Source organism: Mangrovihabitans endophyticus, from assembly GCF_014646155.1.
Taxonomy (GTDB): Bacteria; Actinomycetota; Actinomycetes; order Mycobacteriales; family Micromonosporaceae; genus Actinoplanes; species Actinoplanes endophyticus.
This window is the reverse complement of sequence record NZ_BMMX01000001.1, coordinates 581,294-695,362: the sequence shown is the minus strand read 5'-3', so window position 1 is coordinate 695,362 and position 114,069 is coordinate 581,294. Positions and strand designations below refer to the sequence as shown.

Annotated in this window: 104 protein-coding genes and 2 pseudogenes (2 of these 106 only partly in view); 47 read left to right on the top strand and 59 right to left on the bottom strand. The window is 70.8% G+C overall.

Annotation, left to right across the window (positions count from 1 at the left end):
* The 8 genes from IEY73_RS02720 to IEY73_RS02685 form a co-directional block, all read right to left on the bottom strand.
* Positions 1-56, bottom strand: partial view of a T4 family baseplate hub assembly chaperone gene (locus tag IEY73_RS02720; RefSeq protein ID WP_189077390.1) — the beginning only. It extends 670 nt beyond the left edge of the window; the window shows 56 of its 726 coding nt (coding positions 1-56); its start codon is at positions 54-56; the stop codon falls past the left edge of the window.
* Between the two features lie 26 nt (positions 57-82).
* On the bottom strand, positions 83-604 hold the full coding sequence (locus tag IEY73_RS02715; RefSeq protein WP_189077389.1) for a phage tail protein: 522 nt from the start codon (positions 602-604) through the stop codon (positions 83-85).
* A gap of 10 nt (positions 605-614) precedes the next feature.
* Positions 615-2,447, bottom strand: coding sequence for a phage tail sheath C-terminal domain-containing protein (locus IEY73_RS02710; protein WP_189077388.1), 1,833 nt, complete (start codon positions 2,445-2,447; stop codon positions 615-617).
* 409 nt (positions 2,448-2,856) lie between these two features.
* Positions 2,857-3,813 carry a glycine betaine ABC transporter substrate-binding protein gene (locus tag IEY73_RS02705; protein ID WP_229715402.1) on the bottom strand — a complete coding sequence of 319 codons (957 nt, stop codon included), beginning with the start codon at positions 3,811-3,813 and terminating at the stop codon, positions 2,857-2,859.
* Between the two features lie 32 nt (positions 3,814-3,845).
* Entirely contained in the window at positions 3,846-4,670 is an 825-nt protein-coding gene (locus tag IEY73_RS02700) for an ABC transporter permease (RefSeq protein ID WP_189077386.1), read from the bottom strand.
* On the bottom strand, positions 4,670-5,896 hold the full coding sequence (locus IEY73_RS02695) for an ABC transporter ATP-binding protein (RefSeq protein WP_373292722.1): 1,227 nt from the start codon (positions 5,894-5,896) through the stop codon (positions 4,670-4,672). Before IEY73_RS02695 ends, IEY73_RS02700 begins: the two co-directional genes overlap by 1 nt.
* Positions 5,893-6,537: an ABC transporter permease gene (locus IEY73_RS02690; protein WP_189077385.1), complete on the bottom strand. Its 645-nt coding sequence runs from the start codon at positions 6,535-6,537 to the stop codon at positions 5,893-5,895. The genes IEY73_RS02695 and IEY73_RS02690 overlap by 4 nt, the downstream gene beginning before the upstream one ends.
* A 621-nt stretch (positions 6,538-7,158) precedes the next feature.
* A complete protein-coding gene (locus tag IEY73_RS02685) occupies positions 7,159-7,884 on the bottom strand; it encodes a L,D-transpeptidase family protein (protein WP_189077384.1) in 726 nt (241 codons plus the stop codon).
* Between the two features lie 112 nt (positions 7,885-7,996).
* Between IEY73_RS02685 and IEY73_RS02680 the strand changes: the two genes are divergently transcribed.
* Together IEY73_RS02680 and IEY73_RS34310 are read left to right on the top strand one after the other, a co-directional pair.
* Positions 7,997-9,718, top strand: coding sequence for an acyl-CoA dehydrogenase (locus tag IEY73_RS02680; RefSeq protein WP_189077383.1), 1,722 nt, complete (start codon positions 7,997-7,999; stop codon positions 9,716-9,718).
* 29 nt (positions 9,719-9,747) lie between these two features.
* Positions 9,748-10,188: pseudogene (locus IEY73_RS34310) on the top strand (serine hydrolase domain-containing protein); the annotation flags it as partial.
* 129 nt (positions 10,189-10,317) lie between these two features.
* Here IEY73_RS34310 and IEY73_RS02670 read toward each other — a convergent pair.
* Positions 10,318-10,884, bottom strand: a complete 567-nt coding sequence (locus tag IEY73_RS02670; protein ID WP_189077382.1) for an NADPH-dependent FMN reductase — start codon at positions 10,882-10,884, stop codon at positions 10,318-10,320.
* A 77-nt stretch (positions 10,885-10,961) separates the two neighbouring features.
* A complete protein-coding gene (locus tag IEY73_RS02665) occupies positions 10,962-11,825 on the bottom strand; it encodes a helix-turn-helix transcriptional regulator (RefSeq protein ID WP_189077381.1) in 864 nt (287 codons plus the stop codon).
* Between the two features lie 126 nt (positions 11,826-11,951).
* Here IEY73_RS02665 and IEY73_RS02660 point away from each other — a divergent pair, with 126 nt between their 5' ends.
* Both IEY73_RS02660 and IEY73_RS02655 read left to right on the top strand, forming a co-directional pair.
* Entirely contained in the window at positions 11,952-12,365 is a 414-nt protein-coding gene (locus tag IEY73_RS02660) for a (R)-mandelonitrile lyase (RefSeq protein WP_189077380.1), read from the top strand.
* Between the two features lie 25 nt (positions 12,366-12,390).
* Positions 12,391-13,410: a zinc-binding dehydrogenase gene (locus IEY73_RS02655; RefSeq protein WP_189077379.1), complete on the top strand. Its 1,020-nt coding sequence runs from the start codon at positions 12,391-12,393 to the stop codon at positions 13,408-13,410.
* 38 nt (positions 13,411-13,448) lie between these two features.
* Here the strand turns inward: IEY73_RS02655 and IEY73_RS02650 are convergent, their stop codons facing one another.
* Entirely contained in the window at positions 13,449-14,387 is a 939-nt protein-coding gene (locus tag IEY73_RS02650) for an alpha/beta hydrolase family protein (protein WP_189077809.1), read from the bottom strand.
* A 111-nt stretch (positions 14,388-14,498) separates the two neighbouring features.
* On the opposite strand from IEY73_RS02650, the gene IEY73_RS02645 reads away from it, so the two are divergent.
* The 3 genes from IEY73_RS02645 (at position 14,499) to IEY73_RS02635 (ending at position 16,974) form a co-directional block, all read left to right on the top strand.
* Positions 14,499-14,972, top strand: coding sequence for a MarR family winged helix-turn-helix transcriptional regulator (locus tag IEY73_RS02645; protein WP_189077378.1), 474 nt, complete (start codon positions 14,499-14,501; stop codon positions 14,970-14,972).
* Between the two features lie 55 nt (positions 14,973-15,027).
* Positions 15,028-15,888 (top strand): alpha/beta fold hydrolase, encoded by an 861-nt coding sequence (locus IEY73_RS02640; protein WP_189077377.1) that lies wholly within the window; start codon positions 15,028-15,030, stop codon positions 15,886-15,888.
* Positions 15,889-15,966: 78 nt separating this feature from the next.
* Complete coding sequence (locus IEY73_RS02635) at positions 15,967-16,974, top strand: nitronate monooxygenase (protein WP_229715401.1); 1,008 nt, start codon at positions 15,967-15,969, stop codon at positions 16,972-16,974.
* A 16-nt stretch (positions 16,975-16,990) separates the two neighbouring features.
* On the opposite strand, the gene IEY73_RS02630 is transcribed toward IEY73_RS02635, so the two are convergent.
* Positions 16,991-17,686, bottom strand: a complete 696-nt coding sequence (locus tag IEY73_RS02630; protein WP_189077376.1) for a TetR/AcrR family transcriptional regulator — start codon at positions 17,684-17,686, stop codon at positions 16,991-16,993.
* A 127-nt stretch (positions 17,687-17,813) separates the two neighbouring features.
* Between IEY73_RS02630 and IEY73_RS02625 the strand changes: the two genes are divergently transcribed.
* A complete protein-coding gene (locus IEY73_RS02625; protein ID WP_189077375.1) occupies positions 17,814-19,019 on the top strand; it encodes a glycosyltransferase in 1,206 nt (401 codons plus the stop codon).
* A 372-nt stretch (positions 19,020-19,391) separates the two neighbouring features.
* Complete coding sequence (locus tag IEY73_RS02620) at positions 19,392-20,393, top strand: alpha/beta hydrolase (RefSeq protein ID WP_189077374.1); 1,002 nt, start codon at positions 19,392-19,394, stop codon at positions 20,391-20,393.
* Between the two features lie 58 nt (positions 20,394-20,451).
* Here IEY73_RS02620 and IEY73_RS02615 read toward each other — a convergent pair whose 3' ends face one another.
* From IEY73_RS02615 to IEY73_RS02605, 3 genes are read right to left on the bottom strand one after another with little or no spacing between them, the layout of a single operon-like run.
* Positions 20,452-20,694 carry a ferredoxin gene (locus IEY73_RS02615; protein WP_189077373.1) on the bottom strand — a complete coding sequence of 81 codons (243 nt, stop codon included), beginning with the start codon at positions 20,692-20,694 and terminating at the stop codon, positions 20,452-20,454.
* Positions 20,694-21,179 carry an aromatic-ring-hydroxylating dioxygenase subunit beta gene (locus tag IEY73_RS02610; RefSeq protein ID WP_189077372.1) on the bottom strand — a complete coding sequence of 162 codons (486 nt, stop codon included), beginning with the start codon at positions 21,177-21,179 and terminating at the stop codon, positions 20,694-20,696. The genes IEY73_RS02615 and IEY73_RS02610 overlap by 1 nt, the downstream gene beginning before the upstream one ends.
* A gap of 35 nt (positions 21,180-21,214) precedes the next feature.
* Positions 21,215-22,489 carry an aromatic ring-hydroxylating oxygenase subunit alpha gene (locus tag IEY73_RS02605; protein WP_189077371.1) on the bottom strand — a complete coding sequence of 425 codons (1,275 nt, stop codon included), beginning with the start codon at positions 22,487-22,489 and terminating at the stop codon, positions 21,215-21,217.
* 208 nt (positions 22,490-22,697) lie between these two features.
* On the opposite strand from IEY73_RS02605, the gene IEY73_RS02600 reads away from it, so the two are divergent.
* Positions 22,698-23,357 (top strand): FMN-dependent NADH-azoreductase, encoded by a 660-nt coding sequence (locus IEY73_RS02600; RefSeq protein ID WP_189077370.1) that lies wholly within the window; start codon positions 22,698-22,700, stop codon positions 23,355-23,357.
* 55 nt (positions 23,358-23,412) lie between these two features.
* Complete coding sequence (locus tag IEY73_RS02595) at positions 23,413-24,972, top strand: 4-hydroxyphenylacetate 3-hydroxylase family protein (protein WP_189077369.1); 1,560 nt, start codon at positions 23,413-23,415, stop codon at positions 24,970-24,972.
* A 93-nt stretch (positions 24,973-25,065) separates the two neighbouring features.
* Here the strand turns inward: IEY73_RS02595 and IEY73_RS02590 are convergent, their stop codons facing one another.
* The 5 genes from IEY73_RS02590 to IEY73_RS02570 form a co-directional block, all read right to left on the bottom strand.
* A complete protein-coding gene (locus IEY73_RS02590; protein WP_189077368.1) occupies positions 25,066-25,911 on the bottom strand; it encodes a class I SAM-dependent methyltransferase in 846 nt (281 codons plus the stop codon).
* Positions 25,908-26,678, bottom strand: a complete 771-nt coding sequence (locus IEY73_RS02585; RefSeq protein ID WP_189077367.1) for an O-methyltransferase — start codon at positions 26,676-26,678, stop codon at positions 25,908-25,910. Before IEY73_RS02585 ends, IEY73_RS02590 begins: the two co-directional genes overlap by 4 nt.
* Before the next feature lie 198 nt (positions 26,679-26,876).
* Positions 26,877-28,340, bottom strand: coding sequence for an MFS transporter (locus IEY73_RS02580; RefSeq protein WP_189077366.1), 1,464 nt, complete (start codon positions 28,338-28,340; stop codon positions 26,877-26,879).
* Between the two features lie 197 nt (positions 28,341-28,537).
* Positions 28,538-28,882 carry a VOC family protein gene (locus IEY73_RS02575; RefSeq protein ID WP_189077365.1) on the bottom strand — a complete coding sequence of 115 codons (345 nt, stop codon included), beginning with the start codon at positions 28,880-28,882 and terminating at the stop codon, positions 28,538-28,540.
* A 13-nt stretch (positions 28,883-28,895) separates the two neighbouring features.
* Positions 28,896-29,066: a ribbon-helix-helix domain-containing protein gene (locus tag IEY73_RS02570; RefSeq protein WP_189077364.1), complete on the bottom strand. Its 171-nt coding sequence runs from the start codon at positions 29,064-29,066 to the stop codon at positions 28,896-28,898.
* A gap of 126 nt (positions 29,067-29,192) precedes the next feature.
* On the opposite strand from IEY73_RS02570, the gene IEY73_RS02565 reads away from it, so the two are divergent.
* A complete protein-coding gene (locus IEY73_RS02565) occupies positions 29,193-30,239 on the top strand; it encodes a class I SAM-dependent methyltransferase (protein WP_189077363.1) in 1,047 nt (348 codons plus the stop codon).
* A 130-nt stretch (positions 30,240-30,369) separates the two neighbouring features.
* Here IEY73_RS02565 and IEY73_RS02560 read toward each other — a convergent pair whose 3' ends face one another.
* On the bottom strand, positions 30,370-31,566 hold the full coding sequence (locus tag IEY73_RS02560; RefSeq protein ID WP_229715399.1) for a cytochrome P450: 1,197 nt from the start codon (positions 31,564-31,566) through the stop codon (positions 30,370-30,372).
* A gap of 209 nt (positions 31,567-31,775) precedes the next feature.
* Between IEY73_RS02560 and IEY73_RS02555 the strand changes: the two genes are divergently transcribed.
* Entirely contained in the window at positions 31,776-32,621 is an 846-nt protein-coding gene (locus tag IEY73_RS02555) for a class I SAM-dependent methyltransferase (protein WP_189077361.1), read from the top strand.
* An 8-nt stretch (positions 32,622-32,629) separates the two neighbouring features.
* Here the strand turns inward: IEY73_RS02555 and IEY73_RS02550 are convergent, their stop codons facing one another.
* The 12 genes from IEY73_RS02550 to IEY73_RS02495 form a co-directional block, all read right to left on the bottom strand.
* Positions 32,630-33,484, bottom strand: a complete 855-nt coding sequence (locus tag IEY73_RS02550; RefSeq protein ID WP_189077360.1) for a class I SAM-dependent methyltransferase — start codon at positions 33,482-33,484, stop codon at positions 32,630-32,632.
* A gap of 76 nt (positions 33,485-33,560) precedes the next feature.
* Entirely contained in the window at positions 33,561-34,550 is a 990-nt protein-coding gene (locus IEY73_RS02545) for a ParB N-terminal domain-containing protein (protein WP_229715398.1), read from the bottom strand.
* Between the two features lie 65 nt (positions 34,551-34,615).
* Positions 34,616-35,059: a VOC family protein gene (locus IEY73_RS02540; RefSeq protein WP_189077358.1), complete on the bottom strand. Its 444-nt coding sequence runs from the start codon at positions 35,057-35,059 to the stop codon at positions 34,616-34,618.
* A gap of 29 nt (positions 35,060-35,088) precedes the next feature.
* Complete coding sequence (locus IEY73_RS02535; protein WP_189077357.1) at positions 35,089-36,135, bottom strand: pyridoxal phosphate-dependent aminotransferase; 1,047 nt, start codon at positions 36,133-36,135, stop codon at positions 35,089-35,091.
* A complete protein-coding gene (locus IEY73_RS02530) occupies positions 36,132-36,518 on the bottom strand; it encodes a cupin domain-containing protein (protein ID WP_189077356.1) in 387 nt (128 codons plus the stop codon). The genes IEY73_RS02535 and IEY73_RS02530 overlap by 4 nt, the downstream gene beginning before the upstream one ends.
* A gap of 55 nt (positions 36,519-36,573) precedes the next feature.
* Positions 36,574-37,611, bottom strand: a complete 1,038-nt coding sequence (locus IEY73_RS02525; protein ID WP_189077355.1) for an SAM-dependent methyltransferase — start codon at positions 37,609-37,611, stop codon at positions 36,574-36,576.
* Between the two features lie 70 nt (positions 37,612-37,681).
* Positions 37,682-38,803 (bottom strand): NAD(P)/FAD-dependent oxidoreductase, encoded by a 1,122-nt coding sequence (locus IEY73_RS02520; RefSeq protein ID WP_189077354.1) that lies wholly within the window; start codon positions 38,801-38,803, stop codon positions 37,682-37,684.
* The gene (locus tag IEY73_RS02515) at positions 38,796-39,755 is read right to left on the bottom strand and encodes a cucumopine synthase-related protein (protein ID WP_229715396.1); all 960 of its coding nucleotides are present in this window, start codon (positions 39,753-39,755) and stop codon (positions 38,796-38,798) included. Before IEY73_RS02515 ends, IEY73_RS02520 begins: the two co-directional genes overlap by 8 nt.
* A 68-nt stretch (positions 39,756-39,823) precedes the next feature.
* A complete protein-coding gene (locus tag IEY73_RS02510; RefSeq protein ID WP_189077353.1) occupies positions 39,824-41,269 on the bottom strand; it encodes a DHA2 family efflux MFS transporter permease subunit in 1,446 nt (481 codons plus the stop codon).
* Positions 41,259-42,362 (bottom strand): NAD(P)/FAD-dependent oxidoreductase, encoded by a 1,104-nt coding sequence (locus IEY73_RS02505; RefSeq protein ID WP_189077352.1) that lies wholly within the window; start codon positions 42,360-42,362, stop codon positions 41,259-41,261. Before IEY73_RS02505 ends, IEY73_RS02510 begins: the two co-directional genes overlap by 11 nt.
* Positions 42,359-43,582, bottom strand: a complete 1,224-nt coding sequence (locus IEY73_RS02500; protein WP_189077351.1) for an IS701 family transposase — start codon at positions 43,580-43,582, stop codon at positions 42,359-42,361. Before IEY73_RS02500 ends, IEY73_RS02505 begins: the two co-directional genes overlap by 4 nt.
* A 119-nt stretch (positions 43,583-43,701) precedes the next feature.
* Complete coding sequence (locus IEY73_RS02495; protein WP_229715395.1) at positions 43,702-44,307, bottom strand: TetR/AcrR family transcriptional regulator; 606 nt, start codon at positions 44,305-44,307, stop codon at positions 43,702-43,704.
* Positions 44,308-44,933: 626 nt separating this feature from the next.
* On the opposite strand from IEY73_RS02495, the gene IEY73_RS02490 reads away from it, so the two are divergent.
* Genes IEY73_RS02490 through IEY73_RS02470 form a run of 5 tightly spaced genes read left to right on the top strand, consistent with a single transcriptional unit; the run spans position 44,934 to position 51,331 of the window.
* The gene (locus tag IEY73_RS02490) at positions 44,934-46,100 is read left to right on the top strand and encodes a 3-deoxy-7-phosphoheptulonate synthase (RefSeq protein WP_306661464.1); all 1,167 of its coding nucleotides are present in this window, start codon (positions 44,934-44,936) and stop codon (positions 46,098-46,100) included.
* 20 nt (positions 46,101-46,120) lie between these two features.
* Complete coding sequence (locus IEY73_RS02485) at positions 46,121-46,903, top strand: 2,3-dihydro-2,3-dihydroxybenzoate dehydrogenase (RefSeq protein ID WP_229715393.1); 783 nt, start codon at positions 46,121-46,123, stop codon at positions 46,901-46,903.
* Between the two features lie 3 nt (positions 46,904-46,906).
* Positions 46,907-47,530 carry an isochorismatase family protein gene (locus IEY73_RS02480; RefSeq protein ID WP_189077348.1) on the top strand — a complete coding sequence of 208 codons (624 nt, stop codon included), beginning with the start codon at positions 46,907-46,909 and terminating at the stop codon, positions 47,528-47,530.
* Complete coding sequence (locus IEY73_RS02475) at positions 47,527-49,398, top strand: anthranilate synthase family protein (protein ID WP_306661463.1); 1,872 nt, start codon at positions 47,527-47,529, stop codon at positions 49,396-49,398. Before IEY73_RS02480 ends, IEY73_RS02475 begins: the two co-directional genes overlap by 4 nt.
* Positions 49,399-49,408: 10 nt before the next feature.
* Positions 49,409-51,331 carry an FAD/NAD(P)-binding protein gene (locus IEY73_RS02470; protein WP_189077347.1) on the top strand — a complete coding sequence of 641 codons (1,923 nt, stop codon included), beginning with the start codon at positions 49,409-49,411 and terminating at the stop codon, positions 51,329-51,331.
* 64 nt (positions 51,332-51,395) lie between these two features.
* Here the strand turns inward: IEY73_RS02470 and IEY73_RS02465 are convergent, their stop codons facing one another.
* The 8 genes from IEY73_RS02465 to IEY73_RS02430 form a co-directional block, all read right to left on the bottom strand.
* On the bottom strand, positions 51,396-52,337 hold the full coding sequence (locus IEY73_RS02465; protein WP_189077346.1) for a PLP-dependent cysteine synthase family protein: 942 nt from the start codon (positions 52,335-52,337) through the stop codon (positions 51,396-51,398).
* 28 nt (positions 52,338-52,365) lie between these two features.
* A complete protein-coding gene (gene epsC, locus IEY73_RS02460) occupies positions 52,366-52,959 on the bottom strand; it encodes a serine O-acetyltransferase EpsC (RefSeq protein ID WP_229715392.1) in 594 nt (197 codons plus the stop codon).
* Positions 52,956-54,143: an FAD-dependent monooxygenase gene (locus IEY73_RS02455; protein WP_189077345.1), complete on the bottom strand. Its 1,188-nt coding sequence runs from the start codon at positions 54,141-54,143 to the stop codon at positions 52,956-52,958. Before IEY73_RS02455 ends, epsC begins: the two co-directional genes overlap by 4 nt.
* The gene (locus IEY73_RS02450; RefSeq protein WP_229715391.1) at positions 54,140-55,480 is read right to left on the bottom strand and encodes a dihydroorotase; all 1,341 of its coding nucleotides are present in this window, start codon (positions 55,478-55,480) and stop codon (positions 54,140-54,142) included. The genes IEY73_RS02455 and IEY73_RS02450 overlap by 4 nt, the downstream gene beginning before the upstream one ends.
* On the bottom strand, positions 55,477-56,613 hold the full coding sequence (locus IEY73_RS02445; RefSeq protein ID WP_229715390.1) for an acyl-CoA dehydrogenase family protein: 1,137 nt from the start codon (positions 56,611-56,613) through the stop codon (positions 55,477-55,479). Before IEY73_RS02445 ends, IEY73_RS02450 begins: the two co-directional genes overlap by 4 nt.
* Positions 56,583-57,653, bottom strand: coding sequence for a PrpF domain-containing protein (locus IEY73_RS02440; protein ID WP_189077344.1), 1,071 nt, complete (start codon positions 57,651-57,653; stop codon positions 56,583-56,585). Before IEY73_RS02440 ends, IEY73_RS02445 begins: the two co-directional genes overlap by 31 nt.
* Positions 57,650-59,434 (bottom strand): asparagine synthase (glutamine-hydrolyzing), encoded by a 1,785-nt coding sequence (gene asnB, locus IEY73_RS02435; RefSeq protein ID WP_189077343.1) that lies wholly within the window; start codon positions 59,432-59,434, stop codon positions 57,650-57,652. Before asnB ends, IEY73_RS02440 begins: the two co-directional genes overlap by 4 nt.
* A 132-nt stretch (positions 59,435-59,566) precedes the next feature.
* Complete coding sequence (locus IEY73_RS02430) at positions 59,567-60,403, bottom strand: AfsR/SARP family transcriptional regulator (protein WP_229715389.1); 837 nt, start codon at positions 60,401-60,403, stop codon at positions 59,567-59,569.
* 291 nt (positions 60,404-60,694) lie between these two features.
* On the opposite strand from IEY73_RS02430, the gene IEY73_RS02425 reads away from it, so the two are divergent.
* On the top strand, positions 60,695-61,261 hold the full coding sequence (locus IEY73_RS02425) for an NADPH-dependent FMN reductase (RefSeq protein ID WP_189077342.1): 567 nt from the start codon (positions 60,695-60,697) through the stop codon (positions 61,259-61,261).
* 55 nt (positions 61,262-61,316) lie between these two features.
* Positions 61,317-61,865 (top strand): SRPBCC family protein, encoded by a 549-nt coding sequence (locus IEY73_RS02420; RefSeq protein WP_189077341.1) that lies wholly within the window; start codon positions 61,317-61,319, stop codon positions 61,863-61,865.
* A gap of 4 nt (positions 61,866-61,869) precedes the next feature.
* Here the strand turns inward: IEY73_RS02420 and IEY73_RS02415 are convergent, their stop codons facing one another.
* From IEY73_RS02415 to IEY73_RS02395, 5 genes are read right to left on the bottom strand one after another with little or no spacing between them, the layout of a single operon-like run.
* Positions 61,870-62,832 carry a PLP-dependent cysteine synthase family protein gene (locus IEY73_RS02415; protein ID WP_229715388.1) on the bottom strand — a complete coding sequence of 321 codons (963 nt, stop codon included), beginning with the start codon at positions 62,830-62,832 and terminating at the stop codon, positions 61,870-61,872.
* Positions 62,829-63,599, bottom strand: a complete 771-nt coding sequence (locus tag IEY73_RS02410) for an HpcH/HpaI aldolase family protein (protein ID WP_229715386.1) — start codon at positions 63,597-63,599, stop codon at positions 62,829-62,831. Before IEY73_RS02410 ends, IEY73_RS02415 begins: the two co-directional genes overlap by 4 nt.
* Positions 63,596-64,456, bottom strand: coding sequence for a TauD/TfdA dioxygenase family protein (locus tag IEY73_RS02405; RefSeq protein ID WP_189077340.1), 861 nt, complete (start codon positions 64,454-64,456; stop codon positions 63,596-63,598). The genes IEY73_RS02410 and IEY73_RS02405 overlap by 4 nt, the downstream gene beginning before the upstream one ends.
* Positions 64,453-65,850 carry an MFS transporter gene (locus tag IEY73_RS02400; RefSeq protein ID WP_189077339.1) on the bottom strand — a complete coding sequence of 466 codons (1,398 nt, stop codon included), beginning with the start codon at positions 65,848-65,850 and terminating at the stop codon, positions 64,453-64,455. The genes IEY73_RS02405 and IEY73_RS02400 overlap by 4 nt, the downstream gene beginning before the upstream one ends.
* Entirely contained in the window at positions 65,847-66,824 is a 978-nt protein-coding gene (locus tag IEY73_RS02395; RefSeq protein ID WP_189077338.1) for an NADPH:quinone reductase, read from the bottom strand. The genes IEY73_RS02400 and IEY73_RS02395 overlap by 4 nt, the downstream gene beginning before the upstream one ends.
* 178 nt (positions 66,825-67,002) lie before the next feature.
* Between IEY73_RS02395 and IEY73_RS02390 the strand changes: the two genes are divergently transcribed.
* Genes IEY73_RS02390 through IEY73_RS02360 form a run of 7 tightly spaced genes read left to right on the top strand, consistent with a single transcriptional unit; the run spans position 67,003 to position 74,928 of the window.
* A complete protein-coding gene (locus IEY73_RS02390; RefSeq protein ID WP_189077337.1) occupies positions 67,003-68,562 on the top strand; it encodes a class I adenylate-forming enzyme family protein in 1,560 nt (519 codons plus the stop codon).
* A gap of 7 nt (positions 68,563-68,569) precedes the next feature.
* The gene (locus tag IEY73_RS02385; RefSeq protein WP_189077336.1) at positions 68,570-69,778 is read left to right on the top strand and encodes an FAD-dependent oxidoreductase; all 1,209 of its coding nucleotides are present in this window, start codon (positions 68,570-68,572) and stop codon (positions 69,776-69,778) included.
* On the top strand, positions 69,775-71,106 hold the full coding sequence (locus IEY73_RS02380) for an ATP-grasp domain-containing protein (RefSeq protein WP_189077335.1): 1,332 nt from the start codon (positions 69,775-69,777) through the stop codon (positions 71,104-71,106). The genes IEY73_RS02385 and IEY73_RS02380 overlap by 4 nt, the downstream gene beginning before the upstream one ends.
* Positions 71,103-72,377 (top strand): ATP-binding protein, encoded by a 1,275-nt coding sequence (locus IEY73_RS02375; protein ID WP_189077334.1) that lies wholly within the window; start codon positions 71,103-71,105, stop codon positions 72,375-72,377. The genes IEY73_RS02380 and IEY73_RS02375 overlap by 4 nt, the downstream gene beginning before the upstream one ends.
* Positions 72,374-73,594, top strand: a complete 1,221-nt coding sequence (locus IEY73_RS02370) for an MFS transporter (RefSeq protein WP_189077333.1) — start codon at positions 72,374-72,376, stop codon at positions 73,592-73,594. Before IEY73_RS02375 ends, IEY73_RS02370 begins: the two co-directional genes overlap by 4 nt.
* A 7-nt stretch (positions 73,595-73,601) precedes the next feature.
* Positions 73,602-74,273 carry an ArsR/SmtB family transcription factor gene (locus tag IEY73_RS02365; RefSeq protein WP_189077332.1) on the top strand — a complete coding sequence of 224 codons (672 nt, stop codon included), beginning with the start codon at positions 73,602-73,604 and terminating at the stop codon, positions 74,271-74,273.
* A 46-nt stretch (positions 74,274-74,319) separates the two neighbouring features.
* Positions 74,320-74,928 (top strand): DinB family protein, encoded by a 609-nt coding sequence (locus IEY73_RS02360; RefSeq protein ID WP_189077331.1) that lies wholly within the window; start codon positions 74,320-74,322, stop codon positions 74,926-74,928.
* A 43-nt stretch (positions 74,929-74,971) separates the two neighbouring features.
* Here IEY73_RS02360 and IEY73_RS02355 read toward each other — a convergent pair whose 3' ends face one another.
* Complete coding sequence (locus IEY73_RS02355) at positions 74,972-75,610, bottom strand: TetR/AcrR family transcriptional regulator (RefSeq protein ID WP_189077330.1); 639 nt, start codon at positions 75,608-75,610, stop codon at positions 74,972-74,974.
* A gap of 93 nt (positions 75,611-75,703) precedes the next feature.
* Between IEY73_RS02355 and IEY73_RS02350 the strand changes: the two genes are divergently transcribed.
* Positions 75,704-76,660 (top strand): SDR family NAD(P)-dependent oxidoreductase, encoded by a 957-nt coding sequence (locus tag IEY73_RS02350; RefSeq protein ID WP_189077329.1) that lies wholly within the window; start codon positions 75,704-75,706, stop codon positions 76,658-76,660.
* Positions 76,661-76,766: 106 nt separating this feature from the next.
* Here IEY73_RS02350 and IEY73_RS02345 read toward each other — a convergent pair whose 3' ends face one another.
* A complete protein-coding gene (locus tag IEY73_RS02345; protein WP_189077798.1) occupies positions 76,767-77,990 on the bottom strand; it encodes an alpha/beta hydrolase in 1,224 nt (407 codons plus the stop codon).
* Positions 77,991-78,187: 197 nt separating this feature from the next.
* Between IEY73_RS02345 and IEY73_RS02340 the strand changes: the two genes are divergently transcribed.
* A complete protein-coding gene (locus IEY73_RS02340) occupies positions 78,188-81,265 on the top strand; it encodes an AfsR/SARP family transcriptional regulator (RefSeq protein WP_189077328.1) in 3,078 nt (1,025 codons plus the stop codon).
* A gap of 30 nt (positions 81,266-81,295) precedes the next feature.
* On the opposite strand, the gene IEY73_RS02335 is transcribed toward IEY73_RS02340, so the two are convergent.
* The gene (locus IEY73_RS02335) at positions 81,296-82,144 is read right to left on the bottom strand and encodes a polysaccharide lyase family 20 protein (protein ID WP_189077327.1); all 849 of its coding nucleotides are present in this window, start codon (positions 82,142-82,144) and stop codon (positions 81,296-81,298) included.
* Between the two features lie 151 nt (positions 82,145-82,295).
* Between IEY73_RS02335 and IEY73_RS02330 the strand changes: the two genes are divergently transcribed.
* The 4 genes from IEY73_RS02330 to IEY73_RS02315 are packed head-to-tail and all read left to right on the top strand — an operon-like array spanning position 82,296 to position 91,485.
* A complete protein-coding gene (locus IEY73_RS02330) occupies positions 82,296-85,562 on the top strand; it encodes a DUF2961 domain-containing protein (protein ID WP_189077326.1) in 3,267 nt (1,088 codons plus the stop codon).
* A gap of 15 nt (positions 85,563-85,577) precedes the next feature.
* On the top strand, positions 85,578-87,059 hold the full coding sequence (locus IEY73_RS34305) for an FG-GAP repeat domain-containing protein (RefSeq protein ID WP_189077325.1): 1,482 nt from the start codon (positions 85,578-85,580) through the stop codon (positions 87,057-87,059).
* Positions 87,060-87,075: 16 nt separating this feature from the next.
* Positions 87,076-88,992, top strand: coding sequence for an FG-GAP-like repeat-containing protein (locus IEY73_RS33295; RefSeq protein ID WP_229715384.1), 1,917 nt, complete (start codon positions 87,076-87,078; stop codon positions 88,990-88,992).
* A 24-nt stretch (positions 88,993-89,016) separates the two neighbouring features.
* On the top strand, positions 89,017-91,485 hold the full coding sequence (locus IEY73_RS02315) for an AfsR/SARP family transcriptional regulator (RefSeq protein ID WP_306661462.1): 2,469 nt from the start codon (positions 89,017-89,019) through the stop codon (positions 91,483-91,485).
* Here IEY73_RS02315 and IEY73_RS02310 read toward each other — a convergent pair.
* The 6 genes from IEY73_RS02310 to IEY73_RS02285 all read right to left on the bottom strand — a co-directional run bounded on the left by IEY73_RS02310 (position 91,444) and on the right by IEY73_RS02285 (position 98,460).
* The gene (locus tag IEY73_RS02310) at positions 91,444-92,616 is read right to left on the bottom strand and encodes an MFS transporter (protein WP_189077323.1); all 1,173 of its coding nucleotides are present in this window, start codon (positions 92,614-92,616) and stop codon (positions 91,444-91,446) included. The genes IEY73_RS02315 and IEY73_RS02310 overlap by 42 nt on opposite strands.
* A 188-nt stretch (positions 92,617-92,804) precedes the next feature.
* Entirely contained in the window at positions 92,805-94,154 is a 1,350-nt protein-coding gene (locus IEY73_RS02305; RefSeq protein ID WP_268240407.1) for an amidase family protein, read from the bottom strand.
* 31 nt (positions 94,155-94,185) lie between these two features.
* Positions 94,186-94,659: a hypothetical protein gene (locus IEY73_RS02300; RefSeq protein ID WP_189077321.1), complete on the bottom strand. Its 474-nt coding sequence runs from the start codon at positions 94,657-94,659 to the stop codon at positions 94,186-94,188.
* A complete protein-coding gene (locus IEY73_RS02295; RefSeq protein WP_189077320.1) occupies positions 94,656-95,933 on the bottom strand; it encodes a diaminobutyrate--2-oxoglutarate transaminase in 1,278 nt (425 codons plus the stop codon). Before IEY73_RS02295 ends, IEY73_RS02300 begins: the two co-directional genes overlap by 4 nt.
* Positions 95,930-97,207: an ATP-grasp domain-containing protein gene (locus IEY73_RS02290; protein WP_189077319.1), complete on the bottom strand. Its 1,278-nt coding sequence runs from the start codon at positions 97,205-97,207 to the stop codon at positions 95,930-95,932. The genes IEY73_RS02295 and IEY73_RS02290 overlap by 4 nt, the downstream gene beginning before the upstream one ends.
* Before the next feature lie 26 nt (positions 97,208-97,233).
* A complete protein-coding gene (locus IEY73_RS02285; protein WP_189077318.1) occupies positions 97,234-98,460 on the bottom strand; it encodes a phenylacetate--CoA ligase family protein in 1,227 nt (408 codons plus the stop codon).
* A 147-nt stretch (positions 98,461-98,607) separates the two neighbouring features.
* On the opposite strand from IEY73_RS02285, the gene IEY73_RS02280 reads away from it, so the two are divergent.
* From IEY73_RS02280 to IEY73_RS02225, 12 genes are all read left to right on the top strand, one after another.
* Entirely contained in the window at positions 98,608-99,570 is a 963-nt protein-coding gene (locus tag IEY73_RS02280) for a LysR family transcriptional regulator (RefSeq protein WP_189077317.1), read from the top strand.
* 83 nt (positions 99,571-99,653) lie between these two features.
* Positions 99,654-101,036, top strand: a complete 1,383-nt coding sequence (locus tag IEY73_RS02275; protein ID WP_229715380.1) for a phenylacetate--CoA ligase family protein — start codon at positions 99,654-99,656, stop codon at positions 101,034-101,036.
* Positions 101,033-102,796 (top strand): prenyltransferase/squalene oxidase repeat-containing protein, encoded by a 1,764-nt coding sequence (locus IEY73_RS02270; RefSeq protein WP_189077316.1) that lies wholly within the window; start codon positions 101,033-101,035, stop codon positions 102,794-102,796. The genes IEY73_RS02275 and IEY73_RS02270 overlap by 4 nt, the downstream gene beginning before the upstream one ends.
* A gap of 6 nt (positions 102,797-102,802) precedes the next feature.
* Complete coding sequence (locus IEY73_RS02265; RefSeq protein ID WP_189077315.1) at positions 102,803-103,240, top strand: hypothetical protein; 438 nt, start codon at positions 102,803-102,805, stop codon at positions 103,238-103,240.
* The gene (locus tag IEY73_RS02260) at positions 103,237-103,536 is read left to right on the top strand and encodes an acyl carrier protein (RefSeq protein ID WP_189077314.1); all 300 of its coding nucleotides are present in this window, start codon (positions 103,237-103,239) and stop codon (positions 103,534-103,536) included. The genes IEY73_RS02265 and IEY73_RS02260 overlap by 4 nt, the downstream gene beginning before the upstream one ends.
* The gene (locus IEY73_RS02255) at positions 103,533-104,564 is read left to right on the top strand and encodes an AMP-binding protein (RefSeq protein WP_189077313.1); all 1,032 of its coding nucleotides are present in this window, start codon (positions 103,533-103,535) and stop codon (positions 104,562-104,564) included. The genes IEY73_RS02260 and IEY73_RS02255 overlap by 4 nt, the downstream gene beginning before the upstream one ends.
* Positions 104,561-106,084 (top strand): aromatic amino acid ammonia-lyase, encoded by a 1,524-nt coding sequence (locus IEY73_RS02250; RefSeq protein ID WP_189077312.1) that lies wholly within the window; start codon positions 104,561-104,563, stop codon positions 106,082-106,084. Before IEY73_RS02255 ends, IEY73_RS02250 begins: the two co-directional genes overlap by 4 nt.
* 4 nt (positions 106,085-106,088) lie before the next feature.
* Positions 106,089-107,288, top strand: coding sequence for a 3-deoxy-7-phosphoheptulonate synthase (locus IEY73_RS02245; protein WP_189077311.1), 1,200 nt, complete (start codon positions 106,089-106,091; stop codon positions 107,286-107,288).
* A gap of 128 nt (positions 107,289-107,416) precedes the next feature.
* Positions 107,417-107,803 (top strand): YbaB/EbfC family nucleoid-associated protein, encoded by a 387-nt coding sequence (locus tag IEY73_RS02240; protein WP_189077310.1) that lies wholly within the window; start codon positions 107,417-107,419, stop codon positions 107,801-107,803.
* Complete coding sequence (locus IEY73_RS02235) at positions 107,800-108,114, top strand: type VII secretion target (RefSeq protein ID WP_189077309.1); 315 nt, start codon at positions 107,800-107,802, stop codon at positions 108,112-108,114. The genes IEY73_RS02240 and IEY73_RS02235 overlap by 4 nt, the downstream gene beginning before the upstream one ends.
* On the top strand, positions 108,111-109,145 hold the full coding sequence (locus IEY73_RS02230) for a hypothetical protein (RefSeq protein WP_189077308.1): 1,035 nt from the start codon (positions 108,111-108,113) through the stop codon (positions 109,143-109,145). Before IEY73_RS02235 ends, IEY73_RS02230 begins: the two co-directional genes overlap by 4 nt.
* A gap of 33 nt (positions 109,146-109,178) precedes the next feature.
* The gene (locus IEY73_RS02225) at positions 109,179-109,784 is read left to right on the top strand and encodes a DUF6346 domain-containing protein (protein WP_189077307.1); all 606 of its coding nucleotides are present in this window, start codon (positions 109,179-109,181) and stop codon (positions 109,782-109,784) included.
* A gap of 4 nt (positions 109,785-109,788) precedes the next feature.
* On the opposite strand, the gene IEY73_RS02220 is transcribed toward IEY73_RS02225, so the two are convergent.
* A complete protein-coding gene (locus IEY73_RS02220) occupies positions 109,789-110,805 on the bottom strand; it encodes an acetamidase/formamidase family protein (protein ID WP_189077306.1) in 1,017 nt (338 codons plus the stop codon).
* 3 nt (positions 110,806-110,808) lie between these two features.
* Positions 110,809-111,353: pseudogene (locus IEY73_RS02215) on the bottom strand (amino acid permease); the annotation flags it as partial.
* Between IEY73_RS02215 and IEY73_RS02210 the strand changes: the two are divergent.
* Positions 111,289-111,861 (top strand): flavoprotein, encoded by a 573-nt coding sequence (locus IEY73_RS02210; protein WP_306661465.1) that lies wholly within the window; start codon positions 111,289-111,291, stop codon positions 111,859-111,861. The pseudogene IEY73_RS02215 and the gene IEY73_RS02210 overlap by 65 nt on opposite strands.
* Before the next feature lie 53 nt (positions 111,862-111,914).
* Positions 111,915-112,937: an asparaginase gene (locus tag IEY73_RS02205; RefSeq protein ID WP_268240400.1), complete on the top strand. Its 1,023-nt coding sequence runs from the start codon at positions 111,915-111,917 to the stop codon at positions 112,935-112,937.
* Between the two features lie 108 nt (positions 112,938-113,045).
* Here IEY73_RS02205 and IEY73_RS02200 read toward each other — a convergent pair whose 3' ends face one another.
* Together IEY73_RS02200 and IEY73_RS02195 are read right to left on the bottom strand one after the other, a co-directional pair.
* Entirely contained in the window at positions 113,046-113,774 is a 729-nt protein-coding gene (locus IEY73_RS02200; protein WP_189077304.1) for an MBL fold metallo-hydrolase, read from the bottom strand.
* A protein-coding gene (locus IEY73_RS02195; RefSeq protein WP_189077303.1) for an FAD-dependent monooxygenase crosses the window boundary here: on the bottom strand, positions 113,771-114,069 show its end. 937 nt of this gene lie beyond the right edge of the window; 299 of the gene's 1,236 nt are visible here — the last part of the coding sequence; the start codon falls outside the window, past its right edge — the gene reads right to left on this strand; the stop codon is at positions 113,771-113,773. The genes IEY73_RS02200 and IEY73_RS02195 overlap by 4 nt, the downstream gene beginning before the upstream one ends.

Here is a 114,069-nt window from a genome sequence, read left to right as displayed (position 1 = left end):
TCGGCGGACAAGCCGAGCTCCCAGCCGGCCAGGAGATCCGGAACGCTGGACACCATGCCCGCTCCCCTCCAGCCAACGGTTCCTAGGGCAGCGCGAGGATCTGCTCCTCGGGCTCCGGGATTTCGGTGTCACGCTCCCAACCCTCGTTCTCCAGCTTCAGCGTCTGGATCGCGACAGCGTTGGCATTGGCGTCGAGCTCCCCGACGATCTGGTATTCGCTGACCCAGGAGCGGTAGACCTTGAACGCCACGGCCACCTGCCCGGACTCGTTGAGCACCTGGATCACCAGATCGCGGCGGAAGTCGCGCAGCGACACCTCGCTGCCGCGCCCCTGCCCGATGAGCCAGACCTTGTTGGCCCAGTCGTCGAACTCCTTGTCGTGGGTCAGCCCGCGTTCCAGCGTGATCGCTTCGAACTCGGTGCGCCCGGCAGACTTGCGGATGCCGTTGGCGTCGCCGCCGAAGCGATGCTTCACCACCTCGGTGGTGCGCTTCAACGGACTGATCTTGCTGACACCGGCCACCACCTGGCCGTTGAAGAGAACCAGGAACTTGAAATTCTTGTACGGGTCGAAGCGGTTCGAATTCACCGTGAACTCGGCCATGCGGATTCCCCTAGACCTCGATCTGACCGGCCATTTGCTCAAGCTTGACGATGACGAACTCGGCCGGCTTCAGCGGCGCGAATCCGACCAGGATGTTGACGACGCCGCGGTTGATGTCATCCTGTGTCGTCGTGTCCTTGTCGCACTTCACGAAGAACGCCTCGCGGGCCGAGGTGCCCTGGAATGCGCCCTGGTTGAACAACGTCCGCATGAATGCCCCGACATTGAGCCGGATCTGCGCCCACAGGTTTTCGTCGTTGGGCTCGAACACCACCCATTTGGTGCCGCGATAGAGGCTCTCCTCGATCATCAGGGCGAGCCGGCGCACCGGCAGATATTTCCACTGCGACGCCTCGGCGTCGGCGCCGTCCAGGGTGCGTGCACCCCAGACCACCGGGCCGATGATCGGGAACACCCGCAGGCAGTTGACCGCGAGCGGGTTGAGCAGACCGTTCTCCGGATCCGTGAGCGGCGTGGACAACGCCCGAACACCGGCGAGCGCGGCGCCGGTCCCGGCCGGCGCCTTCCACACCCCGCGGGCCGTGTCGGTGGCGGCCAGCACCCCGGCGACCGCGCCGGACGGCGGGAACTCGCGCAACTGGGCGGCGAGCGGGTCGAACATCTGGATGCGCGGGAAATACAGCGCCGCGTAGCTGCTGCGCACCGCATCGATGTCGGCCAGCCCGGCACGGGCCGCGTCCAGCGACGTCCAGCCCTTCGGCGGGTCCATGATCAGCACCATCCGCTTGGCCTGACACAGGCTCTCGGCCTGGCTGAGCACGCCGATCATGCTGTCCACGTCCAGGTCGGCCACCTCGGGCAGACACAACAGGTTGACGTCGTCCACGTCGAGCAACGCATAAATGCCGGTCTTGGCGTCCGGGCTGCCGATGAAGTCGGCGGCCGTGGGCGGGGTGCCGTCGCTGCCGCCGGTCATCGGCGAGGCCGGCGGGTTCACCGCGCCACCCTCAAGCTTGAGATCGCTGGCGTCCGGTCCGGTGAAGCGGATGACCGCGCCCGGCTCACCGGCCAGCACCTGCAGACGTTGGCCGACCGCGTTGACGCGAGCGCCGGACAGCGCTGCGGACCTCGGGGCGACCCTGCGCAGTTTGCGCTCCAGCAGCAGCGCGAGCTCGCTCACCCGAGCCGGCCTGGCACCGTCGGTCTCCGGGTTGAACAGGTCGATGTCCCAGTCCCGGTCGCCGCCCTGGACCGAAACCTTGAACGTCTTGCCGGTGACGTCCGGCAGCGGGTCACCGAACGCGTCGGAGACCGTGCCCGACGGCGCCGGCGCGCCCGTCGCCTCCTCCTCGACCGCGACCGTGACCAGCGCGGACGACGGGTTGATCACCTTTTCGGCGAACCGCGGGCTGTCCCTGTCCAGCGAGAGGGCGGTGAACGTCTCACCGGGTCCCCCGCCGGGCGCAGAGATCCGCAGGCCGAAGGTGTCGTCCGGGGACGCCGCGTCGGGGTCGACCGACACCTGGATGCCCCGGCCGAACAGGCCGGGCTCCTTGGCCGACACGGTGAGCAGCGTGCCGTCCCCGCCCGGCAACGGCACGCCGGCCGGTGATCCGCCGCTGACCAGGCGCACCACGATGGCGGTGCTGCCGCCGTTGAGGAAGAACTGTTGGACGCCGTAGCTCAGCACGCTGTCGGCCGACAAGCCACCGAAGCGGCGCTCGTAGTCGGCGAAGCTGGTCAGCGTCACGGGCTCGCCGAGCGGGCCCCGTGGGGTGAATCCGACGAATGCCGTCACCGACGTCGACACGGCGGTGATGGTGCGGACGGCACTGGTCAATTCTTCGATGTAGACGCCAGGATAGGTCGGAGTGACGGGCATGCCGCCTCCATTCTTTTCGGGAACCGAAGGCCCGCGACCAGCAATGTGCACGCCGCCCCGTTCAACATTTGCGGCAGAGCAACAATTGCGGCCGAAGAACCATTCTGTGAAGAAGATTCTTCCGCCGGAATCCCAGGGTCCCGAAGACGGCACACACTGTCAACGTCGCACTCCAGTCGGAAATCTGACTGTAATGAAGAGACAATTATCGGCATTGGCCGAGCACTCAGCATTCATACAGAAACACGACCGAGCGCGCACGCACGATGTTTCCATGGGCCGCGAAAAGCCGATCTTGGCCGGGACGTGGGTCATCGCCGGGTCGCAGCGGCCGCGACATCCCCGGAAAACCGAGAAGGCTGTGCCGGCGCAACAGCGCCGGCACAGCCTTCTCGTCGGTCGGGTCGGGTCAGGACAGGAAGCCCTGGTCCTCCATCCACTTCTTGGCGACCTGCTCGGGGCGCATGCCGTCGACCGACACCTGCTTGTTGAGCTCGGTCATGACCTCTTGCGTCAGCGCCGTCGAAATCGGGTCGAAGATCTTCTTCAGATCCGCCTCGTGCGCGTCGTAGTACTCGGAGCGGAACACCGGAGCGGCGTTGTACAACGGGAAGAAGCTCTTGTCGTCTTCCAGAACCACGAGGTTGAGCGCCTTGATCCGGCCGTCGGTGGTGAACACCTCGCCGAAGTTGCACGGCGACTGCTTGTCCACGGAGGTGTAGACGATGCCGGTGTCCAGCACCGTCACGTTGTTCTTGGGCACCTGGTAGCCGTACTTCTTCTCCATGCCGGGCAGACCGTCGTCGCGGGTGGAGAACTCGCTCTCCACGCACAGCGAAGCCTCGCCGGGCTTGGAGGAGATGACCGTACCGAGGTCGGACAGGGTCTTCGGGTTGCCGAGCTTGGCCGCCGCGGAGGAGCTGTAGGCGATGCCGTAGGTGTTGTTGAAGTTCGCCGGCTGCATCCAGACCAGCTTGTTCTCCTTCAAGTCCTGGTCGTGGACCGCCTGCCACTGCTGCATCCGGTCCGGGATGGGATCGGTCTTCTTGAAGAAGCTGATCCACGCCGTGCCGTTGTACTCCCAGTACACGTCGATGTCGCCGGACTTCAGTGCGGCCCGGGCGGCGTTGGTGCCGCCGAGGTTGGTCTGGTCGGTGACGTCCGCTCCGGCGTTCTTGAGCGCCAGGACGGTGATCTGGCCGAGCACCAATTGCTCGTCGAAGTCCTTCGACCCGACGGTGACCGAGCTGCCGGCCAGTGGACCGTTGCCGTCGCCGACCCCGTCGTCCGAGCCGCAGGCGGCAGCACCGGTCAGCACCAGGCTGCACGCGGCCACGGCGACGATGGTTTTCCGGAGATTATTCATTGTTACCTTTCATTGTGGTGGCCGTCGTGCGGTCAGAGGCCACGAGGGGTGAGCAGCTCCTCGACCACGCCGGCGAGGTAATCCACCAGCAGCGCGAGGCCGGAGGCCATCACCGCTCCGACGATCAGGACCGGGGTCCGGTCCAGCTGAATGCCCTGGAAGATGACGTACCCCAGGGCTTTGACACCGAAGAACGTGGCGAGCGTCGCGGTGCCGACGTTGAGGATCAGGGCGGTCCGGACGCCGGCGAGCACCACCGGGACTGCCAGCGGCAGTTCCACCCGGAGCAGGGTCTTCATCGGGGACATGCCCATCCCGCGCGCCGACTTCACCAGCGTCTGGTCCACCTGCTGCAGGCCGACCATGGTGTTGCGCAGGATCGGCAGGGCGGAGTAGGCCACCAGGCCGAACACGACCGACTTGAAGCCGACCCCGGCCAGCAGCACCACGATGGTGATCAGGCCGAACGACGGGATGGCCTGACCCAGGTTGCCCAGCGCCAGCAGGACCGGCGCGACGTAGCGCGCCGAGCGCCGGGTGGCCAGGATGCCGAGCGGAATCGCGATCACGATCACGATCAGCGTCGACACCGCGGCGAGCTGCAGGTGCTCGATCACCCGCTGGGTGAGCGCGCTGGCGTTCAGCGTCCGCTTCTCGATGCTGTCCAGCTCCTGCCCGGAGACCCAGAGGTAGAGCGCTCCGAAGGCGAGGGCGAGCAACGCCGGCATGCCCATCCAGCGCAGGACCAGCTTGCGGCGGGTACGGCGGACGGCCGTCGCGCCGACGTCGGCGGTGTCCTCGGCCGGTTCCGGGCCGGTCTGCGGCTCCGTTGTCTCGGTGGGGGTGCTCGTGGTCATCAGCCCGCCGTTTCGGCGCCGGACAGCTTGGCGGCGCGGTAGTACTCGGTGCTGTCCCGCTTGATCGACTTGGCGGTCACCATGACCGTGTCGAAGTCGATCAGCCCCTGGTAGCTGCCGCTGCGGTCGACGACGATGGCGGCGCCCGCGCTGGACGTGAGCATCTCGTTGAGCGCGTCCGACAACGTCGCGTGCGGCTCGACCGTCGCCACCGCCGGCAGCCCGGCGGTCCGCAGGTCCACCGACGTCCGGTCCAGGTCGCGCGCGTTGACCCAGCGCTGCGGGCGGCCCCGCTCGTCCAGCAGCAGCAGCGCCGACCAGTCCGACTCCACCAGGCGGCGCCGGACCTCGGGCAGTTCGTCGTCCAGGCGGGCGGTCGGGCAGTCGGTCGCCAGCTCGATGTCGCGGACCCGGCTGAGGTTGAGCCGTTTCAGCGAGGCGCCGGAGCCGATGAAGTCCTCGACGTAGGCGCTGGCCGGGTTGCTGAGGATGTTCTCCGGGGTGTCGTACTGCGCGATGTGCGACTGCTCGCTGAGGATGGCGATCCGGTCACCGAGCTTGATCGCCTCGTCCACGTCGTGGGTCACGAAGACGATGGTCTTCTTGACCTGCTGTTGCAGACGCAGGAATTCGTTTTGCAGCCGCTCCCGGGTGATCGGGTCGATGGCGCCGAACGGTTCGTCCATGAGCATCACGGGCGGGTCGGCGGCCAGCGCCCGCGCGACGCCGATCCGCTGGCGCTGCCCGCCGGACAGCTCCTTGGGGTATCGGCCGCGATAGTCGGAGGGGTCCAGCCCGACCAGGTCGAGCAGCTCGTCCACCCGGTTGCCGATGCGCTGCTTGGTCCAGCCGAGCAGCTTCGGCACGACGCCGATGTTCTCCGCGACGGTGAAGTGCGGGAACAGGCCGATCTGCTGGATCACGTAGCCGATCCGCCGACGCAACGCATCGGGGTCGGACGTGGTGACGTCCTCGCCGTCGAGGTAGATCCGGCCCGAGGTCGGCTCGATCAGCCGGTTGATCAGCTCCATGGTGGTGGTCTTCCCGCACCCGGAAGGACCGACCAGCACGACGATCTCGCCGCGCGGCATCTCCATGGTGACCTGGTCGACCGCCGCGCGCGACTGCCCGCGGTAGCGCTTGGTGAGTTTGTCCAGCCGGATCATCGGCTCGGCCCGGCCCGCGGCGTCGTCGCTCGTGGCCTGGGGCATGTCGGTCGTGGTCATCGGATCCCCCTGGCGGTGGTGAAGCGACGGAGCAGAATGAACATGGCGTCGAACAGCAGCGCGACGACGACGATCCCGAGCGTCCCGCCCAGCACGAAGTTCAGCGCGAACGGGCTGCCCAGCGAGCGCAGCCCGCGGAAGATCTCGTTGCCCAGGCCGGGCCCGTTGACCAGCGCCCCGATCGCCGCGATGCCGACCACGATCTGCGTCGAGACCCGCACCCCGGCCAGCACGACCGGCCAGGCCAGCGGCAGTTCGATCCGGGCGAAGCGGCGCCACGATCCGATGCCCATCCCGCGCGCCGCACGCAGCACGTTCTGGTCGACCGAGGCGAGACCCACCACGGTGTTACGGACGATCGGGAGTAGCGCGTAGAGCACCAGGGCCACCACGGCGGGCGGAGTCCCGAGCCCGAGCAGCGGGATGGCGAGCGCGAACAGCGCGAGCGACGGAATGGTCAACAGGGTCGAGGACACAGCCAGGATGACCGGGCGGGTCCGCGCCGAGCGATGCGCCAGCACACCGAGGGCGCAACCGACCACCAGCGCGATGCCGATCGAGATGGCGACAAGCCGGACGTGCCCGACAGCCTCATCAAACAGAGGCTCTGCGTTATACTTTAAATATTCGTAGAAATCCATAGGCTTCATCGTGTCGGGAATAGGTTGCCGACGATGGATCAACGATGTGCGATTGTGTCGCACCCCTTCGGTCCGATGCGCGTCGGATAATGCTGAAATGACCCCCGATCACCGATGGAGAAGTGAACCCATAGCTAAGCAGCACTCATCTTAGGCCAAAAGTGATCAAGGATCACCTGCACGAGCATGACATTCCCATGACAATCCACGTGTCAAAGCGCCGTTCTTACCGACCGCGGCACCCGGATACGCGACCGCGACAATCGTCGATACGGGGCTTTCGAGGGCGATCACTGGGCGGGCGTTTGCGCAGGTGAAGCGGTTGCTGAGGAGACACGCGCCGAGGCCACGAGATGGCTCCACAATGGTCAATCGCGGCCAGCGGACCGGCCTGAAAGAGGCGTTCTGTCGCGTACGGTGATGGAGTGATCTCGGCGACAGGATCGGCGGCCGCGGCGGCTGCCCACCGGCGACCGGAGGCGTCGCGTCGCCACATTCTTGCATTACGGCAACAAAAACGCGATTCTCTCGATCGGACCGGCAGGCACACCCATAGAGACGGATGTCGATGAGATTGTGGAGGGGAAATCGCGGAGTCGTGACCCGTCGACCGCCGCGCCGCTACCGATAAACGTGCACGCGCTCCCCGATGAACAACTGCGACCAGAGACGATTCATCGCGGGAACGGTGACCCGCACGCATCCGTGACTGGCCGCATAGGTGGGCACGGAGTTGGATCCGTGCACCGCGTACCCGCCGTAGAAGTAGTACGGCCGCCACAACAACCCGAGGTGGCTCTGCCGCCAGCCGTTGATCCGGCGGCCGATCGTGAAGTTCCCGGTCGGCGTCCGGGTGGACGCCTTGCCCGGCGAGGCGTCCACGATGCGGGTGACCGCGCCGCGGCGGGTCAGGAAGACGACCCTGCGGGACAGGCTGATCTCGACGGCGGCGGCGCTGTGGCGATGCCGGGCCCCCGGCCGGTACGGGCTGGCGAGCTTGGTCCACGTGGTGCGCCCGACGATGCCGTCGACACCGATCCGCTGGACCTTCTGGAAGGCGTAGACCGCATGCAGGGTGTCGGTGCCGAACACGCCGTCGACGCCACCGACGTCGTAGCGCAGGGCGGCCAGCCGTTGCTGCAGGTATCGGACCGTTGCGCCGCGGCTGCCGTAACGGACCGACGGGCGGTCGGCCGCGGCATATCCGACGGGATTCGCCCGTGCCGCCGCGGAGGTCACGGCGACCACCGCCGACGTCGCCATCATCGTCATCGCCGTCAGCAGGGACAGGAGCAGCGTCAACCGCCGAGTGGACGGCAGGGCGGAGGAGCGGCGTCTTCGCGACATGGCGATCATCCCCTTACGGACCGTCAGGATCCAGCCCCTCCAAGCTATCAACCGACGTCAATCTGACGCCGATGTCGGCACCCGCCACCGACGCTTGTGAGATCCTTGGCGCATGTCGCTGATCCTGTCCCGGCGCGACCTGAACTTCCTCCTGCACGAGTGGCTGGACGTGACGGCCCTGACCGCCGAACGGCGGTACGCCGAGCATTCCCGCGAGACCTTCGACGCGGTGCTCGACCTGGCCGAACAGATCGCCGAGCGGGAGTACGCGCCGCACAACCGCCGCAACGACCTGGAGGAGCCGACCTTTGACGGCGCCACGGTCACCGTCATCCCCGAGGTCGGCAAGGCGATGCGGGCGATGGCCGAGTCCGGCCTGCTGGCCGGGGGCTTCGACGCCGCGGTGGGTGGGATGCAGTTGCCCGTCGTGGTCGGCCGGGCGGTCTTCGCGTGGTTCCAGGCGGCGAACATCGGCACCTCCGCGTACTCCATGCTCACCGTGGCCAACGCCCATCTGCTGCTGCGGCACGGCACACCCGAGCAGATCGAGACGTACGTGCGACCGATGCTCGAAGGCCGGTTCACCGGGACGATGTGCCTGTCCGAGCCGCAGGCCGGATCCTCGCTCAGCGACGTGACCACCAAGGCCGAGCGGCGCGACGACGGCACGTACCGCCTGACCGGCTCCAAGATGTGGATCTCCGGCGGCGACCACGAGCTGAGCGAGACGATCGTCCACCTGGTGCTCGCCCGGGTCGTCGGCGCGCCGGCCGGCGTCAAGGGGCTGTCACTGTTCGTGGTGCCCAAGCATCACGTCGGTCCGGGCAGTGTGGTCGGCGACCGCAACGCCGTGTCGCTGGCCGGGCTCAACCACAAGATGGGCTTCCGGGGCACCACCAACGCGGTGCTCGCCTTCGACGGCGCCACCGCCCACCTGGTCGGCGCCGAGGGCCAAGGTCTGGCGATCATGTTCCAGATGATGAACGAGGCCCGGATCGGCGTGGGCGCGGGAGCGGTGGCGCTCGGCTACACCGGCTATCTGCACGCCCTCGCGTACGCCCGGGATCGTCGCCAAGGCCGGCCACCCGCCGGGAAGGACCCCTCCGCACCGCCCGTGCCCATCGTCCGGCATCCCGACGTGCGGCGGATGCTGCTGGCCGCCAAGAGCTACGCCGAGGGCGGGATGGCGCTGGTGCTGTACGCGGCGAAGCTGGTCGACGAGGGCAACGAATTGCTGCTGGACGTGCTCACGCCGATCGTCAAGGCGTGGCCCTCGCAGTGGTGCCTGCGCGCCAACGACCTGGCCATCCAGGTGCACGGCGGCTACGGATACACCCGCGAGTACCCGGTCGAGCAGTTCTACCGGGACAACCGGCTCAACCCCATTCACGAGGGCACGGACGGCATCCAGGCCCTCGACCTGCTGGGACGCAAGGTCACCATGCACGGCGGGGCGGGGCTGTCCGCGCTGGCGACGGCGATCCGGGCGACCATCACCGCGGCGCCCGACTCCCTGGCGGAGCACGCCTCCGCATTGGACGCCGCGCTGGCGCGCCTGCTGGAGGCGACCGGCGCGGCCTGGTCGTCCGGCGACGCGAACCGGGCGCTGACCAACGCCACGCCCTATCTGGAGGCGGCCGGCCACATCGTGATCGCGTGGATGTGGCTGAGTCAGGCGATCGCGGCGGACGGCAAGGAGGGCGCGTTCTACGACGGCAAGCGGCTGGCGGCGCGTTACTTCTTCACCCACGAGCTGCCGCGCGTCCGACCGTGGCTGGACCTGGTCGCCTCCGGCGACACGCTCCTGCTCGACATGGACGACGAGGTGTTGTAAGACGACGAGGTGGAGACGGGGAGGACAGCATGGACTGGCGCGAACGTCTGACCGCGATCCTGGACGAGGAAGCGGCGGCCGACCGGTTCAGCGGCACGATCCTGGTCACCCGGCGCGACGAGACGCTGTTCTCGGGGGCGTACGGCCTGGCCGACCGGGGCCGGAAGACCCCGGTCACCGTGGACACGCGGTTCCGGGTCGGCTCGATCACCAAGCTGTTCACCGCCACCTCGATCATGCGTCTCGTCCAGGACGGCCGGTTGTCGGTGACCGACCCGATCGGCCGGCACCTGCCGGATTACCCGAACGCCGACGTGGCCGCCACGGTCACCGTGCACCACCTGCTCACCCACACCGGCGGCACCGGCGAGATCTTCACCCCCGACTACTGGGAGCGCCGCGACCAGGTCCGCACCCCGGACGAGTTCATCGCCCTGTTCGGTCACCGGCCCACCGGCTTCGAGCCGTGGCGCAGGCGGTCGCCCAGTTCATCGACTTCGCCCTGCCGGCGGCGGACGTGCTGCCCGGAGCGTTTTCCGCCCGGCCCTGAACACCGGACCGGCGCGACTCCCGACAGCACTGTGCCGACAGGGGCCGGGTCACGGTTCGTACGGCCGCTCGCGGCGGGCCATCCGCAGTGTCTCCGCCCACCAGCCGAGCTCGCCGAGCGCCATGTCGAACGCCTTGACTGTCTGCTCGGGGGCCGCATATCCGGCCGGGCCGAGGTCGCGCCAGGGCGCGCTGAGACCGACCACCCGGCGCGTCGTGACCACGTGCAGCTCGGCGAAGACGCCGCGGAGATGCTCGGTGGCCAGCAGACCGCCGTGCACCCCGTACGAGAGAACGGTGGCAGGCTTGAACATCCATTCGCGGTAGTGCCAGTCGATGGCCCGCTTGAGCGATGCCGGATAGCTGTGGTTGTACTCCGGTGTGACGATCACGAAGCCGTCGGCGGCCTCGATGCGGTCCGAGATCGGGGTGCGCCGGCCGCCGCCGGGTTGCAACAGCTCGTCGTCCGGCAGCTCGCACTCGGCCAGGTCGATCAGATCGGGCGCGTCGAACTGGGTCTGCTCGCCGACCCGGCCGGCGGCCCAGTCGGCAAGCAGGCGGCCGGTACGTTCGCCGCGCACGCTGGCGGCCAGGACGACGATGTGTGTCTCGGTCATGCGCACCACTCTGATTCCTCAACCTTGATTGAGGTCAAGTCACCGGCCCCGGGCGTCCGATTCGCGCCACCGCTGCGTCAGGTCCGCTCCGCTGATGCGCCGGACGCCGCCCAACTCGCCAGCACGCGAAGCGCGTCGTGGGACGGCGTGTCCGCTTGCGCGCTGTACGCGGTCAAGGTCAGCCCGGGATCGGCGGGCAGCGGCATGGCTTCGAAGGCGAGGTCGAGGCGCCCGACGACGGGGTGCTGGAAGTGTTTCACGCCGGTGTGGTGCAGCCGCACGTTGTGGGCGGCCCAGCGGGTGCGGAAGTCGTCGCTGCGGGTGGCCAGCTCGCCGACCAGGTCGGTGAGGGCCCGGTCGTACGGGTCGCGCCCGGCTTCGGTGCGCAGCAGCGCGACGGTGGTGTTCGCCGCCTCCTCCCAGCCGGGGTAGAAGTCCTCGGCACCGGTGTCGAGAAAGCAGAACCGGGCCAGGTTGACCGGCCGGTGCGGTGTGCCGAACGCGGGCGCGTACAGCGCCTCGCCGAGCCGGTTGGCCGCCAGGATGTCCAACCGGCCGTTGCGCACGAAGGCCGGGGCGTCGGTCATGGCGTCGAGCAGGCTTTGCACGCCGGGCCGGACCTGCTGCTTGGCCGGCCGGCGCCGGGCACGTGGGCGAGTGTTCGCGGCACGGGCCAGGTCGTACAGGTGGGATCGCTCGGCGTCGTCGAGTTGCAGGGCGCGGGCGATCGCGTCCAGGACGGTGTCCGAGACGCCGGCGAGGTTGCCGCGTTCCAGCCGGGTGTAGTAGTCCGGGCTGACGCCGGCGAGCATGGCCACCTCGGCGCGACGCAGCCCGGCGACCCGGCGGGTGCCTCCGAACGACGGCAGTCCGGCCTGCTCCGGGGTGATCCTGGCGCGGCGCGAGGCGAGGAACTCGCGGACGTCGTCCTGGGTGTCCATGCGGGCAACGGTACGGCCCCGCGGCGTACCGAGAGGGGTTCTGTCATTACCTGCCACGGCAAACCCTCCCACCGGCGGGAGCGGCCGGGTTTCCTGGACGGCGTAACCACGGATCAAGGAGTGACCATGGAGCTGCTGCCCGTCCGCCCCACCGCGAAGACGCCCGCGTCCCTGTTCACCGGCGACGTCTATCTCACCCCGATCTACAGCGGGACGGGCCCGTCCCGGATGACCGTCGCGCTCGTACGGTTCACGCCCGGCGCCCACACCAACTGGCATTCGCACGCCGTCGGCCAGACCCTGCACGTCACCGAGGGCGTCGGGCTCGTCGGCACCCGCGACGGCACGGTGCTGCGCAACCACGCCGGCGAAACCGTCGTCTGCCCACCCGGCGAGGAGCACTGGCACGGCGCCGCCGGCGACACGTTCATGAGCCACCTGGCCATGCTGGAGGCCGCACCGGACGGCGGCGACCCCACCACCTGGCTGGAACCGGTCAGCGACGAGTCGTACAAGCAGGCCGACGCCACCCCGAACTGACCCTTCTCCCCCGGAGTAACTCACCATGCGTGCAACCCTGATGTACGGCGCGGGCGACGTCCGCGTCGAGACCGTCGCCGACCCGGCCATCGAGCAGCCCACCGACGCGATCGTGCGCATCGTGCGTGCCTGTGTCTGCGGCAGTGACCTCCACCCCTACCACACCATGCCGACCCAGCACCACGGGCAGCCGATGGGCCACGAGTTCCTCGGCGTCGTCGAGCAGACCGGCACCGACGTCACCGGGGTCAACGCCGGTGACATGGTCGTGGCCTCCTTCGCCTACCAGGACAACACCTGCGAGTTCTGCCGCGCCGGCGTGCAGACCGCGTGTGTCCATGTCGGATTCTTCAGCGCCGCCCAGGCCGAGCTGATCCGTGTGCCGCTGGCCGACGGCACCCTCGTCAGGCTTCCGGTGGACGCCGGATCCGAACTGTTGCCGTCGCTGCTGACCCTGGCCGACGTGTACGGCACCGGCTACCACGCCGCGAAGCAGGCGAACGTCGGCGCGGGCGACACCGTCGCGGTGATCGGCGACGGGGCGGTGGGGCTGCTCGCCGTCCTGTCCGCCCGGCAACGGGGCGCCGAGCGCATCATCCTGATGGGCCGGCACAAGACCCGCACCGACCTCGGGCGCGAGTTCGGCGCCACCGACGTCGTCGCCGAGCGTGGCGACGAGGGCATTGCACTCGTGCGCGACCTCACCGACGGAGGCGCACCGAAGGTCCTCGAAGCCGTCGGCCACCGGTCCGCGTACGACCAGGCCGTCGGCATCGTCCGTGCCGGCGGGGTGATCAGCCGCGTCGGCGTGCCGCAGTACGAGGAGGCACCGGTCGGTTTCGCCAGCCTGTTCGGCCGCAACATCACCCTCAACGGCGGCCCCGCCCCGGTACGCGCCTACATCGACGAGTTGCTGCCCGGCATTCTTTCCGGCACGGCCGATCCGGGCAAGGTGTTCGACCGCACGGTCGCCCTCGACGAGGTGCCGGACGCCTACCGGGCCATGGACGAGCGTGAGGTCCTCAAGGCTCTCATCCGGTTCTGAGCGGCAGCGGCCGGTCTCCCGGCCGGCGATCGCTGGATTCACTTGCTGTCGACGGTTCCCCGGTCCGCGCTGTCCGCTCGCAGTTGCGCCACGGCCCGCGGCCAGGCCGCGTCGTCGACGCCGAGCGTGGTGCGCAGATAGGCGGTGGTCAGCCGCTGCAGCACCGCCACCGTGGCGAGGTTGTCGTCGGTCGTCTCGACGGAGTCGTAGCCGACCGCGCCGCCCAGGGAGTGCTCCGCCCCGGACAGCGTGAGCAGGCTCTTCGGGCCCGGCGCGAGGTGGTAGGGGTCGGCGCCCCAATCCGGCCCGCGGGTGGTCAGCGGGTTCTGGTCCCGGTCGCCGTAGACGACCAGGGCGGGCCGGGTCATCCGGTCGAATGTCGCGTTCAGCCACGGCAGGTCGCCGATCACGCCGGGAGCGAGGTCGCCCTCGCCGCGTCCCGCGGTGGCCAGCAACACACCGGCCTGGACGCGAGGGTCGGACATGTCCTCGCCGGTCCCGGCCGGAGCCTGGACCCGCAGGCCCAGCAACAGGCCGGTGGTCTGGCCGCCGAAGGAGTGACCGGCGGCCGCGATGCGGCCGCGGTCGACCCGGCCGGCCAGGCCGGGGACGGCCGCCGCCAGGTGGTCGACGTTGTCCAGCACCCGCTTGGCGTCGTCGATCCGGTGTCGCCAGAACCGCGCGGCGCGAGGGTCGCGACGGTCCAGGCCGACGGTGCGCGAATCGAGGTAGGTGGGTTGCAGGACGACGAAACCATGGGCGGCGTAGAAGTCGGCCAGGGGCTGGTACATGTCGCCGGAAGAGCCGTAACCGTGCGAGAACAGGATCACCGGCAGCCGGTCGCCGGTGGCCGCCGCGGACACCCTGACATGCAGGTCGAGCCCCCGGTCACCGCCGTCGAGGACGACCGGCGCGATCGAGACGACGGGGGCGGCGGCGCCGACGACGGCATCGCCGACGGTCAGTGAACGGATCATGGGTGTCACCCGGCCTCTCCTCATGATGGTATGCCGACAAGATAGTTGGTTGTACGGATGATTTGTAGTGCCAATTATCCGTTTCGGCGGCCCTCCCGTAGCCTGGAAGCCATGAGCAATGCCGGGAACTCCCCCACGCACCCGCTGGAGTCGGACTTCGGGTGGACGCTGGGCGTCGTCGCCAAGGCGTACCGGCGCATCGCCCACGACGCCGTCCGTCGCCTGCCGGGCGGCCCGCGCGGCTATCACATCCTCGCCGCCGTGTCCGACGGACAGCCACCGTCCCAGCTCGCGCTGGCGCAGCTCCTCGGCTTGGACAAGTCCGTGTTGGTGCACCTGCTCGACCAGTTGGAGGAAGCGAAGCTTGTCGCACGGCGTCCCGATCCGGCCGACCGACGGGCCCGGCAGATCGCCATCACGGCCAAGGGACGGCGAACGCTGACCCGGTCCCGGGAGATGCTGGATGCGGCCGAGGCCGAGATCACCGCGGGGCTGAGCGCATCGGACGTACGCGCCTTCAAGGCCGTGCTGGCCCGGATCGCCCACCGCCACCACACCGACGCGGCCACAGCCGCCGACTGCTGACGACCGTGCGCGCACGCCCCACCATGCACGTGGGTCCGCAGTAGACTCGGGCCGCATGCGGCGCTTTCGCTCGTGGGACGACACAGAGCTGGCATATCGAACGGTCGGGTCGGGGCCGCCGCTGGTGTGCGTCCCCGGCGGCCCGGGTCAAGCCGTCGATTATCTCGGCGAGTTGGGCGGGCTCAGCAACCACCGGACGTTGATCATGTTGGACAACCGCGGCACCGGGTCCTCGCAGGTGCCTCGGGATTCTGCGACGTACCGCGTCGACCAGCTCGTCCGTGATCTCGAAGCGCTACGTCGGCACCTGGGCTCCGATCGAATGGATCTGCTCGGCCATTCGGCCAGCGGCGGGATCTGCCTGCTGTACGCGGCCCAGCATGCACGCCGGCTCAACCGACTCGTGCTGGTCGCTCCGTCCTTGCGCGTCGTCGGCATCCCGTCCGATCTGGGCGTCGACGAGGTCCTGGCCCGGCGAGCACACGAAACATGGTATGCCGACGCCGTCGCGGCCCTGCACGCCGAAGCCGGATCCCCGCAGGAGTTGGAGCGTTACCGCCGCCTGTCAGCGCCTCTGCTGTACGGGCGGTGGAGCAGCGCGGCCCAAGCTCAGACAGCCGCCGAGCCTGCCCAGTTCGCCCGCACGGCCACCGAGGGGTTCTACGCCGATTTCGAGCCGGATCCCGGGCTGCCGGAGCGGCTGGCGGCATGCACGATGCCGGTGCTGCTGGTGGCCGGTGAGTATGACATCTGGCCGACGTGCGCTTCGATGCGCGAGCTGACCCGCCTGTTCGCCGACGCCCGCCTCACGGTGCTACCGGAGACCGGGCACTTCCCCTGGGTGGACGACCCGGCCACCTTCGTGGCAACGGTGCAGGACTTCCTGGCGCGGCCTCCGGCGCCGCCCACCGTCTGATCGACCGCTGCCGCGCCGGCCCGCGCCCGATATACGCTCGGACGACGTTGCCGGTCTCGCGTCGTCGAAGGAGTCGCCGTGCTGCTGGATCTGGACCGCCGCGTGGTGGTGGCGCCGATGGCGGGCGGACCTTCCACCGTGGATCTGGTGGTGGCCGCCGCGCGGGCCGGTTCGGTGGGATTCCTGGCCGCCGGATACAAGACGCCGGATGCGGTCGCCGCGGAGCTGGACGAGGTCCAGTCCGCTGGGGTGACGTGCGGTCTGAACCTGTTCGTGCCGCAGGAGGCACCGGCGGACACCGGCGCGGTCGAGCGGTACCGGCGGGAGCTGGAGCCCGAGGCGAAGCGGCTCGGCGTCGATCTGCCCGCGCCGCGCCCGCACGACGACGACGCGTTCGGGGCCAAGGTCGAGCTGGCGGCGGCGCACGCGCCACCGTTGGTCAGCTTCACGTTCGGCGTCCCGGAGCGGGCGGTGGTGGAAACCCTGCGCCGGGCCGGGTCCACGGTGCTGGTGACCGTCACGAGCGCCGACGAGGCGGACGCGGCGGCGAGGGCGGGCGCCGACATGCTCGTCGCCCAGGGCGGGACGGCCGGCGGCCACGCCTCGACCTCGGCTCCGGGCACCTACGACGGTGCCGCCGACGCGCCCGCGGTGCTGCGCATGGTCCGCGCGGCGACCGCGCTGCCGGTGGTCGCGGCCGGCGGCGTCGGCGCCCCGGACAAGGTGCGGGAGCTGCTCGCCGCGGGTGCCGTCGCGGTGCAGTGCGGCACCGTGTTCCTGCTGGCGGACGAGGCCGGCACCGGGCACGCCCAGCGCACCGCGATGCACGCCGGTCCGGACCGGGAGACCGTGCTCACCCGGGCCTACACCGGCCGCCCGGCCCGCGCGCTACGCAACCGGTTCACCGACGAGCACTCGGCCACGGCGCCACTGGCGTACCCGGCGATCCACCACCTCACGGCGCCGCTGCGGGCGGCGGCGGCGCGCGCGGGCGACCTCGACGTGATGAGCCTGTGGGCGGGGACGGCGCACCGGCACGCGCGGCCCGGCACGGTGCGCCAGATCCTCGACCGCCTGGAGGGCTGAGCGGCGCCCGATGTGGTCAGTCGCGGTCCGTCGCAGCAGCCGCACCGCCCAGTAGACCCTCCATGATTCGCGCGGTCAGCAGGTCCAGCGCATCATCCGTGGCCGCGACCGCAGCCGGGTCCGGCGTCATGGCTCGGGCCAGGCGTGGATGCCGGCCCTGCGCCGCGATGTGGTGCAGATAGGCCGCCTGAGCCGCTTGCCACTGGGCGATGGTCTGGCCGTTGCGGCGGCGCTCACCGGCGAGCTCATTCTGCACGAACAGCGCGACGACGCCGTTGAGCATGGCGAACGCTTGGAGTTTGGCCCCGGTCGGGGCCGGATGGTCGCCGAGCACGGCAAGGATGTGTTCGATCAGGTCCAGCGAGTGCGGGCCGATGCTCGGTTGCCCGATGACCAGCGGGACGACCCAGGGGTGACGGCGCATGATCGTGCGTGCCTGCCCGGCGAATGCGACGAGATCCGCCAGCCAGTCGCCGCTCGGCCCGCCCAATTCGTATTCCGCGGCGACGGCGTCGACCATCAGGTCGATGAGCTCATCACGGTTGGCCACATAGCGGTACAGCGAAGCCGGACCGGTTGCCAGGCTGGACGCCAGCCGGCGCATGGTGATGGCGTCGAGTCCGTCACGGTCGGCGATGGCGACGGCCGCCGCTGTGATCTCGGCGCGGCTGCGTTCGTTCGGACGGCCCGCGGGCACCGACTCGGGTCTCATCCAGATCGGCTCATTCACCCGTCGCGTCACTACTCCCGGGCCCTCCTCTCACCGCGCGGCCACCGAACCCTTGCGGCTGCTATTCTACTTTGCGATCGGTGTTCGCAAATTGCGGAGGGCCCGGCTCATGCGAATCTTGATGATCACCCCCGGCACACGTGGTGACGTGGTGCCCGCCGCCGGGCTCGGCGCACGCCTGCGATCCCACGGCCACCAGGTGGCCGTGGCGGCGAATGCCCCCTACGCCGACATCGTCACCGCCGCCGGCTGTGAGTTCCGTGCGCTGCCCGGCGACATGCGACACCTTGCCAACCCGGCTCCGGCCGATGTCGACGCGCCAGCCAGGCGGATGCGTGATTACCTGCGCGAGCTCCGCGACTACATGGCGCAGGCGGCCACCGGCACGCTCGCCGCGGCGCGGGCCGGCACCGATCTGATCCTGGCGAACTCGGTGGCGCCCTTCGCCTGCGACGTCGCCGAAGGACTCGGCGTGCCGAGTGCCGGGATGTACCTGCAGCCGATGGAGCCCAGCGCCGCGTACCCGCCGATGCTGCTCGGACTGGCCCGCAGTCTCGGACCGTGGGGCAACCGCCTCGCCGGAGCGGCAGTCCGGGCCGGGCCGGCGCCGTACGACCCGGCGTGCGCCCGGATCCGCCGCGACATGGGCCTGCCGGAGCGGACCCGGCGTGCCGCCGAGCGGTGCCGGGTCCGTACCGGCTGGCCGGTCTATCACGGCATCAGCCCCACGGTGCTGCCCCGCCCACGGGATTGGCGCGCCGGACTCACCGCGGCCGGATACTGGTGGCCGGCACCCGCGCCGGCGTGGACGCCGCCCACGGCACTGGTGGACTTCCTGTCCGCCGGTCCACCGCCCGTGTTCATCGGCTTCGGCAGCACCGGCATGCGCGACGGCGACCTGATCGTCACCGCCGTGCGCCGTGCTCGGCTGCGGGCGGTCGTGCAGGGCGAGCTCGACGGCTCGTACGACGACATCCTGTCCATCGGGGACGTCCGGCACGATTGGCTTTTCCCCCGGGTGTCGGCGGTGGTGCATCACGCGGGAGCGGGCACCACCGCGGCGGGTCTGCGCGCCGGCGTGCCCGCGGCAACCGTCCCGGTCTATACCGATCAGCCGTTCTGGGCACGCCGGATTCACGAGCTGGGCGCGGGCCCCGCGCCGATTCCCGCCCGCCGTCTCACCGCCGACACCCTGGCCACCGCGATCAACGACGTCGTCACGGTGCCCGCCTACCGCGGGCGCGCGCAGTACCTCGCGCGGCGCCTCGGCGCCGAGGACGGCGCCGCTCCCCTCCTCACCCGGCTCGGCATCTGAGAGCCACCGGCGCGGATCCGGATGCGGGCGACGGTATACCGGGCAACGGATCGGCGGTTATGCTCGCGCGGTATCACCACCTCAACGGGGCTCCGGCACAGGAATAGCCGGGAAAAGAACAGTGCCCGATTCTTGACTCGGCGTCCGGGCATCTCCCTCATTCTTCGAATGTGGAATTCTCCTGCGTCCGGCCCCACCGGATCGACGAAATGAGGACGATTCTCGATGACGATGCGGACCGTCTCCAGATTGAACTTTTTTCACCGTGGCGAGGTTGGCAGATGCCGCCGACGGTCGACGGCGCGCAACCGACGGGCTCGATGCCATGTTGAAAACGGTTCATTACGGCGCGTCGCGGCGGTGGCCGTCGCGGTGGCGCTTTCCTCGACCGGCGTGGCGAGTCCCGCGCTCGCATCCGGGCGCACCGCCCCGGCCTGCCGGGCCACCACCGTCGACGTCCCGCTGGGCTCGGGCACCGGGCAGATGTGGGGCGAACTGTGCCGGCCGGCCGGGGCATCGCCGAGCACCGTGGTGACGCTGGTGCACGGCGCGACCTACAACCACAACTACTGGGACTTCCCCTACCGGCCGGGCACCTATTCGTTCAGCCGCATGCTGAACCGGGCCGGGTACGCCACCTTCGTCGTCGACCGCCTCGGCACCGGGCACAGCACCATCCCGCCGAGTTCCGAGCTGACCCTGACCAGTGAGGCCGCTCAGCTCCACACGGTGGTGCAGGCGCTGCGGGCCGGCCGGGTCGGTCGCCACGCGTACGCCTCGGTGGTGCTGGGCGGTTATTCCCTCGGCTCGGCGGTGTCGGAGATCGAGGCGTCGACGTTCCACGACGTCGACGCGGTGCTGATCACCGCCCTGGGCCACTACAACAACCCGGCGGGCACCGCGGCGATCATCGCCAACGGCCAGGATCCGAACACCGATCCGGTGCTCGGCGGCCGGCACCGGTACGACGACGGCTACGCCACCACCAAGCCGGGCAGCCGCGAGACCGTCTTCTACGCCGATCGGCCGATGGAGCCGGGCGTGCTGGTCGCCGACGAGCTCACCAAGGACGTCGACGCCTTCCTGGAGGCGGGCGACCCGTTGGTCATCGACCCTTCGGTCAGCCGGGCGATCGACGTACCGGTCATGTTCGCCCTCGGTGACCACGACCCGTTGATGTGCGGCGACGGCTACGAGGACTGCACCTCGACGGCGGCGCTGCGCGCCCAGGAGGCGCCGTTCTGGACGTCCGCGCCCAGCTTCGACGTGCTGCTGCTGCCGAACGCCGGGCACGGCCTGAACCTGGTGCCGAACACCCGGGTCTATCAGGCCGCGGCCCGGTGCTGGCTGGACCGGATGGTCGGGCACGGCTGACGCCCGCCGACCGGAGATCGCCGGCGCCGTGCGCCTCGCAGCGCGCGGCGCCGGCGATCTATTCGCGGCTCTTGACCAGCAGGACGGCGTGCGCCGGGCAGGCCCGCGCCGCCGCGAGCGCGGAGTCGGCAAGGTCGGGACCGGGCTCGGGCCGCAGCACCTCGGCGACCTCCGCGGTCGCGCTCATCCGGAAGACCTCGGGCGCGGCGTCCACGCAGTTGCCGTACCCGGCGCAGCGGGTCAGATCCACCCGGACGTGCGCCACCCGGGCCGATCCTCGCTGCTGCGGTTGCGGTGGCATCAGAGCAGCACGCCCATGTTGCCGGGCAACGTCTCGGCGTCCAGCACGACGCGGTGCTCGGCGAAGCGGAGCCCGTGGTCCGTACGGGTGAGCAGGTCGTCGTAGCGACCACAGACGTGGAACCGGGACACCTCGACCCGGTCGGTGACGTAGAGGACGACGTACGCCTCGGACTTGATCAGCCCGTCGTCGGTCTCCCGGGCGCGCACGTTGGTGATGGTGTGCAGGGTCCTGGTCGGGTTGTGCCGCAGGTAGCCGTTCGTATAGGCGGCGCGTTCCTTCAAGGCGCCCAGGCCCCGGTCGGTGTACCACCACATGCCGGTCGTGGAGACGTTGTTGTGTGTGCCGACGGCGTACACCCCGGCGGCGAGGAACAGGTCGACCCATGCGTTGGGGCGCTTGTCGTCCATCGTCAGGGCATAGGTCGCGTAATGGTCCTCGACCTCGCTGCGCAGGCCGGCCGGATTCATGACCATGGTGGACATGGTGTTGTCGCTCCTTCCTTGCGTCGTCGGGGTGCTCACGACTCGTCCCGCAGGTATTGCTGGTAGACCCGGAAGAACTCGCGCTGCGAGTACTCGTCGCGTACGTCGGCGCTCTCGCCGCCGCGGCCCGGCGCGACCCCGCGGGTGAACAGGTTCGACCGGCCGCCCTCGCCGCGCACGCCGATCTGGCAGCGGGCGGCCGCCTCGGTGTCGTCGCAGCTGAGCTTGCCCCACGAGCCTTGGGTGTCGGCGAGGTTCTCCAACTGCTCCTGCCGCGTCGCGTCGTCGTCCTCGACGTCGGAGTAGACGGTGATGTCGACGCGGGCGCGGTTCACGCCGAGCGGGGTGACCGTCTGCAGGTATCCCGCCTTCATGCCGCGCGGGGTGTCCTTGGGGCCGGGCTGGATGTCGAGGTTGGGGAAGACCGCGAGCACCTCCTGCCGGATCTCCGGCGGCTCGCCCCCGGCGAAGCCCTCGGGCGGGCCGGGCGGCCCCTGGGCAAGCATGCTGCTCCAGCCGACCGGCATGGTGCCGTCCGAGAAGTCCACGCCGCTGAAGCGTTGCAGGGCGCGGGCATACTTCGGCGGGTCCAGGGGCGGGAAGGCCCACTGCAGGACGGAGTGTCCCGGCGCCGCACCCCAGTTCCAGCCGCGCGCGGTGGTGCCCGCCAACAGGTCGCGGATGCTGCGGTGGGTGAACTCGGCGTGATAGTCGTCCCGGAAGTTCTCGTGCCAGAGTTTCCAGTTGCCGTCGTAGATCCAGCTATTGCGACCGATGGGCTCGATGCCCTGCACGTACGGCGCGAGGTGGTCGGCCATTTCGCCGAGGAAATCGGTCAGTGACGGCACCGTCGGCCGGAGCGCGACGAAGACCAGGTCGTGGAAGGTTTCGCAGGCCACCGGTTTCAAGCCGTACGCGCCGCGGTCGAACCCGGGCCCGTAACCCTCGTCGTAGGGCACCCCGGTGAGGTCACCCTTGAGGTTGAACGACCACGCGTGGTACATGCATTTGAGGACCTGGCCCTGGTTGCCGCACCGCTCGTCGGTCAGCACGGCACCGCGGTGGGAGCAGGCGTTGTGGAACGCGCGGATCTCCCCGTCGTTGCCCCGGATCACCAGAACCGGCTGGTCGGCGACGGACAGCGTGAAGTAGTCACCGGGGTTCCGCAGATCGCGGATCGTGCAGGCATAGCGCCAGGTCCGGGCGAAGATCCGTTCCTTCTCCAACGCGAGGATCTCCTCGCTCGTGTAGATTGCCCGGTCCACCACCCCGGTGGCGAGATCGGTGCGAAAATCCGGACTCACACTCATGGTTGCACCTCCATTTGGATTCGCGAAAGCCGGCCCACCCGCGCAAGATTTCGCGACGATTGTGAGCACGCCGGAAGTTTCTCGTCAATGAATCGCAAAGCGTCTCCGGAATCTTTTGCGCCGTTATTGACAAGCGGGGAATTCGGATTGACTCTCGGACCAGACATCGGCCCGCGCAGCAAAACACACCGACTTTCCGGAGTTCGTGATGTCTCTCTTCCGGCTGGACACCAGCATTCTTGGCACCCGGTCCACCACCGGCACGCTCGCCGACCTCGTGGAGCAGGAGTGGCGTGCCGCCGCCCCGGACACGCCGGTGGCCCGGCGCCACCTCGGTGCGGACCCGCTGCCGTCGACGGCCTGGGCGACCGCGGTGGCGACCGCGTTCGTTCCCCCCGACCGGCACACCCCCGAGCAGCGGGAAGCGGTGGCGCTGGCCGCGACTCTGACCGACGAGCTGGTCGCCGCGGACGCCATGATCTTCGCGGCGCCGCTCTACAACTTCGGCGTCTCCCAGCACCTCAAGACCTGGGTGGATGTCGTGTTCACCGATCCCCGGATGGCGCCGGGCGCGGACCGGATCCTGGCCGGCAAGCCGGCGGTGCTGGTGACCGCCCGGGGCGGCGCCTACGGTCCGGGGATGCCGCGGGACGGCTGGGACCACGCGATCGGCTGGATGCGCCGCATCTTCAGCGATGTCTGGGGCCTGGACCTCAGCGTCGTGGAACGCGAGCTGACCCTGGTGGGCATCGATCCGGCGCTGGCCCCGCTCGCCGAGAAGGCCGAGCGCATCCGGTCCGCGGCCGAGGATCAGGCCCGTGCGGCGGGCCGGAGACTGGCGCTGCGCGAGGGTGCCTTTCCCGTCTGAGCCGCCCTTTCCCGCCCCGCCGACTCTCCCGCCCGCCGCCGCTAAGGAGGCCACGGTGCCCGCACGCACTGGGAAGCAGTACCTCGACAACGTGAAGTCGCTCCACCCGGAGATCTATCTCAACGGCCGCCGCATCGCGCACGTCACCGAGGAACCGGTCTTCGCCGGCCCGCTGCGAACCATCGCCGAGCAGTACGACATCCAGCTCGACGAGCGGTACGCCGGCGTCTGCACCTATGTGTCCCCCACCGGTGACCGGGTGTCGCGCTCGTTCCAGCCGTGCCGGAGCCGGGATGACCTGATCGCCAAGCGGCGCCACTTCAAACTCCGCGCCGACCACACCTTCGGGATGATGGGCCGGTCACCGGACTTCATGAACGCGTTCGTGCTGGGCTGGCACACCAACGCGCCGGTCTTCGGCGAGCTGGACGAGCGATTCGGCGAGAATGCGCGCCGCTATTACGAGCATGTCCGGGACAACGACCTGTTCCTGACCCACGTGTTGATCAACCCGGCGATCGACCGGTCGAAGACGTCGTCGCAGCAGGAGGAACCGTTTCTGCATCTGGGAAAGGTGCGGGAGACCGCGGAGGGCATCGTGGTGCGCGGTGCGAAGATGCTCAGCACCATGGCGCCGTTCGCGGAGGAGCTGGTGGTCGTCCCGTTCGGCGGCATCGCCCCGGGCGACGACGACTACGCGGTGGTGTTCGCGATCCCCATCGACACGCCCGGGCTGAAGTTCATCTGCCGCGAGCCGGTGGCGCCGGCCGGGCGGACGGAGTTCGACCACCCGCTCAGCAGCCGGTTCGAGGAGATGGACTGCATCGCCGTCTTCGACGACGTGCTGGTCCCGTGGGACCGGGTCGTCGTCGACGGCCGCCCCGGCAGCCGCGACCTGGTCAACCGGGTGCTCGGCAACGACCCGAGCGTCCTGGTGGTCAACGGCGCGCGGAGCCTGGCGTCGCTGGAGCTGATGTGCGGCATCGCCGTCCGGGTCGCCGACGCGACCGGGATCGACGGCTTCCTGCACGTCCAGGAGAAGCTCGGCGACCTGATCTCGCGGCTGGAGACCCTGCGCACGCTCTTCTACGGCGCCGAGGCCCTGGCCGCGCCGTTGCCGGACGGCACCTGGGTGCCGTACCTGCCGGGGATGATGGCGTTCCTCATGCAGACCGCGCCGACGCACCGCCGGATGGTCGAGGTCATCCAGATCCTGGCGGCGGGCAACTTCTTCTACGCCCCGTCCGGCGCGGATTTCGCCAACGAGGAGCTGCGCCCATTCCTCGACCGGTTCGTGCGGGGGCGTCCCGGGATCTCCGCCGAGGAGCGGGTCCGCCTGTTCAAGCTCGCGTGGGACGTGGCCGGAGACGGGTTCGGCCAGCGGCTCATGCAGTACGTGAACTATTACAGCGGCGACCCGGTGCGGCTGACCGCCGGGCTCTACCTCGGGGCGGACAAGAGGGAGATCAACCAGGTGGTCGACCGGGCGCTCGCCGGCTCGGAGGCCGGCCTGGACATCCCGCTCTCGCCCGAGGTGCTGCGCATGGCGCCGCCTCCCCCGCCGACCAGACCGCTCACCGGCATCTACCCGGCGAAGAGCCAGCCATCGTCGTAGCGATAGCCGGAGGTTCTCGGCACGGCCACGGCCGCCGTGCGAGTGGGAAATTTTCCCACTCGCACGGCGGCCGTGGCGCGGCGCGAAGCCGGTTCAGACGGTGGCGAGCAGGAGCTCTTCGATGGTGGACGGCCGGAGGCCGTCGGCCCGGCCGGCGAAGTAGCGCTCCGCGAGGTCGGCCGCGGAGACGTGCTCGACGTGCCGGAACCCGGCCTCCTTGGCCAGCGCCAGGATGTCGTGCGGGCCGAAGAAGCTGCGAAACGGCGTCCCGTCGGCGCGGGCGGCGCGCTCCAGACCTTCCCGGGCGGCCCGCTCCGCCGGATCGACCAGGTCGACCGGCTGCATGAACGTCATGACCAGAACGGACCGCTCGGCGAGGGCAGCGGCCGTGCGCAGCGTGGCGGCGACCGCGTCCCGGGTGAGGTACATGGTGACGCCGGAGCATGCCAGCACCGCCGGGCGGGCCGGGTCGAAGCCCTCCTGCACCAGGCGCTGCCACCAGTCGTCGTCCGCCTCGAAGTCGACCGGGACCAGGCGCAGCTCCTCGGGGACCCGATAGCCCAGTTCCGCCAGCCGCGCCCGCTTCCACGCCTGCGTCTCCGGCTGGTCCACTTCGAAGACCCGCATGCCCGCGGCGCCGGGCGGTCGCCGCTGCGCGAACGTGTCGAGACCGGCGCCGAGGATGACGTACTGGCCGATGCCCTCTCCAGCCCGTTCGACGACCAGGTCCTCGATGAACCGGGCGCGGGCCACGATGGACGCCCGCGCCCCGGCGCTGCGCGCCAGATCCATGTCCGGTCGTGAACGCCAGCCGCCGTCCGGGGCGACGAGCCGCGCGCCGAGGTCGTCCTCGAACACGTGCGGCCGGGGATCGGCCTGGACATGCAGGGCCCGCCACAGGGCGGTTCGGATCGCGGTCTTGTCCGCCGTCGCCGTCACCGGTGGTTCCTTTCCGTCGGGGGCCTCGCGGGGCCCGCGGTGGTGGGCAGGTATTCCGACTCCAGCACCACGTCCTTCACCCACGACTGGTACTCGACGTGGGTGTGGTGCTCACGGGTGCGCCACTCGGTGCCCTCGCGCTCGCGCAGATAGGCGCGGTAGTGCGGCGCGCCGGGCACCTTCATGTTGTCGGTCAGCACGATCGAGCCCGGGTGCAGCCACCGCAGGTCGAGGATGCGCCGCAGGTCCGGCAGGTAGGCCCGGGCGATGTGATCGACGAAGAGGAAGTCCAGCCGCCCCGGCCCGAAGCCGTGCTCGGTGACGAGGCGCTCGATGGTGCGGCCGTCGTCGCCCAGCGTGCCGTGCAGCACGCTGACCCGGTCCGCCAGGCCGGCATGGTCCCAGATGCGCCGGGCGACCGAGGCGTTGGCGGCGTTGAACTCGATCGAGCACAGCCGGGCGTCGGGCGGCATCACCCGGGCCATCCGCAGCGCGCTGTAGCCGCAGTACGTCCCGAGTTCCAGCAGCAGCCGGGGCCGGACCCGGCGGACCGCCGCGTCGAGCAGCAGCCCCTTCTCATCCCCGATATTGATCAAAGTGGCATGCTGGTAGGCGTAGGTGTCGATCCGCCGGATCACGTCATCGACGTCCCCGGGAATCGCGTGCGCGAGCACATAGTCGGCAAGCGCCTCCTCGCGGCCGTCACCGACCTGGCCCGTCCGGGTCAGGTTGCCCATTCGCATCAGCATCCGCAGTCGTTTCGCCATCACCGATCTCCGATTCCGGTCCGCTCGTAGGGGTGGGTGGGTTCCGGTCTCGCTTTGTGCAGCGCGACGATGGGGAGATTTCACGCTACCGCGAGAGGCACCGTTTCGCGTACGCGTATCGGGGCCGGGATTCTCCCCGGTCGTACGCGCTTTCCGTGCCCGAAGAAAAGCGTCAAAGAATGGACCGGAATCGCGCCCCTATAAGCGGCTCTTGCGGCTCGCGCCGCGGACGGCGGAGAAGATCGCGGCGAGGACCATGATGCCCATCATCGCGTAGAAGGCCGCCCGCAGGCCCTCGGCGAACACGACCGCGAGCCGGCCGTCCAGCTTGCTGGTGCCGACGAAGATGGCGAATGCCAGGTTCCGCGGGATCGAATGCGAGGCCACGAGTATCGCGGTGGTGAAGGAGAAGACCATGCCGATGCTGGCGAACGTGCGCAGCACGCCGGAGGCGATGCCGAGCCGGTCGGGCGGTGCCGCCTTCATCACGGCGGTGCTGTTCGCCGGAAAGAAGAAGCTCCCCCCGATCATGATCACAAGGTTGCCGACGGCGGCCAGCCACAGGCCACTCGTCGCGGTCATCTGCGCGAAGATCGCCATCGCGACGACCGAGATGCCGAGCCCCAGCGTCGCGGGGATCACCGGCCCGAGACGGTCGGTGAGCCGGCCGGCGTAGGGCCCCACCACGGCGCCGACCAGGTAGCCCGGCAGCAGCAGCATCGAGGCCCTGATCGGGTCCATCCCGCGGGTGCCCTGCAGGTACATGATGACCAGGAAGAGCACCGCGAAACTGCCGACGCCCTGCAGCAGCGAGGCGAGCAGCGAGGGCGTCATCGTCGGGATGCGGAACAGGGTCAGGTCGAGCGTCGGATCCGCGCGCCGGAGCTCGACGATGACGAACACCACCAGCAGCGCGACGCCGCCGGCCAGATAGCCGATCAGGGTGGCGTCGAGCGGGCGCGAGGCCAGCCCGGTCATCGCCCAGAGCACCCCGAACAGGCCCAGGCCGAGGGTGATCATCCCGAGGACGTCGAAACTGCGGGCCTGCCGCTCGCCGCGGTCGCGCAGCACGCGCTGCGCCAGCACCAGCGCGACGATGCCGATCGGCACGTTGATCCAGAAGATCCACTGCCAGGACACGTACGTCACCATGACCCCGCCGAGCAGGACACCGAGGACCGAGCCGAACGAGAATCCGAAGGCGTTGAAGCCGTACGCGCGGCCACGCTCGTGCGGCGGGTAGAGCTCCGAGATGATCGCGCCGCTGTTGGCCGCGATCAGCGCGGCGCCGGCGCCCTGCAGGAGCCGGAATCCGATGATGCTCGGCGCGTTCCAGGCCAGTGCGCAGAGCACCGAGCCGACGGTGAACACCAGGAAGCCGGCCTTGTACATGCGGACCCGACCGAACAGGTCGCCGAGCCGGCCCAGTTGCGTGGAGAGCACGGTGACCACGAGCAGGTAGCCGACGACCACCCAGGTGACGGCGGCCAGGGTGATGCCCAGGTCAGCCTCGATCGCGGGCAGGGCGAGCACCACGATCGTGCCGTCCACTGCGGAGACGAGCACGCCGATCATCACCACGAGCATGCCGAGGCCGCGCCGCGGCGGCGGGGACGACTCCGGGGCGTCCGCCGCCCCGGTCGAGATCTTGTCGCTGACCATCGATGACCCCGCCTCTTCTCGGACTAGTAGACTACCTTGCTAGCATGCTTGCCGCACGGAAGCCCCCGACGCCCGAAGGGCCATCAGGGGCGACCACAGAATGAACCTTTTTCAACCTGGCATCGAGCCCGTCGGTTGCGCGCCGTCGGCCAGTGGCGGCACCTGCCGGCCTCGCCACGTTGAAAAAGGTTCAATGTTCAGCTTGCGAGCGGGGCCTCGATGCTCCATTCGCGACCGTCCGGGTCGCGCACCACCATCCGCTGGGTGCCCCAGTGGGTCGGCTCGAACTCCGAGACCACCTCGACGATCGGGTCGGGCTTGAAGGTCGCCGCATCCGCCACGCGCAGCACGAACTGCGCCTGCGGCGCGCGCTCCTCGGGGACCTCGCTCACCACGAAATAAGGCCCCTCGTCGTGCTTGAGCATCCCGGAGCCGTGCTCGGTGACGAAATCGACCTTGAAGCCCAGCGACTCCAGGAATTTGGCCGTCTTGCCCCAACTGTGCGTCTCGACGTAAACACCTTCGACACCACGGGTCGTCATGTCTGGATTCCTCTCACACGATTCCGTCTTGATTCTTTCCCTGGCGCTCGGCGAGATGCGAACGCAGCGCCTCGGCGACCAGCGCCGAGAGCGACAGTTCACGGTCGATGGCATAATGCTTGACCTCCCGGATCAAATCAACCGGCAGGTAAACATTGAACTGCCTGACCTCCTCAGCAGTCATACTAGCATGCTAGCACACGGCATTGCCGAGGACCCGTTCGCGCGTACGGAAATGTGCGTCCTCCCGTTCGCAAGAGGCCGGATGTAATGAGTTAACAGAACGGTCGGCCGTCGTTATGCTCGGCCCATGCGATTCGGGTTAATGGCAAGCAATCCCATTGAATGGCTGCTGGTCAAGTCCAATTTGATCGCGCGGCCGGTGCTCGATACCCAGGTGGCGGGCACGTACGTCCACGTCATCATGGCGGCCGTCAAGGTCGGCGTTTTCGACGCCCTCGCCGACGGTCCCGCCACCGCCGAGAAGATCGCGGCCGGCTGTGGCACCGATCCCGGCAGCACCGCGAAACTGCTGCCCGCGCTGGCCGCGTCGGGATACCTGCGCGCCAAAGGCGACCGGTACGAGCTGAGCCCGCTGTCCCGCAAGTGGCTGGTCTCCACCAGCCCGCATGCGGTGAACGACAAGCTGATGCTGCAGTTCTACGAGCTGGGACTGATGCAGCGGGCCGACGAGTACCTGCGCAGCGGGAAGCCGCTGGACTTCCACACCGGCATGAGCGACGAGGTCTGGGACTCCTATCAGCGCGGCATGAAGTGCCTGACGACCGGGCAGACCGGCATGGTGGCCAAGGCCGTACCGGTCCCCGAGGGGGCCACCGACATGCTCGACATCGGCGGCTCGCACGGCGCCTACTCGGTCGCGTTGTGCCGCCGCCACCCGTCGCTGCGCGCGGTCGTGCTCGATCTTCCCGACGCCGTGCGGCACGCCGCGCCGCTGCTGGCCGAGGAGGGGATGGGCGACCGGGTCCGCCACCAGGCCGGCAACGCGCTCACCGACGACTTCGGCGTGGAACGCTACGACGCCGTGGTGATCATCGGCGTCGCACACCACTTCAGCGACGAACAGAACCGTGAACTCACCGCCAAGGTGGCTCGTGCGCTACGCCCCGGCGGGGTCTACACGATCGCCGAGTTCCCCGCCGCCAGCGGCGAGGGAAAGACCCAGCAGCTCGCCGCGCTGCGCGACTTCTACTTCGCGCTGGCCAGCGAGTCGGGCACCTGGTCGCCGCCGCAGATGGCCGCCTGGCAGCGCGCCGCCGGCCTGCGACCGGCCAAGCCGGTGCGACTGGCCGCCAGCGGCGGTCTCAACCTTCAGTCGGGCCACAAGCCCCGGTGACCCGGCACGCCGCCGGCCCGGCCCCGTCGCGTACGGGTGCCGGGCCGGGGGCGTGTCCGGGGATCGGGGGCGTGTCCGGGGATCGGGGGCGTGTCCGGGGATCGGGGGCGTGTCCGGGATCGGGGGCGTCTCACACCGTGACCGGCACCGCGACCGGGCCCCGCGTGATCATCAGCCGGTGCCAGGCGACGTCGTCCGCCAGCGCCAGCCGATCGAACCGGCGCACCAGGCGGCCGAGCGCGATCCGGATCTCCAGTCGCGCCAGCGCGGCGCCCAGGCAGTGATGCGGGCCGCCGCCGAACGAGACGTGCCGGCGCGCGTTCGGCCGGTCCAGGCGCAGCTCGGCCGCGGAGGGGCCGAAGACCTCCTCGTCGCGGTTGGCCGAGGCGAGGCCGGCCAGCACCGTCGCGCCCTTGGGGATCACCGTGCCGGCGGCCTCGTGCGGCGCGAGGGTGATCCGGCGCGAGTACTGCACGGAGGTGTCATACCGCAGCACCTCGTCGGCCGCGTTGACGTCCAGGTCCGGGCGTTCGCGCAGCAGCCGCAGTTGCCCGGGGTGACGCAGCAGCGCCACCACGCCGTTGGCCAGCAGGTTCATGGTGGTCGCATAACCGGCGAGATACAGCAGCACCACCTGGGCGATCAGTTCCTCGTCGCTGAGCACGTCACCGCCGTCCTCGGCCCGGATCAGCTGGGTCAGCAGATCCGGATTCTCCGGTACGAGATTGCGGCGCTTGGCCTCGATCACCGCGGCCACGCGGTCGACGAGTTCGGTCTCGGCCGTCGTGATCGCCGCGATGAGCTCGGGCGTCGGCTCGGCGACCGGTTCGAGGGAGTGCGCCAGGACCTCGGCCCGCTCGCGCAGCCAGTGATAGTCGGCCTCCATGCCCAGCATGTCGCAGATCACCAGCAGCGGGAGCGGATAGGCCAGCTCGGTGACCAGGTCGGCCCGGCCGTGCTCGGCCGCCTGGCGTTCGACGCGGTCCAGCGCCTCGTCGACCAGGCGCGTGATCAGTGGCGCCTGCCCGTTGATGGCGCGCTCGGTGAACACCTTGGTGAGCAGCCTGCGCAACCGGGTGTGGTCCGGCGGGTCCTGGTCCATCATGGACAGGGCATGGATCCGGCTCTTCGCGACGTTGTCGTCCTCCACCGAGTGGTCGGCCCGCAGCAGGCGGACCACGTCTGCGTGCCTCGTGACGATCCAGAATCCCGCCGGGTGCTCGAATGCCGGATTGGTCGCGCGCAGCTTCGCATAGTGCGGATAAGGATCGTCGGAAACGCCCGGAGCGAGCGGGTCGAAAGCGTATGGCATTTCCCGGTCGGCCATGGTCATTCATTCCGTCCTGTCGAAAGGCGCTTACCGTCTCATCGGTTATAGGCAGCGGGTTTGACGGCTGGCAAGGCAGGCGACCGCGGCGGCTGCGGGCCGTCCGAGTGGGTAATCTCCCCGGTCGCTCGCTTGACGCGCCGATTCGGTGACTCGAAACTCGTAACCGGGACATCCCCCATTCTCCCCCCTCTCGAAAGGAATTTGTCGTGCCTGCCGAGAAAACGAAGGTGCCGGATGAGACGGCCGTGCGGGTGGCGCTCTGGCGGGCCCTGCACGTGCGGACCGACCCGCCGCCGCATGTGATCGCGGACGAGGTCGGGCTGCGCCTGGTGGCACCCGGCGAGGACTGGCACCGGCGTCCCGACATGGCCGGGGACGGGATGCGCGGGTTCCGGGCCGGCGTGGTGGCCCGGGCCCGGTTCGTCGAGGACCTGGTGGCCGAGCGCTGCGCCGCCGGCGTGACCCAGTACGTCATCCTCGGCGCCGGACTGGACACCTTCGTCCAGCGCCGGCCCGACTTCGCCGGCCGGCTGCGGGTGTTCGAGATCGACCAGCCCGCCACCCAGGAATGGAAGCGGCGGCGGCTGACCGAACTCGGTCACGGCTCCCCGGATTGGCAGCGTTGGGTGCCGGTCGACTTCGAGACCGGGGAACGGTGGTGGGACCGCCTGGTCGACAGCGGCTTCGACCCGGCGCGGCCCGCGGTGATGGCGTGCGCCAGCGTCACCATGTATCTCAGCGAGGAGGCGGTGCGCGACACCCTGCGCCAAGCCGCCCGGTCCGCCGCCGGATCGACGCTGGCGATGACCTTCATCCTGCCCACCGCCTTCGACGAACCGCCGGACGACGCCGCGGACACCCCCCAGCCCGGACCACGGGTGCACTTCCGCAGCTACTTCACCCCGGACGAGATCCTGGGCCTGGCCCGGGACGCCGGATTCCGTCAGACCCGGTACGTGTCCACCGAGGAGGTGACCGCGCGCTACTTCGCCCGCCGCACCGATGACTTCCGGCCGGCCGCCGGCGAGCCGTTCATGCTGGCGCACACCTGAGCGGCCCCTCACGTGGTGACGACCAGCAGCTCCTCCGCGTTGGAGGGGCGCAGGCCGTCGGCGCGGCCGGCGAAATACCGGGCGGTCAGGGCGGAGGCGGGGAGGTGTTCGGCGGTGCGGAAACCCGCGTCGCGGGCCAGGTCCAGCATCTCTGTGGGGGTGAAGAACCCGGTGAACGGCGTACCGGAGGCGCGGGCGGCCTGTTCCACCCGGGCGCGCAGTTCCCGGGGGCCCGGCTCGACCATGTCGAGCGGAAGCTGGAAGGTGGTGGCCAGCACGGAACCGGGCGCCAGCGCGGTGCCCTGCCGCAGCAGCGCCACGATGGCCTCCCGGCTGAGGTAAGTGCTGACGCCGAGCGACGCGACGACGGCCGGTTGTCCGGCGTCGAACCCCGCCGCCGCCAGAGCCTGCGGCCAGGACCGGCCCGGCTGGAAGTCGTACGGCACGAAGTGCAGCCCGGGAACGTGGAAGCCGAGTTCGGCCAGCCGCCGCCGCTTCCACGCCTGCGCCCCGGGGGCGTCGAGTTCGAAGACCCGCAACGGCGGGACGAGGTCCGTCCGGCGCTGGGCGAAGGTGTCCAGGCCGGCGCCCAGGATGACGTACTGGCCGACGCCGCGGCCGACGCTCTCGGCGACCAGGTCCTCGGCGTACCGGGCCCGGGTGATCACCGCCGCGCGGGCGAACGGGTTGTCGTCCGGGTCCATGTCCGGGCGCCGCCGCCAGTCGCCGCCCGGATCGGCCAGGCGCAGGCCGAGCTGGTCGTCGAAGACCGCCGGCGGGGCGTCGTGTTGCACGTGCAGAGCACGCCACAGCGCGGTGCGCACGGCGGTGCTGCTGGGTTCGGCGACGATCTGCTCGGTCATGTCGGATCTCCTGGGTTCGCAGGTGTGTCGGTTGGCGTGGTGCGCTACGTCTGCGGCGCGTCTCGCTGCCGCTGCGCTACGTCTGCGGCGCGTCTCGCTGCCGCTGCTCCACCTCGGCGGCGAAGTTCTGCCAGATCCGGCCGCACTCGCGGGCCAGTTGCGCGATGCCCGCCACCCGGTAGGCGGGCACGTCCCGGCTGATCCGAGCCCAGTCGTCCGGATCCAGCGCGTAGACGTCCAGCAGGCGGAGCAGGACGCGTCCGGACTCACGGAACCGCAGGGCGGGATCGCTGCGCAGGTTGCGCAGCACCGCGGACCGGTCGGCCGGGCCGGCCTGCGGGAGCCGGACCGAGCGGCTGGCCCGCTCGGGCGCGCCGCGGTGCCCGCCGTCCGGGCCGGGCACAGCCCGGGGCTGGGGCCGGGCCGGCAGCGCCTCGGCGCGACGCGCGTCGTTGCGCACGTGCCGCACGGTGTCCGGGCTCACGCCCGCCTCCCGGGCGATCTCGCGCAGCGACGCGCCGTGGCTCTCCGCGAGCACGCTGCTCACCCTGGCCCGGGCCGCAGCGCCGTCGACCGGCCGCAACCTGCCGTCCCGGCCGCGACGATGGGTGATCTGCCCGGCATCGCTGCCGGACCGCCGCCGGATCGCCCCCACCGTCTTGTGCGAGAGCCCCACCACCGTGGCGATCGCCCGGTCCGACCAGTCCGGATAGGTGCCGAGAATCCGCTCCGTGGCCGCCGTGCGTTCGGCCCGCGACAACGGCAGCCCGTGCAGCACGTTCTTCTCGACGGCGAGCACGAACGCCTCGTCCTCGTCGCAGTCGCAGAAGTCGACGTCGATGGCGTCCTGCACCCGCAGCTTCGCCGCCTGCAGACGGTGCGCGCCGTCGACCACGCGCATCGTGCGGCGGTTGACGAGGATCGGCGGGAGTACCGCATCGGAGTTCGCCAGCAGGCGGGCGTGCTCGTCGTTCACCCCGGACAGGCGGGGCGAATCAGACGCCGCGATGTCGGTGAGCCGGATCCGGGCCTTCTCGGCCGCGGCGGCGACAGGCTGAGCGTTCACAGTGCGGCCTTCCTTCTCCACGGGGGTGTCCTGCCGGCGGCGCCGGCGAACCTGCGGCCGGAGACTCAGGCGGTGCCCATCCGGCGGTCGAGTTCGGCCGGGTCGACGTCTTCGACGTGGGTGGCGATGCTCCACCGATGGCCGTACGGGTCGAGGATCTGCCCGGTCCGGTCGCCGAAGGGGGCATCCTGCACCGGGCGCAATGCGGTGGCACCCGCCTCCAGCGCGGCCGCGAAGACCTCGTCCACGTCGTTGACGAACAGGTAGAGGGTGACCGCGGTGCCGCCGAGCGTGGCGGGCGCCGGCAGGCCGGGCAGTTCGTCGGAGATCATCACGACGGCAGCGCCGAGCTGGATCTGGGCGTGCGCGATCCGTCCGTCGGGCAACGTGTGCCGCTCGATCTCCTTGGCACCCAGCGCGCGGCGGTAGAAGTCGATCGCCGCGTTGCCGTCCCGCACCGTGAGGTACGCGACGAGCTGCGGATACCCGTCTGGGATCGGCATGACCATGGGAGTCCTCCTCAGGCGGTGATGGCGTCTCAGGCGGTGATGGCGTCCAGGAAACGGCGCAGCTCGGCCTCGTCGCCGAGCGAGACGCGCAGATGGCCGGGGAAGCCGAAGATCCCGGTGTCGCGCACGAGGATGCCGTGCACCCGGGCGAGTTCGTCCTGTGCGACGGACGCGTCGCTCACACGGACGGCCACGAAGTTGGTCACCGACGGCAGGTGGCGCAGGCCGCGCCGGTCCAGCTCGGCGCAGAACCAGCGGCGCCGGCGGTCCCCGGCCGCTCGGACACTGTCCAGGAAGTCCTGGTCGGCGAGGGCCGCGAGGGCCGCCGCCTGCCCCACCCGGTTGACGCTGAACGGCAGGACGGTGAGCGTGCGGCGCACCTCGGCGATCAGGTCGGCACGTCCCACCGCGTACCCGATGCGGAGCGCGGCAAGCCCGTACGCCTTGGAGAAGGTGCGCAGGGCCATCAGCGGCGCACCCCCGTCGAGGAAGTCGCGGGTCTGCGGGAGTCCGGCGGCGAACTCCTGGTAGGCCTCGTCCACCACCAGCGGCGTACCGGACGTCGCCGCACCCTCGACGAGCGTGGCGAACGCGGGAGGGCCGAGCGCGCCACCGGTGGGGTTGTGCGGGTTGCACACGTACCCGATGCCGTGCGCGGACAGGCCCGAGGCGAACGCCGCGGCGTCGAGGCCGGCGCCGTCCAAGGGCAGGGCGGTGCTCCCCCGCCCGGTGCGGTCGAGGGCCGCCCGGTAACCCGGGAAGGTGCCCGCGGTGACCAGCCCCGGCAGGTCCCGTTCGCCGAGGCTGAGCGCCGTGGCCAGCACCAGCTCGTCGCTGCCGTTGGCCACCGCGATCTGGTCCTCGCCGACGTCCCAGTGCCGCGCCAGGGCGGTGACCAGGGCGTCGCGCTGCGGCGCCGGATAGCGGTGGATCCGGCTCAGCGCCTCGGTCGCGGCGGCGACGGCGGCGGGGCTGGCGCCGTACGGACTTTCGCTCAGGTGCAGCCGGACCAGGGCGTCGGCGTCGGGCACACTGGCGTTGTAGACGGTGGGCGAGGCCAGCACGCGGGCGTTCACAGCCGGTCACCCAGCAGGATGCCGAAGCAGTAGCTGCCCACCGTCGCCTCCCTGGTGACGAAACAGTGCTCGCTGCCGGCCGGGATGCGTACGGCGGCGGGCGAGACCACCTCGTGGCGGACGCCGTCGCAGAGGACCTCGATGCGTGCCTGGCCGGGTTCGGGTGAGACGAGCAGATAGATCTCGTCGACCTCGTGCCGGTGCGGCTCGGCGACCGGCTCGCCGACCAGGGCGCTGAGCTCACCGCCGGCGAGCTGCACCGGCAGCCCGCCGAACATCTGCGCGGTCAGATAGAACGGCGCCGGCCGGTGGTGACCGGCGACCGCGAGCGGCACCGGCAGCTCGGCGACGATCTCGGCGGTGCGCTCGGTGCAGTCGCTCATGCGGGGCCTCCGTTTGGCATGCGCTCCTGGCCCTCGCTGCGCTCGGTGCAGTCGCTCATGCCGGCTCCAGGACGAACAGGTAGGTGTGCGGGGCGCCGAACGCGACGGTGCGCCGCAGCCGCATGCCGCCGGCATCGAAGAGCCGCTCGTACTGCTCGCGGGTGTAGATCGGCACACCCATCAGCGCATGGGCGAGCTCGAACCCGCTGGAGAAGATCGGCAATCGGTCGTCGTCGCCGCCGGCCGGGCTGACCGTGGTGTCGGCGAGCAGGAACGTGTGTGCCTTGGGGAACGCGTCACGCAGCCGGGGCACCACCTGGTCGCGCCGCACCGGATCGGCCAGCAGGTCGTGCAGGAACATGAAGCTCATCACCACGTCGGCCTGCTCGGCCGCCCCGACCCGGTGCCCGGCGAAGAGAATGTCGAGCACGTCGGCGCAGACCGGTTCGACCCGGTCGGACAACTGGTACCGGGCGACGGTCTGGCGGCCCAGCTCGGTGGCCGGTTCGCTGATGTCGATGCCGATGCCCCGGCTCCGGGCGCGCCCCCGCACCAGGCGGGAGACCCGTTCGCTGACGCCGGCGCCGAGGTCGACCAGGAGCCCGAAGTCGAGCTGGGCGATCTGCTCGTCGAGCAGATGCCGCATGAGCGCGCGGTCGGCCTGCGCCGAACCGAGCGCCACCATGCCCTCGTCGCGGTGCAGGTCGACGCCGAACCGCCGCTCGCCGCGAGCCAGCGCGGCCGCGTGCGCGAAGACGTCGTGGTATCCCCCGACGCCCCAGGTGAAGAAGCCGAGCACCCGGCGGGCGTCGGCGATCAGCGGCATGGCGACGGCGTGGTCGTCGCGGACCTCCAGGTAGCCGAAGCGGGCCGCGGCCGCGGCGAGGGCGCGGACCACGTCGGCGTCGAGCCGGTGGGCGGCGCTGAATCCGGCGAGGTCCACGGCGCCGCCGTCGAGCTCGTCGAGCAGGCCGAGTCCCTGCAACGCGTGCACCACATGGGCGCAGATGAATCCGTTGAAGGCGGTGTCGGGGTGCAGCGGCGTGACCGCCTCGCCCCGCCACTGCGGAAGCAATGTCGCTGCCTGCGGCATCGGGGATCCCTTTCTGGTGGAGCCGGCGTGCGGCGGGCCGGGGGAACTCGCACGCACGCCGGGCTGGACATCAAGCCTCGAGACGGGCCCGGTGCGTGGCGAGTGAGTACGGCGTCAGGTCGATCTCCGGGTCCTTGCCCAGATGCAGGTCGCGCACGATCTGGCCGGCCAGCGGCGCCTGGGCCAGGCCGTGCCCGCAGAACCCGGCCGCGAACAGGATCCGCTCGAAGCCGTCCTCGCCCCGGCCGATCACCGCCGACTTGGTGGCGGTGACGTCGAGGGTGCCGGTCCAGGCGCTGCGCAGCCGGACGTTCTGTAGCTGCGGGTACCACTTGGGCAGTTCCTCGACGGCCGCCTGGAACCAGATGTCGCGCATGCCCTCCTGTTTGGAGATGCGCTCCAGCCCGACCAGGAACTGGCCGCCCATGCCCATGGTCTTGAGCCCGGACACGGGGTGGAAGGTGAACGGCAGGTGGTGCAGGTCGCCGTCGCTCACCTGCGGATCGGTGAAGAGCAGCTCGGCGAACTGGCCCCACACCGGCAGGTCCATCCCGGCGAGCTTGCCGACGGCGCCGCTGGCCGGGCCGGCCGCGATCGCGACCGTCCGGCCGGTGAACTCGCCGATCGTGGTGCCGACCACGCCGGTTTCCGCGTCCACGCCGGTGACGGTGACCCCGCCGACCACGCGGGCGCCGTGCTTGCGGGCACCGTCCACATAGCCCTGCACGATCGCCTCGGGCTTGACCCGGTAGGTGTGCGGATTCCAGAACGCGGCCGTCACGGTGTCGGCGTCGAGCCACGGATTGCGCTCGACGGCCTGCGCCGGGGTGAGCTGTTCGAGCTCGGCGCCGGCCGCTCGATGGAACGGCAGGTCGGTCTCCAGCTCCGCGGCCTGTTGCGGGCTGGTGGCGATGGTGAGCAGGCCGAGGTCGGCCAGGCCGAGGTCCACGCCGGTCTCGGCGGAGAAGGCGCGATACTCGGCGAGGCTGCGGCGGGCCAGCTCCGAGTCATACGGCTTGCGGGGGAAGTACGTGCGGAACGCGCGCGCGGTCTGCGCGGTGGTTGCGGCGCCGAACTCCCCCTGTTCCAGCAGCAGCACGTCGATGCCGGCCTGGGCGCTGTAATACGCGATCGAGGTGCCGATCACACCGCCCCCGATGATCACCAGCTCGGCGGAGTTCCGGTCAGACATACGCACCCCCGTTGACGGTCGGCCGATAGGTCCAGGTGCGCTCGGCGAGGCTCCACGGGAACAACTGCAGGTTCCAGGCGCCGAGCGCGTTGACGTACGTGGTCATCTGCGCCATGAGAGCCGCGAAGTCCTCCCGGGTGGCGATCTGGTCCAGTGCCGCGTTGACCTCCTTGGTGAATTCCCACAGCGTGTCCATGCCGCAGTAGCCGAGGAATTCCGATGGTTTGACGAGAAGAATGCGGGCCAGGGCGACGAGCGATTTCAACGGCGTTTCGGTCAGGCGCGCGGCACGGACCAGACCGGCGTACGAGACGTATCCCAGTGGCCGCGTCTCGCCATTCACCGCGACCAGGGTGGTCAGCACGGAATTCTTCGTCCCAGCGCCCGAGAAGAACGTTCCCTCGTGCATGTCGATCAGTTCGTCGGTCGGTGCGACGAGCACCTTCTCGGTCTCCTGAGCGATCCGCTCGATCAGCGGGCGCAGCGCCGCACCGGTGACCTCAAGGCGCCGCACGCCGTGCCCCTCGGCCTCGCCGGCGTGGCTCACGGCGGCGATCACCGGCGTCCCGTTGCCGTGCACGGCCTCCCAGATCAGCTCTCCGATCCGGGGCAGCTTCGCCACGTCCTCGGGGATCACGTGGCCGATCGGCGACGTCGGCATCGGCTCGGTGAGCTCTCCGTACTTGACGGTGAGGTGCTGCACGGCCGAGCAGAACACGGTGCCGTCCGGCTGGATCTTGCGGTCGACCTTGTGATCCGGCGTGGCGTGGATGAGGTCGTGCGCCGGCGGCACGTGGTAGAAGCAGTCGCCGGCCACGAGCGCGTGGCCCTGCAGGGTGCGGTAGGGCATCGCGGCCCACAACGGCTCGACGATCTCGGAGTTGTGCTTCTCGTCGAGGGTGACCCGGATGCTCTCGCCGATCGGCTGCCACCTGATCTCAAATTGTCGCACTTTCCTCACCTCGTTCTTGGCTCGCCGAAAACGAGCGGGCAGAGAATAGGATTTCCGATGACTCGACACTAGCGCCGGACGGCATTACCACGGCCGATGCCGACCCCATATTTGTCAGAATGACGAGCGGGTTTTCCGGACCGGGATAAATACATCGGCACGACGACACAGGCGAGGCCGATCAGGGTTACCGCGACCGGCAGGACGGTGGTCTCCCGCAATGCCCGCGCGAGTTCGCCGGTGGCCGCGACCCGGTCTTGCAACAGCGCGCCGATCGCGGCCGCGCCGAACACCCCGCCGACCTGACGGGTGGTGTTGAAGACCCCGGACGCGGCGCCGGCCAGGTGCGGTGGCAGGTCGCCGACGGCGAGCTCGGCCACCAGCATGAACACGCAGCCGATCCCGGCGCCGGTGAGCAGCAGCGGAGGTACCAGCGGCCAGGGGCCTGCCGCACCCTGGGCGCTCGCCGCGACCAGGCTCAGGCCGACCGCGTACGCGAGCAGGCCGCCGGCCAGCAGCGCGATCCGGCCGACCCGGGCCGCGGCCCGGCCCGCGAACGGCGCGACCAGGCCGGACGCGAGCGAGGCGACGGCGAGCACGCCGCCCGCTGCGGCGGGGCCGAGCCCGAGCCCGTCCTGCAGGTAGAGCGTGAGCGGCAGGGCGAGCCCGGCCATCGCGAACCCGAAGCAGAGCATCACCGCGCTCGCGAGGGTGAAGTTCCGGCTGGCGAACAGGGCGGGCGGCACCAGCGGTTCGCGGGTGCCGGCCCGTTGCAGCAGCACGAACAGGCCGAGCAGCAGGGTGCCCACGACCAGCAGAGCCGGGATCGACACCGGTCCGGCGACCGGGCCCCACCGGTAGCGCTGACCCTCCAGCAGACCGAAGCTGATCGCCAGGAGCGCGAGCGAGATCACGACGGTGCCCGGCACGTCGAACCGATGCCGGGCCCCCGGCCGCGAGTCGGGGGCGAGCAGGGCGGCCAGGACCACGCCGAGGATGCCCACCGGCACGTTGATCAGGAAGACCCATCGCCAGCCGAGCGCGCCGACGACGAGCCCGCCGACGAGCGGGCCGGTCGCCGTCGCGAGCCCGGCCACCGCCCCCCACACGCCGAGGGCGGCACCGCGTCGGCTCGGCGGGAAGAGGATCGTGATGAAGGCGAACGTCTGCGGACCGAGCAGTGCGGCGCCCACACCGGACAGCACCCGGGCCGCAATCAGAGCGTCGATGCCGGGCGCGGCTCCGCAGAGCGCCGAGGCGAGGGTGAAGAGCGAAAGTCCCGCCAGATACACGCGTCTGGGGCCGAACCGGTCGCCCAGCCGTCCCGCCGTGATCAGCGGGACGGCGAACGCCAGCAGGTAGCCGTTGACCACCCAGAGCACCTGGTCGAGCCCCGCGTCCAGGTCGGCCCGGACGCGGGGTATCGCGACGTTGACGATCGAGGTGTCCAGCAGTGTGACGAAGAATCCGGCGCACAGCACCGACAGCACGGCCCAGGGCCGGTCACGCCGCATGCCGCGCACCGTCCCGCGGTGCAAACGGCGCCGGGTCGACCGCCGGATGGCGGCCGAGATGCAGGTCGCGGACGAGTTGCCCGGCCATCGGTGCCTGCGCCAGCTCATGGCCGGTGAACCCGGCCGCCGCCAGCACCCGGCCGCCTGCCCGGCCGATCACCGCGGTCGTCGATGCGGTGGCGTCGAGTGCGCCGGTCCAGGCACTGACCAGTTGGTGACCGGCCAGGCGCGGGTAGCGGCGGTGCACCTGCGACGCGGCCGACCGGCGCCATTCGTCGCGCCGCCCGCTCTCGGTGCTCAGCCGTTCCAGACCGACCAGGAACGAGTCGCTCATGCCCATGGTCTTGAGACCGGCGGCGGCGTGGAAGGTGAACGGCGCCGACGCCGCGTCCGGGCCGACCGGGCCGAGCCGGAACAACTCGGCGAACTGCGCCCAGACCGGCAGCTCCAACCCGGCCGATGCGGCCAGGCCGGTGCTGTCCGCGCCGGCCGCCAGCACCACCGACCCGGCGGTGACGGCGCCGGCCGCGGTCTCCACCCGGCCGGTCGCGGCGTCAATCCCGGTAATCCCGACACCGGTCACCACGCGGGCACCGAGTCGCCGCGCCGCGTCCAGGTAGCCGCCGAACACCCGATCGGCCCGGAGCCGGATGAACTGGGGGCAGAGCACCGCGCCCGCTATCGTGGCCGGGTCGAGCCAGGGATTGCGCTGCGCGGCCTGGGCGGCGCTGAGCAGTCGTGCCCGGACGCCGACCGCCCGCTGGTCCGGCAGTTCGGCGGCGAGCGCCGCCAGTTCCGGCTCTCCGTCGGCCACGACCAGCATGTCCGTCGCGGTGACCGCAAGGTCGGCGCCGACCATCCGGCCGAAGGCGCGGAACTCGGCGAGACTGCGCGCCACCAGCTCGGAGTCGTGCACCTTGCCCGGAAAGTAGGTCCGGAACGCCCCGGCCGTCTGCGTGGCCGTGGCCTCGTCGCTCCCGCCGGGGGTCAGCATGGTGACCTGCACGCCGGCTTGGGCACAGTGGAACGCGATCGAGGCGGCGACCACCCCCGCGCCGATCACCACCAGGTCGGTCTGTGCCCCGGCACTCATGCGGCCACCCGCCCCAGACGGCCCGTCTCGTCGCCGGCCAGGGTCTGCACGGCGTGCGCGGCCGAGGCGAGGGTCACGTGGCGGTGCCAGCCAGGGTAGGAACGCCCGCTGAAGTCCCAGATCCCCCGGCGCTCCGCGATCAGGTCGAGGTCGTGGTCGGCCAGCGCGAGCCGGCCGGCCAGGTCGAGCACCGCGCCGATCGGCAGGCTGGTCTGGTTGGTGAGCCAGAGTTCCTCGTCGGCGTGCTCGGTGAAGGGGCTGACCGCCACCAGCCGCAGCCGGCTGTGCAGGCGCTGGGGCAGCACCGCCGGCAGGACGTCCACGCTCGACACCATCTGCCGGCGCACGGCGCCGGTGGCCGACGCGTAGGTGTGCAGGCGCCGCCGGGACCGGGCCGCCTCGGCGATCTGCCGGGCCGGCAACGCCACCTCGGGCCGGTGGCCGACCAGCCCGGCGTCGCTGACCCGCAGCGGGATGTTCGGCGGGATCCGCAGCAGCATCGGGCCCTCCGCCGCGGTGATGAGCTGTAGTTGTGCGTACTCGAGGTCCCGGCCGTCGACGACCACCGGCAGCCGGTCCGGCGCCGAGTTCAGCACGCCCTGCAGGGCGTGTGCGGTGCATTCGCTGAGCGTCTCGGCGCTGAGTTCGTCGGGCAGCGCCGAGCGTGCGCGGCGCGCCTGGTCGTCGAGCCATTCGCGCGGCATCTGCAGGCGCCAGCTCACCGGGAACGTCGCCCCCGCGGCGCTGGCCATCACGCCGACCGCGCGCTGGGCGTGCAGGGTCCGCCGCCGGATCCGGCAGAAACAGCGGCTCACCCCGACCGCATGCAGGCCGGCCTTGGGAATCATCACCGGGGTGACCACCCAGGCGTCCGGCGGGGCCGCCTCGGTGACGTGCCGGGCGAGCGCCCGGCGCACCTCGTCCCAGTTCCAGGACGAGTCGCTGATGAAGTGGTGCAGGCGCTGGTCAACCCCGGATCCGCCGACGAAGGCCGCGACGTTCCGGATCGTCTTGCGGCCCGGCGCGGCGAGCAGGCCGCGTAAGTAGTCGCGGGCGCGTAACCGTTGGTCGCGGCGGGCGAGGGACGCGAAGAGCCGATCGCATACCTCGTCGAGCACCTCGCCTACGGGGCGGCCCGTGCGGGGCTTGATCTCGGCCGGACGCGCCCGGTCGAACGGGGCGTAGAGACCGTCGAGGTCCTGGACGACTTCCCAAACCATGTGTCCCCCATAGAGATTCTCGCCACGCGGGATCCGGATCTCGGGTGCCGGATCCGCGCAGCGGTGACCGGCCGGGCGCCGAGAGGGCGCACGGCTGACGGCCGGCGAGCGGGTGGGATTCAGTGCGCGATGACGGGGTGCCGAGGCGGTGCGTAGAGTCGAAGGAAGGTCTTGACGCCGTCGATGACGATCTCGCTGACCTCGGCCTCGCCGAGCGGGACCGCGAAATAGAACGACGGCTGCATGACGCTCACGAATGTCAGCAGGTTGAAGTGCGTGGCGGCGGCTTCGGGGTCGGGTACGTCGAGCAGTCCGCGTCCGCCGATCAGTCCGAGGTGCCGGGCGAGCTCGCGCTGGAACGCGAGCGGGCCGGTCTCGCGCCACGCCCACAGGACCGCCGGCGAGATGCGCGCGGCCTCCGCGTTGATCGTGCGGACCAGCGCGAAATGGCCTGCAAACGCGGCGGGAGAATTGGCCCACTCCACCGCGAAGTCGACCAGGCTCTGCTCGGTGTCAACAATGTTGCTCAGGTGCCGGTCGGCGATGTTCTTGTGCACCTCGGCGACCTGCGTGGAACCTTCGAGGATCACCGAGAGGAAAAGGTCCTCCTTGTCGGTGTAATGGTTGTAGATGGTGCGTTTGGACACCTCGGCCTCGGACGCGATCACGTCGAGGTTGGCGCCGGCATAACCTTCACGTCCGAAGACGTCCCGGGCGGCGTGCAAGATCGCGCGACGTTTGTCAGGTTGGCCGCGGCGGCTGGGCTGAGGTATTGCTCCTTTGATCGACATCGCGTCCTCCGGATGGGCCTGCGCGACTCCGGCCGCAAATCAATCAGGACGTTACACCCGTGAGTGCAAGTGGACAACGCCCAAGCGTTCGTTTGCATCGATCTATGTCGCTGTCCTCTGTGGACCCGAGAGATCAAAAGATTGTGCACGTGCACGCCCGATACCCACGGATATCGCCATTCCTGCCTGGTCAGCGGGGTGCCGGGCCATTCCCCCGGGAACGAGTCGTAACCAGGGGTGGCATCGGACCTGACGAAGTCCCCAGCAGCAGGTTGCAGGCCCGGATCTCGACCCCAGAGACTTGCGCATGTTCGAGCAGGATCGATCTTAAAACCCTTATCGGAATTCATCCGCAGCACCGTCGCCCACCACCGCGCGAGGGGCGCCGGCCGCGGAGGAATTCGACCGCGAAAGGGCCCGCGGACCATTAACGCGGTGATCCTTTCCCAAGAAACGCCCGACCAACGGGGGCACTCTTGCTGACCACGGATTCGCCACCTGAGGAAACGTCCGATTTAGCCGGAGAAGGCGCGGTTGTCGCCAATCTCATCGACGAGATCGTGCGGGATTGCACCCTTCTTCCGGCCGGCCAGCAGCCCACATGGGATGACATCGCACTGGTACGCCGGGTGCGCGCCAGCCTCGCGGTGACGCCGGGCCTGGTCCGCGGGAAGGACGTCGCCGAATTACGCCGGCAGCTCGCCGCCGCGGCCACCGGCGAGGCCGTGGTCGTCCAGGCCGGCGACTGCGCCGAATCCTTCGCCGAATCCCTGCCCGGGCACGTCGCCCGCAAGGCGGCACTGCTCGACATCCTGGCCGGGGAACTCAAGATGATCACGCATCGACCGGTGATCCGCGCCGCCCGGATCGCGGGACAGTACGCCAAGCCCCGGTCGCGGCCCACCGAACGCGTCGGCGGCCACGAACTGCCGGTGTACCGCGGCCACATGGTCAACGGCCCCGAGCCGGACCCGCTCGCACGCCGGCCCGACCCGCGGCGCATGCTCGCGGGCTATCGGGCCGCCCGGGCCGTCGTCGGCCACCTGGGCTGGCCCGACGCCGACGATTCCGGCGTGCGGCGCACCATCGACCCGGCCGTCTGGACCAGTCACGAGGCCCTCCTGCTCGACTACGAGCTGCCGATGCTGCGCGGCCACGAGGGACGGCCGTTCCTCGCCTCCACCCATTGGCCGTGGATCGGCGAGCGCACCCGGGACCCGGCCGGCGCCCACGTGGCCCTGCTGTCCCGGGTCGCCAACCCGGTCGCCTGCAAGGTGGGGCCCCGAATGACCACCGATGAGCTGTTGACCCTCTGCGAGCTCCTCGACCCCGCCCACGAACGGGGCCGGCTCACCCTGATCGCCCGGATGGGCCACGAGGCGGTCGCCGAGAAGCTGCCGCCGCTGGTGGCGGCGACGGTGGCCGCGGGTCATCCGGTGCTTTGGCTCACCGACCCCATGCATGGCAACACCGTCACGGTCCCGGGCGGCCACAAGACGCGCCTCGTGCACACGGTGGTGCGCGAGGTCCGCCTGTTCCACGAGGCCGTCCGGTCCGCGGGCGGCGTCGCGGGCGGCCTGCACCTGGAGACCACACCCGACGACGTCACCGAATGCGTGCCCGACGCGGAGCGCCTGCACGATGCCGGGCGGGCGTACACCAGCCTCTGCGATCCACGCCTCAATCCATCCCAGGCCGTCGCCGTGATCTCGGCATGGCGCGGATAGCACCAGAAGGGATTCGCACAGTGGACCATTCATCGCACAGCCGGGTGGCGCTCGTCACCGGGGCCGCCGGCGGGATCGGCGCGGCCGTGGCCCGCGCCCTCGGCCAGCACGGCGTCCGCGTCGCCGCCGTCGACCGGGACGCATCCCGGCTGGCCGCGGCCGTGGAGAAACTCACCGCCGACGGCTTGGCCGCCACCGCGATACCGGCCGACGTCACCTCGGCTGCGGACGCGGGCCGCGCCGTGGACCGTGCCGAGGAGGTGGTCGGCCCCCTCGACTACCTGGTCAACGCCGCAGGCGTGCTGCGTCTGGGCGAGGCACGCGCGCTCGGCGACACCGACTGGGCCGAGACCTTCGCGGTCAACGCCACCGGCGTCTTCAACGTCTCCCGGGCGGCCGTGCAGCGGATGGTGCCCCGGTCGCGGGGTGCCGTCGTGACGGTCGCCTCCAACGCGGCGAGCACCCCGCGGACGGGCATGGCTGCCTATTGCGCTTCGAAGGCCGCGGCGACGATGTTCACCAAGTGCCTCGGACTGGAGGTGGCGGCGTACGGCATCCGGTGCAATGTGGTCGCCCCGGGATCGACCGACACGCCGATGCTGCGTGACATGTGGCACGACGAGACGGGACCGCGCGCGACGCTGGACGGCCGGCTCGATCAATACCGGGTGGGCATCCCGCTCGGGAAGATCGCCACGCCCGCCGAGGTGGCCGAGGCCGTCGTCTTCCTGTTGTCCGACCGGGCGTCGCACATCACCATGCACGACCTCACGGTCGACGGCGGCGCCACGCTCGGAGTGTGACCCGTGACGGGCATCCCGGCCATCACGCCGTACCCGATTCCCACCGCTGCGGAGCTCCCCGGCAATGTCGCCGGCTGGACCGCCGACCCGGACCGCGCGGTGCTGCTCATCCACGACATGCAGGGGTACTTCCTGCGCGCGTTCCCGGACGACCTGCGCGACGAACTGGTGCAGAACACGACCTGGCTGCGAGAACGGTGCGCGGATCTCGGCATGCCGGTCGCGTACACCGCGCAGCCCGGCGACATGACCGACGAGGAACGCGGTCTGCTCAAGGACTTCTGGGGCCCCGGCATGCGGGCCGGCGCCGCAGACCGGGAGATCGTCGAACCGCTCGCGCCGCGACCCGGCGATTGGATGTTCACCAAGTGGCGCTACAGCGCGTTCTTCCGCACCGACCTGCTGCGGCGGCTGCGGGCGGGCGGCCGCGACCAGCTCCTGATCTGCGGCGTCTACGCGCACGTCGGCGTCCTGATGACCGCGCTCGACGCGTTCTCCCACGACGTCCAGCCGTTCCTCGTGGCGGACGCGGTCGCGGACTTCACCGCGGAGCACCACCGGATGGCGATCGACTACGCGGCCCGGCGCTGCGCGGTGGTCACCACTGTCAAGGAGGTATTGACGTGACGGGGGCCGACGAGAAGGACGATCTGCTGGCCGGGGTGCTCGGGCCTGAGCCGCCCGCCTTCGCCCTGCTGCACCGGCCCGAGACGACCGGCCCGGACGCGGTGGAGGTCCTGCTCGGCGAGGTGACCGCGGTGCGCACCCTGGCCGACATCCCGGTGCCCGAGGCCGGCGCCGGAGCGCGGCATGACGTGCTCGCGCTGGTGCCCTACCGGCAGATCACCGAGCGGGGGTTCGCCTGTGTCGACGACGGCGCTCCGTTGCTCACGATGGCCGTGACGGCGCAGGACACCGCGGCCGTCGGTGACGTCCTGGACCGCCTGCCCGACCTGCCGACCCCGATGACCGGCGCGGACTTCGACCAGACCGACGACGACTACGCCGAGGTGGTACGCCGGGTGGTAGCCGAGGAGATCGGCCGCGGCGAGGGCGCCAACTTCGTCGTGATGCGCTCGTTCGCCGCCGGGATCACCGGGTTCACCGTGCGGCACGCAATGTCGCTCTTCCGGCGGCTGCTGCGTGACGAGTCGGGCGTCTACTGGACGTTCCTGGTGCACACCGGCGACCGGACATTCGTCGGCGCGACGCCGGAGCGGCACGTCAGCGTGTCCGGCGGCACCGCCGTCATGAACCCGATCAGCGGCACCTACCGCTACCCGGACGCCGGTCCCACGCTGCGCGGCGTCCTGGAGTTCCTGGACGACGACAAGGAGACCGACGAGCTCTACATGGTGCTCGACGAGGAGCTCAAGATGATGGCCCGGATCTGCGACGGCGGTGGCCGTGTCTCCGGCCCGTACCTCAAGCAGATGGCCCGGCTCGCACACACCGAGTACCTCATCGAGGGCAAGACCACTCGCGATCCCCGGGAAACCTTGCGGGAGACGCTGTTCGCGCCGACCGTCACCGGCAGCCCGCTGGAGAACGCGGCACGAGCGATCAGCCGCCACGAGACCCGCGGGCGTGGCTATTACAGCGGCGTGGTCGCGCTGATCGGCCGGGACGCGGCGGGCGCGCACGTCATGGACTCGGCGATCCTCATCCGCACGGCCGACATCGACGCGGACGGCCGGCTGCGCATCGGCACGGGCGCCACCCTGGTGCGCCACTCCGACCCGGTCGCCGAGGCGGCCGAGACCAGGGCCAAGGTGTCCGGTCTGCTCGCCGCGTTGCAGGCAGGCGAGCAGGGTGATCTGGCCGGCCACCCGAAGGTGCGTGCCGCCCTGGGGCGGCGCAACGAGCGCATCGCGGGCTTCTGGCTGGCCGGAGCGGCACCCGGCCCGGCGCCATGGCTGCGCGGGCGGCGGGTGCTGATCATCGACGCGGAGGACGCCTTCACCGCGATGCTCGCGCACCAGCTACGCTCGCTCGGCCTGCGGGTCACCCTGTGCCGCTTCGACGAGGCGCCCGGACTGGACGGATACGATCTGGTCGTGCTCGGGCCCGGCCCGGGCGACCCGCGCGACCGCGCCCACCCCCGGATCGCGGCGATGGACGCGGTCGCCGCCAGGCTGCTCGCACGCCGGCAGCCACTGCTGGCGGTGTGCCTGAGCCATCAGATCCTGAGTCTTCGCCTGGGCCTGCCCCTGGTCCGTCTGGACGTGCCGAACCAGGGCGTGCAGCGTGAGATCACCCTCTTCGGCGCGCGGGAGCTGACCGGCTTCTACAACACGTTCGCGGCGCACTGCGACGAAGGCAAGATCGAGTGCGCGGGCGTCGGGATGGTCGAGGTCAGCCGCGATCCGCGGACCGGCGAAGTGCACGCGTTGCGCGGGCCCGGTTTCGCCTCCATGCAGTTCCACGCCGAGTCGGTGCTCACCCCTGACGGGTTGCGCATCACCGCCGACCTGCTCACCGAACTGCTCGGCTGAGGGGGTCACGATGCCGCGAATCTGCATCGTCGGCGCCGGCCCGCGCGGGCTGTCGGTGCTGGAGAGGGTCTGCGCGCACGCCGGGCAGCGCCCGTCGGAACGGGTCCGGGTGCACGTGGCCGACCCGCACGTGCACCGAGGCAGCGCGGTCTGGCGAACCGACCAGTCCCGGCTGCTGCTGATGAACACGATCGCCTCGCAGATCACCATGTTCACCGACGACAGCGTAGAACTCACCGGCCCGGTGGTGCCGGGACCGAGTCTCTACGACTGGAGCCGCACCTTGCTCGACGACCCGGACGCCGATCCCGACCTCGTCCTGCAGGCCAAGGACCTGCTGCCCGACGGCTATCCGTCGCGGGTGCTCTACGGCCATTACCTCGGCTGGTTCCTGCGCGGGGTCGTCGAGCGGGCGCCCGCCAACGTCGAGATCACCCGGCACGCGGTGAGCGCCGTCGAGCTGCTCGACGAGGCGCACGGCGGCCAGACCGTGGTGCTCGCCGACGGCGTACGCCTGACCGGGCTCGACGCGGTCGTGCTGGCGCAGGGTCACCTGCCCACCCTGCCGCCACCCGAGGTGCGGCGGATGGCGACCCGGGCCGCGGCGGCCGGTGTGCGATACCTGCCGCCCGCCAACCCCGCACTGCTCGACCTGTCCGTGGTGCGGCCGGGCGCGGTGACCGTGCTGCGCGGGATGGGCCTGACCTTCTTCGACTATCTGGCGCTGCTGACCGAGGGCCGCGGTGGGATCTTCACCCCGACGGTCGACGGCGGGCTCGCGTACCGTCCCTCCGGCAACGAGCCGGTGCTCTACGCGGGATCCCGCCGCGGGTTGCCCTATCACTCGCGCGGGGAGAACCAGAAGGGTGTGTCGGCCCGGCACGAGCCGCGTTTCCTCACCCCGCTGCGGATCGCCGGGTGGCGCGCCCGCGCCGCCACCGGGGATCCGCCCGACTTCCGAGCTGAGGTCTGGCCGCTCATCTCGGCCGAGGTTCGAGCGGTCTACTACCACGCATTGATCGCCTCCCGGCTCGGCGCGGACGCGGCCGCCGTCTTCGCGCAGCGGTATGCGGCGGTGGCCGGCGCGGGCGACCTCGAAGCACCGCTGCTGGCCGCCTGGGGCGTCGCCCCCGGGGAGCGGTGGAGCTGGGACGCGCTCGCCCACCCGTGGCGCGGGCAGGGCCTGACCGACCAGGCCGGGTACGAACGCTGGCTGCTCGGCTATCTGCGCCGCGACCTGGCCGAGGCGCGGCTGGGCAACGTGTCGGGCCCGTTGAAGAGCGCCCTCGACGCGATGCGGGACCTGCGCAACGAGATCCGCCTGGTGGTCGACCACAGTGGAATCGAGGGCGCCTCCTATCGGGACGGCCTGCAGTCCTGGTACACGCCGTTGAACGCGTTCCTGTCGATCGGGCCGCCGCCGCGGCGCATCGCCGAGACGGTTGCCCTGCTCGACGCCGGCGTGCTGCACATGCTCGGTCCGGAGATGCAGGTGCGGGTGGCCGGGGATGCGTTCGCGGCCTGGTCCCGGGTGCTGCCCGGCACGCCGGTACGCGCCGAGGTGCTGATCGAGGCGCGCCAGCCCGAGTTCGACCTGCACACCACGACCGATCCGCTGCTGTGCGGGTTGTACCGGACCGGGCGGTGCACGCCGTACCGGATCGCCGGGCGGCGGGGCATCGCGTACGAGACCGGGGGGCTGGCGGTCACCACCCGCCCCTGCCGGCTGGTCGAGGCGGACGGGCGGGCGCACCCGAGCAGGTTCGCGTTCGGCATCCCCACCGAGGCGGTGCACTGGGTCACCGCGGCCGGCATCCGCCCCGGCGTCAACTCGGTGACTCTCGCCGACGCCGACGCCATCGCCCGGCAGGTCGTCCGCCCCTCCCCCGAGCACGCCTTGTCGGGCAGCGCCGCGAAGGGCGAGAATCGTTGAGCGACAACGGAATCCGCGCGCCGGGCACGGTCGCGCCGCCGGTGGGCCGCGCCCGGCGGCCGGCCTACGCCCAGACGCTCAGGTAACGCTCCCCGGTGTCGGGCAGAACCGTCACGACGGTCGCGCCCGCGTTCTCCGGGCGGCGCGCCACCCGCAGGGCGCCGTGCACCGCCGCGCCCGAGGAGATGCCGGCCAGCACTCCCGCCGTGCGGGCGAGACTGCGGGCGGTCGCGAGGGCCTCCTCGTCGGTCACGCAGAGCACCTCGTCGATCAGGGCCAGGTCGGTGGTCTCGGCCACGAAGCCGCCGTTCAGGCCGGGGATCGCATGGGTGCCGGCGTATCCGTGGGTGAGCAGCGGCGACGCGGTCGGCTCGACCGCGACCGCGCGCACCCGCGGGTTGCGCTCCTTGAGATAGCCGGCTGCGCCGCACAGCGTGCCGCCGGTGCCGATGCCGCAGACCAGGATGTCGACCGTGCCGGCGGTGTCGGCCCAGATCTCCGGCCCGGTCGACTCGCGGTGCGCGCGCACGTTGTCGGCGTTGGCGTGCTGCCGCGGGTACCAGGAACCCGGCGTGGCCCGGTGAATCTCCTCGGCGCGGTCGATCGCGCCCTGATACCGCAGCGCGCTCGGGGTCTGGTGCACCTCGGCGCCGAGCGCGCGCAGCAGGCCCACGCGCTCGGCGGTGGCGCTGTCCGGCAGCACGATCACGCACCGGTAGCCGCGTGCCGCGCAGAGCGCGGCCAGGGCGATCCCGGTGTTTCCGGAGGTCGCCTCGATCACCGTGCCCTTGCCGGGCATCAGGTCGCCGCGCCGTTCGGCCGCGTCGAGCATCCAGAGCGCCGCGCGGTCCTTGACGCTGGACAGCGGGTTGGTCGACTCCATCTTGGCCAGCAGCCGCACGCCGGACGCACCGCCCTCGACCGGCAGCCGCAGCAGCGGGGTACCACCGATCAGGTCCTCGATGCTGTCGGCGATGCGCTGCTGGTTCACAACCGTTGCGGGCATGACGAAACCTTCCTTCGGGGTTCGGGGGTCACCAGCAGCCCGCGGAGGCGGTGCTGCGCAGCAGGTCCACCGCGTCGCGGCGGTCGGCGCCGGTGGTGGGCACGGCGGCCGGGGCCAGCACCCGGGTGCCGGTCGGCACGTCGTGGATGACCAACGCCTGGGCGCCCACCACGGCCCGGTCTCCGATCGTGATCGGCCCCAGGACGGTGGCGTTCGCGCCGACCACGACGTGGGCGCCGACGATCGGATGCCGACGCTCCCCCGGCGCCCGGCCGTTGTCCCGCCACCATCCGACCGCACCGAGCGTGACCTGGTGATAGAGGGTCACGTCGTCGCCGATCTCGGCCGTCTCGCCGACCACCACGCCGGCACCGTGGTCGATGAAGACGCGCCGGCCGATACGCGCGCCGGGGTGCAGTTCCACGCCGGTCCAGACCCGGGCCAGCATGCAGAGCAGGCGGGCGAGACGGCGGTGGCCGCGCCGGTGCAGCGGGTGGGCGACGCGGTGGGTCCAGACGGCGGGCAGGCCCGGATGCAGCAACGCCTCGGCGCGGTCCCGGACCGACGGGTCGCGGTCCACCACCGTGCGGATGTCCTCGGCCATCAGGCGCAACGCGTTCACCGCCGCGCCTCCGCCGCCGGCGCGGGCAGCCAGCCGACGATGTCGTCGGTCGCGGCGTCCTTGCGGCCCTGGCGGCGGGTCCACCCGTCGCGCAGCCGTGCCCGCAGCCAACCCCGGCCCTGGTCGACCTCGCCCTGACGACGCGAGCGCAGCACCACGTCGGCGGTGCGGGGCGCACGGATCCGCGCGTACTCGCGCAGCGCCGCCGCAGGCCGGAGTCCGGACCCGAGCGCCTGGCCGAGCACGACCGCGTCCTCCACGGCTTGATTGGCGCCCTGGCCGAGGGCCGGAACCATCGGGTGCGCCGCGTCGCCGAGCAGCGCCACCGGCCCGTCGGTCCACCGGCGCACCGGCGGCCGGTCGTGTACGTCGGTCACCACCAGGTCGTCGAGCCGGGTGCCGGCCACCAGTTCGCGCAGCGGGGCGTGCCACCCGGCGAGCGCACCGAGCAGCCGGTCGCGGGCGGCCGGCCGGCTCAGCGCGGGCCAGCGGCCGGCCGGTGCGCTGATCTTCGCGGTCCAGTACACGCCGCCGGACACCGGTGCCACGAACAGTTGCAGGCCGCGCCCGTTCGCGACGATCGCGGCGGGATCGAACGGCGGGTCCGGGGTCCATCCCCGCACCGAGCTGTAGCCCCGGTACGCCGGGGCGGACGCGCCGAGCATGGCCGCGCGGATCGGTGAGCGCAGGCCGTCGGCCGCCACCAGCAGGTCGGCGTCCCGGGTCGCGCCTTCGGCCAGGCCGACGCACACTCCGGAGCCGCGACGGGCGTACCCCCTGACGGTGGTGCCGAGTTCGAGGCCGACGCCCGCGTTCCGGGCGTGCTCGGCCAGCACGCGGCGCAGCGCGGCCCGCAGGATCGGCGTCTGCGGGCGCCCGGTGCGCTGCTGCTGCAGGCCGATCGGCTCGCGCGCCAGCACGGCCCCACGAGCGTCCATCACCGTACGCACGTCGGCGGGCCGGGTGACGTGGCCGGCCGCCCGGACGTCGGCGCCCAGCCGGTCACCGAGCGCGTCGATCGCGGCCAGGCCGTTGGGATGCAGCAGCAGGCCGCCGCCCGCCGCGGCGAACTCGGCCGTCTTCTCCAGGACGGTCACCGCGTATCCCTGCCGCCGCAGCGCGAGGGCCGCGGACAGGCCGCCGATGCCGGCACCGGCGACGATCGCGACGGGTGCCACGGTCATCGCAGCCACGCCCCGTCCGGTGCGCCGTACGCCCCCGTCGCGGCGTCGAAGACCTGCTCGCCGCGGCGAAACGTGCGCCGCACCCGGCCGGTCATGGTCCAGCCTTCGTACGCCGACCACCCGCATTTGGAGCGCACCTGCGCCGCCGAGAACATCCACGTGTCGTCCGGCGCGAACAGGACCAGGTCGGCGTCGGCGCCCGGGGTGATGCGGCCCTTGCCCGGCAGTCCGAACAGGTCGGCGGGCCCGGAAGCCATGAGCCGCACCAGCCGACCGATCGCGGCGTCGGCGTCCTCCTCCGGCGCGCGCCGGCGCATCCCGGTCCACACCGCGGTGGCCAGTTCCTGCACGCCCGGCAGGCCCGGCGGGGAGTCGGCCACCGAGCGGGTCTTCTCCGCCACGGTGTGCGGCGCGTGGTCGCTGCCCAGGGTGGCCGCCTGCTCGCCGAAGACGGCCCGCCAGAGACGGTCCTGGTCGCGCACGCCCCGGATGGCCGGGGCCAGCCGGGTGCGCGCACCCACCCGGCACGTGTCGGCGTCGGTGAACGACAGGTGGTGCCCGGTGAGCTCGAAGGTCACCGGCAGCCCGGCGGCCTGGGCCGCGCAGACCAGGTCGGCCTCCTCGGCGCTGGACAGGTGCAGCACGTGTGCGGCGGTGCCGTGCCGGCGTACCAGCTCGATCACCTTGGCCACCGCCGCGATGCCGCCGGTGCGGGGCCGGCGGGCTTCGTAGTCGCGGTAGCCGCCCGGCTCGCCCCACCAGGCGTCCAGCAGGTCGAACAGGCCGCCGTCCTCGGCGTGCAGCACCACGCGCACCCCGGAGCGCGCGGCGGCGGCAAACGCGGTGTCCAGCGCCGCCGGGTCGCTGAGCACGGCGGGTGCGGTGTGGTGGCCGGCCATGAAGATCTTCGCGCTGCGGGCGGTGCCGGTGTCGAGGTCGGCCAGGGCCTCGGGGTGCTCGGGGTCGACGCCGATGTGGAAGGCGAAGTCCACCAGCGACCGGCCCTCGATCAGCGCGGCCTTGTCGATCAGCGCCTTGGCGGTGAACGAGGCGGGACGGGTGTTCGGCATGTCCATCACGGTGGTGACGCCTCCGGCCACCGCGGCGCGGCTGCCGTGCCCCCAGTCCTCCTTGTGCGTGAGACCGGGGGTGCGGAAGTGCACGTGCGGATCGATCAGTCCGGGAAGCACGTACGCGTCGCGCGCCGCGACCACCGGCACGCCCGGCGGCACGGGCGTGGTCAGGTCGTCGACCGCGGCGATCCGTCCGTGCTCGATCAGCACCCGGCCGGGCCGCACGCCCTGCGGGGTGACCAGGCGCCCTTCGATCGCCTTCACCGCAGCAACCCGGTGCTCGCCAGGTCCCGGCAGAGGTCGTTGGTGGGTCCCATCAGGGCCACCGCGCGGGCGTCGGCGAGCAGCCGGTTGACCGTGGCCGAGGCGAGGTAGCCGGCGGAACTGAGGATCCGGGCCACCTCGGCGCAGACTCGCTCGGCTGCCTCCGACGCGTACAACTTGCTGTGCAGCGTGGCCAGGCCGGGGTCGGCGGCGGTGCGCGCGCCGGCCCGATCGACCACGGCCCGCACCGCCTCGACCTCGGTGCCCAGTTCCACCAGCCGGTGCCGGGTCACCGGGGACTCGATCGAGCCCCGCCGTCGGCAATGGTCGAGCAGCAGGTCGAGGGCCCCCTCGGCGATGCCGGCGGCGACCGCGCCGAGGGTGGCGCCGGTCTCCCGGACACCCGCGATGATCCGGGTGGCGGCCCCTTCCGGTCCCAGCCGCCGGTCGTCGCCGACCACGCAGCCGCGGAGCACCACCCGGCCGGTCGCCGAGCCGCGCATGCCGGCGAGGTCGAGGCCCAGATCCGCGCCGAGTCCCGGATTGCCGCCCTCGATCAGGAAGAACGTCTGCCCGCTGGCGCCGTACCCACCGGTGGGGGCCGGATCCGGCTCGGCGGTCTGCACGAGCACCAGGTAGAGGTCCGCCACGGTGGCGCCGGTCGCGAACGACTTGGTGCCGTCCAGGATCCAGTCGCCGCCCGGGGCGCGGCGGCCGGTGGTGCCGATGCGCTGCTTGGCCGCGCCGGCACCCGGCTCGCTCCAGGCCGAAGCCGCGAGCCAGGTGCCGTCCGCGAGCCGCGGCAACAGCTCGCGGTGCTGCGCGGTGGTGCCCCATTCGGCGATCCGGGAGCTGACCGCGAAGTGCTGGAACGCGATGATCGCCAGGGACGGGTTCTCGGCCGCGAGCAGCCGGACTACGTCGTTGACGTCGGACGCGTCGCCGCCCGCGCCGCCGTACCCGGTCGGCACCGCAGTGGCCAGCAGCCCGGATTCGCGGAGCAACCGCAGCGCCACCGGGTCGGGCTCGCCGGTCAGCACGCTGTGCCGGGCCGATTCGGCCAGGCTCTTGGCCAGGCCCGGCGGGAGGGTACGGGCGGTGGTCATGCGATCGTCGCGGTCAATGACAGGCATCGTGCGATCTCCTCATCCTGCCGGGGTGCCAACGGTTCCGCGAGGAACGAGCCGAGATGGGTCACCACCTTGCGGCCCACGGCCGACCAGGCGAGCCGCGTCTGCACGGCGCCGGGGCCGGGCGGGCTGGTGACCGCCGAGGCCGTGGTGGTGCCGCCGGGCGTGGCGATGGTGAGCGTGGGCTCCGCCTCGGCCAGGCCCGCCGCACGCGCGATCCGATGCGGGATGGTGCCCGGGATGCGCGCGGTGGTGGCCAGGCAGACCGCGCCGGTCAGCGCGATCGTCGGGTGCCAGGACGGCACCGAGATGGCCCGCACGGCCACCGTCGACGGGCCGCCGGGCAACACCGCTGCGATCTTGGGGAAGACGCCGCTCGGTGACCAGCCGAGTAGGGCGGTGGCGGCGGCCCGCAACCGGCTCATCCGGGCGAACAGCTCGCCGTCGGCCTTCCACAGCTCCTCCGGGGTGTGCGCGCCCAGATCCCGGGCGTCGACGAAGGCGTACGGGTTGCCCGAGGAGACCAGCGAGACCTCGTGGTGCCGGCCGTCCACGGACAGGTCGGTGCGCGGGGCTCCGGTCATCAGCAGATCGGTGAGCCGGGGCGCGTCGCGCGGCATGAAGTAGACCGTGCACACCGCGTCCGAACGGCCCACCCGATCCATCTCGCAGACCACGCCCTCGCCGCTGTTGAGCACGCAGACCCGGATCCGTCCGCCGGCCACCAGCCGGGCGACCATGCCCATCCGCTCGGCGGCGATCACTGCGGACAGGATCGAATGGCCGCAGGAGCCGCGCAGATCGAACCGGTCCGGCCCGGCCGGCAGCGCCTGCACGAAGCGGTAGTCCAGGTCGAACATCGGATGCTCGGAGGGCCGCACCAGGGCGATCTTGAGGACGTGGGCGCCGCCGGCCGCGGCAAGGAAACGGCGGGTCTGTGCCAGCACCTCCAACAGGGCTTCGTCGTGGGCGGGCAGGACCCGGGCGTCGAGCACCAGCGTGGGGCAGGGGCTGCCAGTCGGGTACGCGAGATGGCCGATCATGCCGGCATCGCCACCCGGCTGCGCGACCACATCGCGTGCACGGTCAGCGCCCAGAGGGCGAGCGCGGCCTCGTCGTCCTTTCCGGACTCCTGGCGGGAGAAGAGCGCCTCGACCGCGGCGGGGTCGAGGCGGCCGTCGGCGCGCAGCCGCTGCGGCGCGAGCGCGTCGCGCACCAGGTCCCAGAGCGGCGCGCCCGGGGTCAGCATCGCGGTCAGCGGGAGCGTGAACGGTTGCTTGGGCCGGCCCAGCACCGAGCCGGGGACCAGTCCGCGCGCGGCGGAGTAGAGCGGCCGCTTGACCTGCCCGTCGGCGATCAGCAGGTGATCGGGTTTGCGGCGGGCGCACCGCACGACGCTGGGCTGGCAGAACGGCAGGCGCACCTCGACCGAACTCGCCATGCTCAGATGGTCGACCCGGCGCAGGTGGTACGCGGGCAGCCGGTGGAGCCGCTCGAAGTCGCGGATGCGCCGCAGCACCGGGCCCTGGCCGCGCAGCGCCTCGACGGCCCCGGTCGGCAGTCCCCGGTAGCCGCCGAGGAACCGGCGGTACTCGTCGGTGTAGAGGGCGTGGCGGCCCGCCGCGGGCAGCACGGCCAGCGCGTCCAGGTAGTCCGGCAGCCAGTCGGCGCCCGCCCGGTCCGCGTCGACCGCGGCGCGCATCCGGGCGTACCCGCCGAACATCTCATCGGCCGCGTCGCCGGTCAGCGCCACGGTGAAACCGGCCTCGCGGACCGCGGCGAACAACGCATACGAGCTCAGGGTGATCGGGTCCGCGTTGGGTTGCCCGAGATGGTCGACGACCTCCTGGGCGAGGCCGGGCAACGTGGCCGGGTCGACCTCGACGACGTGGTGCACGGTGCCGGCGCGCTCGGCGACCTCGGCGGCGTACCCGCGCTCGTCGAACGGCCAGTCGCCGCGGTAAGCCACGGTGAACGAGTGGATCGGCGGGTGCTGCCGGGCTGCGATCGCGGTCACCAGGCTCGAATCCAGACCGCCCGAGGTGACCACGGCGACCGGCACATCGGCCACGAGCAGCCGGCCGACCTCGGTCCAGAGCAGGTCGAGCAGGTCACGCCCGGCGCTGGCCAGGTCGTCATCGCGCTCCGCGGGCCCGGTGTCGTCGCGGCGGCGCAGCACCGGCGTCTCGCCGGACACGCAGCGCAGCAGGGCGCCGGGCGGCAGCACCTCGATGCCCGCATAGAAGGTGTCCGTGCCGTACGGCGCCTTGCCCGCCAGGTATTCCTCAAGTCCCGCCTCGCGGCGCACGGCCGGCACCGCGGCGAAGCCGAGCAGCGCCGGCAGTTCCGAGGCGAAGTGCAGGCGCCGGGCGACCGGATCCCAGTGGTGGTAGACCGGTTTCATGCCGGACGGGTCGGTGGCCAGCAGCAGCACCGGGCGCGGCCCACGGGTGTCCATCACCGCGATCGCGTACATGCCGTCGAGGTGGTCGACGAACTCCGCTCCGTACGCGTCGTAGAGCGCCGGGAGCACGCTGCCGTCGCACCGGTCGGCGAACTGGTAGCCGCGCGAGCGCAGCGAAGCCCGTAGCTGCTCGTGGTTGTAGATCTCGCCGTTGAAGACGACCGTCAGGTGCGGGCCGAGCCGGTACGGCTGACCGCCGCCCTCGACGTCCATCACCGCGAGGCGGTTGCTGCCCAGCCCCCACCCGTCGCCACCGGCCGAGCCGGTGCCGTCGGGCCCGCCGTGGTGTTGCAGGGCGGCGACGACCGGCAGGTCGCGGGCGGAGCCGTCGCCGTTCAGGAATCCGTGTATCCGGCACATGGCGTTGTTTCCTTCCGGTTTCCGGGCCAGCCTGCGTTGCGCCGGTGGAACCTCGGCTGAGCGGCGCAAGGATGCCGCTACAGCGCGGGTCCGGCGGTAGGCCACGCGGGCAGGGCACGCCGACGGTGGGGGTCAGCACCAGGTGAGCTCGCCCTCGCCGGCGAGCACCTCCTGGTGCAGACGCTGGAGCCGGGCCGACGGCTCGACGCCGAGTTCCTCGAAGAGCGCGGCCCGCAACGTGCGGAACACCTGCAGCGCACGCCAGGCCGCGCCGGAGCGGTGGAAGGCCACCATGAGCATGGCGCAGAGGTTCTCGTGCATCGGGTTCTGGGCGACCAGCACGCGCAGTTCGGGGATGAGCACGGCGTGCCGGCCGAGGGCGAGATCGGCGCCGAGGCGCTGTTCGAGCACGCGCATGCGGGCCTCCTCCAGGCCCATCGCGTCGGTGCGGAGCACCCGGCCGGCCGGCACGCCCATCAGCGCCGGGCCGCGCCACTGGTCGAGCGCGCGGGTCAGATGGTCCGAGGCGGCCCCGGCGTCGCCCGCGGCGAGCGCCGCGTCGCCGAGCGCGGCGAGCCGCTCGAATTCGCGTACGTCGAAACGGCGGGGCCGGGCGGCCAGCAGGTAACCGTTGAAGCGGGTGGTGAGCACGTCCTTGGCCTCGCACGGCCCGCCCGGCGGCAGCGACCCGGCGATCACCCGGCGTAGCTGCACGATGTAGCTCTGCAGCGTGCTCGCGCCGCTGCGCGGAATGGCCGAGCCCCAGATCTCCTCCATCAGGGTGCCCACCGGGATGACCCGGCCGTGGCGCAACGCGAGCAGGGTGAGCACCTGTTTGGGCTTTCCGGCGGTCGGCAGGATCGACGCGCCGCCGAGCCGGACGGCGACCGGGCCGAGCACGTCGATCTCCAGCGACTGCGGGAATCCGGTAGCCGGCACGTCGAGCGACGCCTCGGTCTGGATATGCATTCTTCTCCCCCATTTCGAGAACGGGGTTCCACCCTCGATATCTGCACTGTGGCAGCCGCCTTTCACGCTGACAACCCCGCGGAATTCGTCAAGTCGCGCACTTACCGGGTCGTTTGAAAGCGATTAGACAAAGTGACGGTGTTCCATATCACACAACATTCAGCCGGGCTTGTACCACTCTTCAAGGCCGACCGATCAGGCTGTTTCATGGGCCGCATCCGCGGCGGTTTCCCTGCGGACGTCGCCGGCCACCGCCCGTCCTGCCGTCTGATGCGAAAGGTCGTTCCCGCCATGACCAGAATCGTGCTGATCAGCGGATCGCTGCGGCCGCAGTCCACCTCGGAGCTGGTGGCGCGCTGGTGTGCCGCCCGGTGCCGCGAGGGGGGTGCCACGGCCGAGGTGGTGCCCGGCACGGCGCTGCAGTTCCCGTTCTATCGCTCGGGCGTCGCCGACGGCGATCCCGCGGTGCGCGCCTACCTCGACGCGCTGCGCGCCGCCGACGGGGTGGTGCTGATCTCGCCCACCTACCACGGCACCGTGTCCGGGCTGCTCAAGAACGCCCTCGACTACGTCAACGAGCTCACCACGCCGCGCGCGTACCTCGACGGTGTGCCGGTCGGTTGTGTGGCGATCGGCGCCGGGGCGCAGGGCACCGCGTCCACCCTGGGCACCCTGCGCACGATCGCCCATGCCGTGCGCGCGTGGCCCACGCCGCTCGGGGTGACCCTGCACGCCTGGGCCGAGGGCACGGACACCGCCGAGCAGATCCTGCGTCAGCAGCGGCTGACCACGATGACCGGTCAGGTGCTGCTGATGGCCACCAGTCTCGGCCTGGCCCAGCCGGCGGTGCCGAGCTGACGAACCGCGCACCGCACGCGTTGCCCCGCCCGGCCGGGCTGCACAGACTCGGCTCATGACGACGATCGACCTCGACACCGGGCCGCTGTTCGACATCCATGCCGACGTCCGGATCGCTGCCCCGCCCGCCGCGGTGTACGCCCGGGTCAGTGACCTGCCCGGCTGCGGGCGCTGGAGCACCGAGTGCACCGGCGGCGAGTGGGTGCGGGGCACGCCGGGCACGGTGGGCGCGGTGTTCCGGGGCACCAACCACCGCGACCCGGACGTGGTTTCCTGGGCGCCGGTCGTGCGTGGTTCCTGGACCACCGATGCCGAGATCGTGGCGGCCGAGCCGGGTGTCGCCTTCCGCTGGGCGATCCGCGCCAAGGACGGGCGTGCGCAGCAGAGCGTGTGGGGCTTCGACCTGGCCGCCGACGGCGACGGCACCCGTGTGACCCATCACTTCCGGATGGGGGCGGCGACCGAGGGCATCCGTGGCATCGTCCGGGACATGGACGGCGACGAGCGGGAGAGGTTCTTCGCCGAATGGGGCGCGAAGGTGCACGCCGACGTCGTCGCCACGCTGGACCGGATCAAGGCGCTGATCGAGGACGCCGCGGATTAGGCGGTCACGCCCGGCTTTCCAGCAGGGGCTGGGGGTTCGGCGTGTCCGCTTCCGGGGCCGGCGCCGGCGCCGTGGACAGATAACGCTCGCCGCTGTCCGGCAGGACAGTCACGATGGTGGCACCCGGCCGGGCGCGCGCGACCTGCTCGCAGGCGTACACGGCGGCGCCCGAGGAGACGCCGACCAGCAGGCCCCGGTGCCGGCTCAGGAATCGCCGGCGCTCGCGGGCCGCCGCGTCGGGCACCACCACCACCTCGTCGATCAGCGACATGTCGGTGATCTCGGAGACGTACCCGGCACCGATGCCGGGGATGCCGTGCGGGCCGGCGGCGCCGCCGGAGAGCACCGGCGCCCCGGCCGGCTCCACCGCGACCACATGGACGTCGCGGCGGCCCTTGAGACAGCGCGCCACACCGGTGAGCGTGCCGCCGGTGCCGACACCGCAGACGAAGACGTCGACCTCGCCCTCGGTGGCCCGCCAGATCTCCGGTCCGGTGCTCTCGTAATGGGCGCGGGCGTTGTCCTCGTTGGTGTCCTGGTGCGGCAGCCAGGCGCCGGGTGTCGCGTCGCGCAGCCGCTCGGCGTGCCGCCACGCCGCGAGCAGGCCGGCCTCGGCGGGCACCAGCACCACCTCGGCGCCGTACTCGGCGAGCACCGCCCGCCGTTGCCAGGTGGCGTTGTCGGGCAGCACGACGATGCACCGGTGGCCGCGAGCCGCGCAGAACGCGGCGAGCGAGATGCCCGTGCTGCCGGACGAGCATTCGATCACGGTGCCGCCGGTGTGCGGCAGCTCGCCGCGGCGCTCCGCCGCGCGCAGCATGGCCGCCACCGCCCGGTCCTTGACGCTGAAGACCGGGTTCAGCCATTCCGCCTTGGCCAGCACGCGGGTGCCCGGATCCACGCCCGGCAGGTCCAGGCGCAGCAGCGGGGTGCCGCCGACCAGTTCCTCCAGCGAGCCCGTGATCACGATCCGCTCCGCGCCGCCGCCAGGTGGCCGGCCGCCGCCTGGTGCAGGTGGGTGACGTCGCTGGACACGGTCGCGAAGGTGAACCCCTGCGCGAGCCGGGCCGCCGCGGTCCGCCCGTCGGGGCAGTGGATGCCGGCCGCCACACCGTGCTCGGCGGCGGCGCCCGCGACCTCCTTGAGCGCCCGTTCCAGCGCGCCGGCCGCCTCCGGGTCGCCGACATGCCGACCGCCCAACGCGATCGTGAGGTCCGCCGGTCCGATGTAGACGGCGTCGACGCCGGGGGTGGCGCAGATGCCCGCGAGGTTCCGGTACGCCGCCGCGGTCTCGATCATGACGATGCAACCGGCCGCCTCGTCCAGCGCCGCCGGGACCGACCCCATCCGCAGCTCGGCGCGGACCGGGCCGGCCAGGCTGCGGGTGCCGTGCGGCCAGTGCCGGCAGGCGCGGGCGGCCACGGCGGCCTGCTGCGGCGTGTCGACCATCGGGACGACGACCGCGCGGGCGCCCGCGTCCAGCGCCGCACCGATCAGGATGGGGTCGGCGCTGGGCACCCGCAGCACTCCGGCCGACACCTGTCCCGCGTCGACCGCCATCATGAGCAGCGGCCAGGTGCCGGGGCTGGGCACGCCGTGCTGCCCGTCGACGCCCACGTAGTCGTAGCCGACGGTGGCGATGCGCTCGGTCAGCACCGGGCTGTCCGCCGACATCCAGTAGCCGATCAGCGTCTGCCGGTCGCGCAGCCGGGCCGCGAAGCCGTCCGTGCTCACCAGTCCTCCTCGGAGACCGCGTAACTGGTCTTGCCGTCGAGCCCGACCGGCAGGTCCCCGGTGATGGAGACCCGGTGGAGCACCCGTTTGTGGTCGTCGTAGTCGTTGACCGCGTAGTGCTGGGTGTTGCGGTTGTCGAAGATCAGCACGTCGCCCGGGTGCCAGGTCCAGCGCAGCACGTGCTCGGGGCGGCGCACGTACGCCTGGAGCAGGTCGAGGATCGGCCGCGACTCGGTCGTGGTCATCCCGGCCAGCCGCCGGGCGAAGCCGCCCAGGAACAGGCAGGGTTCGCCGCTGACCGGGTGCACGCGGACCACCGGGTGTGCCGCCTCGTAGCGGGTGGCCATGAAGGCGCGGCGCACCTCGTCGCCGCGGACGGTGCCGAGGCGCGGCTGGTCGGCCCGGTTGGTGTGCACCGCCGTCAGCCGTCCGGCGAACTCGCGCAGTTCGGCGGGGAGCGCCCGGTAGCCGGCCTCCCCGTTGGCCACGAGCGTGTCGCCACCGTACGGCGGAAGGACGACGCTGCGCAGCGTGGTGCCGAGCGACGGCGTCACGGTGAAGCTGATGTCGGTGTGCCAGTGGTTGGCGCGCTGGTCCTCCCCGTCGACCGCCAGCACCTGCGGGTCGGCGACGGTACGCATCGCGGGGTGGCGCTGGGTGAGCGGACCGAACAACCCCGCGAACGCGAGTTGGTGGGCGTCGGTGATCTCCTGGTCCCGGAAGGCCAGCACCTTGTGCGCGACCAGGGCGCGTTCCAGGTCGGCAGCGACCGCGGGCGGCACGTCGCCGCCGAGATCCACACCGGTGACGACGGCGCCGATGCGCCCTCCGGCCTTGCGAACGTCGAAACCGCTCATGCCAGTCCTTTCGCCGGGGTGGGAGCCTGCTGGGCGACCGCGAAGTCCTTCTGCCGGATCAGCAGGGCGGCGAGCACACCGCCGGCCAGGGCGATCAGGCCGGACACGAGTAACAGATCGTTGAGCGCGGCGGCGAAGCCGGCATGCCCCGCGGCGGCCGAGCCCAGCAGCGAGCCGTACAGGGCGATGCCGACCGCGATGCCGACCTGGCGGAAGGTCTGGTTGACGCCGGAGGCCATGCCGGCCCGCCACGGCGGGACCACGCCGATCGCGGTCGAGGCGAGTGGCGGGTTGACCAGCCCGGCGCCGAATCCGGACACGAGGAAGCCGGGGATCAGGTGCGTCCAGGTCGCATCGGCCGACACGCCGCGCATGAGCAGCAGGCCCGCGCCGACCAGCAGCAGACCCGGCCCGATCAGCCAGCCGGCCGGCACCCGGCCGAGCAGCCGGCCCGCCGCGGTCGCGGCGACCAGGGTGGCGGCCGAGCTGACCAGCAGCCGGGCGCCGGTCTGCAGCGGGCTGAGGCCCTGGTCGTCCTGCAGGTAGAGGACCAGGTAGAGGAACATCGCAAACAGCGAGGCGTTCATCGTGAACGCCGCGATCGAGCCGCCCAGGAAGGTGGGCGTGCGCAGCAGCGACAGGTCGATCATCGGCTCCGCGGCCCGGAATTCGACGGCCACGAACGCCACCAGCAGGCCGGCCGCGAGCGCGAGGCAGAGCCGCACGCCGTCCTCGCCCCACCCGTGCCCGCCCGCCCGGATCAGCGCGTAGACCAGGCTGAACAGGCCGGCGGTGAGGGTGACCACGCCGAGGCCGTCGACCCGGGCGGCACGCGGCGCCGTGGACTCGTCCACCAGCCGGACGGCGACCAGCGACGCGGCGATGCCGATCGGCAGGTTCACCAGGAAGATCGCCTGCCATCCGAGGCCGCTGGTGAGGACACCCCCGAGGATCGGGCCGAGGGCCGTGGCGACGCCCGCGACCGCGCCCCAGACGCCGAACGCGGTGCCCCGGTCGCGACCGTGGAAGGTGCCGGCCAGCAGCGCGAGTGAGGTGGTGAAGAGGATCGCGCCGCCGACACCCTGCACGGCGCGGGCGCCGATGAGCATGGCGGGGCTGCGGGCCACGCCGCACAGCAGCGAGGCGAGTGTGAAGATCACCATGCCGATCACGAAGAGCCTGCGGCGTCCGTACCGGTCGGCGAGGGAGCCGGCGGTCAGCAGGAGGGCGGCGAGGCTCAGCGCGTACGCGTCCGTGGTCCATTGCAGGTCGCCGAGGCTCGCAGCGAGCGCGTCCTGCACCTGCGGCAGCGCGACGACGACGATGGTGACGTCGAGCAGCAGCATGAACGTGGCGGCGCAGACGACGGCGAGCGTCCACCAGCGTCGGTTCATCCGGCCGTCCCGTCGTGGCGGGTGCCCGGCCCGGGTGGTACCAGGACCACTCGGCGGCCGTGCAACTCGCCGCATTCCATCCGCCGGTGGGTCTCGGCGGCGGCGCCCAGCGGCAGCCGCTCCACCGTGCGCGCGCGCAGCCCTCCCGCCGCGAGCAGCCGGTTGATCGTCGCCGCGGCCTCGGCCAGCTCGGCGGATGTGGCGTGCGAGATGACGAACCCGCGCACCGAGCCGTCCTTGAGGTAGAGCTCGCCGGCCGGCAGCACCGGCCGGGTCCGCACGCCCGCCAGCAGCACGATCCGCCCGCGCCGCCGCAGCAGCCCGGTCGCTGTGGCCAGGTCGTTGCCGCCCGAGGTGTCGACGATCAGGTCGGCCGGCACCCGCGGCGGCGCGGCGTAGTCCAGCACGGCCGAGGCGCCCAGGCTCCGGCAGTATCCGGCGTCGCGGGGCGCCGCGGTAGCGATCACCGTGGCGCCCGCATCGGCGGCCAGGGTGACCAGCGCGCTGCCGACGTTGCCCGCGGCGCCCATCACCAGCACCGTCTCGCCGGCGCGCAGCTCGCCGTGGGTGAACAGCGCCAGGTACGCGGTGGCGGCCGGGTGCACGACCGCGACCGCGTCGATCGGGTCCACCCCGGGCGGCAGCCGGTAGACCCGGTCGGCGGCGACCACGGCCCGCTGCGCCGCTGCGCCCTGCCGCCCGTCGTGGCCGAGGCTGTTGCACCACACCCGGTCCCCCGGCGCGTACGCCGCGACGCGGGACTGCGCCACCGCCCCGACCAGGTCGCGTCCGATCACGAACGGAAAGTCGATCGGCGTACGGAACAGGCCGGAGCGCACCAACGTGTCGACCGGATTCACCGTTGTCGCCAGGACATCGATCAGGACTTCCCCGGGGCCCGGCCGCGGCGTCCGCACGGCGCCGACCCGGATTTCCCCCGGCGGGCCGAGCCGCTCGACGAATGCTGCCTCCACATCAGCATCCTCACCCGGAACCCACGGAATGGGCAGAGCCGACCGGAAAATATGTCAACTCGGCGACCTGACGAACCCCGGCCGCGTCCTTTGACGCTCCGATCGCGCCTTTTCAATGATTCCGTCATGGCCACCGAGTGAGGCTCCGAATCGGATCACACGCAGAACGGGGACGGAGATGCTCCTGCAACGTCTGGCGAATAACGGAATCCGGCTCGGCACGCTCCTGGAACGTGCCGCGGCCCGGCACCCGGAGAACATCGTGATCCTGGATCACGACCTGGACATCGCGCCCGAGGCCGGGCGCCGCACCACGGTGGCCGAGCTCGCCGACCTGGTCGATGAGTTCGCCACCCGGCTGCGCGCGGCCGGGGTACGCCCCGGCGAGCGGGTCGTGGTGTACAAGTCGAACAGCTTCGACATCACCCTGCTGGCCTGCGTGGTCGCCCGGATCGGCGCGGTTCCGGTGCTGCTCTCCCCCCAACTGGACGGCGCCACCGTGGCCACGCTGATCCGCCGGATCGACCGCCCGCATCTGATCACCGACGCGGCCAAGCTCGCCGACGAGCTACCGCCGTCGGTCTTCGACGACGCCCGGGACGTGTTGCTCGCCGCCGGCGAGCACCCGCGGGCCACCCCGTTGCGCACGTTCGCGGGCATGCCGCGCGTCGCGCCGGTCATCATGCCGCCGGACCAGCCGACGCTGATCACCCACACGTCGGGCACGACCGGGATCCCCAAGCTCGCCGTGCACACCGGGCACACCCTGCAGGCCCGGTACCGGCCGCAGGCCTCGGTGGCCGCGATGGTCCGCCGCCGCCGGCTGGTCGCCCTCCACGTGTCGTTCGTCCACTCACGCATCTTCACCGCGCTGGCGATCACCCTGCTGCGCGGCTTCCCGTTGCTGATGCTCGCCGACGACGACCCGGTCCGGGTGGCCGACGCCTTCGCCCGGTTGCGGCCGGGCATCGTCGAGGCGCACCCCAACTCGCTGCTGCTCTGGGAGCCGCTCGCCGACGACCCACGCGGACCACTGTCCGATGTGAAGTACTACAACAGCACCTTCGACGCCATCCACCCGCGGACCGTGCGGCGCCTGCTCGGCGCGTCCCGGCACCGGGCGCCGGTCTTCGGCCAGCTCTACGGCCAGAGCGAGGCGGGTCCGGTGGTCGGCCGGGCCTTCACCCGCCGGCGTTCGGAGGACGCCGACGGGCGGTGCGTGGGCTTCCCGTTCCCCGGCATGACCGACGTACGGGTGGTCAGCCGCGACGGCGAACCGGTCAGCCAGCGCAACCCGGGCTACATCGAGGTGCGCACCGACGGGCGGATCCTGACCTACCTCGGCGAGAACGAGCGCTACCGCAACCAGGTCAAGGACGGCTGGTGGCGGATGGGCGACGTCGGCTACCGCACCCGCAAGGGCTGCCTGCACCTGCTCGACCGGGAGGTCGACGTGATACCCGGCTTCGGCAGCACGCTGACCGCCGAGGACCTGCTCTTCTCCCGGATGGAGGAGCTGCTTGAGGTGATCATCGTGCCCGGCGAGGGCGATCGTCCGGTGCCGGTGGTGTGCACCCGCGGCGACCGGCCGCTGGACCTCGCGGCGTGGCGCGCCGCCGCGGCCTCGCTGCCGACGATGGCCGAGCCGGTGCAGCGGCGCCTCGCGGAGTTGCCGCAGACGGCCACCACCAAGATCAAACGACTCGAACTCGCCCGCGCGTTGCGGAACGCGGGCTAGCCCGGCCGTGGCGCGTTTCCTGGTCGTGGGCGGCGGCATCGGCGGGCTCGCGACCGCGCTGAGCCTGTCCCGGCACGGGCACGAGGCCGTCGTGCTGGAACGCAACGACACCTTCGCCGAGCTCGGCGCCGGCATCCAGTTGGCCGCGAACGGCATCCGGGCGCTCGACGAGCTCGGCCTCGGTGCGCCGGTCCGGGCCCGCGCGCGAGCGATCGACCACCTGCGGTTCATGGACGGGGTCAGCGGTGAGCACGTCACGAGCATGCCGCTCACCGAGACCTACCGGCGACGGTTCGGCAACCCGTACGTCGTGGTGCACCGCGGCGAGCTGCACCGCATGCTGCACGATGCGGTCCGCGCGACCGGCCGGGTCGAGCTGCGCGCCCAGCAGCACGTCACGGGGTACCACCGGGACGAGGGCAGCGCGACGGCCGTGCTCGAGACCGGCGAGCGGGTCACCGGCGACGTGCTGATCGGCGCGGACGGCGTGCGCTCGGCGGTGCGCCGCCAGCTCGTCGGCGACGGCGATCCGCGCAACAGCGGCATCACCGTGTACCGGTCCCTGGTGCCGATCGAGCGGGTGCCGCCCGAGCTGCGGTGGAACGCGGTCACCTGGTGGGCGGGCCCGGGCTGCCACTTCGTGCACTACGCGATCGCCGGTGGCCGTTTCCTCAACATGGCGGCCAGCTTCGACGACCGGGCCACCCGGGTGGTCTCGGGTGTGCCGGTCCCCGCGGCAACGGTGCGCGGCCTGTTCACCGCGCTGGCCGAGGCGCCCCGGCGGCTGCTCGCGCTCGGCGCGGACTGGCGGGCATGGGTGCTGATCGACCGGCCTCCGGTGCAGGACTGGACCGACGGCCGGGTCGCGCTGCTCGGCGACGCGGCGCACCCGATGCTGCACTACGCCGCCCAGGGCGCCTGTCAGGCCCTGGAGGACGCGGTGGTGCTCGGCGCGCTGTCCGCCGGCCGGACGGACGGGTTCGCGCCGATGCTGCGGGAGTACAACGCGCATCGCCGCGAACGCACGGCCGCGGTGCAGCGCGTGTCGCTGGAGAGCATCCGCCTGTGGCACCCGGTGGGCCCGGCCGCGCATGCCCGCAACGCCCGGCTCGCCGCGCTGACCTCGGACGAGCTTCACGATCACGTGGCCTGGATGCACCATATTCCAAAGTTCTCTAGAATACTGGAATCTTCGGAGAGCGGGAGGACACCATGAGCACCTCCGAGAAGACCGTCCTGATCGTCGGCGGCACCGACGACACGGTCCGCAAGGCGCACGCGCTCGGGTTGCGGGTCCTGCTGCTGCAGCACCCCACCAAGATCAGTGACCGGCAGCGGGAACTCGCGGACCAGGTCCACGTGCTCGACTACACCGACTGGACATTGGTCGAGCCGGTCGTCCGCGAGCTGCACGCCGCGCCGGGCTTCCGGGTGGCCGTCTCACTCACCGAGCCCGGCCTGGAGAACGCGGCCCGCGCCAACGAGCTCTTCGGCATCGAGGCCACCCCCGTCGAGGTCGTGCGCCGCATGCGCGACAAGACGCTGATGCGCGAATGGCTGGCCGGGCGGGACCGCCGGGCCGTGGCCGCGGCACCGTTGCGCGCGGAGAGCGACCTCGCGGCGTTCGGCGCCGCGCACGGCTACCCGTACGTGGTCAAGCCCGCCGACGGCACCGCCAGCCTCGCCGTCTTCCTCGTCGAGGGCGCCGGGCAGGAGGCCGCCGTCTGGGACGCGGTGTGCGGGCTGCGCGGCACCCGCACCGACCGCGTCTCCACCCTGTTCGTGCTGCAGGACTTCGTGATGGAGGAGTACATCGACGGCCCCGAGTTCAGCGTCGAGTCGATGAGCTTCGGCGGGCGGCACGTGATCGTGACGATCACCGAGAAGTTCCTCGGCGCCGGCACCTTCGCCGAGATCGGCCACGGTGTGCCGGCCCGGCTCGACCCCGCCGTGCGGCAGGAGATCCGCGAGGCCGTGTCCGAGTTCCTCACCCACATGGGATACCGCGACGGCGTGGCGCACACCGAGCTGCGGTTCGGCCCGCGCGGCCCGGCGATCATCGAGACGCACAACCGGATCAGCGGGGACGCGGTGCCCGAGCTGGTCGAGCGGGTGTACGGGGTGGACCTCTCGACGTACGCCCTGGCCTGGCCGTTCGGTCTGGTCGAGCCGTTGCCCGACGAGCCGGGCGCGGACGGCGCCGCGGCGTCGCGGTTCGTGCTCGGCCGGCCCGGCACGGTCGTCTCGGTCGAGGGCGCCGAGCAGGCGGCGGCCGAGGACGACGTCTTCGTGGTGCGCATCAGCGCGAAACCCGGCGACACCGTGCGGCAGCTCACCGACAACTGGGACCGGCTCGGCCTGGTCGCGGTCGCCGGCCCGGACACCTCGGCCGCCCTGCTGCGCAGCGAGAAACTGATCAACGACCGGATCCGGATCACCGTGTCTCATGCCGACGGCACCACCAGCATGGCCCGCGCGGCCGAGCTGGGCACGCCCGCCGCCGAGATCCTGGCCGCCCGCCGCGCCCCCGGGGAGGCCCGGTGAGCCTGCTCATCCTGCACCGGAACCCGTTCGAACCGTTCCCGTACGAACGATGGCTCACCGGCTACGACGGCGAGGTGGTGGTGCTCGCCGCCCGGGACAAGTTCGCGAGCTTCGCCGAACCCGTACCCGACGGCCCCGGCCCCTACTTCACCCACCTCGAACTGCTCGACGACTTCCTCGACGGCCGCCGGGTCCGCGCGCGCGCCCTGGAGCTGGCCAGGCGATTCGGCACCAAGCTCGTGGTGGCGCTGCACGAGGGCGACCTGCTGCACGCCGCCTGGTTGCGCGAGAAGCTGGGCCTGCCCGGCCATCGCACCGCCGACCTCGCGCCGTTTCGCGACAAGCTGCTGATGAAGCGCCTGGCCGCCGCCGCGGGTGTCCCGGTCGCCCGGCATGCGGCACCCCGCACGGCCGGCGAAGCTCTGGCCTTCGCCGACGAGCACGGCTTCCCGGTGGTGGTCAAGGACCGCGCCGGCTTCAACTCCATCGGCCTGCGCATCCTGCACGACCGCGACCAGCTCACCGGGCAGGTCGCCGGGGCGTACGCCGACGGCCCGCGCGACGATCTGCTGATCGAGGCGTACGTCCCGGGCCGGATGTGTCATGTGGACGGCCTGGTCGTCGGCGGCGAGACGGTGCTGGCCTGGCCCTCGCAGTACCAGTACGACCTGGCCTCCTTCGGCACCGACCACGGCGCGCGCGTCGACGTCACCCTGGACCCGGCGGACCCGCTCACCCCGCGGCTGCTGGAGCTGACCGACCGCACGCTCGCGGCGTTGCGCCCGCCCGGCAGCGCGATGCTCGACCACGCCTTCCACGCCGAGATCTTCCACACCGCCGACGACCGCCTGGTGCTCTGCGAAGTCGCCGGGCGCACGGCCGGCGCCAAGGTCCGCGAAGTGATCGTGGCGATGTTCGGGGTGAACCTGGCCGAGTGCGTGCTGCGCCTGGAGGTGGGCCTTCCGCTGCCGCCGCTGCCGTCGCCGCCGCCCGGCGGCGGGCTGCCGAGGCCCGCGGCCATGTCCGGGCAGGTGCTGCTCATGAAGCGACCCGGCGAGGTGCGCTCGGTCCCCCGGCAGCCGGCCGAGCCCTGGGTCAGCAACTTCTGGGTGTGGGCCGAGCCCGGTCAGGTCATCCCCCCGGCGGCCGGCTCGGCGGACTTCCTGGCCGCCGCGGTCGCCACCGCGCCGACCCGCGCCGAGTGTGAAGGCCGGCTGCGCGAGCTGGGCCGCCGCTTCGAGGCGCAGACCACGATGGCCAGCCCGCGATGAGATCGCCGTCCGTGCAGGCCCGCTACATGGTGGGCATGGCGGTCGACGCCACCGGGGCGGGCATGTACCTACCGCTGTCCCTGCTCTACTTCCACCACGTCACCGGGCTGCCGGTCGGTCAGGTCGGCGCGCTGATCAGCAGCGCCGCGCTGATCGGACTGATCGGCAACCCGGTCAGCGGCGTGCTGGTCGACCGCTTCGGCGCCCGCACCATCGTGGTCGGCGGCTACCTGGTGCGGGCGGTGGGCTTCACCGCGTACGCGTTCGTGCACTCCCCGGCGCCGATGTTCCTGGCCGTGCTGCTCGTCTCGTTCGGCGACGTGTCGTTCTCGCCGTCGATCCAGTCGTTCATCGCCGAGATCGTGCAGGGACAGGCCCGCGACCGGATGCTCGCCGCCCAGCGCAGCCTGCGCAACGCCGGCCTCGGGCTGGGCGGGCTCATCGCGGCCGGGGTGCTCGCGCTCGACGCCGACGCCGCCTACCTGGCCGTGGTGCTCACCGCCGCGGTCACCTACCTGCTCACCGCGCTCATCATGCGCTCCATCCCGGTGCCGCCCGGCCGCCACGCCCCCGCCGGCGCCAAACGCGGGTACCGCCTGGTCGCCCGCAACCGGCCGTTCCTCACGCTGACCCTGCTCAACATCCCGATCGCATTCGGCTACATGGTGCTCTCGGTCAGCCTGCCGGTGTATGTGACCCAGCATCTTTCCACGCCCGCCTCGCTGATCGGCGTCCTCTACGCGATCAACACGTTCGGCATCGCGGTGCTGCAGATCCCGGTCACCCGGGCGCTCGCTCGCTACCGGCGCACCCGGGCCACCGCGCTGGGCGCCGCCGTGTTCTGCGTGTCGTTCGTGGGTTTCGCGCTCCTCGGGCTGCTTCCCGCCCGGTCCGCCGTGCTGGCCGGGGTGTTCCTCGCGACCGCGTTGTTCACGCTCGGCGAGTTGCTGCACGGCGCGGCGGCGTCCGCGCTGGTGGCCAGCGCCGCACCGGCCGAGACCAGGGGCCGGCACCTCGCGGTCTACCAGCTCTCCTGGGCGGTGCCGACGGCGCTCGCCCCGGCCGTCCTCACCGCGCTGCTCACGTTCTCCCCGGCCGGGATGTGGCTGGTGCTTGCCCTCGGGGTGACCGCGTCGGCGGTGACCCTGCTCGGCGTCGAGCCGCGCCTGCCGCACGACGCGGTGCGACCGGCTCCGCAGGCGGTCACGGTAGGCTGACTTCCCGATGCAGGACCGTCCCGAGGCCCACCGGTTTCCCGAGTCCGAGGTCTACCGGCAGATCGCGCGGATCGGCAAGGCGGTGGCCAGCCCGATCCGGTTGCGACTGCTCGACCTGCTCGAAAAGGGCGAGAGCGACGTCGAGGGCCTCGCCGCGTCGGCCGGCGTCCCGCTCAAGAACACCTCCGCCCAGTTGCAGCAGTTGCGGGCCGCCAACCTGGTGACCAACCGCCGCGAGGGCACTCGGATCCTCTATCGGCTGGCCGGCCCCGAGGTGTCCGCCTTGGTGCACACCCTGGAATCGGTCGCCGAGCTGCGCCTGGCCGATCTGCGCACCGCCATCGGCGACCTGCTCGGCGAGGACGACCTGCAGCCGATCACCGCCGAGGAGCTGTCGCCGCGGCTCGGCGACCCCGACATCATGGTCGTCGACGTGCGCTCGGCGGCCGACTTCGCCCGGGGCCACCTGCCCGGCGCGGTGTCGGTGCCCGCGGCCGAACTGGAGAGCCGCCTCGACGCCATGCCCGCCGGACGGGAGATCATCGCGTACTGCCAGGGGCCGTACTGCGTGCTCTCCCCGCGGATGGTCCGCCTGCTGCACGCCCACGACGTCGCGGCGCGGCCGTTGAGCGGAGGAATTACCCGCTGGCAGCGGCAGGGCCACCCGGTCGAGCCGTGAGCGCGCTGCTGCCGCGCCACCTCGGCGCCGCCTGATAGCATCGACCATGCTGGATGCCAAGGCTTACCTGCACCTCTACCTGCAACAGGTGCGCGACGTGCTGGTGTGGAAACTCGAGGGACTCTCTGAGTACGACGCACGCCGCCCGCTCACGTCCACCGGCACCAATCTGCTCGGCCTCGTGAAACACATGACCGGCAACGAGTTCGGCTATTTCGGCGAGGTCTTCGGCAGGCCCGCCCCCGACGCCCCGGCCTGGCTGGTGGACACCACTGACGCCGGTGATTTCCTCGTCGGCGCCGACGAGTCCCGCGACCAGATCGTCGAGCTGTACCGGCGCTCATGGACGCATGCCGACGCGACCATCGCCGCCCTCGACCTCGACACGCCGGGCACGGTGCCGCACTTTCCCGAAGGCATGCGTGACGTGACCCTACAGTGGATGCTCGTCCACATGATCACCGAAACCTGCCGGCACGCGGGTCACGCCGACATCGTCCGCGAGATGATCGACGGCAGCGCGGGTTTTCACCACACCGTCAGCAACCTGCCCGCGACCGGCAACGCGTGGCGGACCGAATTCCACGACCGCGTGGAATCCACGGCGAGGCAGGCCGCACGCCGCCATGGGGGAAGCGCGGCCGACACGGACTGACCGCCTCCAACCCAGCCATGCGGTCCGCGTCCGGCCCGCCCGGTCAGCACCGGTTCGCGCCCTTGGCGGAAGGCGTCGACGACGTCTGCCCTGCGGTGCAGGTGAGGGCGGTCAGGAGCAGGTCGACGGCGACGGTCATCCGCGCGACGAAGTCCTCTCGCGTGGCCACTTCCTGTTTGATGCCCGCGGCGGTGCTCAGCAGCGTCCGGGTCACCTTCTCCGCGCGGTCCGGGGCCGGTGCCGGCGGGCCGGCCGCGACCGCCTCGGTGACCAGCGCGGCGAACCGCCCGGGGTAGTCGGCGATGACCGGGCCGAGCAGCTCCGGGTTGGTGTCCATCAGGGTGGCGACCTCACGGGTCATCGGGCCGATGTAGCGCCCGGTCCACAGGTCGAACGCCTCGATCAGCCGGTCGTGCAGCGGGCGACGGGTATCCGCCAGGGTGTGTTGCGCCGCGGTGACGTCGCCGTCCAGGGCTTGCACGACGGCGGCCCGGAACAGGTCCGGCTTGGAGGAGAAGAGGAAGTACAGCCCGGGTCGGGAGATGGCCGCGGCCCGGGCGACGTCCTCCATCGACGTCTTCCGGTAACCGAAGCGGGCGAAGGTCTGCAGCGCTGCGGCGAGAACCTGCCCGCGCCGGTCGTTGCGCGGCTCGTCGCCGGTCGTGCGGCCGGGATCACCCATGCCCGGGAGCCTAACACCCGACTGAATGCGCTATACAGGATAAGCATAATTTGTATAGCTAGTCTAGTCATCACAGCTCCCGGGAGGGCACTCATGATCAGCACTCGATTCGGCGCCGCCAGCACCGCCGACGACGTCGTGGCGGGGCTCGACCTCAGCGGCATCCGCGCGGTCGTCACCGGCGCCTCGTCCGGGATCGGCGTGGAAACGGCCCGATCCCTCGCCCGCTGCGGCGCCGAGATCACCCTCGCCGTCCGCGATACGGCCGCGGGACACCGGACGGCCGACGACATCACCCGCGCGACCGGCAACCGTCGCCTGCACGTCAGCGCCCTCGACCTGACCGACAGACGGTCAGTCACCGCTTTCGGCCACCGCTGGACCGGACCGCTGCACCTGCTCATCAACAACGCCGGCGTGTTCACTCCCGGCCTGCGCCGCACCGTGGAAGGCTGGGAGTGGCAGTTCGCCACCCACCATCTCGGCCACTTCGCGCTCAGCCTCGGGCTGCACGACGCCCTCGCGGCGGGCGCCCGGGACCGGGGCGAGTCCCGCATCGTCGCGCTCACCTCGGGCGCACACATGAATTCGCCAGTCGTCTTCGACGACCTCCACTTCGACCGGCGCGACTACGATCCGCAGGCCGCGTACGGGCAGGCGAAGACCGCCAACGTCCTGTTCGCGGTCGAAGCCTCGCGCCGCTGGGCCGCCGACGGCATCGTCGCGAACGCGGTGAACCCCGGCGGCGTCGCGACCGGCCTGCAACGCGACTTCACCAGTGAGCAGCGGGACTATCTCGCCGCGGCCGAGTCCGCGGGAGTCTTCACCTACAAGACCACCCAGCAGGGCGCCGCCACGACACTCGTCGCCGCGGTCGCCCCGGAATTCGCCGGCACCGGCGGCCACTATCTCGACGACGGGAACGAGGCCTGCACCGTGGACGACGACGCGACCCTGTTCGAGCACAGCCACGCCGTGAAGAGGTGGGCCCTGGACCCGGAAGCCGCCCGCAGGCTGTGGCGGGTCTCCCGCGACCATCTTGACCGATGACCGCCGGAATGAACCTTTTTCAACGTGGCGAGGCTGGCAGATGCCGCCGCTGGTCGACGGCGCGCAACCGACGGGCTCGACGCCAGGGTGAAAAAGGTTCAATGGATCAGAATTCGGCTGCGGCCGGGACGTCCTGCGCGAGGAAGGCGTCCAGTTCGGTCAGGAACAGCGGCCACGCCGGCTCGTCGGCGGTGAGCAGGTGGTTGCGCCCGTCGAGCACCACCATCCGGCTGTCGGGGATGAGCCTCGCCAGTTCCGTGGCCTCGGCGAGAGGGGCGCGCGGATCACTGCGGGAGTTGACGATCAGCGTCGGGCAGGAGACATGGCGAGCCAGGTCCAGCACGTCGACGCGGGAGAACCACTGCATGTAGCGCGCCGCGTTGGCGGTCGAGACGGTCAGTCGTTCATACTCGGCGAACTCGTCCCACTTCTCGGCCGGGTCGTCGGCGCGGAGCTGCGCGGCGGCGTACCGCAGATAGCTGAGGTTCTGGGTGCGCCATCCGGTGACGCCGAGCCGCAGATCGAGCTCCGCCTCGTCGCGTTCGGTGGCGGTGCTCGCCCGCGCCGCCCGGCCGCGGGTGATGGCCGCGTTGAGGATCAGCCGGCTGACCCGTTCGGGCCGGCGTGCGGCGTACGCGATCGCCAGGGGGCTGCCCTGGGCCACGCCGAGCAGGGGAAAGCGGTCGAGTCCCGCCGCGTCGGCCACGGCGTCCAAGTCCTTGATCCACTCATCCAAGGTGGACCCGAACGCCGCATCGGACAGGCCGCAGCCCCGCGGGTCGTAGCGGATCAGTTGCCGGCCGCGGGTCAGGCCCTCGAACCAGTGGGCGAACATCGGCATGGCTCGTTCCAAGTCCAGCGCGCTCGGCCAGTTGGCCGTCTTGACCAGGGGCGGCCCGGTGCCGGCGGCGGCCCAGGCGACGTGTTTGCCGTCCGCTGTCCGGCTGAACCGGATGAGGTCACGGGACCGGCCGGGCGCGTCGATGGTGCGGAGCGCGGGCGTCATGGCGGAACCGGCCGGTACGGTCGTTGTCGGGGCGACGAACTGGTAGCCGTGCCGGTACACCGTGCGGATGAGTCGCTGCTGGCGGCCGGTGTCGCCGATGGCGAGGCGAACGGCGCGCAGCCCGGTGGTGAGGGCCGCCTCGGTGCCGAACTCGCCACCCCAGACCGTGTCCAGCAGCTCCTTCTTGGACACCACCCGATCGCGGTGCCGCACCAAGTGGCAGAGCAGGGCGAGGGCCTTGGGTTCGATGGTGGCGGGACGCCTGTCTCGTCGAAGCCGGCCGAGACCCGGATCCAGGTCAAATCGTCCGAAGTGGTAGATCATCGAGCGCACGACGGGATCGTATCGATTCCCGGGCCCGGACAACCCGACGAGTCGCAATCACGACCATCCCTGCCCGGCTCGCGGCCAGCTCTGCGGTCGGCGGCGAAGGTCCACCCCGACTACCATCGGTGCCCATGGATGAATGAGTCGGCGCCACACGGCGCCCACCGGATCCTCGGCCGGCGAAGGAGGGGATGATGCCGACCATCGGCGTGCTGGGTGTCTTGGAAGTGCGTGATCAGGCCGGACGGCCGGTCGGCATCCGGCGCCGCAAGCAACGTGCGCTGCTGGCCCTCTTGGCGACCAACCTCGATCGCCCGTTGACGGCTGACCAGATCATCGAGCGTCTGTGGCAGGTCCGGCCGGCGTCCGCGCGGGCGAACGTGCACTCCTACATCTCCGGTCTGCGTCACCTGTTCGCGGCCACCGGCGCGCCGGTGCGGCTGGCCATGACATCCCAGGGTTACCGCCTTGAGCTACCCGCCGAACGCTGCGACGCCACCCTCTTCCGGGAGCTCGCTCAGGCGGCGCGGCAGGCCGCGGCCCGCGGCAGGCCGGCCGAGGCAGCCGATCTTCTCGCTCGCGCGCTGGGGCTGTGGCGTGGCGAGGTGCTGGAGGATCTCGAGCCCTACGACTGGATCGAGCCCTACGCGGCGCAGCTCGACGACGCCCGGATCACCGCCATCGAAGATCGCGTCGACGCCCGGCTCGCCCTCGGGGAGCACGCGGACCTCGCGGTCGAGCTTGCCGACCTCGTTGCCGCGCACCCGCTGCGGGAACGGTTGTCCGGGCAGCATATGGTCGCGCTCCATCGGGCGGGGCGGGACGACGAGGCCGTGGCCGCGTACGACCGGCTCCGCGCGACGCTGGCCGCCGAGTTGGACGTCCCGCCCAGCCCGGCGACGCAGAAGCTGTACCGGCAGATCCGCGCCGCGGCGGGTCAGATTCCGCCCCGCCACCGGCAACCGGGCCGGACGGCCGGGGTGGTGCCGGCCCTGCTGCCCCCGAATGTCGCCGACTTCACCGGGCGGACGACCGTCGTGCGGGCTCTGCGGGAGATGCTCAGCCCGACGGGCGCCACGGCCGTCGCCTCCGGCCTGCGTATCGCGGGCATCACCGGCATGGCCGGGGTGGGCAAGAGCGCACTGGCCGTGCAGATCGGGCACATGGCCGCGGCCGATTATCCGGACGGTCAGCTTCACGTGAACCTCCGCGGGGCGGGCGACTCGCCCGCCGACCCCGGAGACGTCCTGGGGCGATTCCTGCGGTCGCTCGGCGTGGACAGCCGAGCGGTGCCGGACACGCTGGCCGAGCGGACCGAGATGTACCGGACCGTGCTGGCCAAACGCCGGGTGCTCGTTCTCCTCGACAACGCGGCCGACGCGCCGCAGGTTCGGCCGCTGCTGCCGGGTGCTGCGTCCTGCGCGGTTGTCGTCACCAGCCGGATACGGCTGACCGCGATCGAAGGGGCACGGTGGATCGAGTTGGAGTCCTTGGCCCGCGACGAGGCGGTTCAGTTGCTGGCACGCGTCGTCGCCGACGGCCGGGTCCGGCGGCAGCCGGCCGCCGCGGCCGCCATCGTCCGGCTGTGTGGCGGGCTGCCGCTGGCGATCCGGATCGCCGGGGCCCGCCTTGCCGCACGCCCGGGATGGCGGTTGTCCCATCTGGCCACCCTGCTCGACGACGAGAGGCACGGCCTCGATCAGCTCAGCACCGGCGACCTGGCTGTCAGCGCGTCGCTGGCGCTGAGCTACGAAGGGCTTGAGCCGTCAGCCCGGCGGCTGCTTCGCCGCCTGGCGCTGCCGGAGCTGCCGGACTTTCCGGCCTGGCTGGCCGACGCGGTGCACGGCGGCACCGCCGCAGAGGCAGCAACCGATCTCGATACCCTCGTCGACGCGCATCTGCTGGCCGTCGCCGGAACCGGCGCCGACGGGCAATTGCGTTACCGATTCCACGACCTCGTGCGCGCCTACGCCCGGGCGAGGGCCGGCGTCGAGGACGACGAGGAGACCAGATCCGCCGTCCTGCGGGAGGGCCTGGGAGCGCTTCTGGCGATCGCCGAGCGCATGGCCGGCGACGTTCCGGGCCCGTGCTACGCCCGCATCAGCGGTGCGGCGCGCCGACCGGTGATCGACTGGACGAGGCACCAGGTCGCGCAGATCCCTCCGCTGGACTGGTTCGACGCGGAGCGGCAGACGATGCTGTGCGCGGTCCATCAGGCGTGCGATGCGGGGCTGGACGAACTCGCCTTTGACATCGCCGGCTGCCTGGAGAAGTACTTCGACATGCGCGGCATGTACGCCGACTGGGAGCAGCTCAATCGGCGCGTCCTCGAGGTATGCCGACGGGTGGGGAACCTGCGGGGAGAAGCGGTCATGTTGCGGGGTCTGATCGACGTGACCACATGGAGCACCTCCGATCACAGCGGCGAGGCGATGACCCGCTCGCTTGCCGAGGCGACCCGCCTGCTCGACATGTTCACAGCCCTGGGCGACCTCCAGGGGATGTCCGATGCCGCCGTCATGCGGGCCTGGGCACTCACCGCGGGCGGCAGGCAGCAGGCCGCCGCCGACGCCGCCACCGAGGCGCTGCGGTTGGCCGAGGAGTCCGGGCACCTGGGGGGCCGTGCCCGCGCGTACGTCGCCCTCGCGGTCGTGCTGGGTGAGGACCAGCGCGTCGGCGAGGGGATGGACTGCCTGCACCGGGCGCTGAGCGCCGCCCGGGAGCTGGGCAATCCCCGATACGAGTCGACCGTTCTGCAGTTCCTCGGCATCGCCCACCGCGAGATCGGCAACCTCGACGACAGCGAACGGCTGCTGACCGAGTCGATGTCTCTGTCGCACCGCTACCGCGACAACTACACCGGGGTCCTGAGCATGCTGGCGCTGGCCCGGGTGTACATGCGGCGACGGGACACGCGGGCCAGAGACATCGCCGAGCAGGCGCTGGCGATCGCCCGCGAGTATCGGATGAGCCACCACGTCGCCGATGCCCTCGGTGTCCTCGGTGAGTTGGACCTGGCCGCGGGAGACATCGCGGACGCGGTGGCGCATCTCACCGAGTCGGTCACCATGTGGCGCACCCGCGGCTGGCTGTCCTATCAGGCCGCGGCGCTTGCCACGCTCGGATCTGCCCTTGCGGGCAGCGATCCCACGGCTGCCCGCAAGGTGCTGACGGAGTCCCGGGAGATCTTCGCGCGCCTGGGCAAGCACAATCGGGTGAAGGAGGTCGAGCGGTTGCAGGAAGCCGCCGGCCTGCCCAGTTCCGCCACGTGACTCCGGACCGGGACTACAGGGTAGGGAGAACTATTCGAGGGCGGCTTGGGTGGTGGCGACGCGGAATCCATCGTGGTGGACCACGCCCGTGCCGTTGATGCCTGCGTCTCGGTAGTACGTGACCATGCTGCGATTGCCGGCATCACCCGGATAGATGTTGCGGAATCCGCACCGGGCGGCGCCCACACAGGACACACCGCTGCCATGTTCGGATGGGGTGGCCGTGAACGTCTGCCGCACATCGTTGTGCCACAGCTCCATGAAGCCCGACGCCGGATCGCTCGACCAGTGCACGTGTATCTGGAAATCGTGCCAGGTGCCCTTGTTCAGCGGCGTGGTCCAGATGTTGGTGATTCCCGTGTACGGCTCGTTCGGGCGCGGCCGGGTCTCCAGGACGAGATTGTCGCCCTCGGCGAGGAAATTCAGCGGCGGTGAACCGTCCGCGGTCGAGTGCCACTGCATCAGCACCTGCCACGAGCCGGACGTCGGGAACTCCGGGTCGACGTTCACGTCCCAGGAGTACCAATAGTCTTCACCCTCGGTCTCCAGGGACGGCCCGACCAGTTGGGCGCGTTCACCACAGCAGAACGGTTGGTCGCCGTCACGGACTTCCACCCGAGCGCCGTACGGTCCCTGGTGGCCCGGTTCGATCGTCAGCGGATAGTTCGCCGGCATGCCCGGGCACGGGTCGTTGTAAAAACGGGTCTGGCACAGCGGCCACTGGTCGAAGTCGCCGGTGTCGAAGTCGCCGGTGAAGACCCGTTGACCATCCGCGGCGGAGCCGGGAGGAACGGTCTGCCCGTAGGCCGCACCGGCGAACGCCAGCGTCGTCACGCCGATGACCACGAGCGTGCCGTGCACCGGCCAGCGATGTCGCATCCTGCCTCCTCGGGCCCCGAATCGAGTGCTGGACCAGAAAAGTACCCGGACCCGCTACACACGTTCTATACACGCCTGTGTGGCCCTGGTGTGTACGACAGGGATAGACCCATTGAGGTTGTTTGGATCGCACACGTCCCGGATGGTGTTCATGGTTTTCGGTGTTTCGGCACGGGTCCTTCTCTCGCTCTGCGGCGTTCTGCTGGGTGCCGGCGCGCCCCCGCCGCTGCACCAGGCCGCACCGGCGGCAAAGACCGCACCGGAGACCGTCGGCTGGGACGCCTATCGACGGCTGGACCTGCTGCCCGAGCTCACGCCAGGCACCCAGACCCGGCAGTTCTCCAGCTTCGACCGCAGCGGCGGCAACGACGACGGGTTCTCCGGCCGCGGCTCCTGTCTGCGCACGGACGGCCCCGGATGCGTCCTGGCCGAGAGCCGCGGCGCCGGCGAGATCGACTCCCTCTGGTTCACCAGGGACGACGGCGACGTCACCGCCACCGGTGACATCCGGATCGTGCTGGACGGCGTCACCGTCCTCGACGCGCCGTTGCAGCATGTCGTCGACGGTGACCTCGGTGCGCCCTTCGTGTGGCCGCTCGTCAGCAACGCCGATCAGAACTCGGGTGGCGTCACCGTCAAGGTACCCATGGCGTACCGCGCATCGATGCTGGTGACCACCACGAACAACCCGTCCTTCTACCACGTCGCGTACCGCCGGTTCGCCGACGGAACCGAGGTTCAGCGATTCGACCCGGACGACCCCGCCGCCGACGTGGTTGCCGAACTTCGGGCGGCCGGCCGGGCGGATCCCAAGCCGGCTCGGCCCGGCGCGGTCACCACCTCGGTCTCGGTGTCGCTACCCGCGAACGACACAAGCACCCTCGCGGCACTGGACGGACCGGCGGCGATCAGTGCGGTGCGGATCAGGCTTCCCGACCCGGCCGCCACCGAGTCCGCGTTGCACACACTGCGAATTCGCATGACCTTCGACGGCCGCCACACCGTCGACACGCCGCTCGGCGAGTTCTTCGGCTCCGGCCTGGGCGAACGAGAGGTACGGGCGCTGATGTTCGGCATGGATGCGGAGCCTGGGGGCTGGTATACCGCGTGGTGGCCGATGCCGTACGCCTCCTCGGCCACGGTCGCGCTGGCCAACACCTCGGGCGACGCGGTCGCCGGCGTCCAGGCCCAGATCGTGCACGCGCCGGACAGCCGATGGTCGGCCGCTTTGGGGCCCGCCGGGTCGGCCGGATATTTCACCACTCAGTCCCGGGCCGGGACGGCAACGGCGGGCGCCGACTGGCCACTCGTCGACCAGGCCGGCCGGGGACGGCTCGTCGGCACCGTCCAGGTGGTCCGCAACGAGACGGCGGGCGGCAACGAACGCGCGTATCTCGAAGGCGACGAACGTGTGCACATCGACGGATCGCTCAGTCCACAGTGGCATGGCACCGGCACGGAGGACTACTACGAATCCGGTTGGTACTTCAACCGCGGCGAATATACCGGTGTCTTCACCGGCAACACCGGGCACCGGATCCGCACCGACGGTTGCGCCGTCGAGTGCGACTCGATGTACCGGCTGCACATCGGCGACACCATCGGATACACCACGGGTCTGCGGATGGGCATCGAACACGGTCCCCACAACGACGTCGCCGTGCGGGAGAGCTCCACCGCGTTCCTCTACACCAGGACCGACGTGGCCAGCCGGATCACCGACACGCTGACCACCGGCGTGGCCGGCGACCGGACGGCGCACGGCTACGCGGAAGGCAACCCGGCCGAGCAGTACCAGTTGCCGGCGGTGTACGAGGGCGACGACGACCGCGACACTCTCACCGATGACATCCGCGCCAGCCGCGGGCCGGTCACCTTTCGGATGGCGATCGATCCCGGCAACCGTGGCGTGCGGCTGCGACGCACCGGCGATCAGAACGCCGCGTACCAGTCGGCGACGGTGACCGTCGACGGGGCAGACGCGGGAACCTGGCTCCAGCCTCTCGGCAACTCCATGCAGCGCCGGCTGGACGACGAGCACGTCCTTCCACCGGCACTCACCGCCGGAAAGTCATCGATCACCCTTCGGCTGACCCCGGCCGACGGAAGTCCATCATGGACCGCAGCACGGTACACGGCTTTCAGTCTGGTCGAGCCCTTCACCGATCGGGTGCCGCCGGGCGGTGTCGGCACGGTCACCGTCGGCGCGGGCCGCACCCATGCCGTGGCGCTGACCTGGGCTCTTGCCGGCGACGATGTCGGGGTAGCGGCCTACCGCGTCTATGCCTCCACGGAGGCTTCCGTGCCGACCACTCCGGCGAACCTGGTCGGCACCAGCACCACCCCGCAATTTCGCCACGGTCCGTTACCCGCGGGCCAGACCCGCAACTACCGGGTGCTCGCGGTGGATGGCAGCGGCAACGCCGGGCCGGTCTCGCCGGTGGTGCGTGCGACAGTGCGCGGTCGCGACACCAGCGACGTCGACGGCGACGGCCGCGACGACGCCGTCCTGTTCACACAGGGAGCCGGCGCGGACGTCTACACCGCCCGCTCCACCGGCCACGCCTTCGGCCCCAAGACCCTGGCACACGACTTCTTCAGCCTGGACGCGGAGGTGCCGCTCACCGGCGACGTCAACGGCGACGGCCGTGCGGACATCCTGACCTTCACCCGCGGCGACACTGCCGACGTCTACGTCGCGCTGGCGACGCCGACCGGATTCGGCCCGTCCGCCACATGGCACGACTACTTCGCCGCGGGAGACGAATGGCCCGAGGTCGGCGACGTCAACGGCGACGGCCTGACCGACATCATCACGTTCGCCCGCGGCGACGCCGGTGATGTGTGGGTGGCGCTCTCCACCGGCACCGGGTTCGGGCCCAGCGTCCGGTGGCAGGACGACTTCGGCTACGGCGGTGAACGGCCCGCGGTCGGCGACTTCGACGGCGACGGACGCGACGACATCGCCGTCTTCACCGGCGGCAGTCAGGCGGACGTGTACGTGTCGCTGTCCAACGGCGTCGCGTTCGTGCCGAGCGGGTGGAAGTGGCACGAGAACTTCGCCGTGGGCGGCGAGTTGCCCGGCACCGGTGACGTCGACGGCGACGGACGCGACGACGTGGTGACCTTCACCCGGGGCGGACCGGCCGACGTGTACGTGTCGTTGTCCAACGGCAGCGCGTTCGTCCAGACCGGGTGGAAGTGGCAGGACTACTTCGCCGCGGGCGCGGAGACGCCCGGTCTCGCCGACGTCGACGGCGACGGACGGACCGACATCCTCACCTTCACCGGCGGCACCCCCGCGCAGGCCGACGTGTGGGTCGCCACCTCCACCGGGACATCCTTCGGCCCGTCCGCCATCTGGCACGACGCATTCGGGTCCGGCACCGAGGTGCCGCGCCCCAGTCTGACCCGCTGACCCCTGGGAGCCCTGATGACCGTACTGTCCACGAAGCTGGCGCTGATCGTCTCGGTCGTGCTGGCCACCACGGCGGCCCACGCTGCCGCGCCGGCCCCGCCGGGACCGGGCACCACCGCCGGCAGCCACGTGCCGCTGTCGGTGCGACCGCTGGCCTGCCCGAGCATCCCACCCAACCACGACCCTGCGGTGATCCAGACGGTCTACCAGGTGGGCCTCGACCGCGGGGTTTCCGACAAGGTGATGCTGGCCGCTTTCGAGGCGGGCTGGGTCGAGTCGCACATGAACAATCTCCCGTGCGGCGACAAGGACTCCCTCGGCGTCTTCCAGCAACGTCCCAGCGCGGGCTGGGGCACACCGGAACAGATCATGGACGTCACGTACGCGACCACTCAGTTCATGATCCGAGCGCAGGCCAACGAGCCGCAGTTCCCGGACTACACCGCGGGACAACTGGCGCAGAGCGTCCAGCGTTCGTGCTGCCCCGACCGATACGACCAGGCCGAGGCGACGGCGCGATCGCTGCTCGACGAGGCCCGCGCGGCGGTGGGTTCCCGAGCGGTCTATACGGGTTCGTCGGCGGATTTCAACGGTGACGGCCTCGACGACATCATCACCTTCACCCACGGCACCGGCGCCGACGTCTTCGTCGCCCTGTCCACCGGCACCGGCTTCCAAGGCGGCGCCAAATGGAACGACTACTTCGCCCTGCCCGGCGAAATCCCCCTCACCGGCGACTTCAACGGCGACGGCAAAGACGACATCGTCACCTTCACCCAAGGCACCGGCGCCGACGTCTACGTCGGCCTCTCCACCGGCACCGGCTTCCAAGGCGGCGCCAAATGGAACGACTACTTCAGCCTCCCCGGCGAAATCCCCGCCGTCGGCGACGTCAACGGCGACGGCCTCGACGACATCATCTCCTTCACCCGCAACGACCTCGCCGACGTCTACGTCGGCCTCTCCACCGGCACCGGCTTCCAAGGCGGCGCCAAATGGAACGACTACTTCGCCCTGCCCGGCGAACACCCCGGCGTCTGCGACGTCAACGGCGACGGCAAAGACGACATCATCACCTTCACCCAAGGCACCGGCGCCGACGTCTACGTCGGCCTCTCCACCGGCACCGGCTTTGAAGGCGGCACCATCTGGAACGACTACTTCAGCCTCACCGGCGAACAACCACGAACCGGCGACTTCAACGGCGACGGCAAAACCGACATCGCCACCTTCACCATGAACTCCGCCGCCGACGTCTACGTCGGCCTCTCCACCGGCACCGGCTTCCAAGGCGGCACCAAATGGAACGACTACTTCGGCCTCCCCGGCGAATTCCCCTACACCGGCGACTTCAACGGCGACGGCAAAACCGACATCGTCACCTTCACCCACAACGACCTCGCCGACGTCTACGTCGGCCTCTCCACCGGCACCGGCTTCCAAGGCGGCACCAAATGGAACGACTACTTCGGCCTCCCCGGCGAAACCACCCTCTGACCAGGAGACCCCACGCATGACCCGCACACACCTACACACCACCCTCACCACCACCCTGCTCATGGCGGTGGGGGTGGTCTCGGGGATCGCGAGCCCGGCCGATGCGGGCGAGGCGTCGGCTGCGGCTGCGGCAAGCCCACCGACCGTCTCCGCCGGCTCCTTCGTCCGCGTCTACGATCCCTCGGTCGGTGAGTCCCAGCCGTGGTATTACAACGACCACACGATGGTCCGCGACGTGGCTACCGGGACCTGGCACGTCTATGCGATCACCCACGCCGAACCGGCCGATCCGCTCGACGAGAAGAATTTCGGGCACGCCACCGCGCCGTCACCGCGCGGGCCGTGGACCAAACAGCCGTTCGCGCTCACCGCGGACCCGGGCGCGGGCGAAAGCCACATCTGGGCGCCGTACGTGCTGTACGACAACGGCCGCTACTTCATGTTCTACGCGGCGGGCACGCCGGACCATGGTGCTTATCGGATGCACCTGGCCACCTCGACGGACCTGTACACCTGGCACCGCAGCACGGCGAATCCGCTGTTCACCGACGGGTTCGACGGCCGGGACCCGATGGTCACCAGGGTCGGGCCGCAGTGGGTCATGTACTACACCGCGACCACCACACCGACCGGCGGTCATCACGAGGTGGCCTACCGGACCAGCACCGACCTGGTGCATTGGAGCGCGAAACAGGTCGCGTTCCAGCACCCGCAGACCGGCACGTCGGGCGGGCCCACCGAGTCCCCGTTCGTGGTCTTCCGCAACGGCTGGTGGTATCTGTCGGTCTGCTGCGAGTCGGGTTACCAGGACACCCGGATCTATCGCAGCCGCAACCCCTTCCAGTTCTCCCCCGCAGACCTGGCCGGACGCGTCGACGCGCACGCCGCGGAGATCGTCACCGAACCGGACGGGACGACGTGGGTGACCGGCGCCGGCTGGGAGCAGGGCGGCCTGTACCTCGCCCCGCTGAACTGGGCTTCCGGATTCGCCGGCGTGTTCACCGGGTCGTCCGCCGACTTCAACGGCGACGGCCGTGACGACATCATCACCTTCACCCAGGGCCCCCTCGCCGACGTCTATGTGGCGTTGTCCACCGGCTCGCAATTCTCCGGGACGACCCAGAAATGGCAGGACTACTTCTCCCTCGACGGCGAGACCCCGCTGACCGGAGACTTCAACGGCGACGGCAAGGACGACATCATCACCTTCACCCAGGGCGAAGCCGCCGACGTGTACGTGGCGCTGTCCACCGGATCGGGCTTCCTGGGCGGTGCCAAGTGGCACGACTACTTCTCCCTCGACGGCGAGGTACCCGCGGTCGGTGACGTCAACGGCGACGGCCGCGACGACATCATCACCTTCACCCACAACGACCTGGCCGACGTCTACGTCGCCTTGTCCACCGGTGACGGATTCACCGCGTCGGCGAAATGGGCCGACTTCTTCGGCCTCGCCGGGGAGTCGCCGGGCGTCGCGGACGTCAACGGCGACGGCAAGGACGACATCGTCACCTTCGTGCCGGGCAGTGCCGACGTCTTCGTGGGGCTGTCCACCGGCACCGGTTTCCAAGGCGGCGCCACATGGCACGACAACTTCGCTCCTGGCCTGCAAGCCCCCCGCCTCGGTGACTTCAACGGTGACGGCCGGGCCGACATCGCCGCCTTCAGCAACGGCAACACCGCCGAGGTCACCGTGGCGTTGTCCGACGGGCAGGGACGTTTCGTCGACGCCGGCGTCTGGCACGGCTTCTTCGCCCCCCGCGGCGAATTCCCGTACGTCGGGGATTTCAACGGCGATGGCCGCACCGACATCACCACCTTCACCCACCTGCCCAACGCCGACGTGTACACCGCCCTGTCCACCGGCAGCGGGTTCGGCCCGGGGGTCCTCTGGCACGACTACTTCGGCCTGCCCGGAGAGATCTCCCTCTGACCACCAGAACTCGGGGCTTACTTGATGCGATTGGCTGTTCTCGGATCGGTTGAGGTTACGATGAATTCTCGAACGTTGAGCATTCCTCGTCCTCAACAGCGAGCGGTGCTCGCGTACCTCATCTTGAATGCGAATCTGACCATCTCGGCAGATCAGTTGGTTAGCGCGTTATGGGGTGGTTCTGCGCCAGACACGGCGCGTAAACAGGTGCACGTGCTCATTTCACGCCTCCGTCAGGTGCTGCGCGATGGGGGTGCCCGGGAGTCGTTGGTGAGCCGGTCCGGCGGGTACACCCTGACGCTTGGCTCGGACGACACGGTGGATACCGTCGAGTTCGAGCGACTGACCGCGGCCGCCCGGGACGAGGTAGTCGAGGGACGGCGGGCAGCCGGCTGCGACCTGTACCGCCAGGCGCTCGCGCTGTGGCGCGGGCCGGCGCTGTGCGGCTGCACCGCGGCATTCGTCGATGCGGCCCGCAGCCGGTTGCAGGAGCAGCGTCTCATCGCGCAGGAAGAGACGATCGAGGCGGAACTGACGCTCGGCCGATACACCGGCGTGGTCGGCGAACTCTACGTGATGCGCGAGGAACACCCGCTGCGAGAGCGTCCCGTCAACCTGCTGATGCGTGCGCTCCATCGGTGCGGCCGACGTCCAGAGGCGGCGGCGGTGTTCCGGTCGTTCGACACTTTGTTGCGCGACGAGCACGGTCTGGATGTCAGCGCCGACCTTGCCGAGCTGCACCACGCGATGCTGCGTTCAGGGCCGGTGACAGCAGCGCAGACACACGTATCGACGCTGCAGGTACCGGCTCTACTGTCAGCCGTCCCAACGCCGTTGGCGTGGCGGGCGATGTCAGACGGGGCAGCCCCGGCGCAATTGCCGGCCGACGTGGCGGGCTTCACCGGCCGTGCCGAGGACATCCAGCTCTTGGAGTCGCTGCTTCCCGAAGGCGGCGGACCGGCCGCCACGGTCGTCGTCGCTGCGATCACCGGTGGCGCCGGTACTGGCAAGACGGCCCTCGCCGTGCATTGGGCCCACCGGGTCCGGTGCCGTTTTCCCGACGGCCAGCTCTACGTCAACCTGCGCGGCTACAGTCCGGGTCCATCGCTGCGGCCGATCGAGGTGCTGACCCGGTTCCTGCATGCTCTGGGCGTCCCGCCCGACCATGTGCCGCCATTCGTCGACGAAGCGGCCACAATGTACCGCGGCAGGTTGGCCGACCGCCGAATGCTGATCGTCCTGGACAACGCCGATCATCCCGGACAGGTACGGCCGCTACTGCCCGGAGGTAACGGATCCATGGTGCTGGTCACCAGCCGGGACCAACTCGGCGGACTTGTCGCACGGGAAGGCGCGCACCGGTTGGTCCTCGGTCCGTTGCCACCTTCAGCCTCACACGAGCTGCTCATCAGGGTCCTGGGAGCGGAACGCGCCGCCGTCGAACCCGACGCGATCCGCGATCTGGCTCGGCTATGCGGACATCTGCCGCTAGCGTTGCGGATCGCGGCGGCGCATCTGAGCGGCCTGCCGCATCGCCGAGTCGCGTCGCTGGTCGCGCGGCTGGGCAGCGGTGATCGGCTCACCGAGTTACGGGTGGCCGACGACGACCAGGCCACGGTACGTACCGCGTTCGATCAGTCGTACCAGCTCCTTCCCGACGAGGAGCGGCGGATGTTCCGGTTGGCCAGCCTGGCCGACGGTGTGGACGTGACCGCGGAGGCGGGTGCGGCCCTGGCGGGCGTGCCGGTGCGGCGTACGGCGCTCATGCTGGACCGGCTGGTCGCCGTGCATCTGCTCGACGAGCCGGTCGAGGGCAGGTACGCCTTTCATGACCTGGTGCGGATCTACGCCATGGACCGGCTCCATCACGAAGAACCGGCCACGAGGCGCTCCGCCGCTCACCATGCGTTACTCGCCTACTACCTGCACACCGCGGAAGCGGCAGCCCGCGTGCTGTACCCGCATCTTCTGCGGCTACCGTGGCGGCCGGAGCAGCCGGTCCATCCGGCACCGGAATTCACCAGCCAGGAGCAGGCGCTGCGCTGGCTGGACGACGAACGCGCCAACCTGGTCGCCGTGGTGCGCCAGGCCGCCGACCATGGTCCGTACGATGTGGCGTGGCTGCTGAGCGACACGCTGCGGGGGTACTTCTTCTATCGGATGTCCCCGGAGGATTTGCGTGGTCAGTTCGGCGAGGCCGCGGACCTGCTCGACCGTGCGCTGCGGCTGTGCCGGGATCTCGGCAACCGCGCTACCCGGACGGTGACGATGCGATCGAGCGCGGTGGTGCTACGCGATCGTGGCCGGTCGGCGGCGGCGGTCGCCGAGGACGCAGCCGAGCTGAGTGAACGGATCGGCGGCCGGCGGTACACCGGGATGTCACTGAACGCTCTCGGTACGGTCGAGCGCCAACTCGACAATCCCGCCTCTGCCCTCGATCGCTCGGCCGAGTCAGCGGGATTCGCCGTCGGTGGCGACGGTCCTGTTTCGTGAGGGCACCGCGAACCGGCTGCGGAACACCAACCAGCAAGCGATCAGTGCGGCGAGACAGCAGAAGATCAACGTCCGCGAGAAGACGCGATACCCCCAGTGCGCGCCGCCGAAGCCCATCGCCGCCGTGCCCACCGGGATGCTCCAGAACGTGACGAGCCGACGCAGGCTGAACACGCGCACCCGCATGGCGGCCGGCGTCAGCTCCAGCCAGGTGCCGCCGGCCACCGAGATCAGGACCGCGAACAAGGCGCCCGCGAGAGCCATGACACCGATCAGGAGCCATGGGTACGGTGCGAGGGTCGCCGCGATCAGCAGCATGCATGTCGTACCGAACGCGGCGCTGGCGACCGCCAAGGCCGTACGGACATCGGCGAAGATGCGACGGCCGAGCAGCCAGAGGGTGGCGGCCAGCATGCCGAGCGAATATGCCGTAGCTGCGGTGCCGAGCAGGACCGCCTGCCCTTGCGCGGAAAGCCGGTAATCCCCCACGTATACCGGAAGCATCGCGTAGAACGGGTATATCACCAGGTTGGCGAGCGATCCGACGATGATGATGTAGACAAGTTCTTGACGTTCCCATGCGAACCGGGCAGCGGTAAGCGCGTCCGGCAGCACCCGGCGCAGCGAAGCCCACCCACCACGCCGGTGTGACGGTGCCGGTGACACCGGCGTGCCGGCCGAGGGTGCCTTCGCCCGTGCCGGACGCGCGAACACCGCCAGCATCACGGCCGCGATGGCTACGACACCCAGTGCGATGACGCCGACTCCGCGGACGGTGCCCCTTGCGATCAACGCGCCCGCGACGGTCGGTGCGAGGCTGGATCCGAGCTGCTGTGGAATGCTCGTCAGGAGAGCTGCGGTGCGGGTGCTCGGCCACGACGGCGGGGCGAGGTCGGCACCGGTCGTCTCCATCGTGGCGAGAAACATGGCCTGGATGCCGTGTACCGCCAGGTAACACGCAGCCCCGATGTAGACGTTCGCGCCGCGGGCAGGCAGTCCGAACAGCAGCACCACAACGGTCAGCGGAAGGGCAAGCGCGATCTGCAGCCGCAGCAGTGTTCGCCATCGGTCCGCGGCGTCGAGAACGCCGGCGACCAAGACGACGAGCACGAGCGAGTTCGCGTTCGCCACGCCTATCACCGTGCCGAGCCCGGCTCCGCCGCCGGGCCCGCGCGATATCCACCAGCTCAGTCCGAAGAGGCACAACCCGCATGCCGTGACGAGCACAACACCGGGGCACCAAACCGACAGGAATGGCGCCAGCCCGTGGCGGTACGCCGAGGAATCGGCCGAGGTTGCGGCTGCATCGTCGCGCATGGTCACTCCGCCTCCGCGGCAGGCACTGGTTGCGGTTGCAGGTCGAGATCGCCGACGCACGCGGAGACCGTCTCGGCGAACCGGATCAGGGTCGCCTCGCTGTGTGGCGGACCGATCATCTGCAGACCGACCGGTGCCCGATGCTCGGCGTCCACAGCCACCGGAAGCGTGATCGCCGGCAGACCGGGGAAGCTTGCTGCGGCGAGGCTGTCCAGGGTTCGGCCGACCTGAGGGTCGGTGAAGTCGGGGACGACAGAGGTGGCAGATGGCATCCCCCGCCGGTCGCGTGGCAATCGGCCGGTGGTCGGTGTGAGCCAGAGGGCCACGCCCTGGCGCCGAAACCGGTCCAGCACCGCGCCACGGGTGGCACGCAGTGCGGTGACCAGTTCGGCGTACCGGTCGTCTGTCACTGAAGCGCCGTACTCCAGGGCCAGCCGGGTTGGTTCGTCCAGGGTGTCACGCAGGTACGGCGCGCGGCGGCGGAACAGGTCCCAGGCCGAACGCAGGCAGATTTCCCAGACCGCGAGCCGGCCGGGGACCAGGTCGTCCAGTTCCACCGGGACCAGCGTCTGTCCCGATTCCGCCAGTGCCTTCACGGCGTTGCCGAGCGCCCCGGCGATCGGGGCGGCGCAGTCGTCGAACCAGCCGGCCGGCACCCCGATCCGCATGCCATGCGGATCGCCGGCCGTCGGCGTTTCACCGTGGGTGAACCGCTCCCATGCGTAGGCGAGATCGTCCACAGTCCGGGCGAACCAGCCCGGTGTGTCCATGAGTGGGGACACCTCGAAGAGGCCGTTCAGCAGATCGGCTGTGAACGTCTGACGGAGGCCCACGACCCCGCACGCGTTGGCCGGCAGTCGCACCGAACCGGTGGAATCGGTCCCGACCGCGATGTCGCAGATGTGCGCGGCGACCGCGACCGCACTGCCGGTGCTGGAACCGGCGGGGTGAAGGTGCGGGAAGTAAGGATTGACGCACCGCTGCTCGATGCCGACTCCGAGTTGCGGGGTGATCAGCTTCGCGACGATCGCATCCGGCGGGACACCGTCCAGACAAGCTGCGGACCGCGCCGGGTACCGGCGGTAGCCGGACAGGCCCGCACGGGTGGCGAAACCCGCCACATCGATGGAGTCCTTGACACCGACACGCAGGCCCGCAGGGCCTGCCCGACCGGTACGCATCTCCACGCAGGCCCGGTACCGCTCATCAGCGCGACACGCCCAGGCGTCTGCGGCAGCGCTGAAATCCTCAGGGTCGAGTTCGCCGGCGGACAACAGCCTGGCGCGCTCACGCAGCGGAAGCCGAACCACTGGCGGGGGCGCGGACGCCGCCACGCTCGACGGGGAATTCATCGGCTCGGACACAGAATCCTCCGATCGATCGTCATTCGTCAAGATCGAGGCCGATCACTCCGGACATCAAGGTCACGGCCGGGCCGTCGAGCCGGACGTCGCCGAGATGCACGCTCACCCGCTCCGGACCGAGCGCGGCTTCGCCCGTCCACTCGGCCCAGTGCAGCACCACGTGGCGGTAGCCGTACTCCTGGCCGATCAGCCTGGCACCGCCCATGAGAGCAGCACTGGTCGGTACGGCGTCGCCGACGATCGTCAAGTACCGCACCCGGAAGCCGTCGCCGATGTCGCGGCCGAGCAGGACGAGACCGGCCGCGTGTACCGGTTTCAGGCGGGCGAGGGCTCGGCGGGCGACCCATGCCCAATCCAGGCCGGCCGGGTTCTGCGTCCGATTGGCCGCCAGGACACAGTCGCCCGCCGCGGTCACCAAACTGGTCGACAGCCGCACCGGCGCGGCACGGCGGTGAGCCGGGAACGCGCCGGGACGTTCGAGCACGGCGGTCACGTCGTCCGTACCGCGGTTTCGAGCACGGCCAGGCCGCGTTCCAAGTCGCTGGCGGCGATGGTCAACGGGGGCATGACCTTCACCACCTCGTCGTCACGGCCGCACAACTCGAGCACCAGACCGTCGGCAAAGCAGCGCTGCTGGATCGCGGCGGCCCGTTCCGGGCCGCCGCTCCGGCCGAGATCGATGCCGAGCAGCATGCCTCGTCCGCGGACCCGCAGCGCGGCGTCCGCCGCTTGCAAGCGGGCACCGAGTGCCGCAAGGAGGCGACCGGATTCGGCGACGGCGGCGGGGAAAGCATCACCGCGCCACACCGACAAGGCTGCGGCCCCGGCGACGAACGCCAGTTGATTACCGCGGAAGGTGCCGGTGTGCTCGCCCGCGTTCCATACGTCGAGATCTGGCCGGATCAGGGCGAGTGACAGCGGAAGGCCGGCACCGCCGATCGACTTGGACAGCGTGACCACGTCCGGCTCAAGCCCAGCGGCCTCGAAGCCGAAGAAGTCTCCGGTTCGGCCGCAACCGATCTGGATCTCGTCGCAGATCAGCAACGCGCCGTACGTCCTGGTCAGCTCTTGCAGACCCCGCAGCCAGCCCTCCGAGGCCGGATAGATGCCGCCCTCGACCTGGATCGCCTCGACGATGACCGCAGCAGGCGGCTCGACTCCCGACGATGAGTCGGCAAACAGCCGGCGCAGATAGCCGATCGAATCGAACGAGCCCGCGGGTCCGTCCTCGTAGGGAACGAACACGACTTCGTTGGCCGAGATCCCGCCAGCGGTGCGGGCCCGGCGGCTCCCGGTGACGCCGAGCGAGCCGCGGGACATGCCGTGGAACGCGCCACCGAAGGAGACCACGGTCCGCCGACCCGTGGCACGGCGAGCCAGCTTCAGCGCCGCTTCGACGGCGTCGGTTCCGGTGGGCCCGCAGAACTGCAGCTTGTACCGCAGGCCGCGCGGGATCAGTACGGTCTCCCGGAACGCCTCGATGAAACGTCGCTTGGCCACCGTGTACATGTCCAGGCCGTGCAGGATGCCACCCTCGTCGAGGTAGGCTCGCAGGTCATCGATTATCCATGGGGGGTTGTGGCCGTAGTTGAGCGCGCCCGCGCCGCAGAAGAAGTCCAGGTAGTCGCGACCGTCCTCGGCATAAAGATGAGCCCCATCGGCGCGTTCGAACACCACCGGGAACTTGCGGCAGTACAACCGCACCTCGGACTCGTTCTCCTCGAAGGTGGACACATTCGTGCCGGTTGTGGCTGGGGACAACGTCATGAGCAGACCTCCTCACGGTCGGATTCGATCTCGTACAGTGCCGGACCGTCGATCTGCCGGATGCTGCGGTAATCGCGGCGCACCACCTCGGCGACCTCATGGCGCAGGTAGACCGCGGCCGGGTAGCCGAAGTCATTGATCGTGCGCCGGATCCGCTGCCCGGGATGGACGGCGATCCGCACCTCCTGGACGCTTTCCAGCTCGTGCAGCGCCGCCAGCCCGCGGTAGCGCACCAGCCATCCGTCCTCGGGCGCGAGCAACGCGACCGCCGCCGCACCGCCACGCAGTTGGTACGCCTTGCCGGCGGCATGGTGAAAACCGGCCCGATCGGTGGCGGCCAGCACCGTCCAATCGAGCTGGCTCGTACCCAGCACCTCGCGGGCGAACTGCGGCAAGTCGGCACCGCACAGCCTGGCCCCGACCTCGACGAGGCGCGGACCGTCCGGCGTCAGCTTGACCTCGGCGTGCGCGGGGCCGTGGCGGATGCCCAGTGCGTCAAGCACCGCGAACGTGTATTCCACCAAACGGTCCTGCTCGGGACCCGAGCGCGGCATCAGGTGTGTGCTGTCAAGCAGGTCCAGCACGCCGTGCGCCGTAACGTGGGTGCGTTGCCACAGGTCGCAGACGTGATGCCGGCCGTCCCGGCTGACGGTGTTCACGTAGTACTCCGCGCCGTACAGATACTCCTGGACCACAACCGTGTCGTTCTCGCCGTTGAGGGCATTGCGCCTGCCCCGCAACGCGTGAAAGGCGCGAGCCGTCTGTTCCGCATCCGTGCAGAAGGCGACTCCCTCGCTCCCGGCGCTGCGCGGCGGCTTGACCACCACCCGTCCACCGACGTCCGCGTACCAGGCGAGCACCTCGTCCAGGTCGTCGCTGGCGACCTGGGCGGCAGCGGGCAGCCCCGCGGATTTGACGGCCTCGATCATGCGGTACTTGTCTCGACGGGCCGCGCTCAACGCTGTGCCGTTGGTCGGCAGGCCGAGCGCCTCGCTGAGCGCATCGGCTACCTCCACTCCGGTCTCCATTCCCGCCAGCACGTACCGGGGCGCATACCCGTCAACTGCCGCAACCGTCGCCCGGAGGTCCCCACCGTGAACGAGATTGGCCGCAAACTGGTCCGGCTCGAAGGAGGTCGCGTACACCGCCGGCACCGTGGCGTCGCTCTGCACGTGGACGCAGTCATAACCGGCCTCGGCGAACAGCGGCGCCAGCCGCCGCGCCGAGGAGTAGGCGTCGACCACGACGATGCACTTGCCGCCGCTGCCGCTCACACTCGCCCACCTCCGTTCGCGCTCGATCACGTCTCCTGCACCAGCAGGGGCGTCTTGTACGTGCGAGGGTTGACCGCCAGCGCCTCCACCACCTGGACGTCGAATGACTCCGGCGCCGAGCCGACGGCCCAGCCGAGCCGGTAAACGCGCGTGAGAATGCGCGCACGCAACCGCTCGCGGAGCGCCTCAGCCGGGCAGCCGGGAGTCGCGACGACCCGCACCTGCATGTGCTCGGTGGGCGTGCCGTGCCGGTAGACGACGATCTGGGCGTCGCGCACCTCCGGATCGTCAAGCGCCACGTCTGCGATCTCCCGCGGCGTGACGAGGACGCTGACGAATTTCATCTGAGGGTCGTCCCGGCCGGTCAGGTGCAGTGCCGTGCCGTCGCCGCACGGGCATGCCACGAACTCGCCGCGGTCGCCGACGCGGTAGCGCAGCACCGGATTCAAACACCGCGGGTGGGTATTGGTCACCAGGACCACCCCATCGTCGAGCTCGATATGCTGGTAGGGAAGCACATGGAAGGTGTCGGTCGGGCAGTCCGGGCCGTTGTGCCCGATGACCCACGTCTCGGTGCTGCCGTATATGCCGTATACATCGGCGTCCGGCAGTAGCTGCGCGACGAGTTGCGTTGCTCGCTCGGAGTACGGCTCACCGGTCCACAGCAGCTTGCGAAACTCGGGCGGCCGACGACCCGTGTCGGCGCAGAACTCCAGCATGTGCGCGATGTGCGTCGGGGTACCGTCCATCGCGGTGACCTTCACCCGTTCGCAGAAGTCGAGCCAGTCGTTGAGCTCGTCGCGCTCCACGGAGCCCAGCGGCACGGTGACCGCACCCAGATCGTGCGCGAGGGCGTTGAAGAAGTTGTGTGAGGACCACAACCGGCCTGGGGTGTTCATGTTGACGAGCACGTCCCCCGGGTCCAACGGACGCCACCGCCGCACGATGTCCGGCACGAACATGTCTGACGGGATCAGGCTGAGTTTCGGTGCGGATGTCGTGCCGCCACTGCCGTACACATAGGCGCCGAACTCGGCGTCCCGGGCGCGCTCGACGAGGTCGTCGAGCGCCATGCGCATCTCGTCCTTCGTCAACACGGGCACGTCAGCGAGCGCGGGCATGGCCGAGCCGAGCATGCCGCGATACTTTTCGCGCAGCGCCGGCAGCGTGGCCACCCGCTGCACCAACTGCTCCAGGCCGGCGGGGACCGATTCCTGCCGATCCTCCCGGCGCACCCCTTCGATAGCCGTCATGCTGTCTCCTCGTCGTCGGTTGCCCGGCGCGCGGCCGGCTGGTCAGGCCAGTACGCCATGGGCCTGTGCGTGTCGTCCAAGACCGATCCGTGCTCCAATGAGAACTCCGAGTTCTCGGGCGAGCATCGATCACTGGAGCGGCGGAGCATGGAGCCGGTACGCTTGGATCTGCGGCATCTGGAGTACTTCGCCGTCGTCGCGGAGGAGCAGAACTTTCGACGAGCGGCCATGCGTCTGCACATCGCACAGCCGGGCCTGTCGCAGCGGATCAAACGGCTGGAGCGGGTACTCGGCCTTCGCCTGTTCGACCGGACCCCGGCCGGTGCGCGCCTGACCGACGACGGCGCCGCCTTGCTACCCCTGGTGCGCGAGGCACTCGACGGCGTCGACCGGGTCACCGCCTTTGCCCGCAACCTGGCGTCCGGGCGGTCGGGGCGGGTACGTGTCGGCTACACCCGCTCTGCCGGACCGGGCATGGCGGCGAACCTGATAACGGGATTTCGCGCCCAGAACCCGGCGGTCAGCGTGACCACCTCCACCTCGTTCACCGCCGGCAATCTGCGCGCGCTGGCCCAGGGCGAGATCGATGTCGGCTTCGTCAGGCCACCGCTGCCGGCCCGCGCGGAGGTCGTGAGCGAGCCGCTCACCGAAGAACCCGTCGTGGTAGCGGTGCACCGCGACCATCCTCTGGCCCGGCGCCGACGACTGCGCCGCAGCGACCTCGCCGCCGAGCCGCTCGTGTTCTTTCCGCAGCAGAACGCCCCCGGCATGTGGGCGTCGATGCTCGATCAGGTCTACGGCGACGCCGATGCGGCACGGATCGTACGCACCGAGCCGAGCGAGGACTTCATGCTCGCCGCGGTCGCCGAGGGTGCCGGCATCGCACTTGTCACCGCGGCGGCGGTCAAGGTGCTCCGCATCCCGGCTGTGGTGATCCGCCGATTCGTCGCACCCGAGCCTGCAGTGGGTCTCAGCCTTGCCTGGCGCCGAGGCGAGGCCAACTCGACGGTCCTGGCGTTCGTCGAGTTCGCGATGATCGCCTATGCCGAGACCACCGCACGCGTACGACCGGTCGACGGCCATGCTCGGAGCCTCCGTTCACTGAGATGACCCGCGCTGCACCGTCCGGGTCGTCCGCTGTCGGACAGCAGGGCGTTAAGCGAACGGCTACCACACACCAAGCTTCGCCGCCCATGGTGAGTGGCGACCGGCGGGCGATGATCGACGCCCGCGAGCTGACACCCTCCACGGAGGTGACCGTGCTGATCAACACGGCTGAACGTTGGAAGCGGTTCTGTGCCGCCCAGGACGAGGCACGCGCCCGGATGGGCATCATGCCGGGGCTTGACTACTACGAACCGCGGCTGCGGGAAGTTTGGCAGCGGGCACGCCGGACACCGGCGTACGAGCACCTCTGCAGTTACTCCGCGGCCGCGTTCCAGGAGATCCGATCAACGTCGAAGGACGAACTGAAGGCGACGCCGTGGAACTACGTCGTCCCGCAGACCGGGCCGGGTGCCAAATACTACGAAACCACCGGCACCACCGGCCGGGTCACACCCACTCCGCGGCTGGCCGACGACATCATCCTCAACGTGGTGTCCGTCGGTGAGGCATGGCGGCGGGTGCTGAGCCCGGACGACCGGGTGATCATCCTGCTGCCCAGCGACGTGGTGCCCGTCGCCGACCTGGTGGCCGGGGTGTGCGAATACCTCGGCATTCCGCATACTCGGGCGTACCCGTTCACCACCGGGATCTGTGATTGGGACCGGATCATCGGCATATGGCGCCACCTGCGCCCGACCGCGATGTTCCTCGCTCCCGGCGTGGCGATGCAGTTCACCCGCCTGGCGAAACGTCGCGGTGTGCTGCCGGAGCTGCGGGAACCCGTTCAGCGGATGATGCTGCTCGGCGAGGTGAACACGGCTCCGCTGCGGCGGCGGCTCGGCCAGTGGTGGGACGCCGTTGCCCACGATGCCAGTTACGGCAGCACGGAAACAGGAACACTGGCCGCTACCTGCACGTTCGGCCAGCTACACCTGTTGCCCTGCGCCAACTACTTCGAACTCGCCACCGACGCCGGCCTCGTCGGCCTGCCTGCGGAGGGCCGCGGCCGGCTCGTCGTCACGCCGCTCAACCTGTTCGCCAGGCCAGTGCTGCGGCTGGACACGGGCGACGACGTCACCATCGGCGGCGACTGCGACTGCGGGGACGCCGCGCCGATCGTCAGTGTCGGCGGGCGAGGCACCGACATGGTCCATGTGCGCGGCACGTCGATGTCGGTCCGGGCAATCGAGGAAGTCGTCTATTCGGCGAGCAGCGCCACCGGCTACCTGCTGGAGATCGGCGCTGACGGCGGCTATGCCCGGCTGGTGCTCGAACGAGACATCGACTGGGACCGCGCGGCCGAACCGGGCCTCGCCCGGCGGGTGCTCGCCGCCACGTCCGACGCCCTGGGACTCAGCTGGGACGACGTGGTGTTCGTCAACTCTCTGCCGGAGACCACAAAGGCAGGCGCATCGCAGAAGAGCTGGAAGCGGTCGAACGTCCGGGTGCTGGACGGAACGCAGCAGTGACCCCGGCGAACCCTGCTCGGCGAGACCACGGCGCCGACCTGCCGAGCCGCGAACCCGACCTCTGGTGCACGTATGCGGCGATCCGCACACTGACGTGGCTCAACCGCCTCGATGCGGTGGCCGATCCCGACGGCACCGCGGCGTACCTGGCCGGCCGGCGGAACGGGGACGGCGGTTATGCGTGGAGCCGGGGCATGCTTTCCGACGCCTGGGCCACGTTCTACTGCACCCAGGCCCTGGCCGACCTCGGTCGCGGCGCCGTCGCACGGGCGCACACCGGTGAATGGGTGCGCGCCACCTGGTCTGGCGAGGCGTACGCGATGGTGCCCGGCCAGTGTCCCGACGTCTGGGCGACGCACTACTCCTGCCGGACCGCCACGGAGATCTGCGGCCAGCAGGTTCCTGACCGTGCAGCGCTGTTCGCCTGGCTGGGACGGCTGCAGACGAAGGACGGGGGACTGTCGTGGAGCCCCGAGCACGCCGCCACCGGCACGGCAGACACTCGCGCCTGCCATTACGCGACCCGGGCGTGGAACAGCCTGCGCGGGGTGCGAAGCGGGCCGACGCCGTGGGATGTGCCGGCGCTGATCGGATGGCTGCGCCGACAACAGGACAGCACTGGCGGCTTCCGTTTCACTGACACCGCCGACGAGCCGTGCCTATGGGCTACCTACCGGGCCACGGCAGCTCTGAAGCTGCTCGGTGCCGCCCCCGACCGGCCCGGCGACTGCGCGCGGTGGATGGCGTCGCTGCGCGGTCCGGACGGTGGGTTCGTCCGATGGCGTGGCTATCCCGTGGAGGACGTGTGGGCAGCGTTCTGCGCCGTCGGAACGTTGATCGCCCTGAACCGGCCCGTCGAGCCGGTCGCCACGGCCGTGGCCGGCCTGATCGGCCGATTCGCGATTGCCGGCGGCGGCTACACCTACCGATCGCCGGACCAGGCCGCGGATGCCTTGACCACGGCCGCAGCCATACTGAGCTCCGAACCGTGTGACCACCGAGCGGCAGATTTGCGTGAGTGGCTCAACGAGTGCCAGCTTCCCAACGAAGGCGGCGCCATGTACATGCCCGCACGCGGTGCGGAGGTGCGCTGCACGCTGTGGGCTCTGGCAGCGGGCGCGCTGCGCGAGCCATCATCGGCCCGGCGGGTGCTCCACTGGCTCACCACCATGCAGAACCCGGACGGGGGTGTCGGCTACTGGCAGGGGCGCGGTTCCGACATGGTCTCCACCGCCGCCGCTGCGGAGTGCGCGGGGATCCTCGGCGCCCCGCTCGGGTCAGTGCTGGACACCACCCGGCTTGCCGCCTTCGTCACCTCCTGCCGCCGCGGTTACCCGGACGGCGGCGCCGGTTTCGGTAACGTACCGGGAGCGCCGCCTACCCTGCGTGCCGGGTTGCAGGCACATCGGATTCTCGCCGCGCTCGGCCGGTGCAGCGGCGTCGGCCCGCCCGACACGGCCTCGCTGGTGAGGCTGCTGGATCGGCACCGAGTGCCCTCGGGCGGCCATGCCGACACCGGCGCTCGGGTGCCCGATCTGCTCAGCACGTACGAGGCCGTGGTGACTGCCTGCCGGTACGGAATCGACGCGGACATCGCAGCGCCGGCGAAACTGATGCCTCGGCTTCGCCTTCCGAGCGGGTACGCCTGGACACCATTGACCGCGATGCCCGGCGGCCCGCTCGCCGCTTGCCTCGGCACACTGCTCGACCGATACCTGGCCGACGCGTCCACAGTGCTGCCGGCCGTCTCCCTGTCGTGACGATCGATGCCGACGATCACCATCCGCACCGACCCGATCGCGCCCGGACGACGCCGCGCGATAGCCGTACGCCTGACCCGGTGGTTGTCCACCCGAGGGCATGTCGAGCCAGCCCACGTCCTCGTGAATTTCGAGGAGCCGTCACCGCAGTCGACCTATACGGGAGGCCTGCCGGTGGAGGCGTTCCCGCGCCGGCAGGGCTCGCTCCGGCACGCGGTCGTCACCTGCCGGATCGGCCCGGACCGCGACGAGCGTTTCCGTACCGATCTCGCCCACGAGGTCGCCGATGCCCTCGGGGTGTGCCCCGAAACCGCCCTGTTCTACCTGGAATTCCGCGCGACCTCACCTGCTGACGTGTACATCGTCCGACGAGGCGGGCTGGAGCGCGCTAACGAACGGTCGATGACCAACAGGTCCACATCTTCCGAGGAGAATCCGACATGACCAGCTCCGCCGTTCCCTCCCCGGCCGACGTTCGCAGCCGGACTCGTGACGCGCTGCGCCAACGGCTCGGGCCACTCGACACCGTGCCCGACGAGACACCGCTGCCGGACGCGCTCGGCCCACGCTATGACAGCCTCACGGCATTGGAATGCATCGGTCTCGTGGAAGCGGAATTCGGCATCGAGGTGGACTTCATCGAGCACGACGTCCGACACGCGTTCCGCAGCATTGCGGCCATCACCGGATTCGTCCACGACCTCCTCGAGGACCAGGCCAGCCTGCGAGCCCACCGGTGACCGTGCCGAGGGAGAAACCGCAGGGGGATGCGGAGGTCGGGTTCCACACGTCCGGCCACACCGGGAAGCCGACGTTGTGGCTGCGTACGCATGACCAACTGCGGACCGAAGCGCAGATGATCGGCGACGTGATCATCGGAACCGTCGACCGGGTCGTCACCTTCGCACCCGCCGAGCACCTGTTCGGACGGCTGTTCGGCGACGTGCTACCCCGCCTGCGGGGCATTCCGGTCCAGGACCTGCACACCGATCCGACCCAAGCACCGGATCTGATCAAGACCGCCCGCACGCTCCTGGTCTGCTTGCCGTCGACATGGGCGGTGCTGCAACGGATGATTCCGCGACTTCGTGAACTGCCCGGCACCGTGGCGCTGCATGGCACCGGCCCGGTCACACCCGCCGCAGCACGGGTGGTATCGCAACTGCGTGGCAGCGGATTCCGCGCGGTCGAACTCTTCGGCTCGACCGAATCCGGTGGCATTGCCTACCGCGAGATGTCCACCGACCCGGCTCAGGCCCGGCCGTGGCGGCTGTTGCCCGACGTCCGTCTCGTCACCGACGGGCCGGCCAGCGAACTCCAAACCCTGCACGTGCGAAGCCCGCGCCTCGCGCGCCCGGCCAACGCGCCCACCCCGCCGCCATCGCTGCGGCTGCCCGACCTGATCCGGCCCGTCGACGCGCGGCATTTCGACCATGTCGGCCGATCGACTGGCCTCGTCAAAGTGAACGGGCGCCGCTGTGACATCGACGCGGTCGCGGCGGACGCGAGCCGGGTCCTCGGCACGGAGGTTGCGTGCCTTGCCATGCGCGACCCCCTTCGCGGCGAGCACTACGAGCTTTACTACGACGATCTCGCGGGCACACTGACCGACGAGACCGTCTGGCATCGCCTTCCGGGCGCGCTGGCGGGTCGTCCGGTTCCCCGCACGTTGCACGCGGTGCCGGGAATTCCGCGAACGGCGACCGGCAAACTCAAGCTCGACCAGTTGCACGCTGCAACGGCACAGCGGTCGGCGGTGCGGGCATGACCTCTGCCGGGACAGCAATCGAGAACCACCCTGATACCGATCCGGTGCTGCGTCTGGTGGCGCGGACCCGGTGGGGCTCATGCCTGCTGCTCACCGACGCCGAACGGCGCAGCCTCAGGATCACCAGCCGCCGGATGAGCTATGTTGCCGCCAGCTCACCCGTGTACGGAGTCACGCACGGCTTCGGTGCACTGGTCCAGTACGAGGCCGACCCTGACCCGTCAAAGCAGGCGGCCGGGCTGCTGGCACACCTCGGCGCGGGCCAGGGCGACCCGCTGCCACCGGACGTCGTGCGGACGATGGTGTGGCTCCGGCTCCAGAGCATGCGGCGTGGATACTCCGGTGTCGACCCGCGAACCTGGGACGCGCTCGCCCGGCAATGGAATGCCGGCTTCACGCCGGTCGTGCCCGCCGAAGGCAGCCTGAGCGCCAGCGGTGATCTGATTCCTTTGGCCCACGCGGCCCAGGCAACCGGTGGCCACGGTGAGGCGTGGGCCGACCCGGCACACGGCGGGAACGCCCGCGAACCGGCGCACGAAGCGTTGCGCCGCCAGGGGCTACGACCGGTGCGATGGGACGCCAGATCCGCGCTCAGCTTCGTCAACGGCACCAGCGCCGCGCTCGCGCTGGCCCTGCACAATCACGCTCGGCTGTGCGCCCTGGTCCGGGCGAGCGCCGAGATCACTGGTGTGGTGGTCGCACGCCTCGGCGCCGGCACCGAGGCGTACACCGGGGCCCTGGCGGCGGTCCGCGGGCATCCCGGGCATCGGACCGCCGCCGCCTGGATCCGCGCGGCGGCTGGTGCCGTACGACCGGACCTGCGGCGCCCGATGCAGGAGCCGTACTCGCTGCGCTGTGCGCCACAGGTGCTGGGGGCGGTGCTGGACCAGCTCCGTGCGCAAGGGGCGATCCTCGCCACCGAGGCGGACGGATGCACCGACAACCCTGTGCTCGTCGACGGCGTAGTCCTGCACGGCGGCAACTTCCACGCTGCGCCAGTCGTCTTGGCGGTCGAGCAGCAGGCGCTTTGCGTGCATCAGGTCGCATATCTCGCCGAGCGGCAGCTCGCGCTGCTTGTCGACCCGGCACGCAACGGCGGCCGGCCGCCGTTCTTGACGCCACATCCCGGCCCGGGCAGCGGCCTCGCCGGGGCGCAGATCGCGGCTACCGCCCATCTGGGCGCCATCCGCCAGCTCGGCTACCCGGCCTCGATGACCCCCGTCCCGACCAACCTCGGCAACCAAGACCACGTGCCGATGGCACTCAACGCGGCCAACGCAGTCCGGGCGATGCTCGAGCGGGCTTGGTGGATCATGGGAACGCTGGTGCTCGCGACACATCAACTTGCCTTTCACGGCAGTACGCCCCACGGCGGAACCGGTCACCCGATATGGGACTGGTGCGCGGCGAATGTGCCGGCTCTCGACGAGGACCGGCCACTCGCCGGTGAGGTTCGCGCGGCGGCAGCCGCCGCGGCGGATCTGTTCCAGCCGACCGCCGAACCGATGTCAGCTCGATGAGAGGATGAGAGTGCTTACGGTCAACGAGACACCCGCCGTCATCGCGCAACAACCCGTCTGGGACGACCAGGCCTTGGCGAAACAGGTCATCCGGGACCTAGCTGCCCGGCCGCCGCTGGTACGGCCCGATGCGTGCCTCGCCCTGAGCACCCAGCTAACCGCCGCCGGACGCGGCGACGCCTTCGTCATCCAGGGCGGCGACTGCGCCGAGCCGTTCGCAGACAGTGCCGGGCATCGGGTCCGCGCCAAGGCCGCACTCCTGCACCACCTCGGCGACCTGTTCGAACGAGTGACGGGAATACCGGCTGTCCGCATCGGACGGCTGGCCGGGCAGTACTCCAAACCCCGGTCACAGCCCACCGAATCGTTGCCCGGCGTGGGGACCCTTCCCGTCTATCGGGGAGATGCGATCAACTCACCCGAGCCGACGCCCGACGCACGCCGCCCGGACCCCCGGCGCATGACGCAGGCGTACATGGCGACAGCCACCGCGCTCGCCTCGCTCCTACCGCCCGAGTTGATGTTCACAGGTTTGACACACCACGCGTTCGCCCCGGTCTTCGCCAGCCACGAGGCGCTCCTGCTCGATTTGGAACGACCACTGCTGCGGCGGCACGGCGACCGGCTGTTCAGCTCGTCAGCTCACATGCTCTGGATCGGTGACCGCACCCGCCGCCTGGACGGACCGCACGTCGCATTCGCCGAGGCCATCCAGAACCCCATCGGGGTGAAGATCGGCCCATCCGCAAGCCCGCCGGAAGTCGCAGCCCTGGTCCGTAAGCTGGCTGCCCGCCGACCACCCGGGAATCTCGCCCTGATCCTGCGGCTCGGTTCCGATCGGGTGGCGCACACGCTGCCCCCGTTGCTGGACGCACTCGCCGCGCAGTCCGGCAGCCTCCTCTGGATGTGCGACCCGATGCATGGAAACACCCGGCGGGCGACCGACGGGGAGAAGACGAGAATGCTCGACGACATCACCCGCGAAATCGAGACGTTCATCGCGGTCCTACGCCGTAGGGGTGTGCGTCCGTCAGGCATCCACCTCGAGATGACCCCGGATGACGTTTGCGAATGCGACCGTGGCCGGCCCGGGGCGCCACTCGCCACCCCGGCTCCACTCTGCGATCCGCGCCTGAATCCGGACCAGGCCGAGAGACTGGTGAGGCGGACCGCGGACCTGATGGCTGACGCGAAGGCGGATTGAGGCTCAGGGGAACCACCTCTCCCCACATCGGTGTGAAATGACCTCGCCCACATCGCACGAGGTGGCCCTCGGCGGTTCATGAAGGTGAATCCGATCGCTATCATCCCCTCGACGGGGAGGTGTCCTGGGTGAGTGACTCGCCGGAAGACCTGTTGCGCTCCTTCGAGCTGCAGGCACGAGAGCAGGCCGAACGCGCGCAGTTGCTGAGTGCCCGCCTGGAGCGGCACTCGGCAACGGTGGAGTCGGGCGACGGCGCGGTGCGGGTGACCGTCGATTCCACCGGCGGGCTGGCGGCGTTGCGATTCGGGGCTGCGGCGCAGCGGCTGGGCTACGAACGGTTGGCCGAGCTGGTATTGCAGACCTCGCAGCAGGCGCAGGCACGGCTGGCCGCGTCGATGGGCGAGGTGGTGTCGGACCTCTACGGCGACGACTCGGACACCGCCCGTTTCATCTCTCAGACGTACACCGAAAGATTTCCCACTGTGGAGCCGGACGAGGGCGGCGAGCGGCGATGACTCAGCCAGACATCAAGTTGTCCGCGGAGGCGGTGCGCCGGCATGCCGGCGCCGTCGACGAGACCGCTGACATGATCGACGAGGGCCTGGCCGGCGCGGCGCACGTGCAGGCGAGCGCCGAGTCGTACGGCACATTGGTCGGACCGCAGTTCACCGGACTGCTGAACCCGTTCCAGGATCACGCGATCGGCGAGATCAGGCAGGCGGCCACCGCGACCCAGCGGCTGGCCGACACGCTGCGCGCCATGGCCGCCGATTTCGACCTGTCCGACGCGCAGGCCGCCCGCCGCATCGCCGGATCTGGCGAATGAGCGACTACGCCTTCACCCGCGCCGGCGTGGTGGCGCCCGAGGCGTCCACCGGCTGGTACGAGGGCGCCGGCATCCTCGAATCGGTGATGGGCACCGTCGACGGGTTCAGCAACGGCGACTGGCTGGGCATGGGCGGCAACCTGCTGTCCACCGGACTGTCCGCCATCGGCGCGGTGATGGACCCGTTCCAGGCGATCTTCGCCGCCGGGGTCGGATGGCTGATGGAGCACGTGTCGTTCCTGCGCGAGCCGCTGGACTGGCTCTGTGGCGATCCGAAGGAGATCGAGGGGCACGCGCAGACCTGGCGCAACATCGGGCAACGCATCGACTTCGCCGCGCAGTACTATGCCGGCGAGGTGCGCCGGTCCACTCCGGATTGGACCGCGCTGGCCGCCGACGCCTACCGCGGCCGCGCCACCCGCCACGTCGAGGACGTGCAGGCGCTGGGCGCGATCGGTGAAGGCATGGCCAAGATGACGTTGATCGCCGGCGCCATGGTCGGTGTCGTCCGCAACACCGTGCGTGACATCATCGCCGAGGTCGTCGGCGCGGCGGTGTCCAAGGCCGTACAGGCCGTGCTGGTGGTCACCATTCCGAAGGTCGTCGCCGAGGTCGCCCTCCTCGTCGCGGAATGCACCACGAAGATCATGAACCTGTTGAAGCGGCTCGTCGCCTCGGTCGGCAAGCTGTCCGGCGACATCGGAGCCCTGCGAGAGCTGCTGGAACGCATCTCGGCGTCACTGAAGGAAGGCACCAACGGCGCGCTCGTCATGGGCGCCTACCGGGCCCAGGCCGGCGGGGAGATGATGGAACGCGGCGCCGTCACCGGGGTGGCCGACGGGTGGAGTGCGTTCAAGGGCGCACACCAGACCATCAGCCAGGGACACACCGCCGTGCACGGCGCCACCGACGCCGTCGTCGGCGAGTCCCTCAAGGCGTCCTCGGTCAACAACGGTCTGCAGAACAGCGGCGCCACCGGGGACAAGTTGCCGGATCCGCACCCCGACACACCGATCCAACTCCCGCTGTGATCGGAGGCCCGCTGTGATCGGAGGCCCGCTGCCATGAGCGACGACGCCCACCGACGCCGCATGCAGGAACGGCTGGACAAGATCGGCCGGGACAACGCGGACGCCGACGGGGCTCTGCCCGCCCGGCCAGACCCCGCCGGTGCCGTCTCCCCGGTGACACCGGCGCGCCGGCCGGCACGTCGCCGCGGCTGGCTGTTCCTCGCCGCGCTGGCGATTGCCAGTTTCGTCCTCGGCGAACTGGCGCTGACCGTGCAGGGATGGACCGGCCCGGACTTCGCCGACGCGGACCGCACCGGCCAGGCCACCGTGGTCGACTGCGAACGCCACGGGCCGATCGGCCGCGGCTTCGGCTACTGGGACGAGTGCACCGCCGACATCGTCTGGAACGGCGGCTTCACCGAACGGCACACCTTCGACCGCCGCAACTTCCTGCACGCCGACGAGGTCGGCACCACCGTCACCATCGGCCAGGGCACCGGCTTCCGCGGCGGCGGCGTCACCTACTCCCGCCCCGAACTCCCCCACCGCCCGTTGATCACCGCACTCGGCGTCATCCTGGTCGTCCTGGCCGCCCTGCCCGCCCTGCTGCTGGTGGGAACCCTGGTGATCGCGATCCGGAACCTGGTGCGCCGACGGTGACCCGTCAGCCCACCACCGGGGCCGGTACGGGGACGGCGCGTAGCCGCTGGTGCACGCCGCCGTACACGGTGGTGGCGTCGGGTAGCAGGTGTTTGGGCAGGGCGGCGAGCATGGTGTAGTTCGGGTCGCACACGTTGCCCACCAGCGCGGTGCCGGCCTGCGCCACCAACTGGTAGGCGTCGAGGGTGTCGAGGCCGGTCAGGTCGGCGGTCCAGGTGACCAGGTCGTGTTGGCTGATCCGGAACGCGTCTTCCAGCGGGCGGGCGCAGCCCACACTCATGACCGTGGTGTCGGATTCGATCCGTGGCCACGGCGTCGCCACGCCCTTGATGACCTCGACGGCGAACACGGTGTGCATGGCCGCCTCGACGGCCACCCCGGCCACCTCCCCGGCTCCTTGCCGGGCGTGTCCGTCGCCCAGGCCGAGCATCGCCCCGGGCACGTTCACTCCCAGATAGACGGTGGCGCCCGGGCGTACCTCGGGCGTGTCCATGTTCCCGCCGTGGGCGTCGCAGGTGATCGAGCTGCGCGCCTCCCCACCGGCCGGGGCGACGCCGATGGTGCCGTGCATCGGCGCCAGCGGCAGATCCACCATGAACGGCGACCGGCGTGCCCGGTAGCGCACCAGCCCGGCCGGCGCATCGATCTCGTACAGCCAGACCCGCTCCTCCAACGGCGGCTGCAACGTGGCGGTGTGCGCGGTGGAGGTCAACGCCCCGAAATGTGGAAACGTACTCGACACCGCGACCGGGCGGGCCGGGACCATGGACAGCACGTGCACGGCGAGGGTGTCCCCGGGTTCGGCGTCCTCGACGAAGAACGGGCCCGTCACCGGGTTCAGCCGGCCGGGCGCGCACACCCGCGACGGTAGATCCTCCACCGAGCGCACCGCCCCGCCGAAGCAGTCCTCCGTCACGGTAGACACCACGTCACCACTGCGCAGCCGCGCCACCGGTGCCGCCGCCCCACCGAACGTGAACCTCAGATCCTCAGCGGCAGGTGTGTACTCGTGCACGCTCATGACTCACACTCCTTCCCGGACCGGGTCGGCGTGCCGCCCGGCAGTGAACCCGGACAGCTCCGGCCGCCGCCCGGCCAGATACAAACCGGCCAGGACCAGCAGGCCCACACCGATCCACACGAACCCGAGGCGTTGGGCAGCAGGAACGCCGTCAACGCCCCGAAATTGATCAGACTCGACAGCAAGGCAATCCCATCACCCCGCGCACTCATCGACAGCCCCAACGTGAGCGACGCCACGGCCACCAGCAGGATCGCGTTGCGGGGCACGTTGCGCTCACGCGACACCTTCGCCAAAAACGCCGGCAACTGCCGGTCGCGGGCCATCGCGTACAGCAGCCGGGAAATCGCGACCTGCGCCACCATCGAGTCCGGCAAACCCCACGCGACCGCGGTCGCCACCGCGCAGACGGTGGCCAACCACGGCCCGGCCGCCACCTGCGCGGCGGTGTAGAACGCCGTCCCGTCCGGATCCCCGCCGACGATCAACGCCTGTGGGTCCGGGGTCAGGATCGCCGCCACCCACGTCTGCGCAATAAACAACAACCCGCCGGCGCCGCACTCCGAAACCCTGATCGATCTCGCCCAGGCCGACGGATGGACTGTCAACGTCGTCGCCACACCGGCCGGCCTCACCTTCATCGACGAGCAAGCGATCACCCAGCGAACCGGTTCTCCCGTCCGCAGCAGCTACGCACCCGTAGGACGGACACGCACACGGTCCAGCGACGCCGACGCGCTGATCATCGCCCCAGCTACCTACAACACCATCAATAAGTTGACACAAGGCATCAATGACACCTACGCACTGAACGTCGCCGCCGAGGCCATCGGCCGCAAAACGCCAACGGCCATTCTGCCCTTCGTCAACACCGCACTCGCCGCTCGTCGTCCGTTCCGACAAGCAGTCGAGGCATTGCGCAGCGAGGACGTCACGGTGCTGCTCGGGCCCGGTCAATGGAAACCCCACCCACCCGGAACCGGAGACCAGCAGGCCCACGAGTTCCCCTGGCAGACGGCTCTGCTCGCGGTGACTCGAAACCCGGGTAGGGCATGATCTCATCCCCGAGAATTTCGTCGGCTCCCCGTGCCGGGTGCGATCATTCACTGGTGCGTTCATCGGTGCAACGGCCGCGGGTCCTGGTGGTCGCTCTCGGCGGCACCATCGCCATGACCGTCGACCAGACGGGTCGTGTCACCCCGTCGCTGACCGCCCAGCAGCTCGTAGACGCCGTCCCCGGCCTCGCGGATGCCGGCCTCGACATCGACGTGTTGAGCTTCCGCAGCCAGCCCGGCGCCTCCCTGACCATCGCCGACATCATCGAACTGTACGGCGAGATCACCCGCCGGCTGGGCGGCGGACTCACCGGGGTGGTGATCACACAGGGCACCGACACCATCGAGGAGACCGCCTATCTGCTCGACCTGCTCCACCCCGGCCCGCAGCCGATCGTGGTCACCGGGGCCATGCGTAACCCCACACAGGCTGGCGCGGACGGACCGGCGAACCTGCTCGCCGCTATCCGGGTAGCCGCAAGCCCGGCGGCTCGCGACCTCGGCTGCCTGGTCGTTCTGGCCGATGACATCCACGCCGCGCGCCGGGTGCGTAAGAGCCACTCCACCAGCGTGGCCACCTTCGTCTCGCCCAACGGCGGTCCGCTGGGCCATCTCGTCGAAGGCAGCGCCATCATCGTCAACCGGCTTCCCGGCCGGCACACCCTGCCCGCACCCCGTGACCGGCTCCCCCGCATCGGGTTGTACACCGCGACGCTCGGCGACGACGGCTCGATGATGGAGGGCGTCGCACGGGCCGTCGACGGGCTCGTGGTGGCCGGTTTCGGTGTCGGGCATGTGCCCGAGCCGTGGCTGCCCGCACTCACCACGGTCGGCGCTCGGATACCGGTGGTGCTCACCTCGCGTACCGGTAGCGGTCCCGTTCTCGCCGGGACGTACGGCTTTCCCGGATCCGAAAGTGATCTGCTCGGTCGCGGAATGATCCCGGCCGGCCTGCTCGACCCGTACAAGGCGCGCATCCTGCTGATGCTCGCCCTCGCTGCGGGCAGAGACCACGAGCAGATCAGTGCGGCCTTCGCCGCGGCCGGCGGTCTCGGCCCCGTGACCGACTGGCCCTGATCGCGCGGCCGAGGGCTTCGGCCCAGGTGCATGGTCATCAGCGCGCCCCCGGCGAACCGGGCCCGTACGACCGGGCGCTCGGCAGTTCGGCCGGCGTCGCCGTGTCCATCAGCCGGTGCTGGAAGCCGAAGCTGCGTCGCCCGCATGGCGCAGGGCTTCGTGAGCGCCGCGCAGCAGCGGCTGACCGTGCCCGACGCCCGCGACACGGGCGTTCAGCGTCGCCAGGCGGGCCAGCGCACGCCGCGCCCTGCGACGGTCCACATTGAACGGGCCCAGGGTGACCTCACCGCCGGGTCCACTGACCGCGATGTCGCCGGTGAGCACCGCTGAGCGGCGCGGAATGTGCACCGCGATGCTCCCCCAGGTGTGGCCGGTGACGGCGTGGACGATCAGTTCTTCATCGTCGTCAACCGGGTCACCGTGCTCAAGTTCGACCGACACGGCGCAGCGCGGTGCTTCGAGGTTGCCGGGATGGGACGCGGCTATCCGCTCGTAGAGTGGGCGTTCCGTGGCGGTCAGATCGGGTAGCGGTCGCGGGGTCTCGCCGCGCAGCACGGCCGCGTCGCGGGGGGCGGCACACACCGGGGCACCCGTCGCCGCGGCGAGTGCGGACGCGGCGCCCGCGTGATCGCTGTGAAAGTGGGTGAGCACGATCGACGCCACGTCGTGCGCGTTGCCACCGAGTTCGGCGACCGCGTCCAGCACCGCCGACTCGTCGCCGTAGAGGCCAGGGTCGACGACGATGAAGCGCGCCGCGGTGGTGCGCCACAGGTAGGCGTTGCTGGCCGAGGTGGGCAGCACCCAGAGATCCGGGGCGATCGCCTGTGGGCTGGTCATGCCACGGCCCCCGCACCGACGTCACCGGCGGTCCGCCTTCGGCCCGGGAAGAAGTCGGGCAAGGTGATCTTGTCCGCGGGCCGGGAACTCAGCCGGTCGGCCAGGGCGAGCCGGCGTGCCGCAGGGCTCGCGGCCGCACGGGTGAGCATCCGCATGGCGGTGACCCCGGCACGGGTACGGGGATAGGCCACCCCGGGCACGCCGGGCGGAAGGGTCTGCGCGGCGGCGACGTACGGCCGCATCCGGCGCTCGAAGTTGTCGAACGCCGAACCGGGGCCCGGCGCGGTCGCCAACT

Excerpts from the sequence above, each read along its gene's own strand:
- IEY73_RS02715 (WP_189077389.1), bottom strand. The coding sequence starts at position 604 with ATGGCCGAGTTCACGGTGAATTCGAACCGCTTCGACCCGTACAAGAAT.
- IEY73_RS02710 (WP_189077388.1), bottom strand. The coding sequence starts at position 2,447 with ATGCCCGTCACTCCGACCTATCCTGGCGTCTACATCGAAGAATTGACC.
- IEY73_RS02705 (WP_229715402.1), bottom strand. The coding sequence starts at position 3,813 with ATGAATAATCTCCGGAAAACCATCGTCGCCGTGGCCGCGTGCAGCCTG.
- IEY73_RS02700 (WP_189077386.1), bottom strand. The coding sequence starts at position 4,670 with ATGACCACGAGCACCCCCACCGAGACAACGGAGCCGCAGACCGGCCCG.
- IEY73_RS02695 (WP_373292722.1), bottom strand. The coding sequence starts at position 5,896 with ATGACCACGACCGACATGCCCCAGGCCACGAGCGACGACGCCGCGGGC.
- IEY73_RS02690 (WP_189077385.1), bottom strand. The coding sequence starts at position 6,537 with ATGGATTTCTACGAATATTTAAAGTATAACGCAGAGCCTCTGTTTGAT.
- IEY73_RS02685 (WP_189077384.1), bottom strand. The coding sequence starts at position 7,884 with ATGTCGCGAAGACGCCGCTCCTCCGCCCTGCCGTCCACTCGGCGGTTG.
- IEY73_RS02680 (WP_189077383.1), top strand. The coding sequence starts at position 7,997 with ATGTCGCTGATCCTGTCCCGGCGCGACCTGAACTTCCTCCTGCACGAG.
- IEY73_RS02670 (WP_189077382.1), bottom strand. The coding sequence starts at position 10,884 with ATGACCGAGACACACATCGTCGTCCTGGCCGCCAGCGTGCGCGGCGAA.
- IEY73_RS02665 (WP_189077381.1), bottom strand. The coding sequence starts at position 11,825 with ATGGACACCCAGGACGACGTCCGCGAGTTCCTCGCCTCGCGCCGCGCC.
- IEY73_RS02660 (WP_189077380.1), top strand. The coding sequence starts at position 11,952 with ATGGAGCTGCTGCCCGTCCGCCCCACCGCGAAGACGCCCGCGTCCCTG.
- IEY73_RS02655 (WP_189077379.1), top strand. The coding sequence starts at position 12,391 with ATGCGTGCAACCCTGATGTACGGCGCGGGCGACGTCCGCGTCGAGACC.
- IEY73_RS02650 (WP_189077809.1), bottom strand. The coding sequence starts at position 14,387 with ATGATCCGTTCACTGACCGTCGGCGATGCCGTCGTCGGCGCCGCCGCC.
- IEY73_RS02645 (WP_189077378.1), top strand. The coding sequence starts at position 14,499 with ATGAGCAATGCCGGGAACTCCCCCACGCACCCGCTGGAGTCGGACTTC.
- IEY73_RS02640 (WP_189077377.1), top strand. The coding sequence starts at position 15,028 with ATGCGGCGCTTTCGCTCGTGGGACGACACAGAGCTGGCATATCGAACG.
- IEY73_RS02630 (WP_189077376.1), bottom strand. The coding sequence starts at position 17,686 with ATGAGACCCGAGTCGGTGCCCGCGGGCCGTCCGAACGAACGCAGCCGC.
- IEY73_RS02625 (WP_189077375.1), top strand. The coding sequence starts at position 17,814 with ATGCGAATCTTGATGATCACCCCCGGCACACGTGGTGACGTGGTGCCC.
- IEY73_RS02615 (WP_189077373.1), bottom strand. The coding sequence starts at position 20,694 with ATGCCACCGCAACCGCAGCAGCGAGGATCGGCCCGGGTGGCGCACGTC.
- IEY73_RS02610 (WP_189077372.1), bottom strand. The coding sequence starts at position 21,179 with ATGTCCACCATGGTCATGAATCCGGCCGGCCTGCGCAGCGAGGTCGAG.
- IEY73_RS02605 (WP_189077371.1), bottom strand. The coding sequence starts at position 22,489 with ATGAGTGTGAGTCCGGATTTTCGCACCGATCTCGCCACCGGGGTGGTG.
- IEY73_RS02600 (WP_189077370.1), top strand. The coding sequence starts at position 22,698 with ATGTCTCTCTTCCGGCTGGACACCAGCATTCTTGGCACCCGGTCCACC.
- IEY73_RS02585 (WP_189077367.1), bottom strand. The coding sequence starts at position 26,678 with ATGGCGAAACGACTGCGGATGCTGATGCGAATGGGCAACCTGACCCGG.
- IEY73_RS02580 (WP_189077366.1), bottom strand. The coding sequence starts at position 28,340 with ATGGTCAGCGACAAGATCTCGACCGGGGCGGCGGACGCCCCGGAGTCG.
- IEY73_RS02575 (WP_189077365.1), bottom strand. The coding sequence starts at position 28,882 with ATGACGACCCGTGGTGTCGAAGGTGTTTACGTCGAGACGCACAGTTGG.
- IEY73_RS02570 (WP_189077364.1), bottom strand. The coding sequence starts at position 29,066 with ATGACTGCTGAGGAGGTCAGGCAGTTCAATGTTTACCTGCCGGTTGAT.
- IEY73_RS02565 (WP_189077363.1), top strand. The coding sequence starts at position 29,193 with ATGCGATTCGGGTTAATGGCAAGCAATCCCATTGAATGGCTGCTGGTC.
- IEY73_RS02560 (WP_229715399.1), bottom strand. The coding sequence starts at position 31,566 with ATGGCCGACCGGGAAATGCCATACGCTTTCGACCCGCTCGCTCCGGGC.
- IEY73_RS02550 (WP_189077360.1), bottom strand. The coding sequence starts at position 33,484 with ATGACCGAGCAGATCGTCGCCGAACCCAGCAGCACCGCCGTGCGCACC.
- IEY73_RS02540 (WP_189077358.1), bottom strand. The coding sequence starts at position 35,059 with ATGGTCATGCCGATCCCAGACGGGTATCCGCAGCTCGTCGCGTACCTC.
- IEY73_RS02530 (WP_189077356.1), bottom strand. The coding sequence starts at position 36,518 with ATGAGCGACTGCACCGAGCGCACCGCCGAGATCGTCGCCGAGCTGCCG.
- IEY73_RS02525 (WP_189077355.1), bottom strand. The coding sequence starts at position 37,611 with ATGCCGCAGGCAGCGACATTGCTTCCGCAGTGGCGGGGCGAGGCGGTC.
- IEY73_RS02520 (WP_189077354.1), bottom strand. The coding sequence starts at position 38,803 with ATGTCTGACCGGAACTCCGCCGAGCTGGTGATCATCGGGGGCGGTGTG.
- IEY73_RS02510 (WP_189077353.1), bottom strand. The coding sequence starts at position 41,269 with ATGCGGCGTGACCGGCCCTGGGCCGTGCTGTCGGTGCTGTGCGCCGGA.
- IEY73_RS02505 (WP_189077352.1), bottom strand. The coding sequence starts at position 42,362 with ATGAGTGCCGGGGCACAGACCGACCTGGTGGTGATCGGCGCGGGGGTG.
- IEY73_RS02500 (WP_189077351.1), bottom strand. The coding sequence starts at position 43,582 with ATGGTTTGGGAAGTCGTCCAGGACCTCGACGGTCTCTACGCCCCGTTC.
- IEY73_RS02470 (WP_189077347.1), top strand. The coding sequence starts at position 49,409 with ATGCCGCGAATCTGCATCGTCGGCGCCGGCCCGCGCGGGCTGTCGGTG.
- IEY73_RS02465 (WP_189077346.1), bottom strand. The coding sequence starts at position 52,337 with ATGCCCGCAACGGTTGTGAACCAGCAGCGCATCGCCGACAGCATCGAG.
- IEY73_RS02455 (WP_189077345.1), bottom strand. The coding sequence starts at position 54,143 with ATGACCGTGGCACCCGTCGCGATCGTCGCCGGTGCCGGCATCGGCGGC.
- IEY73_RS02445 (WP_229715390.1), bottom strand. The coding sequence starts at position 56,613 with ATGCCTGTCATTGACCGCGACGATCGCATGACCACCGCCCGTACCCTC.
- IEY73_RS02440 (WP_189077344.1), bottom strand. The coding sequence starts at position 57,653 with ATGATCGGCCATCTCGCGTACCCGACTGGCAGCCCCTGCCCCACGCTG.
- asnB (WP_189077343.1), bottom strand. The coding sequence starts at position 59,434 with ATGTGCCGGATACACGGATTCCTGAACGGCGACGGCTCCGCCCGCGAC.
- IEY73_RS02430 (WP_229715389.1), bottom strand. The coding sequence starts at position 60,403 with ATGCATATCCAGACCGAGGCGTCGCTCGACGTGCCGGCTACCGGATTC.
- IEY73_RS02425 (WP_189077342.1), top strand. The coding sequence starts at position 60,695 with ATGACCAGAATCGTGCTGATCAGCGGATCGCTGCGGCCGCAGTCCACC.
- IEY73_RS02420 (WP_189077341.1), top strand. The coding sequence starts at position 61,317 with ATGACGACGATCGACCTCGACACCGGGCCGCTGTTCGACATCCATGCC.
- IEY73_RS02405 (WP_189077340.1), bottom strand. The coding sequence starts at position 64,456 with ATGAGCGGTTTCGACGTTCGCAAGGCCGGAGGGCGCATCGGCGCCGTC.
- IEY73_RS02400 (WP_189077339.1), bottom strand. The coding sequence starts at position 65,850 with ATGAACCGACGCTGGTGGACGCTCGCCGTCGTCTGCGCCGCCACGTTC.
- IEY73_RS02390 (WP_189077337.1), top strand. The coding sequence starts at position 67,003 with ATGCTCCTGCAACGTCTGGCGAATAACGGAATCCGGCTCGGCACGCTC.
- IEY73_RS02380 (WP_189077335.1), top strand. The coding sequence starts at position 69,775 with ATGAGCACCTCCGAGAAGACCGTCCTGATCGTCGGCGGCACCGACGAC.
- IEY73_RS02370 (WP_189077333.1), top strand. The coding sequence starts at position 72,374 with ATGAGATCGCCGTCCGTGCAGGCCCGCTACATGGTGGGCATGGCGGTC.
- IEY73_RS02365 (WP_189077332.1), top strand. The coding sequence starts at position 73,602 with ATGCAGGACCGTCCCGAGGCCCACCGGTTTCCCGAGTCCGAGGTCTAC.
- IEY73_RS02360 (WP_189077331.1), top strand. The coding sequence starts at position 74,320 with ATGCTGGATGCCAAGGCTTACCTGCACCTCTACCTGCAACAGGTGCGC.
- IEY73_RS02355 (WP_189077330.1), bottom strand. The coding sequence starts at position 75,610 with ATGGGTGATCCCGGCCGCACGACCGGCGACGAGCCGCGCAACGACCGG.
- IEY73_RS02350 (WP_189077329.1), top strand. The coding sequence starts at position 75,704 with ATGATCAGCACTCGATTCGGCGCCGCCAGCACCGCCGACGACGTCGTG.
- IEY73_RS02345 (WP_189077798.1), bottom strand. The coding sequence starts at position 77,990 with ATGATCTACCACTTCGGACGATTTGACCTGGATCCGGGTCTCGGCCGG.
- IEY73_RS02340 (WP_189077328.1), top strand. The coding sequence starts at position 78,188 with ATGCCGACCATCGGCGTGCTGGGTGTCTTGGAAGTGCGTGATCAGGCC.
- IEY73_RS02335 (WP_189077327.1), bottom strand. The coding sequence starts at position 82,144 with ATGCGACATCGCTGGCCGGTGCACGGCACGCTCGTGGTCATCGGCGTG.
- IEY73_RS02330 (WP_189077326.1), top strand. The coding sequence starts at position 82,296 with ATGGTTTTCGGTGTTTCGGCACGGGTCCTTCTCTCGCTCTGCGGCGTT.
- IEY73_RS34305 (WP_189077325.1), top strand. The coding sequence starts at position 85,578 with ATGACCGTACTGTCCACGAAGCTGGCGCTGATCGTCTCGGTCGTGCTG.
- IEY73_RS33295 (WP_229715384.1), top strand. The coding sequence starts at position 87,076 with ATGACCCGCACACACCTACACACCACCCTCACCACCACCCTGCTCATG.
- IEY73_RS02315 (WP_306661462.1), top strand. The coding sequence starts at position 89,017 with ATGCGATTGGCTGTTCTCGGATCGGTTGAGGTTACGATGAATTCTCGA.
- IEY73_RS02305 (WP_268240407.1), bottom strand. The coding sequence starts at position 94,154 with ATGAATTCCCCGTCGAGCGTGGCGGCGTCCGCGCCCCCGCCAGTGGTT.
- IEY73_RS02295 (WP_189077320.1), bottom strand. The coding sequence starts at position 95,933 with ATGACGTTGTCCCCAGCCACAACCGGCACGAATGTGTCCACCTTCGAG.
- IEY73_RS02285 (WP_189077318.1), bottom strand. The coding sequence starts at position 98,460 with ATGACGGCTATCGAAGGGGTGCGCCGGGAGGATCGGCAGGAATCGGTC.
- IEY73_RS02280 (WP_189077317.1), top strand. The coding sequence starts at position 98,608 with ATGGAGCCGGTACGCTTGGATCTGCGGCATCTGGAGTACTTCGCCGTC.
- IEY73_RS02275 (WP_229715380.1), top strand. The coding sequence starts at position 99,654 with ATGGTGAGTGGCGACCGGCGGGCGATGATCGACGCCCGCGAGCTGACA.
- IEY73_RS02265 (WP_189077315.1), top strand. The coding sequence starts at position 102,803 with ATGCCGACGATCACCATCCGCACCGACCCGATCGCGCCCGGACGACGC.
- IEY73_RS02260 (WP_189077314.1), top strand. The coding sequence starts at position 103,237 with ATGACCAGCTCCGCCGTTCCCTCCCCGGCCGACGTTCGCAGCCGGACT.
- IEY73_RS02250 (WP_189077312.1), top strand. The coding sequence starts at position 104,561 with ATGACCTCTGCCGGGACAGCAATCGAGAACCACCCTGATACCGATCCG.
- IEY73_RS02245 (WP_189077311.1), top strand. The coding sequence starts at position 106,089 with ATGAGAGTGCTTACGGTCAACGAGACACCCGCCGTCATCGCGCAACAA.
- IEY73_RS02235 (WP_189077309.1), top strand. The coding sequence starts at position 107,800 with ATGACTCAGCCAGACATCAAGTTGTCCGCGGAGGCGGTGCGCCGGCAT.
- IEY73_RS02230 (WP_189077308.1), top strand. The coding sequence starts at position 108,111 with ATGAGCGACTACGCCTTCACCCGCGCCGGCGTGGTGGCGCCCGAGGCG.
- IEY73_RS02225 (WP_189077307.1), top strand. The coding sequence starts at position 109,179 with ATGAGCGACGACGCCCACCGACGCCGCATGCAGGAACGGCTGGACAAG.
- IEY73_RS02220 (WP_189077306.1), bottom strand. The coding sequence starts at position 110,805 with ATGAGCGTGCACGAGTACACACCTGCCGCTGAGGATCTGAGGTTCACG.
- IEY73_RS02200 (WP_189077304.1), bottom strand. The coding sequence starts at position 113,774 with ATGACCAGCCCACAGGCGATCGCCCCGGATCTCTGGGTGCTGCCCACC.